78 protein-coding genes, 1 tRNA gene and 2 pseudogenes (1 of these 81 cut by a window edge) are annotated in these 115343 nt (G+C 62.6%); 25 read left to right on the top strand and 56 right to left on the bottom strand.

Features of this window, described 5'->3' with window-relative positions; all coding sequences use genetic code 11:
- Positions 1 to 69 precede the first annotated feature (69 nt).
- Positions 70 to 402 (top strand): hypothetical protein, encoded by a 333-nt coding sequence (locus tag TU75_RS00805; RefSeq protein ID WP_060547938.1) that lies wholly within the window; start codon positions 70 to 72, stop codon positions 400 to 402.
- Between the two features lie 201 nt (positions 403 to 603).
- On the top strand, positions 604 to 1881 hold the full coding sequence (locus TU75_RS00800) for a serine/threonine transporter (RefSeq protein WP_003236464.1): 1278 nt from the start codon (positions 604 to 606) through the stop codon (positions 1879 to 1881).
- A gap of 153 nt (positions 1882 to 2034) precedes the next feature.
- Here TU75_RS00800 and acnB read toward each other — a convergent pair whose 3' ends face one another.
- Positions 2035 to 4644, bottom strand: coding sequence for a bifunctional aconitate hydratase 2/2-methylisocitrate dehydratase (gene acnB, locus TU75_RS00795; RefSeq protein WP_003236466.1), 2610 nt, complete (start codon positions 4642 to 4644; stop codon positions 2035 to 2037).
- 699 nt (positions 4645 to 5343) lie between these two features.
- Positions 5344 to 6207, bottom strand: coding sequence for a universal stress protein (locus TU75_RS00790; RefSeq protein ID WP_003236468.1), 864 nt, complete (start codon positions 6205 to 6207; stop codon positions 5344 to 5346).
- A 148-nt stretch (positions 6208 to 6355) separates the two neighbouring features.
- Here TU75_RS00790 and TU75_RS00785 point away from each other — a divergent pair, with 148 nt between their 5' ends.
- On the top strand, positions 6356 to 6958 hold the full coding sequence (locus tag TU75_RS00785) for a MiaE family protein (RefSeq protein ID WP_060547937.1): 603 nt from the start codon (positions 6356 to 6358) through the stop codon (positions 6956 to 6958).
- Positions 6959 to 6975: 17 nt separating this feature from the next.
- Here TU75_RS00785 and ampC read toward each other — a convergent pair whose 3' ends face one another.
- Positions 6976 to 8118 (bottom strand): class C beta-lactamase, encoded by a 1143-nt coding sequence (gene ampC / locus TU75_RS00780; protein WP_060547936.1) that lies wholly within the window; start codon positions 8116 to 8118, stop codon positions 6976 to 6978.
- Between the two features lie 149 nt (positions 8119 to 8267).
- Between ampC and TU75_RS00775 the strand changes: the two genes are divergently transcribed.
- On the top strand, positions 8268 to 9452 hold the full coding sequence (locus TU75_RS00775) for a DUF2252 family protein (protein WP_060547935.1): 1185 nt from the start codon (positions 8268 to 8270) through the stop codon (positions 9450 to 9452).
- Here TU75_RS00775 and yghX read toward each other — a convergent pair whose 3' ends face one another.
- The gene (gene yghX / locus TU75_RS00770; RefSeq protein ID WP_060547934.1) at positions 9453 to 10340 is read right to left on the bottom strand and encodes a YghX family hydrolase; all 888 of its coding nucleotides are present in this window, start codon (positions 10338 to 10340) and stop codon (positions 9453 to 9455) included.
- Positions 10341 to 10391: 51 nt separating this feature from the next.
- On the bottom strand, positions 10392 to 10823 hold the full coding sequence (locus TU75_RS00765; RefSeq protein ID WP_060547933.1) for a nuclear transport factor 2 family protein: 432 nt from the start codon (positions 10821 to 10823) through the stop codon (positions 10392 to 10394).
- Positions 10824 to 10974: 151 nt separating this feature from the next.
- On the opposite strand from TU75_RS00765, the gene TU75_RS00760 reads away from it, so the two are divergent.
- A complete protein-coding gene (locus TU75_RS00760; protein ID WP_060547932.1) occupies positions 10975 to 11187 on the top strand; it encodes a DUF6434 domain-containing protein in 213 nt (70 codons plus the stop codon).
- Positions 11188 to 11551: 364 nt separating this feature from the next.
- Here the strand turns inward: TU75_RS00760 and TU75_RS00755 are convergent, their stop codons facing one another.
- Positions 11552 to 13261: an amidase gene (locus tag TU75_RS00755; RefSeq protein WP_060547931.1), complete on the bottom strand. Its 1710-nt coding sequence runs from the start codon at positions 13259 to 13261 to the stop codon at positions 11552 to 11554.
- Between the two features lie 116 nt (positions 13262 to 13377).
- Here TU75_RS00755 and TU75_RS00750 point away from each other — a divergent pair, with 116 nt between their 5' ends.
- Positions 13378 to 13683 (top strand): DUF2834 domain-containing protein, encoded by a 306-nt coding sequence (locus TU75_RS00750; RefSeq protein WP_003236482.1) that lies wholly within the window; start codon positions 13378 to 13380, stop codon positions 13681 to 13683.
- On the opposite strand, the gene TU75_RS00745 is transcribed toward TU75_RS00750, so the two are convergent.
- From TU75_RS00745 to proP, 4 genes are all read right to left on the bottom strand, one after another.
- Positions 13680 to 14846 (bottom strand): GGDEF domain-containing protein, encoded by a 1167-nt coding sequence (locus tag TU75_RS00745; RefSeq protein WP_003236485.1) that lies wholly within the window; start codon positions 14844 to 14846, stop codon positions 13680 to 13682. The two genes, TU75_RS00750 and TU75_RS00745, sit on opposite strands and share 4 nt — an antisense overlap.
- A 110-nt stretch (positions 14847 to 14956) precedes the next feature.
- Complete coding sequence (locus TU75_RS00740) at positions 14957 to 16168, bottom strand: MFS transporter (protein WP_041931485.1); 1212 nt, start codon at positions 16166 to 16168, stop codon at positions 14957 to 14959.
- Between the two features lie 96 nt (positions 16169 to 16264).
- Positions 16265 to 16771 (bottom strand): GAF domain-containing protein, encoded by a 507-nt coding sequence (locus TU75_RS00735; protein ID WP_003236489.1) that lies wholly within the window; start codon positions 16769 to 16771, stop codon positions 16265 to 16267.
- 51 nt (positions 16772 to 16822) lie between these two features.
- Positions 16823 to 18325 (bottom strand): glycine betaine/L-proline transporter ProP, encoded by a 1503-nt coding sequence (gene proP / locus TU75_RS00730; RefSeq protein WP_003236491.1) that lies wholly within the window; start codon positions 18323 to 18325, stop codon positions 16823 to 16825.
- Positions 18326 to 18651: 326 nt separating this feature from the next.
- Between proP and TU75_RS00725 the strand changes: the two genes are divergently transcribed.
- Positions 18652 to 20055 (top strand): MFS transporter, encoded by a 1404-nt coding sequence (locus TU75_RS00725; protein WP_015372201.1) that lies wholly within the window; start codon positions 18652 to 18654, stop codon positions 20053 to 20055.
- 138 nt (positions 20056 to 20193) lie between these two features.
- Here the strand turns inward: TU75_RS00725 and TU75_RS00720 are convergent, their stop codons facing one another.
- Both TU75_RS00720 and TU75_RS00715 read right to left on the bottom strand, forming a co-directional pair.
- Positions 20194 to 21486, bottom strand: coding sequence for a PQQ-dependent sugar dehydrogenase (locus tag TU75_RS00720; protein WP_060547930.1), 1293 nt, complete (start codon positions 21484 to 21486; stop codon positions 20194 to 20196).
- Complete coding sequence (locus TU75_RS00715; RefSeq protein WP_015372200.1) at positions 21483 to 21899, bottom strand: DUF2231 domain-containing protein; 417 nt, start codon at positions 21897 to 21899, stop codon at positions 21483 to 21485. The genes TU75_RS00720 and TU75_RS00715 overlap by 4 nt, the downstream gene beginning before the upstream one ends.
- Before the next feature lie 175 nt (positions 21900 to 22074).
- Between TU75_RS00715 and TU75_RS00710 the strand changes: the two genes are divergently transcribed.
- Entirely contained in the window at positions 22075 to 23112 is a 1038-nt protein-coding gene (locus TU75_RS00710) for an apurinic/apyrimidinic endonuclease family protein (RefSeq protein ID WP_003236499.1), read from the top strand.
- Positions 23113 to 23358: 246 nt separating this feature from the next.
- Here TU75_RS00710 and TU75_RS28425 read toward each other — a convergent pair whose 3' ends face one another.
- The 3 genes and pseudogenes from TU75_RS28425 to TU75_RS00700 form a co-directional block, all read right to left on the bottom strand.
- A complete protein-coding gene (locus TU75_RS28425) occupies positions 23359 to 24126 on the bottom strand; it encodes a methyl-accepting chemotaxis protein (RefSeq protein ID WP_413469471.1) in 768 nt (255 codons plus the stop codon).
- 90 nt (positions 24127 to 24216) lie between these two features.
- Positions 24217 to 25218: pseudogene (locus TU75_RS28420) on the bottom strand (cache domain-containing protein); the annotation flags it as partial.
- Between the two features lie 226 nt (positions 25219 to 25444).
- Positions 25445 to 26008 (bottom strand): TetR/AcrR family transcriptional regulator, encoded by a 564-nt coding sequence (locus TU75_RS00700; RefSeq protein ID WP_015372198.1) that lies wholly within the window; start codon positions 26006 to 26008, stop codon positions 25445 to 25447.
- A 173-nt stretch (positions 26009 to 26181) separates the two neighbouring features.
- On the opposite strand from TU75_RS00700, the gene TU75_RS00695 reads away from it, so the two are divergent.
- Positions 26182 to 26829 (top strand): glutathione S-transferase, encoded by a 648-nt coding sequence (locus TU75_RS00695; RefSeq protein WP_060547928.1) that lies wholly within the window; start codon positions 26182 to 26184, stop codon positions 26827 to 26829.
- A 35-nt stretch (positions 26830 to 26864) separates the two neighbouring features.
- On the opposite strand, the gene TU75_RS00690 is transcribed toward TU75_RS00695, so the two are convergent.
- The 4 genes and pseudogenes from TU75_RS00690 to TU75_RS00680 form a co-directional block, all read right to left on the bottom strand.
- Entirely contained in the window at positions 26865 to 27449 is a 585-nt protein-coding gene (locus TU75_RS00690) for a cysteine hydrolase family protein (RefSeq protein WP_060547927.1), read from the bottom strand.
- 280 nt (positions 27450 to 27729) lie between these two features.
- A complete protein-coding gene (locus TU75_RS00685; protein WP_413469472.1) occupies positions 27730 to 28827 on the bottom strand; it encodes a methyl-accepting chemotaxis protein in 1098 nt (365 codons plus the stop codon).
- A 195-nt stretch (positions 28828 to 29022) separates the two neighbouring features.
- A pseudogene (locus tag TU75_RS28415) lies at positions 29023 to 29211 on the bottom strand (PAS domain-containing protein); the annotation flags it as partial.
- Positions 29212 to 29386: 175 nt separating this feature from the next.
- Complete coding sequence (locus TU75_RS00680) at positions 29387 to 30061, bottom strand: HAD family hydrolase (RefSeq protein ID WP_003239222.1); 675 nt, start codon at positions 30059 to 30061, stop codon at positions 29387 to 29389.
- A gap of 194 nt (positions 30062 to 30255) precedes the next feature.
- On the opposite strand from TU75_RS00680, the gene TU75_RS00675 reads away from it, so the two are divergent.
- Entirely contained in the window at positions 30256 to 32454 is a 2199-nt protein-coding gene (locus tag TU75_RS00675; RefSeq protein WP_060547926.1) for an OsmC domain/YcaO domain-containing protein, read from the top strand.
- A 51-nt stretch (positions 32455 to 32505) separates the two neighbouring features.
- On the opposite strand, the gene TU75_RS00670 is transcribed toward TU75_RS00675, so the two are convergent.
- From TU75_RS00670 to TU75_RS00655, 4 genes are all read right to left on the bottom strand, one after another.
- The gene (locus tag TU75_RS00670) at positions 32506 to 33672 is read right to left on the bottom strand and encodes a cystathionine gamma-synthase (protein ID WP_060547925.1); all 1167 of its coding nucleotides are present in this window, start codon (positions 33670 to 33672) and stop codon (positions 32506 to 32508) included.
- Positions 33669 to 35045, bottom strand: coding sequence for a pyridoxal-phosphate dependent enzyme (locus tag TU75_RS00665; RefSeq protein ID WP_060547924.1), 1377 nt, complete (start codon positions 35043 to 35045; stop codon positions 33669 to 33671). The genes TU75_RS00670 and TU75_RS00665 overlap by 4 nt, the downstream gene beginning before the upstream one ends.
- 132 nt (positions 35046 to 35177) lie before the next feature.
- Positions 35178 to 36065: a serine hydrolase domain-containing protein gene (locus TU75_RS00660; RefSeq protein WP_060548032.1), complete on the bottom strand. Its 888-nt coding sequence runs from the start codon at positions 36063 to 36065 to the stop codon at positions 35178 to 35180.
- Between the two features lie 237 nt (positions 36066 to 36302).
- Positions 36303 to 36923 (bottom strand): LysE family translocator, encoded by a 621-nt coding sequence (locus TU75_RS00655; RefSeq protein ID WP_015372192.1) that lies wholly within the window; start codon positions 36921 to 36923, stop codon positions 36303 to 36305.
- Between the two features lie 151 nt (positions 36924 to 37074).
- Between TU75_RS00655 and TU75_RS00650 the strand changes: the two genes are divergently transcribed.
- From TU75_RS00650 to TU75_RS00640, 3 genes are all read left to right on the top strand, one after another.
- Positions 37075 to 37623 (top strand): GNAT family N-acetyltransferase, encoded by a 549-nt coding sequence (locus TU75_RS00650; protein ID WP_015372191.1) that lies wholly within the window; start codon positions 37075 to 37077, stop codon positions 37621 to 37623.
- 236 nt (positions 37624 to 37859) lie between these two features.
- On the top strand, positions 37860 to 38342 hold the full coding sequence (locus TU75_RS00645; protein WP_060547923.1) for a GNAT family N-acetyltransferase: 483 nt from the start codon (positions 37860 to 37862) through the stop codon (positions 38340 to 38342).
- 161 nt (positions 38343 to 38503) lie between these two features.
- A complete protein-coding gene (locus TU75_RS00640; protein WP_060547922.1) occupies positions 38504 to 38971 on the top strand; it encodes a DUF1203 domain-containing protein in 468 nt (155 codons plus the stop codon).
- Positions 38972 to 39746: 775 nt separating this feature from the next.
- Here the strand turns inward: TU75_RS00640 and TU75_RS00635 are convergent.
- From TU75_RS00635 to TU75_RS00535, 22 genes are all read right to left on the bottom strand, one after another.
- Entirely contained in the window at positions 39747 to 40289 is a 543-nt protein-coding gene (locus TU75_RS00635; protein ID WP_060548031.1) for an ATP-binding protein, read from the bottom strand.
- A 149-nt stretch (positions 40290 to 40438) separates the two neighbouring features.
- Entirely contained in the window at positions 40439 to 41125 is a 687-nt protein-coding gene (locus tag TU75_RS00630) for a tetratricopeptide repeat protein (RefSeq protein WP_060547921.1), read from the bottom strand.
- Between the two features lie 15 nt (positions 41126 to 41140).
- Positions 41141 to 41815, bottom strand: a complete 675-nt coding sequence (locus tag TU75_RS00625) for a hypothetical protein (protein WP_060547920.1) — start codon at positions 41813 to 41815, stop codon at positions 41141 to 41143.
- Positions 41816 to 41853: 38 nt separating this feature from the next.
- Entirely contained in the window at positions 41854 to 42015 is a 162-nt protein-coding gene (locus TU75_RS27260) for a hypothetical protein (RefSeq protein ID WP_156422772.1), read from the bottom strand.
- A 79-nt stretch (positions 42016 to 42094) separates the two neighbouring features.
- Positions 42095 to 43240 carry a sensor histidine kinase gene (locus TU75_RS00620; RefSeq protein WP_060547919.1) on the bottom strand — a complete coding sequence of 382 codons (1146 nt, stop codon included), beginning with the start codon at positions 43238 to 43240 and terminating at the stop codon, positions 42095 to 42097.
- Between the two features lie 147 nt (positions 43241 to 43387).
- Positions 43388 to 44881, bottom strand: coding sequence for a methyl-accepting chemotaxis protein (locus TU75_RS00615; protein ID WP_060547918.1), 1494 nt, complete (start codon positions 44879 to 44881; stop codon positions 43388 to 43390).
- A 171-nt stretch (positions 44882 to 45052) separates the two neighbouring features.
- On the bottom strand, positions 45053 to 47212 hold the full coding sequence (locus TU75_RS00610) for a TonB-dependent siderophore receptor (protein WP_060547917.1): 2160 nt from the start codon (positions 47210 to 47212) through the stop codon (positions 45053 to 45055).
- A 351-nt stretch (positions 47213 to 47563) separates the two neighbouring features.
- Positions 47564 to 48325, bottom strand: coding sequence for a PIG-L deacetylase family protein (locus TU75_RS00605; protein ID WP_060547916.1), 762 nt, complete (start codon positions 48323 to 48325; stop codon positions 47564 to 47566).
- A 191-nt stretch (positions 48326 to 48516) separates the two neighbouring features.
- Positions 48517 to 49116 carry an SAM-dependent methyltransferase gene (locus TU75_RS00600; protein WP_060547915.1) on the bottom strand — a complete coding sequence of 200 codons (600 nt, stop codon included), beginning with the start codon at positions 49114 to 49116 and terminating at the stop codon, positions 48517 to 48519.
- Positions 49113 to 49871, bottom strand: coding sequence for a PIG-L deacetylase family protein (locus TU75_RS00595; RefSeq protein ID WP_003230552.1), 759 nt, complete (start codon positions 49869 to 49871; stop codon positions 49113 to 49115). The genes TU75_RS00600 and TU75_RS00595 overlap by 4 nt, the downstream gene beginning before the upstream one ends.
- Positions 49868 to 50866 carry an acyl-CoA dehydrogenase family protein gene (locus tag TU75_RS00590; protein WP_015372181.1) on the bottom strand — a complete coding sequence of 333 codons (999 nt, stop codon included), beginning with the start codon at positions 50864 to 50866 and terminating at the stop codon, positions 49868 to 49870. The genes TU75_RS00595 and TU75_RS00590 overlap by 4 nt, the downstream gene beginning before the upstream one ends.
- A 1-nt stretch (position 50867) precedes the next feature.
- Entirely contained in the window at positions 50868 to 53024 is a 2157-nt protein-coding gene (gene glgX / locus TU75_RS00585; RefSeq protein ID WP_003230557.1) for a glycogen debranching protein GlgX, read from the bottom strand.
- A gap of 119 nt (positions 53025 to 53143) precedes the next feature.
- Positions 53144 to 53431 carry a DUF2934 domain-containing protein gene (locus TU75_RS00580; protein ID WP_060547914.1) on the bottom strand — a complete coding sequence of 96 codons (288 nt, stop codon included), beginning with the start codon at positions 53429 to 53431 and terminating at the stop codon, positions 53144 to 53146.
- A 23-nt stretch (positions 53432 to 53454) separates the two neighbouring features.
- On the bottom strand, positions 53455 to 56205 hold the full coding sequence (locus TU75_RS00575; RefSeq protein WP_060547913.1) for a malto-oligosyltrehalose synthase: 2751 nt from the start codon (positions 56203 to 56205) through the stop codon (positions 53455 to 53457).
- Positions 56202 to 58286, bottom strand: coding sequence for a 4-alpha-glucanotransferase (gene malQ / locus TU75_RS00570; RefSeq protein WP_060547912.1), 2085 nt, complete (start codon positions 58284 to 58286; stop codon positions 56202 to 56204). Before malQ ends, TU75_RS00575 begins: the two co-directional genes overlap by 4 nt.
- Positions 58283 to 60028, bottom strand: coding sequence for a malto-oligosyltrehalose trehalohydrolase (gene treZ / locus TU75_RS00565; protein WP_060547911.1), 1746 nt, complete (start codon positions 60026 to 60028; stop codon positions 58283 to 58285). The genes malQ and treZ overlap by 4 nt, the downstream gene beginning before the upstream one ends.
- A 20-nt stretch (positions 60029 to 60048) precedes the next feature.
- Complete coding sequence (gene glgA, locus TU75_RS00560) at positions 60049 to 61605, bottom strand: glycogen synthase GlgA (RefSeq protein WP_080627492.1); 1557 nt, start codon at positions 61603 to 61605, stop codon at positions 60049 to 60051.
- A 651-nt stretch (positions 61606 to 62256) separates the two neighbouring features.
- Positions 62257 to 63210, bottom strand: a complete 954-nt coding sequence (locus tag TU75_RS00555) for a D-2-hydroxyacid dehydrogenase family protein (protein WP_060547910.1) — start codon at positions 63208 to 63210, stop codon at positions 62257 to 62259.
- A 24-nt stretch (positions 63211 to 63234) separates the two neighbouring features.
- Positions 63235 to 64236 (bottom strand): alpha/beta fold hydrolase, encoded by a 1002-nt coding sequence (locus TU75_RS00550; protein WP_060547909.1) that lies wholly within the window; start codon positions 64234 to 64236, stop codon positions 63235 to 63237.
- 45 nt (positions 64237 to 64281) lie between these two features.
- Entirely contained in the window at positions 64282 to 64719 is a 438-nt protein-coding gene (locus TU75_RS00545; RefSeq protein ID WP_032869791.1) for a YqaA family protein, read from the bottom strand.
- 39 nt (positions 64720 to 64758) lie between these two features.
- On the bottom strand, positions 64759 to 65208 hold the full coding sequence (locus TU75_RS00540; RefSeq protein ID WP_060547908.1) for an SRPBCC family protein: 450 nt from the start codon (positions 65206 to 65208) through the stop codon (positions 64759 to 64761).
- Positions 65209 to 65292: 84 nt separating this feature from the next.
- On the bottom strand, positions 65293 to 67287 hold the full coding sequence (locus TU75_RS00535; RefSeq protein WP_003230579.1) for a methyl-accepting chemotaxis protein: 1995 nt from the start codon (positions 67285 to 67287) through the stop codon (positions 65293 to 65295).
- 232 nt (positions 67288 to 67519) lie between these two features.
- Here TU75_RS00535 and TU75_RS00530 point away from each other — a divergent pair, with 232 nt between their 5' ends.
- A complete protein-coding gene (locus TU75_RS00530) occupies positions 67520 to 67714 on the top strand; it encodes a hypothetical protein (protein WP_003230581.1) in 195 nt (64 codons plus the stop codon).
- Positions 67715 to 67720: 6 nt separating this feature from the next.
- On the opposite strand, the gene TU75_RS00525 is transcribed toward TU75_RS00530, so the two are convergent.
- Complete coding sequence (locus TU75_RS00525; RefSeq protein ID WP_003230583.1) at positions 67721 to 68101, bottom strand: hypothetical protein; 381 nt, start codon at positions 68099 to 68101, stop codon at positions 67721 to 67723.
- A 238-nt stretch (positions 68102 to 68339) separates the two neighbouring features.
- Between TU75_RS00525 and pvdQ the strand changes: the two genes are divergently transcribed.
- The 4 genes from pvdQ to TU75_RS00505 all read left to right on the top strand — a co-directional run bounded on the left by pvdQ (position 68340) and on the right by TU75_RS00505 (position 72124).
- The gene (gene pvdQ, locus TU75_RS00520) at positions 68340 to 70619 is read left to right on the top strand and encodes a bifunctional acylase PvdQ (RefSeq protein ID WP_060547907.1); all 2280 of its coding nucleotides are present in this window, start codon (positions 68340 to 68342) and stop codon (positions 70617 to 70619) included.
- 240 nt (positions 70620 to 70859) lie between these two features.
- Positions 70860 to 70933: transfer RNA gene (locus TU75_RS00515), tRNA-Cys, on the top strand.
- A 274-nt stretch (positions 70934 to 71207) separates the two neighbouring features.
- Entirely contained in the window at positions 71208 to 71600 is a 393-nt protein-coding gene (locus tag TU75_RS00510) for an AbiTii domain-containing protein (protein WP_060547906.1), read from the top strand.
- 152 nt (positions 71601 to 71752) lie between these two features.
- Positions 71753 to 72124 (top strand): hypothetical protein, encoded by a 372-nt coding sequence (locus TU75_RS00505; RefSeq protein ID WP_169794337.1) that lies wholly within the window; start codon positions 71753 to 71755, stop codon positions 72122 to 72124.
- 16 nt (positions 72125 to 72140) lie between these two features.
- Here the strand turns inward: TU75_RS00505 and TU75_RS00500 are convergent, their stop codons facing one another.
- On the bottom strand, positions 72141 to 72647 hold the full coding sequence (locus tag TU75_RS00500) for a tyrosine-type recombinase/integrase (RefSeq protein WP_428838902.1): 507 nt from the start codon (positions 72645 to 72647) through the stop codon (positions 72141 to 72143).
- Between the two features lie 123 nt (positions 72648 to 72770).
- Positions 72771 to 74390: a methyl-accepting chemotaxis protein gene (locus TU75_RS00495; RefSeq protein WP_060547904.1), complete on the bottom strand. Its 1620-nt coding sequence runs from the start codon at positions 74388 to 74390 to the stop codon at positions 72771 to 72773.
- Positions 74391 to 74624: 234 nt separating this feature from the next.
- On the opposite strand from TU75_RS00495, the gene TU75_RS00490 reads away from it, so the two are divergent.
- The 5 genes from TU75_RS00490 to xylB are packed head-to-tail and all read left to right on the top strand — an operon-like array spanning position 74625 to position 80612.
- Positions 74625 to 76157 carry a sugar ABC transporter ATP-binding protein gene (locus TU75_RS00490; RefSeq protein ID WP_060547903.1) on the top strand — a complete coding sequence of 511 codons (1533 nt, stop codon included), beginning with the start codon at positions 74625 to 74627 and terminating at the stop codon, positions 76155 to 76157.
- Complete coding sequence (locus TU75_RS00485) at positions 76150 to 77130, top strand: ABC transporter permease subunit (RefSeq protein ID WP_060547902.1); 981 nt, start codon at positions 76150 to 76152, stop codon at positions 77128 to 77130. Before TU75_RS00490 ends, TU75_RS00485 begins: the two co-directional genes overlap by 8 nt.
- Before the next feature lie 34 nt (positions 77131 to 77164).
- Positions 77165 to 78097, top strand: coding sequence for an ABC transporter substrate-binding protein (locus tag TU75_RS00480; protein WP_003230593.1), 933 nt, complete (start codon positions 77165 to 77167; stop codon positions 78095 to 78097).
- A 21-nt stretch (positions 78098 to 78118) separates the two neighbouring features.
- On the top strand, positions 78119 to 79111 hold the full coding sequence (locus tag TU75_RS00475; protein WP_060547901.1) for a LacI family DNA-binding transcriptional regulator: 993 nt from the start codon (positions 78119 to 78121) through the stop codon (positions 79109 to 79111).
- 16 nt (positions 79112 to 79127) lie between these two features.
- Complete coding sequence (gene xylB, locus TU75_RS00470; RefSeq protein WP_060547900.1) at positions 79128 to 80612, top strand: xylulokinase; 1485 nt, start codon at positions 79128 to 79130, stop codon at positions 80610 to 80612.
- A 193-nt stretch (positions 80613 to 80805) separates the two neighbouring features.
- On the opposite strand, the gene TU75_RS26155 is transcribed toward xylB, so the two are convergent.
- The 3 genes from TU75_RS26155 to TU75_RS00460 all read right to left on the bottom strand — a co-directional run bounded on the left by TU75_RS26155 (position 80806) and on the right by TU75_RS00460 (position 84002).
- Positions 80806 to 81264, bottom strand: a complete 459-nt coding sequence (locus tag TU75_RS26155) for an REP-associated tyrosine transposase (protein WP_082630254.1) — start codon at positions 81262 to 81264, stop codon at positions 80806 to 80808.
- A gap of 297 nt (positions 81265 to 81561) precedes the next feature.
- Complete coding sequence (locus TU75_RS00465) at positions 81562 to 83541, bottom strand: peptidase U32 family protein (protein ID WP_015372165.1); 1980 nt, start codon at positions 83539 to 83541, stop codon at positions 81562 to 81564.
- An 80-nt stretch (positions 83542 to 83621) separates the two neighbouring features.
- Positions 83622 to 84002: a RidA family protein gene (locus TU75_RS00460; protein ID WP_003230604.1), complete on the bottom strand. Its 381-nt coding sequence runs from the start codon at positions 84000 to 84002 to the stop codon at positions 83622 to 83624.
- Between the two features lie 191 nt (positions 84003 to 84193).
- On the opposite strand from TU75_RS00460, the gene TU75_RS00455 reads away from it, so the two are divergent.
- Positions 84194 to 85549, top strand: a complete 1356-nt coding sequence (locus TU75_RS00455; protein ID WP_060547899.1) for a methyl-accepting chemotaxis protein — start codon at positions 84194 to 84196, stop codon at positions 85547 to 85549.
- Between the two features lie 22 nt (positions 85550 to 85571).
- Here TU75_RS00455 and TU75_RS00450 read toward each other — a convergent pair whose 3' ends face one another.
- The gene (locus tag TU75_RS00450) at positions 85572 to 87275 is read right to left on the bottom strand and encodes an ABC transporter ATP-binding protein/permease (protein WP_060547898.1); all 1704 of its coding nucleotides are present in this window, start codon (positions 87273 to 87275) and stop codon (positions 85572 to 85574) included.
- A gap of 226 nt (positions 87276 to 87501) precedes the next feature.
- Between TU75_RS00450 and fhuF the strand changes: the two genes are divergently transcribed.
- The gene (fhuF, locus tag TU75_RS00445; RefSeq protein ID WP_003230609.1) at positions 87502 to 88158 is read left to right on the top strand and encodes a siderophore-iron reductase FhuF; all 657 of its coding nucleotides are present in this window, start codon (positions 87502 to 87504) and stop codon (positions 88156 to 88158) included.
- Here the strand turns inward: fhuF and TU75_RS00440 are convergent.
- The 4 genes in view from TU75_RS00440 to TU75_RS00425 are tightly spaced (at most 47 nt apart) and all read right to left on the bottom strand, a layout consistent with a single transcriptional unit that may run on beyond the window.
- Positions 88149 to 89789, bottom strand: coding sequence for a cyclic peptide export ABC transporter (locus TU75_RS00440; RefSeq protein WP_060547897.1), 1641 nt, complete (start codon positions 89787 to 89789; stop codon positions 88149 to 88151). The genes fhuF and TU75_RS00440 overlap by 10 nt on opposite strands.
- Complete coding sequence (locus TU75_RS00435) at positions 89790 to 93515, bottom strand: non-ribosomal peptide synthetase (protein WP_060547896.1); 3726 nt, start codon at positions 93513 to 93515, stop codon at positions 89790 to 89792.
- Positions 93512 to 103552, bottom strand: a complete 10041-nt coding sequence (locus TU75_RS00430; RefSeq protein ID WP_060547895.1) for a non-ribosomal peptide synthetase — start codon at positions 103550 to 103552, stop codon at positions 93512 to 93514. The genes TU75_RS00435 and TU75_RS00430 overlap by 4 nt, the downstream gene beginning before the upstream one ends.
- A gap of 47 nt (positions 103553 to 103599) precedes the next feature.
- On the bottom strand, positions 103600 to 115343 hold the 3' portion of the coding sequence (locus tag TU75_RS00425; RefSeq protein ID WP_060547894.1) for a non-ribosomal peptide synthetase. It continues 2146 nt past the right edge of the window; only the last 11744 of its 13890 coding nucleotides appear in the window; the start codon falls outside the window, past its right edge — the gene reads right to left on this strand; it ends in the stop codon at positions 103600 to 103602.

The following is a 115343-nucleotide window of genomic DNA, read 5'->3' as shown; positions in this document are numbered from 1 at the left end:
GGTAGAGCTGAGCGGCGGCGCTATCCATGGTCATCCGATTTCTGAACTGGAATTCAGGAGGTTAACAAATTGATCCGACTAAACTTTACCGATGGCACGATCACCCACGACGATCTCTCGCGATTGCGACATGTCGCTATGGCGAAGCAAACCGATTTATTGAAGGAGGACATGCTCCAGGTCGAATTCGCTGGAGGTTTTTTACTGGATGTAGGGTGGTACCCGGAGTTTGATGCCGCTGGAGACTTTCGTATAAATGTCATAAAAAATCATGACTGGGATCGTCCCGTCATGGCATTGACCGCCCACGAGACGGCCGACCTGATCGAAAAACTGGACATTGCACAGCACATCATCAAGGACCAGCTGCGCAATTCAAACCTGGAAAGTTCAGCGTTGTAGTCTCAGGCACGAGTACGCACTCCGGCGCCCTGAATTCGGCGCTTGCAGCGATTCTGAGGCTCCTGCATCGCTCACCGTTCCTCAGCTAAGTCTTTGCTTCTTCAAGAGAATCCCGGACAATCCAGCCCCTTCCATGGTCGGGGCGCTGCCTGTCAGGTTTTCTGACTCGTCCCGGCCGTGTCAATGCGGAGATCCGACCGGATGAATGATCAGGCCAATAGCGTCGACGAACGCTATGCAACGACACCTGCAACCCTCTCAAGCTGGAGCCGCCAGGACACTACCTGGATGCTGGGCCTGTTCGGCACGGCGATTGGCGCCGGCACTCTGTTTCTGCCGATCAACGCGGGCCTCGGCGGTTTCTGGCCGCTGGTGATTTTGGCACTGCTGGCGTTCCCGATGACGTTCTTTGCGCACCGTGGCCTGACCCGTTTTGTGCTGTCCGGGCGTGAGGGCTCGGACATCACCGACGTGGTCGAAGAGCACTTCGGTATCAAGGCCGGTGCGTTGATCACGCTGTTGTACTTCTTTGCGATCTTCCCGATTTTGCTGATCTACAGCGTTGCGCTGACCAACACGGTCGGCAGCTTCATGGAGCATCAACTGCACATCATGCCGCCGCCACGGGCGATCCTGTCGTTCGTGCTGATTCTGGGCCTGCTGGCCGTTGTGCGTTGCGGTGAACAGGTGATCGTCAAAGCCATGAGCCTGATGGTGTATCCGTTTATCGTCGCACTGCTGTTCCTCGCGGTGTACCTGGTGCCGCACTGGACTGGCGGCATTCTCAGCACAGCCAGTGAACCGCCGGCGCCCTCGGCGTTGCTCAACACCCTGTGGCTGGCGATTCCAGTGATGGTGTTCTCATTCAACCATTCGCCGATCATCTCGGCCTTCGCGGTGGACCAGAAGCGCCAGTACGGCGCCCACGCCGATGAGCGCAGTTCGCAGATTCTGTGCCGCGCCCATGTGTTGATGGTGGTGATGGTGCTGTTCTTCGTGTTCAGCTGCGTGCTGACCCTGTCGCCGGCGCAACTGGCTGAGGCGAAGGCGCAGAACCTGTCGATTCTGTCGTACCTGGCCAACCACTTCGATAATCCGACCATCGCCTTCGCCGCCCCGCTGATTGCGTTTGTGGCGATTGCCAAGTCATTCCTGGGCCACTACATCGGCGCCAGCGAAGGTCTCAAGGGCCTGATCGTCAAAACTGGCCGCCGCCCGGCGCCCAAGACCCTGGACCGCATGACTGCGGCCTTTATGCTGGTGGTGTGCTGGCTGGTCGCAACGCTTAACCCAAGCATTCTCGGCATGATCGAAACCCTGGGCGGGCCAGTGATTGCATCGATCCTGTTTTTGATGCCGATGTATGCCATCCGCAAGGTGCCCGCGATGGCCAAATACCGTGGGCAGGCGTCCAATGTGTTTGTCACGGCGGTGGGTGTGGTGGCGATTACGGCGTTGGTGTATTCGTTTATTGCTTGAGGTTTGACGCAGTTTTCAGGGCTGCTCAACATCTGAAAGGTGGGAGGAGCAAGCCCCTCCCACATTTGTTTTGTGGTGGTGCTGATACTGGATTCCAGGCATAAAAAAACGCCGCGTACCTTGCGATACGCGGCGTTTTTTCACATCAACACCTTAGGCTTGAATCACCGGGATGTTGGCGCTTGCTGCGATCTTGCGGAACTCGGCGATTTGGTCGAAGTTGAGGTAGCGGTAGACGTCACTGGCCATGGTGTCCAGTTTCGCTGCGTAGCCCATGTACTCTTCGACAGTCGGCAGGCGACCCAGGGTAGAGGCCACTGCCGCCAGCTCAGCCGAAGCCAGGTAGACGTTAGCGCCGTCACCCAGACGGTTCGGGAAGTTACGGGTCGACGTGGAGACAACCGTCGAGTTCGGCTCAACCCGTGCCTGGTTACCCATGCACAGCGAGCAGCCCGGCATTTCCATGCGTGCGCCAGCCTTGCCGTAGATGCCGTAGTAGCCTTCTTCGGTCAGTTGGTGAGCGTCCATCTTGGTCGGCGGCGACAGCCACAGACGGGTTGGCAGCTGACCCTTGACCTGCTCCAGCAATTTGCCGGCAGCGCGGAAGTGACCGATGTTGGTCATGCACGAACCGATGAACACTTCGTCGATCTTCTCACCGGCAACGCTGGACAACAGACGGGCATCGTCCGGGTCGTTAGGCGCGCAGAGGATCGGCTCGTTGATTTCCGACAGGTCGATCTCGATGATTTCAGCGTATTCGGCGTCGGCATCGGCTTCCATCAGCTCAGGGTTGGCAACCCAGGCTTCCATCGCTTGGGCACGACGTTCCAGGGTGCGCGGGTCGCCGTAGCCTTCACCGATCATCCAGCGCAGCAGGGTGATGTTGGAGTTCAGGTACTCGGTGACCGACTCTTTGGACAGCTTGATGGTGCAACCGGCAGCTGAACGTTCGGCAGAGGCGTCGGACAGCTCGAACGCCTGCTCCAGCGTCAGGTCGTTCAGGCCTTCGATTTCCAGGATGCGGCCGGAGAAGGCGTTTTTCTTGCCTTTCTTTTCTACGGTCAGCAAGCCGGACTGGATCGCGTAGTAAGGAATGGCGTGCACCAGGTCGCGCAGGGTGATGCCAGGCTTCATCTTGCCTTTGAAGCGCACCAGGATCGATTCCGGCATGTCCAGCGGCATGACGCCAGTGGCTGCGGCGAACGCGACCAGACCGGAACCGGCCGGGAAGGAGATGCCCATCGGGAAACGGGTGTGGGAGTCGCCACCGGTGCCGACGGTGTCCGGCAGCAGCATGCGGTTCAGCCAGCTGTGGATGATGCCGTCGCCTGGACGCAGCGATACACCGCCACGGGTCATGATGAAGTCAGGCAGGGTGTGGTGGGTGGTCACGTCGATTGGCTTTGGATAAGCCGCGGTGTGGCAGAAGGACTGCATCACCAGATCGGTCGAGAAGCCCAGGCACGCCAGGTCTTTGAGTTCGTCACGGGTCATTGGACCGGTGGTGTCCTGAGAGCCGACGGTGGTCATCTTCGGTTCGCAGTAGGTGCCGGGACGCACGCCTTTGCCTTCCGGCAGGCCGCAGGCCTTGCCGACCATCTTCTGCGCCAGTGTGAAACCCTTGCCGGTGTCGACTGGGGCTTCAGGCAGCTTGAACAGGTCGGTAGGGCCCAGGCCCAGTTCGGCGCGTGCCTTGTCGGTCAGGCCGCGGCCGATGATCAGCGGGATACGGCCGCCGGCACGGACTTCGTCCAACAGCACCGGGGTCTTCATTTCGAAGGTGGTGATGACCTCGTCGGTCCCGTGCTTGCAGACTTTGCCAGCGTGCGGGTACAGGTCGATCACGTCGCCCATGTTGATGTTGCTGACGTCGAACTCGATCGGCAGAGCGCCAGCATCTTCCATGGTGTTGTAGAAGATCGGCGCAATCTTGCTGCCGAAGCAGAAGCCGCCGGCGCGCTTGTTCGGCACGTAAGGCACGTCGTCGCCGAAGAACCACAGCACCGAGTTGGTGGCCGATTTGCGCGACGAACCGGTACCGACCACGTCACCGACGTAGGCGATCGGGAAGCCCTGGCCGCGCATCTCTTCGATCTGCTTCATCGGGCCGGTTTTGCCTTGCTCGTCCGGCACGATGCCTTCGCGGGCCATTTTCAGCATTGCAAGGGCGTGCAGCGGGATGTCAGGGCGCGACCAGGCGTCTGGTGCCGGCGACAGGTCGTCGGTGTTGGTTTCGCCAGTGACCTTGAACACGCGCAGGCTGATCTTGTCGGCCAGGGTAGGGCGGTTGCGGAACCATTCGCCGTCAGCCCAGGACTGGAGCACGCCTTTGGCATGCTCATTGCCGTTCTTGGCTTTTTCAGCCACGTCGTGGAACGCGTCGAACATCAGCAGGGTGTGCTTGAGCTGGGCGGCCGCGACAGGCGCCAGCGTGGCGTCGTCCAGCAGCTCGACCAACGTCACGATGTTATAGCCGCCTTGCATGGTGCCAAGCAGTTCAACGGCGCGTTTCTTGTCGATCAGGGGGGAAGTGGCTTCGCCCTTGGCCAGGGCGGAAAGGAAACCGGCCTTGACGTAGGCAGCTTCGTCAACGCCTGGTGGAATGCGGTTGGTGATCAGGTCAACGAGGAATGCTTCTTCGCCGGCAGGAGGATTTTTCAGCAGCTCGACCAGGCCTGCGGTTTGTTCGGCGTTAAGCGGCTGGGGAACAATACCCAGGGCTGCACGCTCTTCGATATGTTTGCGGTAGGCTTCAAGCACAGTTATTACCCTCATCAGTGGTCCCACGGGACGCTCATCCAGAAATGATCGGCACGCATGCGCTCGGGGGCTTTTTGGGCCGCAAAGCCAGCGCTGCCGGCATCTCTCACAGAAGCTGCTTTCAAAGTTTTACGCCTGCAGAACGAAACTGATGAGGGTTGGCGAGGGCTTGACCTACCGAGTCATTGACCATCGCCAACACCGTTCTGAAGGAACGACTGTGCTCGTGACGCTTTGAAAACAGCTTCCAGCGGATTATTGGCGCCTTACAAGGCCGGGTGATTCTACGGCAAAAAAAATCTAAAGGTAAGTTGCCTGGTCAAGTTTGCCGGGTGATCGGGCTTAGACATAGGGCTAACATGGTCGACTGTTTCGCTGGTTTGTGTAGTGCCCTCTCATCAGATGACGTCAGGATCTGAGATTTCACACAACCACATCCCTGTGGCGAGCGGGCTTGCCCCGCGTTGGGGTGCGAAGCGGCCCCAATCCAGCAACACGCGGTGTACCTGATACGGTTCAGCGCCTGGTATTGGGGCTGCTGCGCAGCCCAACGCAGGACAAGCCTGCTCGCCACAGGGGAATCTGCGCTTAACTGAACGGCATTTGGACAAGCCCGCTCGCCACAGAAGCTTCCGTTTGGCCGACGACAGCGCTCAGTCGACGACTTGGTGCCGCCGCCCACCGTTAATCTTCATCGTCTCAGGAGTTGATGGCCAGCTCTTCAAGGTGATCCATCAGGGTCTGCGGTTTCAGCACCAGCACATCGCTCTCCACTGCATCGAGCACCACCTCCGCCGTATTACCAATCAACGCTCCGGAAATCCCGGTGCGCGCCACGGTGCCGATGATCGTCACCGCCGCCTGCCATTTGTGCGCCGCAAACGGGATCAGTACATCGGCCGGGCCTTCCTCGATATGCAGATGCGCGTCGTCCACATCGAATTGCGCCTGGAACGCCTTGCACTGCTCGCGATAACGCGCCGCGATGGTTTCCCTGAGCTGGAACGTCGGATCGGCCGCCGCCAGCATTGGCGATGGATGGGCGCTGATCACATGCAGTTGCGCCTTGGCCAGGCTGGCAATTTCGAAGCCATGGTCGATGATCGAGTCGTGCAGCGCGCGATGTTCGCTGTCGGTATTGCCTACATCGATCGCGGCGAGGATCACGCCACCGCTCCACGGCGTAGAGGTCTTCACCAGCAGCACCGGCGTCGGGCAGTAGCGCAGCAGTTTCCAGTCCGCCGGGGTCAGCAGGGCCTTTTTCAGCGGGCTGTCGGGCATGTGCTGCTTGATCACCAGGCCGCAACCCTCGGCCTGCTGCACGTCGATGATGGTTTCATGCAGGCTGTCATTCCATGCCTGTTCGGTGGTGACGCTGTAGCCGTCCTCCCGCAAGCCGGCCTTGAGCTGGCTCAGCAGCGCCGAGTGCTCGTGCCGCCTGTCGCACACCAGCAAGTGCAGGTGCGCGCCGGTCACGCCGGCGATCAGCCTGGCGCGCCTGAGGGCCAGGCTGTCGGCCTGTTCGGGCTCGATAATCACCAGAATGCTGCGGATGGCTTGCATGGTCGGCACCTCCATGAACGTGGACTGCAACAACTATAGTTGCTGCCCGGCATTCGTCATCTTGATACACGTCAAGGTTGGCGGCTGGTGGTCTGCGGCGCGCTCGGTATAATCGGCGCCCTTTTGTGATCCTTTGCCCGTGAGCCCGATGAACCTGCCCGACATCCACCAATTCCTCGGCTGCCGCACCCCCGATGCCTGGGTTCAGGCCGCGCTGGCCGATCAGGACACCCTGCTGATCGACCACAAGAACTGCGAATTCAAGGCGGCCAGTACCGCCCTCAGCCTGATCGCCAAGTACCACGGCCATGTCGACCTGATCAACATGATGTCGCGCCTGGCCCGCGAAGAACTGGTGCACCACGAACAGGTGATGCGCCTGATCAAAAAGCGCAAGGTCGAGCTGCGCCAGTTGTCGGCCGGCCGCTACGCCTCGGCGTTGCGCAAGGTGGTGCGCAACCACGAGCCGGTCAAACTGGTGGATACACTGGTGGTCGGCGCCTTTATCGAAGCACGCAGTTGCGAGCGCTTCGAAGCAATGGTGCCGCATCTGGACGAAGAACTCGGCACGTTCTACTTCGGTTTGCTGAAAAGCGAGGCGCGGCATTTCCAGGGTTATTTGAAACTCGCGTATCAGTATGGCGATGCGGCTGACATCGCCCAGGTCATCGAGCGGGTGAGGGCGGCCGAACAGGAGCTGATCGAGTCAGCCGATGTCGAGTTCCGCTTTCACAGTGGCGTACCGGCCTGAGGCTATCAGCGCGGTGATCAAGGGGCCAGCGCCTTCAGGATCCCATGGGCCACCTTTACGCGCTCGCTGTTCGGGTAGTTCCTGTTCGCCAGGATGACCACGCCCAAGCGCTTGCTCGGCACATAGGCCACATACGCGCCGAAACCATTGGTGGAACCGGTCTTGTTCACCAGCGTGTCCGCATGGGGCGCGCGCGCAGGTGTCAGCCACTCGACCTTGTGCGGCTCCACGGCCATTTGTGTGGAGTTGCCATCAATCAGGGCGTCCAGCGCGATCGGGTACGGATACATTTCCCAGCCCAGGCCCTGCGTCATGCCATTGACGGTGTAGTAGCCGGTATGGGTAAGCGCAATGGCCTGCTGGACGAGTTTTGCCTGGCCAGCGGGGTTCATGTTGACGTCCACGTAGTGCAGCAGGTCCGCCGCGCTGGTCTTGATGCCATAGGCTTCACTGTCCATTGCGCCTGCGCCAACGCGTACAGGTTTTCCTTTGCTGTCATAGCCTTGGGCGTACAAGCTCATCTTGTTTAGAGGGATTTTCAGGAAGGTGTGCTTCAGCCCAAGCCTGGGCAGCAAGGTCTTTTCCATCAATTGATCGAATGGCTGCCCCAGGCTTTGCGCCGCCAGATAACCAAACAGGCCCAGGCTTGGGTTGGAATACAGCCGCTGGGTGCCAGGGGCAAACGCGGGTTGCCACTGCTGGAAATAGCCGATCATGCGCTGGCTGACATCCGCCTCCTGGGGAAATTGCAGCGGCAGGCCGCCAGCGGTGTAGGTGCCCAGGTTGAGTACGCTGATGTGATCGAACCGGCCGCCCTTGAGTGCCGGCAGGTAGTGGCTGGCAGGCTGATCGAGGGTCAGTTTGCCGGTGGCCACGGCATAGCCTGCGAGGGTGGCGGTGAACGTTTTGCTCACCGAGCCGACTTCGAACAGGGTGTTCTCACTGACGGATTGCCCGCTTTGCTTGTCCGCCACGCCGTAGCTGAAGTACTGCGCTTTGCCGTCCTGCAGCACCCCAACGACCAAACCGGGGATGGCGTGCTGTTGCATCAGCGGCTTGACGCTGGCGTCCACCACGGCGCGCAGGTCGGTCGCGGCCAGGCAGTGGCTTGCGCCAATAAACAGCGCAAGGGCCGTGACAGACGGGATGAATCGAGGCATGGGTCGCTTCCATGGCAGATAAAGAGGGTGGGCAAGTTTCGCAAATACCGGCGGTTTACCCCAGCCCTTCGGTAAAACCTTTTACGAAACATAATGAAACATTTGCTGGCCCGCGAAGCTCTATCGCTACACCCGTATAGAGTCCGTCAATGAAAACGCCGCGTCCCTCCGCCCGCATACCGCACCTAACCCAACTGCGTAACCTCAAGATGGCCCGTTCGGCCCATGCCTACGTGCGCGGCAGTACCGTCCAATTCTACGAATGGCTGCACAGCCTGCCCGGTCGACGTCTGCCCAGCGGGCCGCCGATCTGGATCTGTGGCGATTGCCACGCGGGTAACCTGGGGCCGACCGGCGACAACAATGGTCGCATCGACATGCATATCCGCGACCTCGACCAGACCGTGATCGGCAACCCGGCCCATGACCTGGTGCGCCTGGCGTTATCCCTGGCCACCGCCGCGCGGGGCTCGGACCTGCCCGGAGTGACCACGGCCCGCATGCTCGAAGAAATGATGCTGGGCTACGCGCAGGCCTTCAAGGGCAGGCCGGATGAAGTGCCGCCACGGCCGTCCCAGGTCAAGGCCGGGATGCGCAGCGCGGTGGAACGCACCTGGAAGCACCTGGCCCGCGAGCGCATTGATGATGCACGTCCGACCATCCCTCTGGGCAAGCATTTCTGGGCATTGTCCCGCGCGGAAAAAAGCGCGTTGCAGACCTTGTGCGGCTCCGATGAACTGCACCACTTGGTGACCTCGCTCAAGGGGCGCCCCAAGGACGCCAGCGTCGAACTGATGGACTCGGCTTATTGGGTCAAGGGGTGCAGCTCGCTCGGTCTGCTGCGTTACGCGGCATTGCTGCGCGTGGGCGACAAGGAAGATGAGGAATACTGCCTGATCGACATCAAGGAAGCCGTCGGTGCAGCGGCTCCGCGTGCGGCACGCGCAAAAATGCCACGGGACAACGGCCGGCGTGTGGTGGAAGGCGCCCGCCAGCTGTCACCGGGCCTGGGTGAGCGCATGCTGGCGACGCGTTTTCTGGATCACGGTTTCTTCATCCGCGAGCTGTTGCCCCAGGACATGAAGCTGGAGCTGGACGAGTTGAGTGAGATCGACGCCATGCACGCCGCCGGTTACCTGGCCCGTGTGGTTGGCATCGCCCATGCCCGGCAAATGGATCGGGCGACGCGCAGGGACTGGATGGCCATGTTGCAGGAAAACCGCTCACGGCAGCTGGACGCACCGTCCTGGCTATGGACCAGCGTAGTGCAACTGGTAGGCAGCCACGAGCAGGGCTACCTCGACCATTGCCGGCGGTATGCGCTGGAACACTGATCAGACCAGGTACTTATTGAACCAGCCCAGGGTGCGTTCCCACGCCAGGTTCGCCGCCGCCTCGTCGTACCGTGGCGTCGAGTCGTTGTGAAAGCCGTGGTTGGCGCCCTTGTAGATGAACGCCTCATAGTGCGTACCAGCCGCTTTCAGCGCCTGTTCATAGGCCGGCCAGCCTTCGTTGATCCGCGTGTCCAGCTCGCCGTAATGCAGCATGAGCGGCGCCTTGATGCGCGGCACATCCCTCGCCTCGGGCTGGCGGCCGTAGAACGACACGGCCGCGCCCAGTTCCGGATAGGCCACTGCCGCCGCATTGGTCACGCCGCCGCCGTAGCAGAAACCGGTGATGCCGACCTTGCCGGTGCTGTCGTCGTGGTGCATCAGCCATTCGATGGCGGCGAAGAAGTCGTTCATCAGCTTGGTCGGATCGACGGTTTGTTGCAGTGCAACGCCTTTTTCGTCGTTGCCGGGATAGCCGCCCACCGAGGTCAGGCCATCGGGCGCCAGAGCAATGAAACCGGCCTTGGCCAGGCGTCGGGCGACGTCTTCGATGTAGGGGTTAAGGCCACGGTTTTCGTGGACCACCACCACCGCCGGCAGCTTGCCTGCCGCTTTTGCAGGGCGTACCCGATAGCCGCGCACCGTACCGTTGCCCTTGGGCGAGGGGTAGGTGATGTAGTCGGCCACGATATCCGGATCGGTGAACTTCACCTGCTCGGCCAGCGCATAGTTGGGGCTCAGCGCCGCGAGCAGCGCCGACGCGGTCAGGCCGCCGAAGGTGAACAGCGCGGCACGATCGAGAAATTCGCGGCGGTTGAGCTTGCCATGGGCGTAGCCGTCGTAAAGCTCCAGCAGTTCGGGGGCGAAGTCTTTGGCAGTGAGACGAGTCATCGGTGCACTCCTCGATTGGCGGTGGCAGACACTGTAGACCACTAAGCCGAATCAGTACTTGTAAGCCTGACGACCGATCAGCAGCCACTTGCCTTTTTGCTTCTGCCAGACCTGGAAGTTGTCGATATCGGTCGGCACCTCGACGCCGCTGTTTACCGCCAGGGCGTGAAAGTGATTGCGCACCAGGGCGGTGTCACCGTTAAAGGTGATGGTCTGGTTCTGCATTTCGAGGGTCTTGAACGCGCTGACGTGGTTTTCCAGGTCGGCGATAAATTGCGTTTTATTCTGCACCTTGCCGCTGGAGTGACCATAGGTGAGGGTGTCGGATGTGAGTGCGTTGAGCTGCTTGAGGTCCAGGTGCAGCATGGCCTGTGTCAGTTGGTCGACGGCCTGGGCAACTTCTTTTTCGGCAGGGGCAGGCGCAGCGACGACGTAGCCGGTGAACAGGCACAGAAAACCGATCAGCACTTTGAAGGTTTGCATGGGAATTCCTTATTGTTGTGGGGACGCACACTCATTAGGTGAGTCGTCGTACAACCATGCAATAGATTCGGAAGGGAAGGAAAGTGAATTTTTGAAATATCTTGAAAGGACTATGCTGATACCCAATCACCCGATACCTGCGAGCGAGAGAATGGAATTCAACTGGCACAGCGACAGCCTGACCCGCGCCACGCCTGTCACCTCAAGCTACAAGAACACCCAGAACGTGCGCCGATTCATGCTTGAACACTGTGGTGCGGCGTTCAGGTTCGATCGTCCATTCATGGCCTGGATCCGCGACGGCGCGCCCAAAACACTGGGGGATGCGGTGGAGGAGTGGCAACGCCGGCAGGCCGGCGTTTAAACCTCTGTTTTTCGGTGTACATATCCGTTGCTGCGGTGATGGCGACTTAGGGTTCCGCCTTTGTGGCGGCTCACTTTTGGAAAGACCCCAAAGCCTGCGTTCGGCCAGCGTGTTTGACGGGGCGCCTCAGATCAAGATCAAGAGCGCGGCGGCCTTATAGCCGATCGAGATTGTCTGCCGAACCCTGTACACAATGTGGCGAGCAGGCTTGTCCTGCGTTGGGCTGCGTAGCAGCCCCAATACCAGGCGCTGAGCCGTATCAGGTACACCGCGTTTGCTGGAGTGGGGGCGCTTCGCACCCCAACGCGGGGCAAGCCCGCTCGCCACGGGGCGTTTCGCGATCCTCGAATTTGTATTCAGTCTGTCATTCAGTCGTCAGCGGCGGCGTGCGCGGCGGCACCAGGCGCTGGCTGCCGGTGGCTTCATAAGCCGCAGCAAAGCCCAGCAGCGCCGAATCATCGTAGGCGCGGCCGGCGAAGGTCAGGCCGACCGGCATGCCGATGTCCGCCATCACGCCCATCGGCACGGTGACGGTAGGCACGCCCAGATGGCGGATGGCGAGGTTGCCATTGGCCACCCACACGCCGTTGCTCCAGGCGATGTCGGCGGACGCTTCGTTCACGTCCGCATCGGCCGGGCCCACGTCGGCCACGGTGGGGAACAGCACGGCGTCAAGTCCGCGTGCGTCCATCCAGTCTTCCAGGTCGACGCGGCGCGTGTGTTCCAGGCCGCGCAGGCCTTCGGGCAGGGTGGCGATTTCGTTCCACGGCGTGATGCCGCGCTGGGCCATGCGCACGTATTCGTCCATGCCGGCGGCCAAGTCGTCTTCGCGGTTGGGCAGGGTGCCGGGGTAGTGGGGGAAGATCTGCGGGCCGTCCACATCGGCCAGGCGGTTAAGCGCCGGATCGCCGTTGGCGCGCAGGAAGTCATCGAAAGCCCAGGCCGAGAGTTCCCACAACTCATCGTGCAGGAACTCTTTGGATACCAAGCCACGGGTAAACACGGTCGGCGCGCCGGGGCGGTCGCCTTCGCAGTTGGACACCAGCGGGAAATCCACTTCGATCACTTCGGCTCCCGCTGCTTCGAGCGCCTGGCGTGCGGCCTGCCACAGGTCGATCACCGTCGCGCGGGTGTTGATTTTCTGCCCGGTGGGGCCGCCGATGCCGGGCTTTTCGCTGGTGCCGGCCTCGGGGTCGGCATTGATGTACATGCGCGGCACGCCAAAGCGTTTGCCGGCGAGGGCGGCGCTGCCGGTCGCGAGTGCTGCGTAGGATGCCGGACGCACCGACGTAACGCTTGGGAGCGGCACCCACGGCTGCAGGCGCCACAGGTCGCCACGGTTGTCGGGGTCTTCGGCCACCACCACGTCGAGCACTTCCAGCAGGTCGGCCATGGTGCGCGCGAACGGCACCACCACGTCCATGGTCGGGGTCAGCGGCCAGTTGCCGCGCACCGAAATCACTCCGCGTGACGGGGTGTAGGCGCACAGGCCGTTATTCGACGCCGGGCCTCGCCCGCTCGACCAGGTTTCCTCGGCCAGCCCGAACGCCGCAAAACTCGCCGCCGTGGCCGTGCCGGCGCCGTTGGACGAGCCGGACGCAAAGGGCGCGGTCAGGTAATCGGCGTTATACGGGCTCTCGGCCCGGCCATACACGCCGCGCTGCATGCCGCCATTGGCCATCGGCGGCATGTTGGTCTTGCCCAGGCAGATGGCGCCACCGCCACGCAGTCGTTCAATGGTGAATGCATCACGCTGTGCGACCAGCCTGGCAAACGCCGGGCTGCCGGATGCAGCAGTGAGGCCCTTGACCAGATAACTGTCTTTGGCGGTATACGGAATGCCATCCAGCGGCCCGAGCGTTTCACCTTTGGCCCGGCGCGCATCGGACGCCTCGGCCTCTTTCAATGCATCAGGGTTGCGCACCACCACGGCGTTCAACGCGGTGGCGGTGTGCGGGCCGTCATAGGCATCGATCCGCGCCAGATACGCCTTGACCAGTTCAACGGCGGTGGTCTGGCCAGATTCAAGCGCAGCGCGCAATTGGGCAATCGAGACTTCGGTAACTTGCATCACGTTCTTTTCGCCGCCTTCAAGTGGGGGTATGGCGGCAGTCTACGTACAGATATTTCACAGTGCCAGCTTACTGCTAAGGTGAGCGCTTTGAAGATTCACGCTCCAGGGAGGAGAAGATGCCAAGACCCTATATTGCCCTGATCGCTCTGATCGGATTTTCGTTGTACACCGTGGCGACGATGTTAACCGCCGAGCAATCGCTGCTGGCCTTCGGACGCGAGTTGATGGCGCGCCCGGACACCGCCCAGGTGGTGATCGACCTGTACCTGATGGCGGCGCTGGCCTGTGTGTGGATGTACCGCGATGCCAAGGCGAGAGGGCGGTCGGTTGTCTCACTGCTGCCGTACTTTTTGCTGACGGCGGTATTCGTGTCGGTGGGGCCGCTGCTGTATATCGTCGTGAATGGATTCGCGCGACGCTAGCGCAAGCCTCCCGCCCCGGTGCGGTCCACCAGTTGCAGGCTGTCGCGCCCGCCACGTTTGGTTTCGTAGAGCGCGGTGTCGCCCAGTTCGATCACCGCGGCCAATGAGGCGGGCGGTTGGTCGAACAGGTTGGCGCCGATGCTCAGGGTGACCGGCGCCGGCGTGGTGAACGCTTGCGCGGCCAGATGCTGGAATTGCTCGCGCAGGTGGCTGCCCAGTTCGATGATCTGCTGCCTGGATGTGTTGCCCAGCAGGATCACGAACTCATCGCCGCCCAGGCGGGCCGACAGCGCGCCCTGGGGCGTCGTGCTGCGGATCAGTTCGCTGAGGCCGATCAGCAGGCGGTCGCCGGCGTTATGGCCGTAGAGGTCGTTGACCAGCTTGAAGTTGTCGATGTCGATCAGCAACAGCGCCCCGGCTTGCGTTGACGACACCTTGGCCAGCAGGCGCGGTGCCCGCAGTTCCAGGGCGCGGCGGTTGTAGAGGGCGGTCAGCGGGTCGCGGGCGGCCAGTCGGGCGATCTGCTGTTCGCGGCGATGGCGCTCGGAGCCGGTCATCGACAGCGCAATCAGCATGATCGCCATGGCGCCCTCCACCAGGGAAATCTGGATGATCTCGCCCTTGAACGACGCCAGGTCGATCAGTGCGCCCGGTATCAATACCGACAGCGCCTTGACCACATAAAACCCCCCATGAAAGCGCAACACGTAGCGCAGCTGCACCGCGCCGATGCTCAGCGAGCTGCCGTGGGGCCGCAGCAGATAACTCGCCCGCAGCGTCGGCAACGCCACCAGCAACGACTGCACGCCCAGCATGGCCTTGGACCATGGCAGATCGGCCGGCAGCGCCAGCATGCCGAACCACACGGCAAGCATCAGCAACCAGGCTCGCGAGAGCTTTACTTGGGTAAACCGTGCAACGCCGAGCAGAAACAGCACGTGTGCGCTCACCAGCAAGCCATTGGCCAGCCAGATGCCGATCATTAAAAAGCCGTTGATGCGCAGCAAGGCCAGGGTGGAACCGATGCCGATGGTGGCGAAACCGCTGGCCCAGAACAACAGCGACGGTTCACGCACGCTGTGCCATTCAATCGCAAGGTAAAGGGCGGCAGCGGCTGCCAGGGCAACGGTCAGTGCCAGAATCGTAGGGGGGTCGAGCGTCATGTTGGTGCCGGATTGCCTGGGTGTGCGTTTAAAAACGCGATTGTAAGCGCACACGCAGGTTTTTCGGAGCTTTCAGGGTGATGGCGCAGTGATATCAGATGGCCGGTTGATCACACGCCTTTGGTCGACGGCAGCAAGATCGTCAGGATACCCACCAATGGCAGGAACGAGCAGATCTTGTACACGTGCTCGATTCCGTGATTGTCTGCGAGCAGGCCCAGCAGCGCCGCGCCGATGCCGCTGAAACCGAACATCAGCCCGAAGAACACCCCGGCGATCATCCCTACGTTGCCCGGAACCAGCTCCTGAGCGAACACCACGATGGCCGAGAATGCCGAGGCGAGGACGAAACCGATCACCACGCTGAGCACGGCGGTCCAGAACAGGTCGACGTAGGGCAGGGCGAGGGTGAACGGCGCCGCGCCGAGGATCGAGAACCAGATGACTTTCTTGCGGCCGATCCGGTCGCCAATCGGGCCGCCTGCGAAGGTACCCACAGCCACGGCGCCAAGGAACAGGAACAGGTACATCTGCGAGCTGGACACCGACAGCTGGAATTTTTCGATGAGGTAAAAGGTGAAGTAGCTGGTGAGGCTGGTCATGTAGAAGTATTTGGAAAACACCAGTGTTGCCAGCACCACCAGAGCAAAGGTCACCCGGCCTTTGGACAAACCGTGGGTGGCCTTGCCGCCCTGTTTGAGTTTGAACAGGTTGAGGTGGTGGCGGTACCAGCGGCTCAGGCCGTACAGCACCAGAATGGCGAATACGGCAAACAGGCCGAACCAGGCGATATGGGTCTGGCCGTAGGGAATGATGATCGCCGCCGCCAGCAACGGGCCGAAGGCACTGCCGGTGTTGCCGCCCACCTGGAAGGTCGATTGCGCCAAGCCGTAGCGTCCGCCCGAGGCCAGGCGTGCGACCCGCGAGGTTTCCGGGTGGAAGGTCGACGAGCCCACGCCCACCAGCGCCGCCGCCATCAGAATGGCCGGGAAATTGCCGACGAACGCCAGCATCAGAATGCCGACCAGAGTGCACACCATGCCAGCCGGCAGCAGCCAGGGCTTGGGGTGACGGTCGGTGTGGTAGCCGATCCAGGGTTGCAGCAACGAAGCCGTGAGCTGGAACGTAAGGGTAATCAGGCCGACCTGGGTGAAGCTCAGCCCATAATTGGCCTTGAGCATCGGGTAGATCGACGGCAGCACGGCCTGGATCAGGTCGTTGATCAGGTGCGCCAGGGCGCAGGCGCCCAAAACGCGCATGACCAACGGACTTATTTGGGGCGCAGCCGTGGCAGCGGAGGGTGTGGCGGTGACGGTCGACATGCAGGCATTCCATACAAGGCAGCTAACAGGGGCTGACAGTACTTCAGCTGGCAGCCCATTTCTAATTGTTTCGAGGCCTGTGCTGCGGGAATGACGCTATTGCTCGGACACCGACAGGTTTGCGTAGAAGATGCAGCCGATCAACCGAGCGAACAGGCTCAGGGTTTCCGGCAGGTTGGGGTCGTCAAACAACATCGCGCGTGAATCCAGGGCGCACAGGGCGCCGTAGAGACGGCCATCGGGGAGGAAGATCGGCGCGCCGGCGTAGCTTTCGATGTCGAATTGCTTGACCACCGGGCGCACCGCGAACCGCCCGCTTTTGCTCACTTGCGGAATGAACAGGGCAGTGGGGTTGATGCAGAACTCGCTGCACAGGGTGGTTTCCAGGTCCAGCACGTCGTTGGCGTTGATGCCCATGCCCGAAGGGTCATAGACCGAGCAGACGACCCACTCGACGTCGGTGAATTTGGCTATCCCGGCAAAGCGCATGCCGGTCAGGCGGGTGACCAGTTGCAGGATGCTGGTGGTGGCCTCGATTTCGGCAATGGCAGCGCGTTCGTCCGCGCTGAGCAATGATTGTGGGGCGATGACGCTTGGAACCATGCGGAACACTCCAGAAACGAGGTGGCCGGAGCCACCCCGTACAGTCAGGTACTAGTTGATGCGTGGATGCTGTTGTACCAGATTGTTACGCTTGGCTTCCAGTGCGGCAATTTCCGCATCGATATCCTCGATCTTCTGCTCGATATTATCGTGATGCTCCTGCAACAGTTCCTTGGCTTCTTCCATGTCCGACGCAGCCGGCGCCGCGCCGCGCAGCGGCCTGTTGGCGGTTTCCTTCATGGTCAGGCCGGTGATCAGGCCAATCACCGCGAACACCATCAGGTAGTAGGCCGGCATAAACAGGTTGTTGGTGCTTTCCACCAGCCAGGCCACTGCCGTCGGGGTGACGCCGGCGATCAGTACCGACACGTTGAACGCGCTGGCCAGGGCGCTGTAGCGCAGGTGAGTGGGGAACATCGCCGGCAATGTCGAAGCCATCACGCCGATAAAGAAGTTCAGCACCACGGCAAGGATCAGCAGGCCAGCGAAGATCAGGCCGGTCTTGCCGCTGGTGATCAGCATGAACGCCGGGATCGACAGGAATAGCAGGCCGATGCTGCCGGCGATGATAAAGGGCTTGCGGCCGATCTTGTCGCTGACAAAGCCGATGAACGGCTGCACGAAAAGCATGCCCACCATGATCGCGATGATGATCAGCACGCCGCTGTTTTCGGCGTAGTGCAAGTTATGCGACAGGTAACTGGGCATGTAGGTGAGCAGCATGTAGTACGTCACGTTGGTGGCCGCGACGATACCGATGCAGGTCAGCAGGCTGCGCCAGTGCTTGGTGGCGATCTCCTTGAACGACACCTTGGGGCCGTGGGTCAGGCCTTCGCGGTCGCCCTGTTCGAGCTTGTCGACGTGCTGTTGAAAGGCCGGGGTCTCTTCCAGTGCATGGCGCAGGTACAGGCCGATCATGCCCAGGGGCAGGGCCAGGAAGAACGGCAGGCGCCAGCCCCAAGCTTCGAAGTCCGCCTCACCCAGTACGGTGGAGATCAGCACCACCACGCCCGCGCCCAGTACGAAACCGGCGATCGAGCCGAAGTCCAGCCAACTGCCCAGGAAGCCGCGCTTGCGGTCCGGAGCATATTCGGCGACGAAGATCGATGCGCCGGTGTATTCACCTCCCACCGAGAAGCCCTGGGCCATTTTGCACAGCAGCAGCAGGATCGGTGCCCAGATGCCGATGGAGGCGTAGCCGGGGATCAGGCCGATAGCGAACGTGCTCAGGGACATGATCACGATGGTGGCGGCGAGGACTTTCTGTCGTCCGTACTTGTCCCCCAGCGCACCGAAGAACAGGCCGCCCAGCGGACGAATCAGGAAGGGCACGGAAAAAGTGGCCAGGGCCGCGATCATTTGCACGCTGGGGGAGGCGTCCGGGAAGAACACCTTGCCGAGCACATAGGCGACGAACCCATAGACGCCAAAATCGAACCATTCCATGGCGTTACCCAGTGCGGCAGCGGTGATCGCCTTGCGCATCTTGGCATCGTCGACAATGGTGATGTCTTTCAAACCGATGGGTTTGACGCTTTTCTTACGTAATTTCATGCGGGCCACTCTAAAAACAGAACAGGGGGGATGCCATCGTTGCAGTGGCACCGCTGTGCTGGTTCAGATACACGCGGACACGAAATAATTCACCTTGTTGCATATTTTTTTGCCTTTTCCGCCTGCAGGCGCAAACGCGATCGAGTGGTGCGCGGCTGTCATCCTACAACTTGCCGAGGGTGGCATGTTTCACACCCCTTTAAATCCTTGCTGATAGGCCATCTTTCAGATTGACACCCCGTAGCCGTCCCGATATAAAAGTCACAGTTGTACGACGACATATGACGTTACATATGTCCTACCTAAAAAAATAAAAAAGTGATGCCATGAATCTCAACGAGCCCATCAGTGCCCATCGTGTCGGCCAGGCGGTCGGCAACTATCGCTGGACCATCTGCGCGATGCTGTTCTTCGCCACCACCGTCAACTACCTCGACCGTCAGGTGCTCAGCCTGCTGGCGCCGCAGTTGTCGACGCAATTTGGCTGGAGCAACACCGACTACGCCAACATTGCGGCGGTGTTCCAGTTTGTCTACGCGATTTCCATGCTGTTTGCCGGGCGCTTTGTCGACAAGATCGGCACCAAGGCGGCTTACGTCATCGCCATCGGCATCTGGTCCAGCGGCGCCATCCTGCATGCGTTCGCGGTGCCGATGGGTGAGGGGATTGCGGCGGTCAGCGGCGCAATCGGCCTGGCGGTGATCCCGGTGTCGATTGCCGGTTTCATGCTGGCGCGTGCGGTGCTGGCGATTGGCGAGGCGGGTAACTTCCCGATTGCCATCAAGGCCACCGCCGAATACTTCCCGAAAAAGGAACGCTCGTTTGCCACCGGTATCTTCAACTCGGGTGCCAACGTGGGCGCGATCCTGGCGCCGATCTGCGTGCCGCTGATTGCCGGTCTGTGGGGCTGGGAAGCGGCCTTCATGGTGATCGGCATGCTCGGCTTCGTGTGGGTGGCAATCTGGGCCGCCGTGTATGAAAAGCCGGACCAGCAAAAACGCCTGTCGGCCGAAGAACTGGCCTACATCCGCAGTGACCAGACCGTACAGCCCTTCACGGCGGAGCCGGTCGGCAGCGTTACGAAGAAAGTCTCCTGGTTCAAATTGCTCACTTACCGCCAGACCTGGGCCTTTGCCTTCGGCAAGTTCATGACCGACGGCGTGTGGTGGTTCTTCCTGTTCTGGCTGCCCACCTACCTGTCTGCGCAATACGGCATGAAAGGCGCGGATATCGTGATGCCACTGGCGGTGCTGTACAGCATGACCATGGTCGGCAGCATCGGCGGCGGCTGGTTCCCCAGCTACTTCATGGCCAGGGGCGACGCGCCTTACGATGGCCGCATGAAAGCCATGCTGGTGATCGCGCTGTTTCCGCTGGTGGTATTGCTCGCGCAGCCGCTGGGCTATATCAGCTTCTGGGTGCCGGTATTGCTGATTGGCGTGGGGGCCTCGGCGCACCAGGCGTGGTCGTGCAACATCTTCACTACCGTGTCCGACATGTTCCCGCAGAAAACCGTGGCCTCGGTGGTCGGCATCGGCGGCATGGCTGGCGGCCTGGGCGGTGTGGTGATGACCAAGATCGGCGGCTGGGTGTTCGACTATTACAAGTCGATCAATGACATCCACACCGGCTACATGATCATGTTCGCCATCTGTGCGCTGGCGTATCTGGTGGCGTGGAGCGTGATGAAGACGCTGGTGCCGCGTCACAAGGAAATCACTGACCTTTAAACGAATGTAAGAGGGGGCTTGCTCCCGATGACGGTGGGCCAGTCAACTGATAATTGACTGAAACACTGCCATCGGGAGCAAGCCCCCTCCCACATGTTTGATCTCCGCTTATTCAGAGGGAGATCACCGGGTTACTGGTTACGGGTTACGCGTGACTCGCCAAACGGTATTGGCCAGGTCATCGGCAATGATCAGCGCCCCTTTGGGGTCGACCGTCACCCCCACCGGGCGACCGCGGGTCTTGCCGTCATCACCGCGAAAACCGGTGGCAAAGTCAATCGGCCCACCAGCCGGCTTACCATTGCTGAACGGCACGAAGATCACCTTGTAGCCCACCGGGTTGGGACGGTTCCAGCTGCCGTGTTCGCCCACGAATGCGCCGTTGGCAAATTTCTCGCCCATGGCAGGGATGGAAAAGTCCACGCCCAGCGCCGCCACGTGGGAGCCGAGGCTGTAATCCGGCTTGATCGCCGCCGCCACCTTGGCCGGGTTCTGCGGTTGCGCGCGTGGGTCTACGTTTTGCCCCCAGTAGCTGTAAGGCCAGCCGTAGAAGGCGCCTTCTCGCACAGAGGTCAGGTAGTCCGGCACCAGATCCGGGCCCAGTTCGTCGCGTTCGTTGACCACCGTCCACAACTGCCCGGAACCCGGTTGAATGGTCAGCGCGGTCGGGTTGCGCAGGCCCGTGGCGTAAGGCTTGTGCGCGCCGGTGGTGGCGTCTATCTGCCAGACCATCGCCCGGTCGATCTCCACTTCCATGCCCCGTTCGGTCACGTTGCTGTTGGAGCCGATGCCCACGTAGAGCTGGCGTCCGTCCTCGCTCACGGCCAGGGACTTGGTCCAGTGATGATTGATCTGCGCCGGCAGGTCGGTGAGTTTGGTCGGGGCGCCGCTGGCTTTGGTCTGACCATCGGCATAGTCGAAGCTCACCAGCGCATCCTGATTGGCCACGTACACCTTGCCGTTGGCGAAGGCCAGGCCGTAGGGCGCGTTGAGGTTATCGGCAAACACGGTTTTGAGTTCGTATTTGCCGTCGCCGTCCGCATCGCGCAGCAGGGTGATGCGGTTGCCGCTCTTGACCTTGGTGTTGCCTTCGGCCTTGATCAGGCTGGCGATCACGTCCTTGGGCTTGAGCTTGGCCGCGCTGCCGCCGCGACCTTCGGCGACAAGAATGTCACCGTTGGGCAGCACCAGGGTCTGGCGCGGGATCGCCAGATCCGTGGCGATGGCGGTCACGCTGAAGCCTTCGGGCACGGTGGGCTTCTGGTCGCCCCAGGGGGTCGGCTCGGCAATCTTCATGCTCGGCAGCAGGCTGCTTTGCTGTTCCGGCAACTTGGGATCCGGGCCACGGGCCTGGGTCTTGTCGCCTTCGCCGCCACAGGCAGCCAGCAGCAGTGCAGCGCTCAACACGGTGAGGGTGTGGGACGTTTTCATTTGCCACCTCCGGCACGCAGGCCAATCCAGGTTGCCGCCAGGGTCAGCAGCAGCACGATGGCTGACAGCACCAGGCCGGCGGGCATGGCGGCGTAGGCGTCCTTGGCGTGTTGGAAGGCATTGACCAGTCCCAGGATCCAGGTGACCAGCAACAGCAATACGTACAGCGCCGGTGCCCCGGCCTTGCGCTCGGCGCGCACCAGGTTGACCAGCGCACACAACAGCGCCAAACCGCAGAACACCAGCGCACCGGCGATCAGCCAGGAGGCGAAGTTGGCCCACTGAATCTGGAAGGTCTGGGTGTAGGCGATGTCACTGAGCAGGGCGCCGAGAAACAGCGGCACGGTGCCGGCGAGCAAGGTCGCGTGCAGCGGCCCGGGAGTGATGCGTCGATACGCGGGAAGGGTAGTCATGGGGGAGCGGCTCCTTGTTGTACAACGCCCCAGGTTCGGGGCAGCGCATAGGAAAGGAGCGCAGCGTTTGTCAGAAAGTTCAGCGCGTCTCGTGTCTAAATATTATGAACCGCAAGGCCCGCCGCCCACCTAACGCCGTACAATCCTGCTCAATACTTCCATGCCAGGCCCCTCCATGACCCACCCTCGTATCGGTTTCGCGTGCCAGTACAAGCACCCCGAACGGCTGCTCTCCACCAGCGCCCTCAAGCTGATCGAGGGCCCGTACAACCCGCGTACCACCACGTTGCGCTGGATGGACAGCGTAGCCCCCGAGGTCGCTCGCGCCAGGCTGGTCGAGGTGGTCACCCACAACCTGGCGGCCCAACTGCGTTTGCTGGCCTACGTCGCCGAACTGCCGCCGACCCTGCGCATGCTGCGTTTGAGCAGCGATCTGCTGCCGTTCTACAGCCACCCTAAAGTCGCTGCCGTCTACCAGGACCCGGCCATTGCCAGCCAATTGCTCGAAGGCTTCGCCGCCATTGGCGACCTTGCGCGCGCGTCGGACATTCGCCTGTCATTCCACCCCGGCCAGTACTGCGTGCTAGGCTCGGAAAACCCAGGCGTGGTGGAAAACAGCCTGGCCGAATTCGAATACCACGCTGACATGATCCGCATGATGGGCTATGGCCGGCGTTTCCAGGACCTCAAGTGCAACGTGCACATCGCCGGTCGCCTGGGCGTGGAGGGCACGCGTGCGGTATGGCGGCGTTTATCGGAGGTGGCGCGCAACTGCATTACGTTCGAAAACGACGAAAAGACCTACGGCCTCGATCACTGCCTGCAAGTGGCCGACCTGGCGCCGGTGGTGCTGGATATTCACCACTGCTGGATCAACGAAAACGACTACATCGACCCCGACTCGCCACGGGTTGCCCGTGTGATCGAAAGCTGGCGCGGCGTGCGCCCGACCATGCATTACTCCCAGCCCCAGGAGGTATTGCAGGAAATGGGTTTTGACGCCGAGCACAAACTGGAGATGGACGCCTTGTTGAAGGTGGTCTCCAAGCGCGACCTGTATGGCCACAGCGCGCAAATGTGGAACCGCTGGACCAACGATTACGCGCTGCAGTTTTTTGATCGTTTCGACATCATGCTCGAAGCCAAGGACAAAAACGTGGCGGCGCTGGCGTTTTATGAGCATTTCAAAAAAAGCTCAGCGGCCTCCAGCTGACACAGCTTCTCTGTGATGAGCGGGCCTGTTGTGGCGATCAGGCTTGCCCTAATGCCATTCAGTTAAAGCGCAGATTCCCTGTGGCGAGCAGGCTTGTCCTGCGTTGGGCTGCGCAGCAGCCCCAAAACCAGGCGCTGAGCCGTATCAGATACACCGCACTTTGCTGGATTGGGGGCGCTTCGCACCCCAACGCAGGGCAAGCCTGCTCGCCACAAGGGTTCGCTCATACAAACGGTTAATCAGTCCCTAGGACTTGAACCGTCCCACCAACCCATTCAACTCATCCGACAGTTGTGACAGCCGCCCCGAGTCGTCCTGCGCCGAATGGGCCAGGCTTTCCACCAGCCGTGCTTCGTCGTAGATCTGCTGGATATGCCGGTTGATCTCTTCGGCCACACTGTGTTGTTCCTCGGCGGCGGCGGAGATTTGCAGGTTCTGGTCGCGGATTTCGTTGACCGACGTCTGGATGCCTTCGAAGCTGTCGCGCGCACTTTCGATGGACGACACACTGGCACGCGACAAGTCCATGCAACTGTTCATTTTCTGCGTGACTTCCTCGGTCTTGCTGCCGAGGGAGCCCAGCAGGTGTTCGATTTCGCCGGTGGAGTCGGAGGTGCGTTTGGCCAGGGCGCGCACTTCATCGGCCACCACCGCAAAGCCACGGCCCTGGTCGCCGGCCCGGGCGGCTTCGATGGCGGCGTTGAGCGCCAGCAGGTTGGTCTGTTCGGCAATCGCGCGGATGGTGCCGAGGATCTGGTTGATGCTGCGGCTGCCGGCTTCCAGCTCGACCATGGCCTGGGACGATTCGCTCAGGCGCCGGCCCAGGCGGTTGACGTTGTCGGTGGTCACTTCGATCTGCTGCTTGCCCTCGGCGACCCGGCGGTGGCCGTTTTCGGCCGACTCGGCCGCGCCGCTGCAGGAGCGCGCCACCTCGTTGGCAGTGGCGACCATTTCATTGAACGCGGTCGAGACCAGTTCCACAGCCTCGCGCTGGCGCCCGGCCGCTTCGTTCATGTTGTGCGCCACTTCGCTATTGACCCGTGAGGCGTCCTGCAAATTGGTCGACGCCGATCCGATGCGCTGAATCAGATGGCGAATCGCGGCGAGAAACTTGTTGAACCAGCCGGCCAGTTCGGCGGTTTCATCCTTGCCCAGGACCTGCAGGTCATGGCGCAGGTCGCCTTCGCCCTCGGCGATCGACTGCAAGCCGCTGCTGACCTGGCCGATCGGTTTGACGATCACCTTGGAAAACGCCGCCGCGAGCAGCCCGAAGATCAGCACCAGCACCACCACGATCACGGCGGTGATGTAGGTCATGCGGGTTGCGGCCGCCATCACTTCGTTGTATTCGATCAGCCCCACATAACGCCAGCCCAGGCCGGGTGAGGTCCAGATGTTGGCCATGTAGCGCACGCCATCGATCACCACCTCGGTGGAGCCCTGAGCGGTGTTGGCCAGTTGCGCGTAAGGTGCGCCAAGGTCCTTGAGCGGCTTGAAGTTGTGCGCGGCGTCGCGCGGGTCCACCAGCACCACACCGTCTTCGATCAGCATCACATAGCCGCTGTCGCCCAGCTTGATGCTTTTGAGCAACTCGGTGAGGTTCTTCAGCGAGACACTCACCACGAACACGCCCTTGGGCTTGCCGGCGTTATCCAGCAAAGTGCGTGCGGTACCCACCAGGGCCACATCATCCTTGTCGTAATAATAAGCCGGGGTGCGCACGGTCTTGCCGGGGCTGGCCATGGCGGCCTTGTACCACGGGCGGGCGCGCGGGTCGTATTTGGCCAGTTGGGGATCGTCAGGCCATTTGACGTAGGTGCCGTCTTCGAGGCCGATAGACAAAATGGCCGCCGAGGGATGAGTCTTGCCAAAGCGCGCAAACTGATCGATCACCTGCTGCGCTTGGGGCGGCATGGGTTGGCTGGCCGCATCGGCGGCCTGGTAGTTCTTCAGCGTGTCAACAGAAGTGTATACAGGATCTGAAGCCATTTGGTCGACGTTCTGCACCGTACCGTCGAAGAACTGCCGGATATTGCCATCGATCTGGCGAATTTCTCGGGTGCTGCCATCAATGAACTGATCGACCGCCTCGGTCCGTGTGTTCATGACAGAGATCACCGCGACCAGACTGACCGGGATAAACGCGACGCAGACAAACGCGAGCACCAGCTTGTTCTTTATTTTCATGGAGACGACCATCAGCGGGGAGGGCGGGCCAAATCGTCTGCCCTGGGCGGACACGGCGATTTGATTTCACTGACTGTCTCGGCTCGATGGTGGCAAAACTTTAGCGCTATTTTGTGTACAACTTTTCCTCGCTCAAGCGCATTCGCTAGACCGGGATCAACCCCGTGTCCCGGTAGGTTTGCACCAGCTCGTCGTACAGGTCGATGTCGGTACGGGTGCGAGCGATCAATTGCGCGCCGGCAATAGCGGTATAGATGGCACGTGCGCGGCGCTGGCACGCGTCGGTATCGCCAGTGCCCAGTTGTGCGAGCACATCCGCAAGCCAGGCGACATTGATGTCGGCAAACGTCAGCACCTCCTGCTTCACGGCTTGCGGCAAATCCTGATACTCGGCCGCCATGAAGCTGGAGAGGCACAGGCGGTTGCCGTCTTCGAGGGTCTTGCGAAAGATGTTCGGGTAATGCTGCAGGCAGTCCAGTGGCTGCGGATGATCGCTGCGCAGGGTGTCGAGAACCGCTGCTGTGTCCTCCCAGTAACGCCTGGCCACGGCGGCGCCGAGGTCAGCCTTGCTGGGAAAGTGGTAGTAGATGCTGGCGTTCTTGATCCCCACCGTTTCGCCAATGCTGCGAAAGTTGATGCCGTTGTAGCCGTAGTGCTGGGCCGAAATCCTGGCGGCTTCGAGGATGGCTTCGCGTGCGTTTGCGCTCACGGGTCGATTCCTTGGTTTAGGGATAGGGGTGTGATTCTACGTCGAGAAGCGTTTGCCTGCCAACTGGTAGGTAGTGCTTGACAGGGTCAGTGAAGGCGCCCAATCTTTGCCTACCACTTGGCAGGTAGAATCGCCGGTCAAGCCTTCAACAACCTTTGCGCGAGCTATCACCCATGAAAATTTATGACTGGTACAACGGCCCTTATCCCGCACGTGTACGTATTGCATTGGCCGAAAAGGGCTTGCTGCCCGGCATCGAATTCGTTTCGGTCAATTTGTGGAAGGGTGAGCACAAGCAGTCTGCCTTCCTGGCGCTCAACTACTCCGGCACTTTGCCCTTGCTGGAGCTGGACGACGGCACGCTTATCGCCGAATGCACGGCCATCACGCAATACCTGGATACGCTGGACGGCCATCCGACGCTCACCGGCAAGACGCCGACCGAGCAGGGCCTGATCCACATGATGACCAAGCGCGCCGAAATCGAATTCATGGATGCGGTCAGCGTGTACTTCCACCACGCCACACTCGGGCTTGGGCCGGAGGTTGAGTTGTATCAAAACGCCGAGTGGGGCAACCGCATGGGTGAGAAGGCGATCAGGGGCATGCGCTATTTCGACGGCCTGCTGAAGACTCGCCCGTTTGTCGCCGGTGATGAGTTTTCCATGGCCGACATCGCCGTGTTGGGCGGCATGATCTTCGCCGGCCTGGTGGACTTGCCTGTCCCGGAGGAATGCGAGGCGCTGCTGGCCTGGCATGCCAGGGTCAACGAGCGCCCCAGCGTTCAGGCCTGGCGCGCGATGGTGGCGCAGCCGCAGTAGCGCAATCAACCGGCTCTGTGGCTTCACCGGATCTATTAGAGGTCTTGGCGAAATGCCGTATGACTTCCGGCCAGAATCTCACCGGTTGCCACAATAGTGGCGTAGTCCATCGCCAGATTGCTGAGCGACAGGGCATGCACGTCTTCGGCGGGCCAGAGGCGTCCGGATAAATCGGTCTGGTCAAAGGTGTAACAGGCATCCGAAATCACGGTCACGTCGAACCCCAGGTTACCGCCCGAGCGGGCGGTGGCCTCGACGGAGTTGTTGGTGATCACGCCGACAATCACCAATTGCCTGATCGAGCGCGTATGCAGCCAGCGTTCAAGACCGGTGTGGGTGAATGCATCCGGCACGTTTTTTTCCAGCACATGTTCAAGGGCCAGCGGTTGCAAGGCTGGCTGGAACTCGCAGCCAGCCTGACCCGGCCAGAATACCGAAGTGGGTGAGCGGGAGATGTGCCGTACATGCACGACAGGCCGGCCCGACTGCCGCCAGGCGCTTAACAGGCGCAGGATGTTTGATTCTGCGTCGGGGTTGTTGCGTCGTCCGAGCGCTGGCGAGTGCATGCCTTGCTGCATGTCGATGATGACCAATGCTGCGTTGGTGGCTAACGGGTCCATGGCACATTCCTTGGTGTGTCAGTCGCGAAACATAGCTCAGCAATGTCGAGTTGTGGTGGATTAAAAGATTTGCCTGACAAACTGGCCCCTCCATGGCAAGCGAGCTTGTTGTGGCGAGCGGGCTTGCCCCGCGTTGGGGTGCGAAGCGCCCCCAATCCAGCAAAACGCCGTGTACCTGATACGGCTCAGCGCCTGGTTTTGGGGCTGCTGCGCAGCCCAACGCAGGACAAGCCTGCTCGCCACGGGAGATGGGCTCGCTGACCTGCTCCTCAGTCATGCCTCAGCGATTGAAACGCTCAACCAGCGCGTACTGCGTGGCCGCAGTGTTGGTCAACTCCTTGCTCAGCCCGGTGGATTGATGGGCCTGCAGCGAGGTCTGGTCGGCCAGTTCGGCGATGGTGGTGATGTTGCGGCTGATCTCTTCGGCGACCGCGCTTTGTTCTTCGGTGGCGGCGGCGATCTGGGTGGTCATGTTGGTGATATTGGCCACCGCTTCGCTGATGCCGACCAGCGCCTGGTCGGCTTCGAGCACCCGGGCCACGCCTTCCTCGGCCTGGCGATGGCCGTTCTGCATGCTGTTGACCGCGTTATTGGACGAGGCTTGAAGCTGGGTGATCAGCGCATGGATCTGCGTGGTCGATTGCGAGGTGCGTTGCGCCAGCTGACGGACTTCGTCGGCCACCACGGCAAAGCCGCGCCCTTGCTCGCCGGCGCGCGCCGCTTCGATGGCGGCGTTGAGGGCCAGCAGGTTGGTCTGGTCGGCGATGCCTTTGATCACATCGACCACGCTGCCGATTTCGTCGCTGTCGCGGGCCAGTTGCGCCACGGTGGCGCCGGTTTCGCCGACCACGGCGGACAACCGCTCGATGGCCTCACGGGTATCGCGCGCCACTTCGCGACCGCGACCGGTGAGCACATTGGCTTGCTGGGTGGCGTCTGCGGTGCGTTGCACGTGGCTGGCGACTTCCTGGGTGGTGGCGGCCATCTGGTTCACGGCCGCCGAGACCTGTTCGGTCTCGACACGCTGGCGGTCCAGACCCTGGGCGCTGGCGGTAGCCAACTGGTCGGACTGGCCGGCGAGGGCGCTGAGCTGCTCGGCGCTGTCCTGCAGGCGCGTCAGGCAGGTTTTCAGGCGCGCGGTCTGGCTGAGGAACGCGGTTTCCAAGCGTGCCTGAGGCCCGCGCGCGTCGCTGTACATCTGCGCGATCAACGCATCCGACGTCGATGGCTCGACACCCGCCAGCAGGCGCAGCGTACTGCCTTGTCGCCAGCGTGCGCAGAGGACGCCCACCGGCACGGCTACGGCCAGCGCAACGGCAATCGCCACCGGCGCGCCGAGAAACATTCCGGCCACGCTGCCGACCAGGCCCGTGGCCATGTACGGCACGCACGCCACAGCCGTCGGCAGCCAGGCATCCTGGCGCGGCACGCCGGGTTTGCCTCGGCTGATCCGCTGGTACAGCGCCTGCGCGCGGCGAATCTCATCGGCGGTGGGCTTGACCCGTACCGACTCGAAACCGACGACGCGGCTGCCATCGTAAATCGGCGTGACGTAAGCATTGACCCAATAGTGATCGCCGTTTTTCGAGCGGTTCTTGACGATGCCCATCCATGGCTGGCCCTGCTTGAGCGCGCGCCACATGTGCGCAAACACCGCCGGCGGGACATCCGGGTGACGCACGATGTTCTGCGGCGCGCCGATCAGGTCGGCGCGGTCAAAACCGCTGATATCAACGAACGCGTCGTTGCAGTAGGTGATCATCCCCTGGGTGTCAGTGGCGGAAATGAGTTTCTGCGACGGCGCGAGGGAAATCTCACGCTGTGTTACGGGCTGGTTGTTGCGCATTGTGCTGCTCCCTGAAATGCCAGACAGGTCATCGGCATCACCTCGAATAAGTTGATAGCCGATTTTCTGCCAGGCATTCGGGGGGCGGCATTCAGGGGCGAGAGGCGACCTCATCGAGGTGATCGAGCAAGTCCTGCGGGTCTTCGTAAACCCTCAGTGCGCCCGCTCGCTCCAGCTCGCCGATGTCATAACCGCCTGACAGCAGGCCGATCCCGGTGGCCTTGGCGCGCCGCGCGGCGAGCATGTCCCATACGGCATCGCCGATCACCAGGCACTCGTCGATCGGCACTTTCATGTGCAGGGCAGCGGCCAGGAAAAGGTCCGGGTCGGGCTTGCCGTACTTCACATCGTCACGGGTGATGATGTTGACCTCGTCAATATCCAGTTGCAGCGCCTTGAGGTTGATCTTTGCGGTGTCCAGGCCACCGCTGGTGGCGATGCACCAGGCAAGACCGGCGTGGCTGAGGTGATCGAGCAGCTCAACCGCACCGGGCAAAGCGATGATCTGCCCCTGCAAACGCGCATACGCCTCGGCATGCAGCTGGCTCAGGCGTTCGGCTTGCGGCTCGCTGATGTCGAGCCCGGTTTCGCGGGACAACGACTTGAGCATCAGGCCGCCGCTCATGCCGATTTTGCGGTGGATGCGCCACATCGCCAGCGAAATGCCTTCGGCGTCGAGGGCCTCTTTCCAGGCAGCCACGTTCTGGTAAACGCTGTCCGTGAGGGTGCCGTCGAGGTCGAAGATAAAGGAGGTTTGAGGTCGCATGGGGCTGTTCTCCGATCAGAAAAAGGGTGACGGGACATCAGCTTCAGTGACATCACGGGGCTTGGAGTGCCATGGTGTTTTGCCGTTCGATTTTTCGCTCATTCGGGCAGGCTTTGCGCAAAACCCTGAAACTTTTCGGGGAAAAACCTCATAATGGCGGCCATTTTTGTTCAGCCGTTATTCTGGTGTGCCCCATGGAAATCAAGGTCAACTTTCTCGACAACCTCCGACTTGAAGCCAAGTTCGATGACTTCACGGTGATTGCCGACCAGCCGATTCGCTACAAGGGCGACGGTTCGGCGCCGGGGCCCTTTGATTATTTCCTCGCGTCATCGGCGCTGTGCGCGGCGTACTTCGTGAAGCTGTATTGCCAGACGCGCAATATCCCCACGGACAATATTCGCCTGTCGCAGAACAACATCGTCGACCCGGAAAACCGCTACAACCAGATCTTCAAGATCCAGGTTGAGTTGCCCGCGGATATCTCCGACAAGGACCGCCAGGGCATCCTGCGCTCCATCGACCGCTGCACCGTGAAGAAAGTGGTGCAGGCCGGTCCCGAGTTCGTGATCGAAGAAGTCGAGAACCTCGACGCCGATGCCCAGGCCTTGCTGATGCCCGCCTCGACAGCAGGCGCGAGCACGCGCGTTGCAGGCAAGGACCTGCCGCTGGAGGAAACCATCGCCAACATGTCCGCTATCCTCGCCGGGCTTGGCATGAAGATCGAGATCGCCTCATGGCGCAATATCGTGCCCAACGTGTGGTCATTGCATAGTCGCGATGCGCAGTCGCCGATGTGCTTTACCAATGGCAAGGGCGCCACCAAGGAAGGCGCGCTGGCGTCGGCTTTGGGTGAGTTTATCGAGCGGCTCAACTGCAACTTCTTCTATAACGATCAATTCTGGGGCGAAGAACTGGCCAATGCGCCGTTCGTGCACTACCCGGATGAGCGCTGGTTCCAGCCTGGCCCCAACGATGAACTGCCGGGGGAAATCCTCGACGCGTACTGCCTGAAGGTCTACAACCGCGACGGCGAGCTGCGCGGTTCGCACCTGTTCGACACCAACTCCGGTAACGAGGCCCGCGGTATCGTTTCGCTGCCATTTGTGCGCCAGTCGGATGGCGAGGTGGTGTATTTCCCGTCCAACCTGATCGAGAACCTCTACCTCAGCAACGGCATGAGCGCGGGCAACACCCTCGCCGAAGCCCAGGTGCAATGCCTGTCGGAGATTTTCGAGCGCGCGGTAAAACGCGAAATCATCGAAGGCGAATTCGCCTTGCCTGACGTGCCGGCTGAAGTGCTGGCCAAGTATCCCGGCATTTTGGCGGGCATCCAGGGCCTGGAAGCCCAGGGCTTCCCGGTGCTGGTCAAGGATGCGTCGTTGGGCGGCGAGTTTCCGGTGATGTGCGTGACCCTGATGAACCCGCGTACCGGCGGCGTGTTTGCCTCGTTCGGCGCGCACCCAAGCCTGGAAGTGGCGCTGGAGCGCAGCCTCACCGAGCTGCTGCAAGGCCGCAGTTTCGAAGGCCTGAACGATTTGCCGCAGCCGACCTTCGAGGCCCAGGCGGTCACCGAACCGAACAACTTCGTCGAGCACTTCATCGACTCCAGCGGCGTGGTGTCGTGGCGCTTTTTCAGCGCGCAATCGGATTACGAATTCGTCGAGTGGGACTTCTCCGGCCAGGGCGAAGACTCCAACGCCGAGGAAGCGGCAACGTTGTTCGGCATTCTCGAAGGCATGGGCAAAGAATCGTACATGGCGGTGTACGAACACCTGGGCGCCACTGCCTGCCGGATCCTGGTGCCCGACTACTCGGAAATCTACCCGGTGGACGACCTGATCTGGGACAACACCAACAAAGCGCTTTTCTTTCGTGAAGATATCCTCAACCTGCATCGCCTGGATGACGCGCAGCTGCACGCGCTGGTCGAACGCCTGATCGAAAGCGAGCTGGACGACTACACCGATATCACCACCCTGATCGGCATCGAATTCGACGACAACACCGCCTGGGGCCAGTTGACCATCCTGGAGTTGAAACTGCTGATCTTCCTCGCCCTCAAGCAGTATGAAGAGGCCAAGGAATGCGTGGAGATGTTCCTGCAGTACAACGACAACACCGCCGAACGCGGCTTGTTCTACCAGGCGCTGAACGCGGTGCTGGAGATGGAGCTGGATGACGACCTGGAGTTGGCAGACTACGAAGCGAATTTTCGCCGCATGTTCGGCACTGAGCGCATGGATGCGGTGATCGGCTCTGTGGACGGCAGCGTGCGGTTTTACGGGCTGACGCCGACCAGCATGAAGCTCGAAGGGCTGGACCGGCATTTGCGTCTGATCGACAGCTACAAAAAGCTGCACAGCGCGCGGGCCCGGGTTACCTCAGCCTGAGTGTGGGAGGGGGCAAGCCCCCCCACAGTTGATCCTTGCTGCCTGGGCTATTTAGATGTGAGCCAGGGCCTGGGCCAGGTCGGCGCGCAGGTCTTCTACATCTTCAACCCCTACCGACAGGCGCACCAACCCATCGCCAATCCCTAGCGTGGCCCGCGTAGCTGCCGGGATGCTGGCATGGGTCATGATCGCCGGGTGTTCGATCAAACTTTCCACACCGCCCAGGCTTTCCGCCAGGGCGAACAGGTTGACGTTCTCCAGGAAGCGTCTTGCACCGGCCAGGTCGGTGTTCAGGTCCACGGAAATCATCCCGCCAAAGCCGTGCATCTGCTGTTGCGCCAGGTCGTGCTGTGGGTGCGACTTAAGGCCGGGGTAGTGCACCCGTGTCACCTGCGGCTGCTGCTCCAGCCACGTCGCCAATTGCAGGGCGTTGCTGCAATGGCGCTCCATGCGCAGGGCCAGGGTCTTCACGCCACGCAGCGTCAGGAATGCATCGAAGGGACCGGCAATGGCGCCGATCGAATTCTGCAGAAAGCCCAGACGCTCGGCCAGCTCCGGGTTGTCGCCGACAACCGCGATGCCACCAATCACGTCCGAGTGACCGTTGAGGTACTTGGTGGTGGAGTGCACGACCACATCAAACCCCAGCTCCAGTGGGCGCTGGATCCATGGGCTGGCGAAGGTGTTGTCGGCCACGCAAATGATGCCGCGCGCACGGCAGATACGCGCCACCGCGCGCAGGTCGGTGAGGCTCAGCAGCGGGTTGCTCGGGGTTTCGACCCAGACCATGCGCGTGTCGTCCTGCAACGACGCTTCAAGCGCCGCCACGTCGCTCAAGTCGACATAACTGAACCGATGCCCGGCGCTGCGTTGGCGCACCTTGTCGAACAGGCGGAAGGTGCCGCCGTACAGGTCATTGCCGGAGACGATATGCGCGCCCGCATCGAGCAATTCCAGCACGGTGGAGATCGCCGCGAGGCCGGAAGCGAAGGCAAACGCCTGGCTGCCGCCTTCCAGGTCCGCCACGCAGCGCTCCAGGGCAAAGCGGGTCGGGTTGTGCGAGCGGCCATAGTCAAAGCCCTTGTGCACGCCGGGGCTGTCCTGCAGGTAGGTGGAGTTGGCGTAGATGGGCGGCATCAGCGCGCCGGTGCTCGGGTCTGGCGATTGCCCGGCGTGGATCACACGGGTGGCGAATGCGCTTTTATCGGGCTGGCTCATGCAAGGGATCTCCGTAAATGGTTGAGCAGATCGACGCGGGTGATCAGGCCATGGAAGCCCGATGCGTCGGCAATGATGGCGACGAGGCCGCGATCCAGCTCGGCCTGCAGTTCGGCCAGGCTGGCGCCAGGGGCGAGGGTGTGTGGGGTGTCTGCCATGGCGCTGGCCACGGTCATGGAAAAATCCGCGGCGTCATGGTGCAGGCCCAGCAGGATGTCGGACTCGTCGATCACACCGACCAGTGTCTTGCCGTCCACCAGCACCGGCAGCTGTGACACGTCGGCCAGGCGCATGCGCTGGAAGGCGGTGAGCAAGGTGTCGTCCGGGCCCACGCTGATGACGCGGCCGTCCTCGAAACGGCGGGCGATCAGGTCGCGCAGGTCGCCGTAATGTTTGTACTGCAACAGGCCGGCGTCGGTCATCCATTGGTCGTTGTAGACCTTCGACAGATAGCGCGTGCCGGTGTCGCACACAAAGGTCACCACGCGTTTGGGCTCGGTCTGCTCGCGGCAATAGCGCAGCGCGGCGGCGAGCAGGGTGCCGGTGGACGAGCCGCCGAGAATGCCCTCCGCCTTGAGCAACTGGCGTGCGTGGGCGAAGCTTTCCTCGTCGCTGATGGAGTAGGCGTGGCGCACGCTGGAGAGGTCGGCAATCGACGGGATGAAGTCCTCGCCGATGCCTTCCACCGCCCATGAACCAGGCGTTTCCATCCGGCCGCTGCGGCTGTACTCGGCCATTACCGAACCCACCGGATCGGCCAGCACCATTGCCAGCCCCGGCTGCACGCGCTTGAAAAACCGCGTAAGCCCGGTGAGGGTGCCCGCTGAACCTACGCCCACCACAATCGCGTCGAGGTCGTGCTGGGTTTGCGCCCAGATCTCCGGCGCGGTGCTGGTCTCGTGGGCCAGCGGGTTGGCCGGGTTGTTGAACTGGTCGGCAAAAAACGAGCCGGGAATATCCCTGGCCATGCGCGCAGCCACGTCCTGGTAGTACTCGGGATGGCCCTTGCCCACGTCCGAACGGGTGATATGCACCTCGGCGCCAATGGCCTTGAGGTGCAGCACTTTTTCCGTGGACATCTTGTCGGGCACCACCAGCACCACCCGATAGCCCTTGGCCCGGCCGACCAGCGCCAGGCCCAGCCCGGTGTTGCCGGCTGTGGCTTCGATAATGGTGCCGCCAGGACGCAGACGACCGTCGCGCTCGGCTGCGTCGATCATTGCCAGACCGATACGGTCCTTGATGGAACCGCCGGGGTTTTGTGATTCGAGCTTGAGAAACAGCGTGCAGGGGCCGGTATCGAAACGGCTGACGCGAACCAGCGGCGTATTGCCGATCAGCTCGAGCACGGCGGGGCGGGAGAGTGTGGGCATGTCGTCACCTGAGTACGGAAGGGGGGACAGCAAATGCAAAACATGCCTTGGACCATAGGTCGAGATCGCGCGGGTCGCAACCGGGCGGTCGGGTGGATGTCTTTTTATGGCGCATGGCGCAGCAGGGTGTCTTCAGCCACCCTGACGCAGAGCCCGCTTCAGTTGCTCAACAACGTAGGCTTCGACGGCACCTTCGCTGGCACCCGTTTCAAAAGCAGCACAACACACTGATTTTTCGCCATCGCAGAGACGGTAGACAGCAATGACACTGCCTGGCCCGCCGCCTGTGTGTCCACACAGGGAATATCCGCCTTCAATCTTCCCCTGCATCACGCCAAGGCCATAGCCCGGCGTGAGCCAGGGGCGTCCGGGAATCGGACCACCCAGCGTTCGTGCGGTTTGCATTTCCTCAAGCAAGCGCGTGGAGAGGAGGCCTGCGCAGAAGAGTTGATCCAGAAATAACGCGGCCTGCGAAATCTGGCCGATCAGCAGACCGTGGTAAACCCATGCGGGGTCATACTGTAGGGCACTTCCAGAAGCGGTCGTTTGCATGTCCGCCCGCGTTTTTGCAAAGCGAACGTTCGATAGGCCAAAAGGGGAAAGCGCCCGTTGAATCACCGCTTCCTCAAGGGTCATATCGGTCAGCCGTTCAATCAACCTGCCGACGAGTAGATAGCCGACATTGGAATAACGCCAACCGCTTCCGGGTTTGTATCGAAGTCGAGTACCGTCAAGGCGGTGCATCATTTCATCGGCCGGCCATGCTGGCTCATTGTTCTTCACAGCAGCGTGATAGGCCGCCAGTTCGCCGTAATCAGCCAGACCTGCCTCATGCCGCAGTAGCTGGCGTAAGGTAAAGAGCTGATCAGGAAGGGGGTCGTCCAACCCGATCAACCCGTCACGTACCAATGACAGGGCTGTCGCAGCCAGGACTGTCTTCGTGAAGCTCCACCAGGGGACCATCAGTTCTGAAAGGGCAGGCGTCAGGGGTTGACCATTTGATAGAAGTGAACTGAACATTGGCTTCTTCATGTTGAGCGGATCGACAGCCTGCGGCGACTGGTAACGGACCGCAGTTTTCTGAATGCACTCGGCGTCATGCCGAACTCCGCCTGAACGCTCTGGAAAATGCTTCAGGGCTTTCGAAACCCGCTTTGGGTCGAAAACTTTCCATCGCACGCTGACTAACTTCGGCTTACAGCGGGCGATCAATTTCCGTGTCAGTTGCCTCATCAACCAGGTGACCGGAGATTAGGCTCAAGCCCGGCGCGCCATCAACAATACCGTTGCAGCCGCCGACAACAACGCGGCACAGCACCGATTGAATATCCGCTTGCCGCGTGGCGCTGCGAACCAGCGCCGCATGTGCAGGCCCATGTAGGCGTAAGCGCTGATGGCGATGCATTCCATGACCAGAAACATCGCACCCAGCAAGGCAAATTGCGGCGTGACAGGTTGGTCGGGGGCCACGAATTGCGGAAGGAATGCAGTGAAGATCAGGATCGCTTTCGGATTGCCCGCCGCGACCAGAAACTCCTGACGCGCCAATGCCCATAGACCTGCCTTATTGACCTGAGTTTGCGCATCGGCCAACGGGTTTGCGCGCCACAGCTGGAGCGCCAGGTAAAGCAGATACGCTGCCCCGAGAATCTTTATCGCGTAGAACAACAATTCCGAGGTTTGCAGCACCACCGCCAACCCGGCCGAGGCGAGAGCGATCATACCGGCGAAGGCCACCAGGCGGCCGACACCGGCCAGGCAGGAAATGCGGTAGCCGTATCGGGTGGAGTTGCTCACGGAGAGCAGGTTGTTAGGGCCGGGCGCCATGTTCAGGGCGAAGCACGCGGGGAGGAAGAGAGCGAGGGTGGAGAGGTCCATGGTGGCTCCGGGCTCGTGAGACTGAGAGGGATCAGGATAAGGTGCGTTAAGGCGTTCGGGCAATCGGCCAGCCGTGGAGATGAGCAGCCAGCAACTTAACTTTCTCGGTTCTACTCAATCAAACTTGGCTATCAATGAACCAGGAGAGGTTATGAAATACTCGGTGGAAGGCAACTGCCTTCGAACATTGGAACGTAACGATTTCGAGTTGATCAGCCGTTACGAAAAAGCGAACCGTGCGCATCTGCAGCCCTGGGAACCCCTGAGGGACGAACAGTATTTCACCATTGACAACGCCAGGGCCAGAATCGAACAGCAGGTGGAAAGCATGGAAGCCGCAGCGTCCATGTTTTTCCTGTTGCTTGACACCGAGAGCGGAGAGCTTCTCGGTCGATGTAACTATACGAATATTGTGAGGGGCGTTTTTCAGGCGTGTAATCTCGGTTTTTCATTAGCCGTATCTGCGCAAGGCCGGGGTTTAATGAGAAAGACACTTCAGATCACTAACCGTTATTGTTTCGAGCAGATGGGGCTTCACCGAATCATGGCCAATCACTTGCCCAGCAATACCCGAAGTGAGCGTCTTCTAGAATCACTGGGGTTTGAAAGGGAAGGCTGTGCGCGTGCCTATCTGAAGATTGCAGGGGTGTGGGAGGATCACACGCTGAGATCTTTGATCAATCCGTTGGACTGTTTTTAAGTGCCGCTACGGAATCTTCTCCTGGCTCTTAACCGGGCAGATTCAAGCGGCGCAAATGTCTCCAGCGTTTTCTCTCGCCGGCCGTACGCGCATCGCTGACTGGATCGCCGAGCTTGTACGCGACGGCGATTCTCTTTCAGCCGCGTGGCACTGTGCCCGGTAGTGAAGCCAAACTAGGAACCCAATATCAGGCTCTCTATACTGGTTATCCCTGGACGGTAGTTAGAGCGCCAAATATGCCCGTCATATTCAATCAAAATCCCCTCATCATTTTGGTCCTGGCTCAACAAAACGACTTGGACAATCTAGTGGCTATTCGAATTGAAGCCATGCGCGAAAGTCTGGAACGTGTTGGGCGATTCGATCCCGTGCGTGCGCGCGAGCGATTTCTTGGCGGCTTTGAAGCTCGCAACACGCGCTACATTGAGGTATCTGGAGAGAAAGTTGGTTTTGTAGTGGTCAAACATCACCACAATGAACTCTTGCTCGACCACTTGTATGTGAGACCGAGCGCGCAAGGATCAGGTATAGGGTCAGCTGTTCTCACTCAGATTTTCAAAGAGGCGGATGCCGCTGCGCTCCCCATTAAAGTTGGCGCTCTCATAGGAAGCGCTTCGAATCGCTTTTATATCCGCCATGGCTTCCAGTTCATCGAAAGCAGTGAATTCGACAATTATTATGTTCGTCAGAGTGTTCCGGCGATTGGCCCATCTTGCTAGCTCGATATGATGCACCTCGACGACGTTTTGACAGACTCTGGACCGGTTAGCGAAGGCCTGAACGGCCGGTCGCGGCAGTTTGAATAAAGCAGCAAGAATCGGATAGCAGGTACGGTACGAATTCCAGTCTGATAAAACTTCAAGCCCATAGGAGTTCGATCATGGCGTTTCGTATCACTGGCCTTTCCCCCGAGCCATTCCAGTCACTGTTTGGACTGCCCGACAAAGATCTCGCATCGCTCGGGATAAAGCGTTACATCGTCGACAGCCACCCAGGCTTTCCTGACCGTATCGAAATGAAGGATGCGCAGCCAGGTCAGAGCGTGCTTTTACTCAACCATGTCAGCCAGCCCGCCAACACGCCATACCGCGCCTCACACGCGATCTTCATACGGGAGTGGGCCACCCGGGCTTATGACGCAGTCGATGAGGTACCCGAGTCTATGCGAATCCGCCTGCTATCCCTTCGCGCTTTCACTGATGATGGAATCATGCTCGACGCCGACATCGCTGATGGCGTAGCAATGGAAACGGTCGTTATTCGGATGTTTGCCAATCCAGAGGTTGGTTACATTCACGTGCACAATGCCAAGCAGGGTTGTTACTCCGGGCGGATAGATCGGGCTTAGTCGACGCAGGTGTTGGTGGTTGGTTCTTCTTTTGGCTTTGCTGGGCAGCGACGCGCTGGTTGCTGCCCGCCGCGAACGGCAGAAATCGGTCAATAGCGGTCAGTCGTCCCTACGAAATTTTGGACGATTCAGCGTGCTACCTGAGGGCAGTAGCTTGTTAAAGGAGTTGGGCAGCATCTTCATCGGTGTCACGACTATGCACAGCTGTTATGAAAGTGATACACAGGCCTGTGCAAGATTATTGGCCGGAAGGCGAGCCCGCGCTGATGCCCGTCGGCGCCAGAAAATAAGGAGATTGATCATGTGGCTCAAAAATGTGGCATTTGCGCTGTTGATTTGCCCCCCTCGTCACCGCATGTTTCAGCGAACCTTTTCAGCCCCCTACGGCTGATGCTGACTTATGGGAGAAGCCCGGAGCGAGCAGCAATGATGTCTTGGCGTCCATGCTAGCTTGCGGTGAGAAGAATGGCTCCGGCATCGATCCTAATGCCAGCTTCCAAGAGATGGCCCAGCGATTTGTATGTATGAAGCGTGCGGGCTATACCCGGCGTGACGGTTTCGACATCTGTGCGTTGCACCCGAAGGAGCCGTTGAAGGCCTGTGAGTCGGCGCAATGAAGCCATAAAGGCGTCGCACGGTATTGAGGGAGTCGGCATTGAACTCTTTAGGGTGAATTAGCCCAAATATTTATAGATACATGCAACTGACTGCGTCCGACCCGAAGCGGGCATTACTAAAGCGTGTTGAGTCGTGCCTCAGCCGTTCCGTTCTCGAGCTATTGCGCTACTTGCGACAAAGCATGAATGACATCCGCAACCATCTTTTCAGCACTGTTCATCCCGTCAATCCGTAAGACCGGAGCGGTCTGCTCTGATAGCCACGCCTCGTGCCACGCCCGGTTGCGTCCTGAAAAGTTCGGATCGTCATACTGCGAAGCCCATTCCCGAAAGGCTACATGTATCTCATGCATGTCACCGCCCGGTGCTATCCGATCTCCAAAACGCTCCTTTTCACGGGCGGCCAGCCGTTCAAGGCGAGTGGGTGTTGGAGTTACAACGAAAACAATCAGATCGACATGGGTAATCAGCGCTTCTCCCCAGATCATGCAAGAACCGGTCAGCACCCAATCGTCATCACCGAACTTTTGCTGGATCAATGACACGCGCTCACTGGGAGTTCGCTTGGTCGTAAAAGGAGGGTCAGTGGGCATCCAGAAGTAATCATCGACATCGACCTGGCGTACACCGAGCAGAGTTGCGACGTTTTGACCCAAAGTAGTCACGCCCGCACACGAAGCACCTGTAATGTAAATCCGCAATTTGTCCTCCATGAATACAAGTCTTTTTCGAGGCAGGCAATATATCCCTTACTCGATTGGTCTCACTTTTTTCTGGGCTGCAAATGACTGCTTCTGGCCGATTACAGCCCTTCATAAAAGCCAGCAATCAGCCAATAACCACCCTCCGGTTACAGCACCGATATCCCATATTCAGCAAGCTTGGCCTTGTGCTTCTCCTCCACGTATTTCTTTTTAACGATCTGCGAGAACTTCAGGAAGTCAGCCTTCGCGCTGTCCCTGTCTCCCAAATGGTCGTAAGCGATCCCGCGCGCATAGTAAGCCCAAGCAAAATCCGGCTGGCGTTGAAGGCCGGTGCTGAATGCTTCAGCGGCTTCTCGGTACTGACCCAGGTCTGTCAGTGCAAGGCCCAGGTGATAGTAGGTCGGCATGTGGAAGCCCGAGCCTTTTCCGGCTTCTCCCAGACCGTTGTCCAGGTTGTACTGCACCAGTTCAAGGGCTTTTTTCGGATTGCCAGCGTCGCGATACATGGCACTCAAGTCCAGGTTGTCGCGTGGATCAGGCTTGGTCGCCAATTGCAGGGATTTCTCCTTGGCTGTAACGGCTTGGGGGAAATGCTTGAGGTTGCTGTGGGCGTCCGCCTGCAACGCGTAAACCAGACTTTGCAGTGAGGCGGGCAGGGTATTTTTTTGCAGGCACAAGTCACCTTCCTGCAGCACCAGAGGGTAGTTCTCGGCTTTGTAGGCCTTGAACTGAGTTGCGCAGTGCGCAAGGTTGGCTTTTTGCGGGTTCTGCATTCCGGCACATCCGGTGAGGATGAAGACGCATGCGATGAGTGCGGGCCAGCGAATAGTCATGAAAAAACTTCCTTGTCAGTCGAACAGCCGAGCGTTGAGGTCTGGGCGATAGACCTGCAAAAGCGGTGCGGTCACAGTCCCTTGCAGCGAGCAGAACACAGTGGTGTGCCCCGTGAGCGGCGGTGTCTCGTCGCCCTTGTCGACCATGAACACGCGGTCTACGAAACCAAACGGCGTGGCGACGCCAGGGCCGGTCAATCCTTGGGTGCGCCATTGGCCAATCGGGTCACCGACGCGGCGAATTTCGGCGCGGGCGATGGCTTTTCCTTCGCTGATAAAGCGTGTGTTATCGACAATCAGCGGCTTGAGTTTTTCGGCCACTTCTTGCGGCGGACCATCGGCTACAAAACCCCAGAACAGAAAATTGCCCACGTCATTCATGGTTTGGGCCTGGTTGTAGTATCCGATCATAGGCACGCCGTTAACGATCAGGGGTTTTTCGAACCGTTGATAGGTGCCACCTTCCTGCAACGGGTTCAGGATGGTCGGCGCCTTGACCGAGCCGTACTGACTCAGGCGTAAGGTATCTGCCGGCAGGCGGGCGTCGCGCAGGCTCTCGAAAAAATGCGCATCGCAGCGGGAGAATTCGGTCAGGAGCTGTTCGGGCGTGGTGACGACCTGAGTCTGAGCGGCATTACAGGCGGCGGTGACGGCTAGTAAAGCAACGCCAGAAAAAACGGATCGGAACATTTGAAATCATCCGTGAAGTAGGAACAAAAGCTGTCGGCTTACACGTCGCGAACTTTAGCAAAACGGAACTGCGAACAAAACGAAGCAACCCCAAGCAGAATATCGGAATGCCAAGCGTCGGCGAGCTCACTGAGAAAACCGTGATCGGCCTGAGCAGCAGCGACTTCACCGGGCAAATGCTGCTGTTTGCGCGTAAACATGAACGTGTCCAGGCGTTGGGCAATCCTTGTGCCGGCGAGGTGCTGTCGCGTTTGAAGACATATTGGCCGTCACGCGGCCTCAGGCAATGGTGGAGCCGCCTTTATCGAGCGGCAGCTTCACCCGAAACACCGTGCCCTGATCCGTGTCGGAGCTGACCTCGATCGAGCCACCATGTGACGCCACGATTTCCGACGCGATAAACAGGCCCAGGCCCAAGCCTTCCGTGGGGCCGTGATCAATCGCCGTGCGCTGGGAGAACCGGCCCATCGGGTTGAAGATGAACGGCAGCACGTCCTCGGGTATCGCCGCGCCACGGTTGTGCACCGAGAACACGGCGCAGTCCTCTTGAGTCGTCAGCTCGACCTTGATGGGGCGGGCGGTGTCGCCGTGCTGCACCGCGTTGCTGATGATGTTCGAGAAGACCTGTTCCATCCTTGCACCATCGAACCGCCCGGCGACCGGTGACGGTATGTCGAGCACGATCCTGGCCTCGGGATGAAATGCCTGGATTTCCTCAACGACACGACCGCAGAGCGGCGCGAGGTCGACCGCTGCGGTTCTGACGGGGATGCCCGGTCCCATCTGGCAGCGGGTGAGATCAAGCAGGTCGCCGACAATCTGGCTCGCGCGGCGCACGCTGGTGTAGATCTGATTGGCGACTTTGGTCGAGCGGGCGTCGGCGCCTTCCGTGCGCCTGAGGACGTCGGCTCCCAGCATGATTGCGCCAAGCGGGGTGCGCAGGTCGTGGCCGAGTATGCCCAGGAACACGTTGCGCGAGGCCTCGACCGCGCGCGAGTAGCTGGCGATGGACTCGGCGAGTGCCTGATCGATGGCCTCGTGGAAGCGGGTCATGTCGTCCACGTTGATCGGCGTGCCGTCCTTGACCTGACGCATCCACTGGCTGACCACACTGGTTCTGAGGGCACGGTATTCCGAGACCATCTGGTCAATGGTGAAGCCCGCCATCAGTCGCGTGATGGCGTGGGTTTCGGCGGCGGTTTCTTGCTCATCCACCGGGCCATGCCCCTGGGCTTTGGCCGTTTGCTCGCGGCGTGATTGTCGGGTGCGCAGGTTCGTCACGATGGCCCGCAGCATCTGTTCGGCATGGTCGCGCAGCGCAATGCTGTCGAGCTCGGCGCCCGGCGTCTTGATGGTTCTGGCGAAATCTTCCCAGGCCTGCAGAATCGGCTCGAGGTTTTCGAGGATGAAATCGGGCAGGCGCATGTCTTGAATCCTGATGGGAGGCGATGCAGAGGCGCGCAGAGTAACCCATGTGGAGAGAGCGCTTGCCTCCGATTGCGGTGTATCAGCCAAAGATGTACGGGCTGGCCCACCGCAATCGGGCGCAAGCGCCCTCCCACAGGTTGATCGTCAGGGGTGAAACCTGCGCCCCAGCGCATCCAGGCGCACGGCAATCGGTGGCAGGCGCTCGCTGCTGCGGGCCAGAGTTTCCACGTCATCAGCCGTGCTTTGCGCAATGCTCTGCACCGACTGCAGGCGTCCGACGATCTCAAGATTCGCCGAGGACTGGTCGCGGGTGGTGCTGACGATGCGCCCATTGAGCGCGTCGATGTGGGCGATGTCCTGACCCACCGCCTGCAACATCTCGACGGCCAGCCGGCTGTCTTCCACGCAGCGCTCCACGCCTTCGCGGCTATCGTGCATGGCGGCGACGGCCTGGCGGCTGCCGTGTTGCAGGCCTTCGATGATGGTCTTGATTTCCTGGGTGGAGAGGGCGGTGCGCTGGGCCAGGCTGCGCACTTCATCGGCCACCACCGCAAAGCCGCGGCCTTGCTCGCCGGCCCGGGCGGCTTCGATGGCGGCGTTGAGGGCGAGCAGGTTGGTCTGGTTGGCAATGCTGCTGATCACCTCCAGCACCGAGCCGATCTGTTCGGCCTGGCCGGCCAGGGATTGCACGGTGGATTCGGTGCCGTTGATGTGGGACGCCAGCTGGTTGATCTCATGCCGGGCACGGCTGACGCTCTCTTGACCACGCACGATCTGGCGGCTGGCCTGACCGGCATGCTCCACGGCCTGTTCGACCTGCACCGTGATGTGGCCCATGGCGTCTTCCATGCGCTGCATCGAACCGGTCATCTCGGTGATCTCGGCCAGTTGATGCCGAGCGCCTTTTTCCAGGGTGCCGCTGGCGCTGGCCAGTTCCTGGCCGAGCTGCCCCAGGCCATGGGAATCGCGGGCGACGCCGTCGATCAGAAGGGTGAGCTGTTGCAGGAAGTGGTCGAACCGTTTGGCCAGGGACACGTGCACCTTGCCTTCGGCGTGGGCGCTCTCGGCGCTGAACTGGGAGGTCACTGCGAGCATCTTCTCGAGCATTTCCTGACTCTCGACCGCGTCGGTGTGACTGTGCACCGCGAGGTAGAGCAGCGCGACCGTTTCCATGACCACATAGAACGCGTGCACGAAGACCATCGTCCAGCCGCCATGATGCTCCATCACGAACACTGGGAAGCCCTGATGCTGCAGGGCGTGGAACACCACGTGATGCACGGCGATGGTCGCCGCAGCCACCAGGATTGGCAGCCAGTCTCGGTAAAAGGTCAGCACGGCCAACAGCGCAAAGATCCCGAAGTGCGATTCGATCACGCCCTGGGCCTGGTTGATGTGCAGCGCGGCCATCACCATCAGGCCGGCCCCCAAAGCGCAGCGCATCAGCCGGCTGCCACCTATGGCGCGGTACAACACGGTGAGCACCAAACCGGTGCCGCCGCCGACCGTCAGTGCCTGTATCAGGGTGTCATGCCAGAACGCCAGGCCCAGGGAGAACAGGAACATCAGCCAGATAAGCGCCAGCATGATGCGGTCGGCCTTGCGGTAGTGCTCCAAAAAGGGGCTGGGGACGGGCATTCACGTTTACTCCTTGTGGTTTGGCCAGGAACAAAGCATGGGGCGTGCCAGCGAGGGCCGCCTGCTGAGTGAAGCGAATCGTTGTTTTTTTGCGCTTCAGGGGCGTTATCGGCCAGCGCGGGCGGGACTTTAAGCCAGCAACGGCTGCCCGGGCGGGCAGCCGAAGGAGGGTCAGAAGCTGTACTTGGCGGTCAGCATCATGTTGCGAGGGGCACCATAGGAATCGCCGCCATAGTCGACGGAGTTGGCGATGGTCTCGTAGTACTTGCGGTCGAAGATGTTGTTGGCGTTGAGCTGCAGGTCCAGATGCTGATTGACCTGGTAGCCGGCCATGAGGTCGGTGACGGCATAGGCGCCCTGTTTGAGGCGGTAGCTGCTGCCATCCGCCACAGTGAGGTCGTTGTACATGCGGCTCTGCCAGGAGATGTTGCCGCCCACGCGGAGTTTTTCCAGCGGGCCCTGGAAGTTGTAGCGCGTGGTGAGCTTGAACAGGTGTTCCGGAGTGTCGGTGTCGAACTGCTTGTTCACGGTCTGCGGGTTGGCCTGGTCCTTGATGACGTGGGTGCGCGCATAGGTGTAGCCACCGCCCACCTGCCAGTGTTCGGTGAGGGCGCCTTGCAGTTCGAAGTCGATACCCTGACTGCGAATTTCGCCCGAGGCCTCAGCGCAGGAGGCCTGCGGGCAGTTCGGCACCACCACGTCGACGGCGCGGTTCTGCTGGTCGACGCGGAACAGCGCCACGCTCCCGTTCAGCGCGCCACCCAGGTATTCACCCTTGATGCCCACCTCGTAGTTCTTGCCGATGATGGGCCTGACCGGCGTGCCGGACGTGTCCTTGGCCGTCTGCGGGGTGAAGATGTCGCTGTAGCTGGCATACACCGAATGATGGTCGTCCAGGTCATAGATCAAGCCGGCGTAGCGGGTGAGGTTGCGGGTGACCTTGTAATCGCCGTCGCCATCATGGTTGTCGTAGTCGTACCAGTCCAGGCGCGCGCCGAGGATCAGCTTCAACGGGTCGGCCAGGCTCAGGCGCGTGGTCACGTAGACGCCGTCCTGGGTGGTGACTTCACGACCGTTGGACGTGTGGACGAAGTCCGGCTTGCCCGCGTTGAGCGGCCAGTTCATGTCGTACGGCGAGTAGCTGTGGGTGGTCAGGTCGTAGACGCGACGGCTGGCTCCTACCACCAACTCATGGCTGCGCCCCAGCGCCTGGAAGGGGCCACTGACAAAGGCGTCGAGGCCCGCCTGGTTTTCATCCGCAGCAGACTGGTAAACGGTGCGGGCCAAGGTGTTGTTGGTCCAACGGGATTGATAGGAGCCAGAGAACAGGGCGTTCTGTTCGGCGTAGTTGGCATTGACCTGCAGTTTCCAGTCGTTGGCCAGTTGCTGGCGCAATTCGGCAAAAACCGTGTTGATTTCCTGGTCCTTGTTCTCCCAGCGTGTACCGGGGTTGTAGGCGCGCGACAGGTTCAAGTGGTGACCGTCCTGGCCCACCATCGACGAGCCCCAGAAGTAGTTGGTCTTGTCCTTCTGGTTGGAGAAACCCAGGGTCAGGCTGGTGTTTTCGCTTAAGTCCGCTTCGGTGACTGCATAGAACAGCCCGTGATAATCCCCGACATTGTCGATGAAGCTGTTGGCGTCGCGGTAGGAGGTCACCACCCGGCCGCGCCAGGTGCCGCTGTCATTGAGCGGGCTCGAGGCGTCCAATTCGCCACGGTAGTTGTCCCAGGTGCCGGCCGCGCCAGTGAGCGTGACTTTCTGCTCATCCAGCGGCCGCTTGCGGATCAGGTTGATGGCGGCTGACGGGTTACCCGCGCCGGTGACCAGGCCTGTAGCACCACGCACCACCTCGACGCGGTCGAACATCGCCAGGTTCGGCTGGGCACCCACGTTGACGCCGTTGTAGCCGCTCGGGATGCCGTCGTACATCAGGTTATCGATGTCGAAGCCGCGCGCGGTGTACGACTGCCGGCCAGGGCCGTTGGAGAAATTCAGGAACAGCCCCGGCGTGGCGGCGACCACGTCATTGATGCTGGTCATCGCCTGGTCGTCCATGCGTTGACGGGTGACAACGGTGACGGCCTGCGGGGTTTCACGCAGGGTCAGTGGCAGCTTGGTCGCGGTTTTCATCGCGCCGGTGGTGTAGGACTGCGTGCCCTCGGTGGTTTCGCCCAGTTGCCCCTCGCCGGAGACTTGCGTGGCGCCCAGTTCGATAGGGCCGGAGGAGGGCTCGACATCGGCGGCAAAGGCCGCATGTGAGCTGGCGAGACAGATGGCCAGCGCGATCAAAGTGGGTGCGAAAACAGCGGTGCCTTGTTGTTGCACAGACATGGAACAAACTCTCCCCGATGCGCCTTCCCTGGCGAATAATAAAACGGTTGATAATTATTCGCATCAGTGTGACAGAAGGTGTCCGTGCAAAAAAGCCTTTGCGCAGAATTGGTTAACGAATTTTTCACATTAGTCTGGCGTTTAAAATGCCAGGGGCGAGGGCCAATGCGGTTGAGTTAAGTGCAGATTCCCCCATGGGAGCGCCGGGGCGACTTGCCCGCGAAAGCGTTGTGTCAGTGAGCATCAATGTTTGCTGGGCCGACGCCTTCGCGGGCAAGCCCGCTCCCACATTTGATCTTCATTGCTTCAAGCATTGCGTTCGCTTAACTGAGCGGGACTGGGGCCAGGGAGCTAAACGAACACGATCTCGAACGGTTCGCGCATGCGTTCGAGCAGGTCATGGGCGAGCAGCGGCGGCAGGCCGATGGCGGGGTCGCCAGCCAGTTGGCTGGCGAAGGCGTGGGCGGCGTGCAGTTTGCGTGCAACGCTCCAGGTGTCCAGGCGCACCTTGCGCGCGCGCAGCCAGGGCATTGTCGAGCCTTCACGCACCGGACTGTGCCAGGCCCACACCGGCAATTCGTACAAATGCGCGCCGACCAGGTTGCAGGCTATTGCGCAGGCCCGCCCGACTGCCTCGTGGTCGGGCGTACCGTCGTGGCGCCAGGTGGTAAAAACCACGTCACCGGGTTGCAGATAACGCGCGATAAATTGGCTCACCGCGTGTTCATCAGCGGCCAGGCCGCCGTCACGGAAACCGCCGCGAATCCATTTAAGGCTGTGCAGCGGCATACCCAGACGGCGCAACGCTTCCACGCTTTCCTGGGGCCGCACCACGCTCAACCGGCTGGCCGGCCATACCCGCGAACCCGGATGGCTGGCACTGCCGTCGGTGATGGAAATCAATTGCAGCGGATGGTCCAGCAGGGTCAAGCGCTGCAACAGGCCACCGCAGGCCAGTACTTCATCGCCCGGGTGCGGCGCGACCACCACCACGCGGGCACCTGGCGGCACCAGGGCGTTGGGATGAATGACGGGGATCTGCGCCAATTGCGGCGCACTGTTCCAGACTTGCGCGGGACCACGGCGGCCGTCACGCAGGGAAGCGGGATTCATGGGTGACACATCCTTGTCGAGTGAGCTCGGTCGCCACCGCTTGCGGCAGGACACTGGGGGTAGCCGCCGCAGACTCCATTGCGACGAGTGCCTGGCGTTCCAACCCTGGAATGTCAGTCAGGCGTTGTCAGCATAGACAAGGATCTGGAGTTTTTACATGGTGTGACGACGATTTTTCGAAGCGGCCCTGATCAGCACAGTCCTTCTTGAGCGGCGACCGAGGTGCCGTCGCGGCTCCACAGGTCGAGGATAAAATCCGCTTCATGGTGCATCAGCACGCGCGGCATCGCCAGGCGCTGGTCGAGCAGGGCATGCACCTGTTCGGCGGTCTGCGGGCAGCCTTCAATGGCCGGGCGCCAGTGGCAGGCCAGCAGTTGGCCGTTGGCGGTGAGCGACCCGAGGGCGTGGTCGATCAAGCGGCCAAGGTCATCGGCATCCAGGTAGTAACACCATTCGCTCAATACAATCAGTTCAAACCGGCCCTCGGGCCAGTCCTGCGGCAGCCGACTTTGCTGCACCCGCGCGTGGGGGAATTCCTGCAGACGGGTTCTCGCCAGGGCCACCGCCGCCGAGGCGGTGTCGCAGCACAACAGCCGGTCACAGCGTGGCGCCAGCGCAGCGCTCAGCTCGCCGTTGGCACAGCCGGGTTCGAAGATCGAGGCGTAGTGCGGGCGGGTCAAGACCGCCAGGGTCAGCGCACGTTTGCGTTGCTCGTACCAGCGTTGGCGGAACGCCCAGGGGTCATCGTTGCCGTCGAATAATTGATCGAAATAGGGCGTGGCGACACTCATACGAACACCACTTCAAAAGGTTGCAGCAGCCGTTCGACCACATGGGGCGCCAGAACCGGCGCCAGGCCGATCTGCGCGTCACCCTCCAGTTGGCTGGCAAACGCATGGATCGCGTGGCGCTTGCGGGCCACCGCTTCGGGGCTCAACGGGATCTTGCGTGCGCGGTGCCAGGGCACCTGGCTGTCCTCCGGGGTCGCCCAGTGCCAGGTCCACACCGGCAGCTCGTAGAGCGTAGCGCCGACATGCTCGGCAGCCTTGGCGCTGGCGCGACCGACCGCTTCATGGTCGCAATGCCCATCTTCGCGCCAAGTGGCGAACACCACATCATCAGGCTTGAGGTAGCGCTGGATGAACGCCACCAATTGCGCTTCGCGGGCGGCGACCTTGCTGTCGGTAAAGCCTGCGCGCAGCCATTTAAGACTATGCAGCGGCACCCCCAGGCGATGCAGGGCCTGGGCCGACTCTTGCGGGCGCACCACACTCAAACGCTCCACCGGCCAGCGTTGCGAACCCGGATGACTGGCGCTGCCGTCCGTGACCGAAATCAGCTGGATCGGCCGGCCCAACGCGGCCAAGCCTTGCAGCAGACCGCCCGTGCCGAGCACTTCATCGTCCGGGTGCGGCGCGATGATCACGGCGCGACACCCTTCCGGCACCAGTTGTTCGACGCTGATCTGGGGCAATCCGGCCATGTGAGGTGAGTTCTGCCATTGGTGCAAGGGCGTGCCCTGGCCGACGATCGGGTTGGGTTTCATAACTGCCACCTCCCGGACGGCTCGCCCGCCACCAGCTCGCCGAGCGCGGCGAGGTCACGTTCGGCATGGCTTTGGCGCACGTACACCGGCAGGTCTGCCATCAACTGGGCAAAATGCGGATCCTTGCAATAAGGCCCGGCGCCGACGGCACGGCCGACATGCTGGATCACCTGTTCGGTCATGTCCTCGATGCTGGCGCGCGCCTGCTGGGCCAATATGCGCGCGTCAGCCAGAGGCGCCTGGTCGATTTGCCAGGCACTGGCGCGCAGCACACAGGCGGCGCTGTTCAACGCACTGTCGATTGCACCCAGGTGCGCCAGGGCATGGGGTTCAGGGCGCTTGCCGCACTGCTCGCGCAGCACTTCGGCCAGACGCTGCGCGCCACCGTACCAGCACGCGGCAATACCGACGCCGCCATGCCAGAAGCCCGGCCGCGCGAGATAATCTCCAGGTTGGCCGATGGCAATGCCCCAAGCCTCATTGAAAACCACCTCGACACTGCCGGTGGCCGCCATGCCCACCGCGTTCCAGCCTTGATCGGTCACCGTGACGCCGGGCTGGTGCATCTCCACCGCCACCAGTTGCTGGCGATCCTCTTCATCCCAGGCGGTGAGCAATCCATGGCTGACCACCGCCGCGCCCGAACACCACGCCTTGCGCCCCTCCAGCAGCAGACGCTGGCCCGCCTTGCGCACCCGCACTTTCGCATCGGGCGGTTCGGCGGCCCACATGCCCCATGTGCTGCCCAACGGCGGCAGCGGGCAGCGCAACTCGGCCATGATCGCCAACGCGTCGGTGTGGCCCTCGAACAACTTGCACAGGCGCAGGTCATGCCCGGCCACCTGCGCCAGGCGGCTGAACCGCTCCAGGGTCTGCCCGCTGCCGGGCAGCGGGAGTTGATCGAGTCCTTCTTCCTGAAGTGCCTTCAGGGCATCACCCAGGGCCTGCGTGTCCGCATAGCCCCGGTAGCCGCGAAGGAATCCGTGCAAAGCCATCTCACACCTCATCGTCTCGCTGAAGTTCGAACAATAGCAGCGAGCGGCCGGTCACGGCGTACTCGTGTTCAAAGTCAAAGCGTTCCTGACCGCGCACCGCCGGCTCGTTGGTGTCCAGCATGCAGGTCCAGAACTGACCTTCGGGCACGTGAGGCAGGCGGAAATTGACCAGGTCGTGGTGCGCGTTCACCACCAGCAGCAAGGTCGCATCGGCGCCGGCACGACGAATGCCGGTTTCCTGGGCGCGACCATCCATCAGCATGCCCAGGCAACGGCCGTTGGCGTCCTGCCATTGTTCGGTGCTCATTTCGTTGCCATCCGGCGCAAGCCAGGTCACGTCCTTGACACCGATGTCCTCGTTGTAGTCGCCGACCAGGAAACGCCCGCGACGCAGGATCGGGTAGGCCAGGCGCAGCTTGATCAGACGCTTGACGAACTTGAGCAGGGCCTTGCCGTCTTCGTCCAGGTCCCAGTTGACCCAACCGATTTCGCTGTCCTGGCAATAGGCGTTGTTGTTGCCGTGCTGGGTGCGGGCAAATTCATCGCCGGCAACGATCATCGGTGTGCCCTGGGCCAGCAGCAGCGTGGCGAAGAAATTGCGCATCTGGCGCAGGCGCAGCGCGTTGATTTCCGGGTCTTCGGTCGGGCCTTCGACGCCATGGTTCCAGGACAGGTTGTTGTTGCTGCCGTCCTGGTTGTTCTCGTCGTTGGCTTCGTTGTGCTTGTCGTTGTACGACACCAGGTCGTGCAGGGTGAAACCGTCGTGAGCGGTGATGAAGTTCACCGAACTGTACGGACGCCGACCACGGTGGTTGAACATCTCGCCCGAAGCAGTCATGCGCCCGGCAAAGTCGGCCAGTTGCGCGTCGTCGCCTTTCCAGAACGCGCGCACGGTGTCGCGGAAGCGGTCGTTCCATTCCACCCAGCCCGGCGGGAAGTTGCCCACCTGATAGCCGCCGGGGCCGCAATCCCAAGGCTCGGCGATCATTTTCAACTGGCGCAGGATCGGGTCCTGACGGCAGGCCACCAGGAAACTGTGGCGCTCGTCGAAGCCGTCACGGTAGCGGCCAAGAATGGTCGCCAGGTCGAAGCGGAAGCCGTCGACGTGCATTTCGGTGGCCCAGTAGCGCAGCGAGTCGGTGACCATTTGCAGCACGCACGGGTGGCTCAGGTCCAGGGTGTTGCCGGTGCCGGAATCGTTGATGTAGTAGCGCTTGTCGTCGGGCATCAGGCGATAGTAGGAGGCGTTGTCGATACCGCGCATCGACAGGGTAGGGCCGCGCTCGTTGCCCTCGGCGGTGTGGTTGTAGACCACGTCGAGGATCACTTCGAGCTTCTGCTCATGCAGGTGCGCAACCATCTCCTTGAACTCGGCAATCTTGCCGCTGGCGAGGTAGCGCGGGTCGGGGGCGAAAAACGCGATGCTGTTGTAACCCCAGTAGTTGGTCATGCCTTTTTCCAGCAGATGCTGGTCATTGACGAAGGCATGCACGGGCAACAATTCGACCGAAGAGACGCCCAACTGGCGAATGTGCTTGAGCACATCATCTTCCATCAGGCCGGCGCAGGTGCCGCGTACCGATTCCTCGACCGAGGGGTGGCGCATGCTGATGCCGCGCAGGTGGGTTTCATAAATGATCGTACGGTCCCACGGCACACGCACCGGCTGGTCATTACCCCAGGTGTGCGCCGGGTCGATGACCTTGCACTTGGGCACGAAAGGCGCGCTGTCACGTTCGTCAAAGCTGAGGTCGTCGTCCGGGTGGCCGATGGTGTAGCCGAACAGCGCCTCGGACCATTTCAATTCACCCACCAACTGCTTGGCGTAGGGGTCGATCAACAGTTTGTTGTGGTTGAAGCGATGACCGTTGGCCGGGTCGTAGGCACCGTACACGCGATAGCCGTAGATCAGCCCTGGATGGGCGTCAGGCAGGTAGCCGTGGAAAATCTCGTCGGTGTATTCCGGCAGCTCGATACGCTCAAGCTCCACTTCGCCGCTGTCATCGAACAGGCACAGCTCCACTTTGGTGGCATTGGCCGAAAACAGTGCAAAGTTGACGCCCAGGCCATCCCAGGTGGCGCCGAGCGGGAAGGGCAAACCTTCACGGATCCTCGACGGCTCGTTCTGCGTCGGAGGGTTTTTGTCGGGCTTGCTCATGGTGTTGCTCCTGCAATGGTCTTTTTCAGGCCGAACGCGGCCATTCTGACGGAAATTCAGCTGACGGTCTGGAAGGTAAAAACACCGCTTGGCGACCGTGTCGACAAGCGGTGTGGAGGTCAAGGCTTTGGTTTTTTCGGCGCCGGCGGCTTTTTCGCCGCCGGGGCAGCCCTTTTGCCGGCCGCAGCGGGTGCCGGCTTGGGCTTGGGCGCAGCTTTAGGCGCGGCCTTTGGCCCGGCTTTGGGTTTGTCTTTGTCCGCAGGCTTGCTCTTGCTCGGCGTCAACGCCTCGGCTTCGGCCAGCTTGCGTGCCATCTCCCAGTGGCGAGCGTCGTCACCATGGGGCTTGCCTTCGGATTCCCAGATCTGATGCGCCAATTCGCGAATGCGTTTGTCTTCATTACTCATCACACACTCCTCACAGAAAATGTTCAGCTTTCTTGAATATCAGGATTGATAAAGACATTGACCGGGAAATCCCCCAGGGCAGTGCTGATCAACAGCTCCTTGTCTGGTGTGACTGCGCCTGTATGAAAAAGTCCCTTCCAGTTTTGCGTTGGCGCGTTGAACGGTAATTTCACCCGCGTATCGCCCCAAACCTGCGCAGTGATGGTGGGATGCACACCGTTTTCAAGCAGGCGCTGCGGCCAGCGTGGCACCACCACCAGCACCTGTGTTCCGGCGTGCTCGCGGCAGAATGCAACCACATGGTCGGCGTGTTGCCCGACCACTTCCAGCGGCGTGTAGCTGCCGCTGCGGAACACCTCGGGATGGGCCTTGCGCAAGGCCAGCACCTGGGCGATCAACGCCTGCTTGATCCTTCCGTCACGCCAGTGGAACAACAGCTCACCAGGATCCGGCGGCGTGTCCAGCGAGAGTTGCCGTGCGCTGAAATCCACCGGGCGACGGTTATCCGGGTCCACCAGGCTGAAATCCCAGAACTCGGCGCCCTGGTACAGGTCCGGCACACCCGGCACAGTGACGCGAAGCAAGGTTTGCGCCAGGCCATTCAGGGCCCCGGCCGGTGCGATGGCCTGGGCGGCGCTGCCGATGGCATCGCGCAGTGCGCGGCCGTCGTCGCTGAGCAACAGGCGCGAGAGAAACGCTTCCACGCCTTGTTCGTAAGCTTCGTTGGGCGCGCTCCAGCTGCTTTGCAATTTGGCTTCACGCAAGGCCTTCTGTTGCCATTGCCACAGGCGTTGCTGGTAGTCGGTAAAGTCCGAGCCCATGTCCAGCGGCCAACTGCCCAGCAGCACCTGGTACAGGATCAACTCGTCGCCGGCGCTGGGTATGTCGGCCTCGCTGCGCAAGGGCGCGGCAAGGGTGCGCCAGTGTTCCACCTGCTCGACATACCACGGCGCGCACTCGCTGAGCACCGCCAGGCGCGCGCGGGTGTCTTCGCCGCGCTTGTGATCGTGGGTGGCGGTGGCCAGCAGGTTATCCGGAAAAGCCTGCAAACGTTGTTGGTTGACGGCATGGAAGGCGTCGAGCGGCGCGCTGAACTGCTCGGTACTGAAGCCCACATCGTTGCGCGACAGCAGCACCACCGAGCGATAGAACGCGGTGTCTTCCACGGCCTTGGCGGCGGCGGGCGACGTCAGCTGCTGGAAACGCACGCAGGCATGCTTGAGGATCTTGCGTTCGCGGCCCACCGGGCGATTGCGCCACGGCTGGCCGCCGAGCCACTGTTCGAGGTGGTCGAGCACGGGCCAGTCGTTTTCGTTCAAGGTGCTGCGCGCACCGTCCATGGCCTGTTGGAAGATTTCGTCGTCAGCGGCGCTGCGGCCACGGGCGCTGATGTAAGTGCGGTACACCGGGAAGTGCACGATCAGTTCCTGCAAGGCCCGGCGAATGGCGCCCAGGGTCAGGTCGCGGGTCATCACGTCGTCGCGCGCCACCTGCAGCAGCGCCTGGGCGACGCTTTCGAAGTCACCGCCCAGGGAGCCATTGAGAATTTGCTGGCGCGCCAGTCGGGCTTCCTCGATAAACGCCGAAGGCCGCTCGCTGTGACGGGTCCACAGCTCGGCCAGCGGCGCAAAGCCTTGCGGGTCGTGTTGCAGCAGCGATAGCTGGTTCATGAATTCGTAGCCGGTGGTGCCGTCCACTTGCCAGTCTTCGCGCAGGGTTTCGCCTTCGCCAAGGATCTTCTCGACAAAGATCGGCAAGTGCCGGGCCGGTGCCAGCGAGTCCACCCGGCGGCGCAGCTTGCGGCAGTAACCGCGCGGGTCGGCCAGGCCGTCGATGTGGTCGATGCGCAGGCCGTCCACCAGCCCTTCGCTGATCAGCTCGAAAATCTTGCCATGGGTGGCTTCGAACACCGCCGCACGTTCCACCCGCAGGCCGCCCAGCTCGTTGACGTCGAAGAAGCGCCGCCAGTTGATATCGTCCGCCGCCGTGCGCCAGCTGGCCAGGCGGTAAGCCTGTTGTTCGAGCAATTGGTGCAGGCGCTTGAAGCCCGCCGGTTCACGGCTGTCGAACGCCGCCAGGCGCTGCTCGATGGCCGGCAGCACTTCGGTGGCACGCTCGGCCAGCGCCTGCTTGAGCCAGGCGGCTTCGGCATAGGCGTCGTCCTGATGGGCGAGGGCGCTGAAGCGCTCGGCGAGCGGTTTGAGTGGCTCGTCAGTGCCCAGGATCATCGCGTAGTCGCGCGGGCAGATCGGGAAGCGGTGCTCGTAATGCTCGACGTAGAACGCACCGTGCCGGGCGTCAAACAACAATTTAAGGGTGCCGGTCTGCAGGGCTTCGCCGTAGTCGCTGCCCAGAAACGGCATCAGCAACTGGCCCTTGAGCAGCGGGTCCGGCGAGTGCCACTGAATGTCGAAGAATTCGCTGTAGGGGCTCAGGCGACCCCATTCCAGCAGGTCCAGCCACCAGGGGTTATCGGCACCGCCAACGGCCATGTGGTTGGAGACGATATCGAGGATCAGCCCCATATCGTGCTCGCGCAGGGCCGCGACCAGCCGGCGCAGGGCCGCTTCGCCGCCCAGTTCCGGGTTGACGCTGGTCGGGTCGACCACGTCATAGCCGTGCATGGAACCGGCGCGCGCACTCAGCAGCGGCGAGGCGTACAAGTGGCTGATGCCCAGCCTGGCGAAGTACGGCACCAGCGGCACCGCGTCATCGAGGGTAAAGCCTTTATGGAATTGCAGGCGCTGGGTAGCGCGCAGAGGCAGTGCTTTCATCGGTCACGCTCATAGGCTTGGTTGCGCGCCACGGCCAGCAGTTCCAGGCGACGCGCGGCGCCGGCATTGTCGAGCAGGCTCGCGGCCTCGCCCGGCAGACGGCGGCGCCAATTGGGATGGGTATCGGTGGTGCCGGGCAGGTTGGGTTGTTCTTCGATGCCCAGCGCATCTTCCAGCGGCAGCAACACCAGCGGCGCACGGGTGTGGCCCAGGTAACGCACGCTAGCGTCGATCATGTGATCGGTTTCGTTGCGGATCTCGTCGACGAAGTTCTGCGGGTCCTGGCTGAGGGCCTGGCGCAGCGCCTGGCGTTCGCGCAGGCGGTGCTCGCTCCATTGCTCTACGGTGGGGGCGTCGATCAGGCCGAGCTGGACGTTCCAGTCGATATCGCGGCTGTGCCACCAACCATTGAGGGTGGGCAGGTCGTGGGTACTGGTGGTCGCCAGGGCGTTGTCCGGCCAGTCGAGAATCGGCGTGAACCGGCCCTCATGGTTCTGTTCGAACAACAGCACGCGCATGCCGAGGATGGAGCGGCTGCTCAGTTTTTCCCGCAGGCCGTCGGGAACGGTGCCGAGGTCTTCGCCCAGCACGATGGCCTGGTGGCGGTGCGACTCCAGCGCCAGCAGACGCAGCATGTCGTCCACCGGAAAATACAGATAAGCCCCTTCGCGCGGCGAGGCGTTCATGGGGATTACCCACAGACGCTGCAGGCCCATCACATGGTCGATGCGCAGGCCACCGGCATGGGCGAAATTGGCGCGTAGCATTTCGATGAAGGCACGAAAGCCGTTGCGCTTGAGGCCTTCCGGAGAGAACGCGGAAATGCCCCAGCCCTGGCCTGCACGGTTGAGAATATCCGGCGGCGCGCCCACGGTGAGGTCGGCGAGCAGTTCATCCTGGCGGCTCCAGGCCTGGCTGCCGCCGCCGTCGGCGCCCACGGCCAGGTCGGCGATCAGGCCCACGCCCATGCCGCTGCCGCGTGCGGCTTGTTGCGCACGTGCCAGGCAGCGCGCGATCAGCCATTGGCTGAAGGCGTAGAAGCCGATTTCGTCGCGGTTATCCTCGGCAAATTGCGCCAGTGCCGGGCTCTGCGGCGTGCGCCAGTCCTCGGGCCAGTGGCGCCAGTCGAGGTCTTCCCCGGTAGCGGCGCGCATCGCTTGTACGGCCTCAAAACGGCAATGGTTTTCCAGGGCTTCGCCACCGGCCTGGCGAAAGCTCAGGAAGTCGGTGTGCTGTGGGTGATGGCCGTGGCGAAAGTCTTCATACAGTGCGCGCAGCAGGCGCTGTTTGGCGTTGGCCGCGGCCGGCCAGTCGATCAGCGTGTCCTGTTCGAGCCGGTGCAGTTCTTCGTCCAGGCCCAGGGCCTCAATGGCGTCACGCACTTCCCGTTCGCCAAGGATGCTGGCGGGCGAGGCGTAAAGGCTGTTGAGAAACAGGCGGCTGGACGGCGAGTAGGGGCTGTAGCTGCCGGTGTTGGCGCTGAACATCGCGTGCATCGGGCTGATCGCCAACGCATCGGCGCCGCGTTCGGCAGCGGCGCGCACCAGGTTTTCCAGGGCCTGGGTATCGCCGAAACCGCCATCGCCGAGACGCCGCAGCGAATACAGCTGGGCACTGAGGCCCCAGGCGCGGGCAGGGTGGGTATCGACCGCTTCGGCCACGCTGTAGCAATGGCGGGGCGCCACGGCGAGCGTGAACGCTTGGTCAGCGATACGCACCTGGTGATACCCGAGCGCGATCACCCCTGGCAGCACCGCGTTATCGTCCAGGCGCAGCTCAAGGGTTTCACCTTGTTCCAGGTTCACTCGGCAGGGCGTGTCAGGGGCAAAGAAGCGCGCCAGGTCGAGGCCGTCGCCGCTTTCGACAGTCAGCAGGGGCGGCAGGTGTTTGTCGTGTTGCGCCTGTTCCAGTTCATGCAGGCTGGCGTCGATCTCGGCATCGTTGTCGGCCGGGTGGCCGAGGCCTTTCAACACGGCACGCAGGGCGTCGGCGCTCACACGTTGCGGGCGGCCGTTTGCGTCGATCCAATCGACGGCCAGGCCCGCGCGGCTGGCGAGGATTTCCAGGTTCGCTTCGCTCAAAGGTGATCTCCAGCAGGGGATAAGGTGACGCGTGCGCTGCAGGGCGGCAGTTGCCCATCCTGGCTGGCCGGCGTTTGAAAAATAACCGCGCCTGATGCGGCACAGTCCAGCGCCGTGGCGCCCAGGTTCAGGTCGATTTGCAGGATGCTGCCATCGCCCAGGCGCCAGCGCGCCGTGACGGCCGCGTCAGCCAGCACTTGAGCGCCGAGGGCGACGGCGCCAGGCAGGTGCGGCACGATGTGCTGGTGGCGCAGCTTCAGCAGGTGTCGATACAGCGCGGCCTGTTCGTTTTCGGCAAAGGTGGGGGCCGAACGGGTGAAGGTCGACAGCGCATTCGGGTCGGGAATGTGTTCGCGCCGTTCGGGATCCTGGAAGGCGGCGAAGTCGGCAAACTCGTTGCGCCGGCCTTCGCGCACGGCTTCGGCCAGGTCGCCATGGTGGTCGGTAAAGAACAGGAACGGCTCGCTTGCGTTGACTTCGTCGCCCATGAACATCAGCGGAATCATTGGCGACAGCAGCAACAGGGCTGTGGCCGCGCTCAGTGCCTGCGGTGAGCAGAGCTGGTGCAGGCGCTCGCCCAGGGCGCGGTTGCCGATCTGGTCATGGTTCTGCAAAAACGCAACGAAGGCGGTGGGTGGCAGATCTGCGCTGGGCTCGCCACGGGCATGTCCGTGACGCGTGGTGTGGCCCTGGTAGATAAAACCTTCGCCCAGGCAGCGCGCCAGTTTGGCCGTCGCGTCCTGTGCAAAGTCGCTGTAGTAGGCGTCGGTTTCGCCCGTGAGCAACACGTGCAGTACGTTGTGGAAGTCGTCATTCCACTGCGCATCGAAATCCTGCCGCAACAGGCTGGCCTGGTTGAGTTCGTTTTCCAGCATCAGCCACACATGACGCCCGGTGTCCACCTGCTGACGCACGCGTTGCGCCAGCTCCTGGAGGAAATCGGGGTTGTCGATGGCGTGCACCGCGTCCAGGCGCAGGCCGTCGAAACGGTATTCCAGCAGCCACATCAACGCGTTATCGAGAAAGAAGTCGCGCACTTCGCGGCGATTGAAATCGATGCCCGCGCCCCAGGGGGTGTGCACTTCTTCCTGAAAGAAGCCTGCCGCGTACTGGCCCAGGTAGTTGCCGTCCGGGCCGAAGTGGTTGTAAACCACATCGAGGATCACGGCCAGGCCGTGTTCGTGGGCGCTGTCGATCAGGTGCTTGAGCTGCTCGGGTGAGCCGTAGGAGGATTGCGGTGCGTAGGGCAGAACCCCGTCGTAGCCCCAATTGCGCTCGCCGGGAAATTGCGCCAACGGCATCAGTTCGATCGCCGTGACGCCCAGCGCGGCCAGGCGCGGCAAGTGTTGTTCAACCGCCGCGTAGCCGCCGAGTGCGCCCACGTGCAGTTCGTAGATCACCGCCTCGTGCCACGGGCGGCCTTGCCACTGGCTGTGTCGCCACTCATAGGCGAGCGGGTCGACTACCAGGCTCCAGCCGTGTACATCGTCGACCTGAGCCCTCGAGGCGGGGTCGGGTACGTCCATTTCCCCATCGATGTTGAAGCGGTAGCGTGTCCCCGCGGGGCACGCCACTTCTGTCTCGAACCAGCCGTCTGCCTGGGGCAGCATGGCGATGGATTTACCGTGTTCCAATTCAACGCTGACATAAAACGCGTCTGGCGCCCACAGGGCAAAACGCGTGTGTTGCGCGTCCAGCATGATTGCGCCGTGGGGCCAGGTTTCCAGAGTCCGTAACGGCATCTACAAAAACCTCCCTTTGATTATTTAGCGGATTTCCCCAGTGCTTTAGCCACCAGTTGCTCATAGAGTTCGGCGTAGGGTTCCACCGCCTGGCTCCAGTTGAACGGCCGTGTCATGGCCCGGCAACGCATGGCGTTGAGCAGGTCAGGGAAAGCAAATACCTTGAACGCGCGGCTCAGGGCTTCCTTGTAGCTGTCGACTGTTGATTCATTGAACAAGAAGCCGGTCACGCCGTTTTCGATGGTGTCGGCCAGGCCGCCGGTGTTGCGGGCTACCGGCAGCGAACCGAAACGCTGGGCATACATCTGGCTCAGGCCGCAGGGCTCGTAGCGCGACGGCATCAGCAGGAAATCGCTGCCGGCGAACATGCGGCGCGCGTCGGTCTCGTTGAAGCCGATGCGCACGCCGATCTGGCCCGGGAAGCGCAGCGCCAGTTCGCGCATGGCGTTCTCTTCTTCCGGCTCGCCGCGCCCGATGATCGCAATTTGCCCACCTTGCTCGACGATAAAGCTGGCAACGGCCTCGGTGAGGTCCAGGCCTTTCTGGAACACCAGACGCGAGACCACCGCAAACAGCGGGCCGCTCGACTCGCTCAGGCCGAACAGGTCGCGCACTTGCCTGGCGTTGACTGCTTTGCCTTCCCAGTCGCCAATGTTGAAGTTATGGGTCAGGTGCGGGTCGGTGGAGGTTTCCCAGCTGTCTTCAATCCCGTTGGGAATGCCGCTGAGCAAGCCTTGCTGGGTCTTGCTGGCCAAAAAGCCATCAAGGCCGCAGCCGAATTCGGGGGTGGTGATTTCTTCGGCGTAGGTGGCGCTCACGGTGGTGATATGGCTGGAGTACGCCATGCCGGCCTTGAGAAACGACATCTTGCCGTAGAACTCCATGCCTTCCTGTTGCAGGGCGTGGGGCGGAATGCCCAGCTCTGGCGTCGAGGCCAGGCTGACCACGCCTTGATAGGCCAGGTTGTGGATAGTGAACAGGGTCGGCGTGCGCGAGCCGCGCCAGTGCATGTAGGCCGGGGCCAGGCCTGCAGGCCAGTCGTGGGCATGCACCAGGTCCGGGCACCAGTGAATCTGCGCGAGGTTGGCGGCCATGTCGGCGGCGGCCAGGCCCAGGCGGGCGAAGCGAATATGGTTGTCCGGCCAGTCGCGGCCGTTGTTGGCGCCGTAGGGGGTGCCTTCACGTTCGTACAATTCGGGGCAAATCAGCACATAGATGACCAGGCCATCCTTGAGGTCCATGCGTCCGATCTTGCACGGTGGCAGCGCGGCATGACCACCCAGCTCACCGACGATGTGAATGGGGTTGTCGCTTTCCATCACCTGCGGGTAGCCGGGGATCAGCACGCGCACATCGTGCAAATGTGCCATGGCGCGGGGCAGGGCGGCAGAGACGTCGCCCAGGCCGCCGGTCTTCACCAGATCGGCGAACTCGGAAGTCACGAACAGGACTTTCTTTCGATTTGGATTTTTACTCACGATCGGCCGCACAGTGTTGGGCAGGTCGGCCAACGACGTGGGCCCCCCTACCGGCTGACTAAAACGCTCTCCCTGAGTTACAACTGCGGCACTGATCATAATGCACTCCCCTTGGTGTTAGTCGGCTAATGGCCCGCTGCCACTAGCTCAAATTGACCGCTCCCTGCGGCCAGGCGCACAAGCGCTATACAAACTGGCAAGGCGTATGCCAGTTGTACGGTTAACTCGAAAAGATTGGATGGACGGCATCTGGCGGGAACCGCTGAACACGCCCTACCTGAAACTTGACCTATGGCCGAGTTTGAAAGTTTCGATTTTTTGCGGGGTTTTTATTCGGAAAGAGACCCATCGGTCACGAGTCTAGGACATAACTCAGACGCTGTAGGGACTTTAGGAAGATTTTGTAGGACGAAAAACTTGTAACAGGATATCGGACGGGTATAAGCCGACGGCCGGTAGGGCCGATGCTGTGCAAATTGGCCAATGTGGTGAGCAGGCAAGCCCCAATGCTGTTCAGTCAAGCGCAGATTCCCTGTGGCGAGCAGGCTTGTCCTGCGTTGGGCTGCACAGCAGCCCCAAAGCCAGGCGCTGAGCCGTATCAGGTACACCGCGTTTTGCTGGATTTGGGGGCGCTTCGCCCCCCAACGCGGGGCAAGCCCGCTCGCCACAATGAAGCCCACACATTTTCCTTATCTGAACGGCATTAAGGCTTGCCACAACAGAGCCGCCCTGCAATGGTGCGGCGGGCGGTTAGCCCAGCACGCGAACGGGCGCGCCTTCAGCCCAGGCCAGGATGTCTTCGATCATCTGCTGATAGAACTGCCGGTAATTCTGCTCACTCACATACCCAACATGGGGCGTCGCCAGCACATTGGGCAAGTGCCGGAAGGGATGATCGACCGGCAATGGTTCCTCGCCATACACATCCAGCGCCGCCCCGGCCAGTCGCCCGGTACTCAGGGCCTCGACCAATGCCTGCTCATCCACGATCGGCCCGCGTGCGGTGTTCACCAGCCTGGCAGTCGGTTTCATCCAGCCCAGCGCCTCGGCGTCCACCAGCCCACGGCTGCGGGCACTCAGCACCAGGTGCACGGTGAGGATATCGGCCTGCTCGAACAGCTCGCGCTTGCTCACCCAGGCTACCCCGGCTTCGGCCGCGCGCTCGGGCGTGAGGTTTTCGCTCCAGGCAATCACGCGCATGCCGAACACCTGGGCGAATTTTGCGACCTTCTGGCCAATGCTGCCCAGGCCGAGGATGCCCAGGGTCTTGCCGTGCAGGTCGCCGCCCAGGCCCACCTGCCAGTGACCGGCCCGCAGCGAAGCGGCCTCGGCAAGCAGGTTGCGCGCCGAGGCCATGATCAGCGCCCAGGTCAGTTCCGGTGCCGCATGTTTATAGCTGTCGGTGCCGCATACCTGGATGCCCAGGGCCTTGGCGGCGGGAAGGTCGATGGCGGCATTGCGCATGCCGCCGGTTACCAGCAGTTTGAGGTTGGGCAGGCCTTGCAGCAGTGGCTGGTCGAACGTGGTGCGTTCACGCATCAGGCAAATCACCTCGAATGCCTTCAGCCGCTCGATCATCACCGCCGTGTCCGCCGGGTAGTCGTGCAGAAAGTGCACCTGCCCGACCTTCGCCAGGGCCGACCAATCCACCACGCCACTGGCCACGTCCTGCCAATCATCAATGACTGCGATCTGTACCGACATTCACGATTGCCTCAAAAAGTTGGATTAAAGGCTGTTCAACCCCTGCAACAGCGCCTTGTGAAACTGCGCAGGTTCTTCCATTTGCGGCGCATGGCCCAGGCCCGGGAATTCCACCAGCGTTGCCTTGGGAATCAGTTTGGCCGCCTGCTTGCCCAACACCGTGTAGTCGCCCAGTTTTGCCTTGACCTCGGGCGGCGCCACGTCTTTGCCGATGGCGGTGTTATCAGACGTGCCGATCAGCAACAGGGTGGGCATCTTCAAGTCCTTGAACTCGTAGTACACCGGCTGGGTAAGGATCATGTCGTAAATCAACGCCGAGTTCCATGCCACCTGCTTGTGCCCCGGGCCGTTGCTCAAACCCGCGTACATGTCCACCCAACGCTCGTATTCCGGCTTCCAGCGCCCCACGTAATAGGTGTTGAGCTGGTACTTGCGAATCCCCTCGGCGCTGACTTTCAATTCACGCGCGTACCACTGGTCAACGCTGATATACGGCACGCCCAGGGCTTTCCAGTCTTCCAGGCCAATCGGATTGACCATCGCCAGTTGTTCGGTCTGTGCCGGGTACATCAGTGCATAACGGGTGGCGAGCATGCCGCCGGTGGAGTGGCCAATGATCGTGGCCTTTTTAACGCCGAGCTTTTCCAGCAGTTGATGGGTATTGCTGGCCAATTGCTGAAAACTGTATTGATAGTGTTCGGGCTTGCTGGACGTGCAGAAGCCGATCTGGTCCGGCGCGATGACCCGGTAACCGGCGTCGCTCATGGCCTTGATCGAGCCTTCCCAGGTGGCGCCGCAGAAATTCTTGCCGTGCATCAGCACCACGCTGCGGCCGTTGGGCGTGCCGTTGGCGGGGACGTCCATATAGCCCATTTGCAGGGACTCGCCCTGGGATTGGAACTCGAAGTGCTTGAGCGGATAAGGGTATTGGAAACCTTGCAATTCAGGCCCGTAGGTAGCGGCGAAGGCAGAGGCGGCACTGGTGGCGAGCAGGCCCGTGATGAAAACGTCGCGGATCAGAGGCATAAGCATTACTCCAGAGAAAAGAGTCCGGATGCTGTTTATAGCGGATTAAGCAGGAATTAATACCCAGTGCAGTGTCACCGCGACGAGTACGCCATACCGAAGGCTTTTGGCGAGAGTGACCAGCAGCAGGAATCGCCACAGCGGCTCGCGCATCACGCCGGCGACGAGGGTCAGCGGGTCGCCGATGATCGGCACCCAACTGAGCAGCAACGTCCAATGGCCCCAGCGCTGGTAATTGTTACGTGCTTTTTCCAACTGCCTGGCCTTGACCGGGAACCAGCGCCGGTCCTTGAAGTGGTCCACCCAACGCCCCAGCAGCCAATTGACCACCGAGCCCAGCACATTGCCCAGGGTGGCGACGCTCAGCAGCCATGCCCACTGGTAATCGCCACTGAGCAGCAGCCCCACCAGCACGGCTTCCGATTGCAGCGGCAACAGCGTGGCGGCGCCAAAGGCCGCGAGGAACAGGCCGAGATAGCCGATCAAGTGCAAGGATTCATCGTGAGATCGCTGTCAAGGGGGTCAGGCATTCTCCAGCCGTTGCTTGAGACGGTCCAGCGCAACCGCCGACAGCTCGACCATGCGCGCCTGCAAAGTGGCCAGTTGCAACTCGGTTTCGTACATGAGTACGCGCTTGAACAGCGTGCCATCGCGATAGGGCTGCAGGAAATAGTGGATGGAGCCGTCGATGGCCACCGACGTGAACGCAGCCTTGAATTCGTCGGGAGGCTGGGCGATTTGCACGCGGTAACTGAGGGGCACGCGTACACCCAGGAGGTCGATCATTTCGCAAAAACGCGCACCGGTGGCGAGAGAACCACGCGTGCCGGTGTCGGCGCTAAGGGAGGTGGGGTGCCATTCGTGCCAGCGGTCCGGCTGGGTCACGTAGTCGTAGACGGCGTCGATAGGAGCCTGGACAAAGCGTTCCTGACTGATCCGCTCCAGGCGGACCGCGTGCTCGGCAGTGCGCATGGCACACCTCCTGTGTGGCGAAATCCCGGAACTGTCAGAATAGTCCCACTCCCGTGTCTTGCACGGGAGTGTTTCATGAATTTATCACTGAACCTTGAAACGCCCCATCAGGCTGATCACTCGGCCATTGGCCTCCAGCAGGCTTTGGGTATTGGTTTCGGTGGCATGACCACTTTCCACCAGCTCCTCGACCATCTGTCGGATCTGCACCATGCTGCGGTTGATCTCTTCGGTCACCGCGCTCTGCTGCTCGGCGGCCGTGGCGATCTGGGTGCTGAGGTTGTTGATATGCGCCACGGAACCGGCCATCTCATCCAGCCCGGTATTCACCCGCGCCGTGGCATCCGCCGCCGACTGGCAGCTGGCCTGGGTGTTTTCCATGGCCGCCACCGAGGAACTGACGCCCGCGGTCAGGCGCGCGAGCATTTCATTGATCTGCGAGGTGCTGGCCTGGGTCCGAGCGGCCAGCGCCCGCACTTCGTCCGCCACCACCGCAAAACCACGGCCTTGCTCACCCGCGCGCGCTGCCTCAATGGCCGCGTTGAGCGCCAGCAGGTTGGTCTGGCCGGCGATGGCGCCGATCACACCGAGGGTTTCGGTGATGCGCGCCGCGTCCTGGCGCATGTTTTCCACGCTGTGGGTGGCGCTGGACACTTCACCGATCAAGGCGCCGACGCTGGTGGACGCTTCGCCTACCACCACGCGGGAACGGTCGGCATGCTCGTTGGCGCGCTGGGTGAAGGCCGCCGTTTCGGCGGCGTTTTGCGCGACGGTGTCGGCGGTGGAGCTCATTTCGGTGATGGCGGTAACCGTCTGGTCGGTCTCGCTGGCATGGCGCACCAGGATCTGGTTGGTGTGGGCCGAGGTCCGCTGCAATTGCTCAAGGCCCGACGACATGGCGCCGGTGGCCTGGGTCACTTCGCCGATCATGTTTTGCAGGTAGACGATAAAGCGGTTCACCGAGTGGCCGATGGCGCCCATTTCGTCTTCGGCGCGGATGGTGATGCGTCGCGTGAGGTCGGCATCGCCAGCGGACAACGCGTCGATGTTGGACGTGAGCGACTTCATGCGCTGCACCAGTTGGCGGATCGCATAGGCAGCCAGCAGCACCAGCAGCAACACCATGGGGATTTGCAGCAGGGCCAGGCTGCCGAGCACGTCATCGCGCTGTGCGGTGATCAGCGAGGTAGGCAGGGCGGTCGCGAGGAACCACGGCGTGCCTTCGATCGGGCGCATATAGAAGGTGCTGGCCACGCCGCCGTTGTCGAACTCGCTGCGCTGCAGGCCCTGCTCGCGCTGGGCCAGGGCCTTGCTGACCTGGGCGGCAAACGCCGAGGTGCCCGTCAGTTCACTGATGTTCTTCAACACCACCGGGCTGCTGAAACGGGTGCTGTTGCTGATGATCTTGCCGTCGGCTTCGACGATCAGCATCTGCCCGCCGATGTCTTTTTCCTTGGCGGCCACCAGGTCATTGAAAAAGCCCAGGGTCACGTCGATGGTGGACACGCCATAGGCGGCGCCGTCACGCTGGATCGCCATGGCGCAGTTGGTGCGCGGCTCCTGGCTGGCGTCGTCCTTGTAAGCCGCAGCCCAGGCGCACTGGCCGGGCGGCGAGGCGAGGCCGCCCTTGTACCAGCTCTGATCGTAATAATTGGGCGCAGGGTCGCTGTTCCAGAACGTATTGACCGCCAGCTTGCCCGACGCATCGCGGTGCCAGAACGTACTGTGTTTGTTGCGCCCCGGTGTGCGCTGGTTGGGCAGCGGCCAGATCCCGCCGCCAAACACCTTCAGCTCGCCGTACTGGTCCACCAGACCGGGCAGAACCTTGTCGATGGCATCGCTGTCGAGCAGGGGAATGGTCTGGGTGATGCTGCGTTGCTGGGCCTGCACCTTGTTCAGTTCGCCCTGGATACGTTCGGCCACTTGCGCGACGCGGTTGAGCACTACCTGTTCCTCGGTGTGGCGCAACGTGGGCGCGACCAACTGGCCGATACCGACCACCGTCAGCACGATCAACACCAGAACAAACAGCAGCAGAAACAGGGTATAGCGGGCTTGGATGGAGCGCAGTGGGGGCATGGGGTCGTCCTTACGAAGCGTTTATTGTCGACGCGGCTTTTTTGGAGCTTCGTAGGGCTATCGGCTTGAGCTGTAGGAGCTTTAGGTGCGATGGTGCAAGAAAATTCGTACAGCTTCGGCGGGTGAGGCGCCTGCCGAGTCACGGTCAGCGTGTCAGTCAGGCAAGCCAAAGTTTTCAGCGCCTGTAATATCAGGCCCCGGTGGCACATTCTTAACGCTTCAGGAACCCGTCATGACTCAAAAGCAACGCTTGAAATACTCGATTCTGATCTCTTTGGTGGTACTGAGCTCGATGTTCGGCCTGTCCTACCTGCAGAACACTGGCGTGATCAGCGAAAAAACCTTTCAGTACATCGCCATTGCCATCGCAGTGGTTGTGGTGGTGATCAACGGCATCATGCGGCGCAAGGTCAAACCCAACTTCTGAGTGGGCTCAGGCGCGGCCTTCGAGCACTTTGGCAGCCTCTTCATGGAGGCTGTAGCTCTTGTCGGCATTCAGGGTGATCACGCCCTCGCTGCACAGGCGCTTGAGCACCTCGCGCACGCTGAGAAACGACAGCGGGATGCCCAGCTCCAGCAAGTGGCCGTGCACCCCGCGCACGCCCAGGGTGCGCTGGTTGTCGGCGGCGGTGAGCAGGGCGTCGATGACCTTCAACCGAATCAGGCTGGTACGCAGGCCAAAACATTTGAGCAAATGACGAATACGCTGGTTGCCTTGCTGTTCGGGGGTTTTACCGAACGCTTGGGTGCCGCTGCCGAACTGGGCATCGGCGGCCGATGAATGTCCATCCGTGGTCACTGGCGGGTTGTACATGCAAAAACTCCTTATCAGAGCCTGATCAGGAAAATGATGGCGCTCTTGGTTAATAAGACGAACGAGCGAGCAAAATCATGAAGTGGCGAATGTAGAAATTTTGTCGGTATCGGTTTCGTCACAAGGCAAGCACACGGAATAAAGCACTCCGGCGGCTAAATTGTGCACGGTCTTTTGCGTTCTTACGGTGGGGTGGTTACCCCCCGGTGAGGGTGTTCAATTTGACTGTGGAGTCTGCGTGATTATTACCAACGGGTTGTCCAGTGTGTGCATGGCGGGGCTGTTGCTGGGGGTGAGCCTGGCCGCCTCGGCACGGGAGCAGGTGACACCGGCGTCGGCTGATATCCGCCGCACCACCTACGGCGTGCCGCACATTCGCGCCACTGACGAGCGCGGCCTTGGTTTCGGTATCGGCTATGCCTACGCACAGGACAATCTGTGCCTGCTGGCCAACGAAGTGGTCACGGTCAATGGTCAGCGCGCAAGGTTCTTCGGTCCCGATCAGGCAACCCTGGAGGAGCGCAACAACCTGGCCAGCGATGTGTTCTTCAACTGGCTGAACACGCCGCAAACCGTCGCCGCGTTCTGGAAAGCCCAGAGCCCCGAGATCAAACAGCGTATCGACGGCTACGTGGCCGGCTATAACCGTTATCTGCAAGAGCAGGGCGCGCCAGCGCAGTGCCAGGGCGCATGGGTACGCCCGCTGGCAGCCGAAGACCTGGTGAAGTTGACCCGCAGGCTGCTGGTGGAAGGCGGCGTCGGTCAATTCGCCGAAGCGCTGGTCGGTGCAACGCCACCGCAGGCCACCGCATCCGTGCAGCCCGGCGCCAAGGCGTTTGCAATGGCCGCGGCCAATCAACAGCGTTTCAGTCTGGACCGGGGCAGTAATGCCGTCGCCGTGGGCCGTGATCGCTCATTCAACGGCCGTGGCATGCTGCTGGCCAACCCGCATTTTCCGTGGGTGGGCGGCATGCGTTTCTATGAGATGCACCTGACCATCCCTGGCCAGTTGGACGTGATGGGCGCCGCCTTGCCGGGCCTGCCGGTGGTAAATATCGGTTTCAACCAGCACGTGGCGTGGACGCACACGGTGGACACGTCCAAGCATTTCACCCTGTACCGGCTGACGCTCGACCCCAAGGACGCCACGCGCTACCTGCTCGACGGCAAATCCGTGCCTCTGGCGAAAACGTCGGTCACCGTGCAGGTCAAGCAGCCGGATGGCAGTCTCAAGGCGGTGAGCCACCCCGTCTACAGCTCGCAGTTTGGCCCGGTGGTGCAGTGGCCCGGCAAACTCGATTGGGACAACCAGTACGCCTTCAGCCTGCGCGACGCCAACCTGGATAACGACCGTGTGCTGCAACAGTGGTACGCCATGAACCGCGCCGACAGCCTCAAGGCCCTGCAAACTTCGGTGCACACGCTGCAAGGCATCCCGTGGGTGAACACGATTGCCGCCGATGACCAGGGCCAGAGCCTGTACATGAACCTGTCGGTGGTGCCCAACGTCAGCGCCGCCAAACTGGCCCAGTGCAGCGATCCCCGCGCCGGCCTGCAAATGATCATTCTCGACGGCGCCCACAGCGCCTGCGCCTGGGACATCGACCCGCACGCGGCGCAGACGGGCATTTTCCCGGCGCACCAGTTGCCGCAGTTGCAGCGCACCGACTACGTGCAGCACTCCAATGATTCCGCCTGGATGGCCAACCCCCAAGCACCGTTGACCGGCTTCTCCCCGGTGATCAGCCAGGACCACATCGGCCTCGGCCCGCGCGCGCGCTTCGCCCTCCAGCGCCTGCACGCCCTCGAGAAACACCCCATCAACGTCGCCGACCTGCAAAGCCTGGTGATGGACAACGAGGTGTACCTGGCGGGCCAAGTCATGCCCGACCTGCTGGCGTTCTGCGCCAAACAGCTGGGCACCGACGCCGACGCCCTGCAATCGCTGTGCAGCAGCCTCAAAACCTGGGACCAGCACGCCAACCTCGACAGCGGCCTGGGCCTGTTGCACTTCATCAATCTGATGGAACACCTGCGGCAAATCCCCGACGCCTGGCGTGTCGCCTTCGACCCCGCCAACCCCCTGACCACACCGCGTGGCGTAGCCATCGACCGCGAGCCGGTGGCCAAGGCCCTGCGCGAAGCCATGCTGGCCTCGACCGCAGCCGTCGGCACACTCGGCGCGGCCCGTTGGGGCGACGTCCAGGTCTCCGGCCAAACCCCGATGCACGGCGGCCCGCAGGAACTCGGCATCTACAACGCCATGCAAACCGTGCCCCGCGCCGACGGCAAGCGCGAAGTGGTCAGCGGCACCAGCTACCTTCAAATCGTCACGTTCGACGACCACGGCCCGCAGGCGATCGGGGTGCTGGTGCCTTCCGAGTCGAGCAACCCGGCCTCAGAGTATTCAACGGATCAGACTCAAGCGTTCTCCGAGAAAACACTGCGCCCACTGCCGTTCACCCAAGCCCAGATCCAGGCCGACCCGCAGTATCAAACGCAGCGCATCAAGGAGTAGGGCAGGCGCGCAACCCCTTGATGCGCTGCGAAATATTTTCCAAATCAAGGGGTTGCAGGCATGGGTAAATCGGTACATAATGGCGCCCATCGAACGCAATGAGGCGTTAAAAACCTCAATGTATTCAATGAGTTACAGTAAGTTGTAGAGAATTACAGTTGTTCGAGTAGAGGCAGGCCCTTACAGCCCACTCAAGTTTTTATGCGGTGAATGTCGGTGGTAGAGGCATTGATCGTTTGAGGCCGAGTAGCAAAATGGTTATGCAGCGGATTGCAAATCCGCCTACGCCGGTTCGATTCCGACCTCGGCCTCCACTCTTAAAGCCCCGTAGATCAATGGTCTACGGGGTTTTTTATTGCCTGTGATTTAAGAACCGTTCCGCAACTTTTGGCATGCGTTCCGCAACTAGACCTTGATTGCTGCAAATCCAAGAGCAATCAATGAAACTGGATTTCGGGTCATAAGCGCCGTGAAGCCTGTGAATTGATCACTTGATTTGAGCACATGGTGGCTCGCATGATGTCATTAGGGCTGTCGTGAGACATACAGCCGAAAGAGCTGCAACCACGCAAAGGTTTGAGGGAATCAATGAAGCTAGTAGACGAAGCGATAGACATCCTGAGTGATGCTAACCAACCGCTGGCAAACGCTTTTTTTAAGGCTCAAGTTATTGCGCACAAACTGCAGAACAAGGATTTCGCAAAGTGGGTAAAGGATGAAATACAGGGGTACGGAGACGATGATGAACTTCCAAAATATCGTATCTCAAACCTAACTCCTTATGGCAACGTTGAAAATGCAGTCAAACGTTATACAAACTATAAATTGCCAATTGGTGGGATGTCTGACGAGATGATAGAAAGGGTATTGGTCGTCCGGCATAGTCAAAGTATTGCGGTAATTGAAGAGTTTTCCAAAAAGGCCGATGACCTAATAGTAAATATTGACCACCGTTTTTTCGATACTTACGGCAAGGAATAGAGAAATCATTCGGCATTTCAAGCGCGTGGGGAAAGCCCGCTGCTGGTTGTTTTGACCAGATTTTAAACGAGGCAAGATCCCGACTGCTGGACTTTTTGTTAAACCTTGAGCATGTCTTACCTGAAACGAAAGCGGGCGCTGACCCCAAGATCATGCCAAAGGTTGAAGGGCTAAGCGAAATGTTCAAAGGCGCCGTTTTTGGTGATGGTGCGAATATAAGTTTGGCTATCGGCGAGGGGAATCAAGCGTCGCATAATAAGTCAACGGTTGGCACAAAGGACTTGCCATCTTTGATTCGTGAGCTAAGAAGAAACAAGGTTGCAGAGGCGGATGTGTCAGCATTGCAAGTCGCCATTAATGACGATGACCTTGATCCTGAAACCGATAGCAAGAATTTTGGTCCGGGTGTGCGCGCTTGGCTGGCCGGCATGATTGCTAAAGCCGGTACCCCCGCGTGGGAGATACCGGCTCAGATTGGCGCTGGTGTGTTGACCTCTGCGTTGACAACGTTTTTTGGAATGTGAGTAGTTGTGGATAAAATCACTTCGTTGGTTTAACGATTTCCCCGACACGTCGATAGACCTTTTTGGTCATATCTTCCGTGGTATGGCCAAGCAAGCGGCTTGCATGTGTCAACTCGATCTCGCTGGCCGCTTTTGGTCGGATGTCTTTGAACTGGAACTGGCGGATCAGCACTGCCAGGTCAGTGTCACCGTCGGCGCCGGCTTTGATGGCAGCTTTCTCGCGGGCTTCGTCCCAGCGATTGCGCAGCATCTGCTGGCTCATCCGAAGGCCGGATGTGTTGGTGATCAGCCTCGATGTTTTTATTCCGCTGAGGGCCCGGCGTTCCTGCAGGTCCTCGATAAAGGCGCTCAGCCCAGACTGCACACCTTCGTCCTCCAGCCGTAGGCGAAGCTTCTTCGCGGTCTTGCCCTGCTTCACCATCAGGAATTCGGCGTTTAAATCAGTGGTGGCCACTTTTAACACGTCAGCGGGGCGCTGACCGTTCAAGTAGGCGAGGTCCATGGCATCCTTGAGTTCCTGCACGGCTGCGTCGTATACGGCATTCCATACGAGATCGCCTGCGTGATTCAAGAAACGTCGAGAGTGCGGTTCATGGGCGAGCTGAGCGTGCGAAGCTAACCGTCAGCTCACCCAAAAACCTTTTATTTACACCGCGAACCGGTTAACCAGCTGATTGAGGTTAACCGCCAACTTCGACATTTCACCACACGCACTCGCTGTTTGAGAGGCGCCTGCCGCGCTTTGTGTTGCAAGTTCGCGAATGCTGACCAGATTTCGATCAACCTCGCGCGCCACATGGGACTGCTCTTCAGAGGCGGTTGCGATCATGAGGTTGCGTTCGTTAATTTGAATAATGGCGTGTGATATCTGGTCCAGCGAGGTGCTGGCCTCCTGAGCGACGCCAAGTGACTCGTTCGCCAAATCTCTGCTCGTGTTCATCGCCTTCACGGCGAGGTCGGAATCGCCCTGAATGGCAGCGATCATTTGCTCGATTTCTTGAGTCGACACTTGAGTACGATGGGCCAGGGCTCTTACTTCGTCAGCCACGACCGCAAACCCGCGACCTTGTTCGCCAGCGCGTGCGGCCTCAATAGCGGCGTTCAATGCCAGCAAGTTGGTTTGCTCTGCAATCGCCCGAATCACCTCGACAACCTTGGTGATGCTTTGCGCACGATCCGACAACCCTTGAATCTGTGCGCTCGTGTTTTCAACGTTGCCATTGAGCTTTTGAATTGACTTCAATGTCTGAGCCACCCGTGCCAAACCCACCTCGGTGTAGCCTTGGGTACGCTTTGACTCTTCGGAAGCTGACTCCGCGTTACGCGCCACCTCATCTACAGCTGCGCTCATTTCCGTGACTGCGGTTGCAGCCTGGTTGACCTCGTCGTTCTGAGCAACCAGGCCTCGACTCGACTCCTCGGTAACCACCGTCATCTCCTCGGCAGCTGATGCCAGTTGAGTGGACGAATCGGATATCTGAATGATCGTGGCGCGAAGGTTCGTCTGCATCTGCGCGAGTGCCTTCAACAGTCGCCCGGCTTCATCAGTCCCGCTGACCGATACTTCCCTGGAGAGGTCACTGGCTGCGATACGTTCTGCAACGGACAAGGCAGCGCTAATCGGCGAGGTGATGCTTTTCGTCAGCAATAATGCCAACGCAACCGTCAAGAGAACCACGCCCGTGATAAGGCTAATCACCAACCACAGGCCGTTGTTATACAGATCGGTCGCGGTTTGCCCGGCCTGCGCTGCGCCCTCGTTGTTGAACGTCGTCAAGTCTTTGATCTGTCCTTCCATGGCATTCGTCAGAGGGCGAATGTTGTTGCTCACCAGGCTGATCGCGGCCGGTATATCCCCTTTCTTCATCAGCGGTTCCAGGATATCCAGCTGTTGGGAGTAGGCCTCGGCGCTTTTCGTGACCGGTGTGTAAAACGAGCGCTCCTTGTCACTCGCCACGAGTGGCTCGTAATTGGCCACCGCATCGTTGAACGCCTTACGGTAACCGGCGAAGCTTTCAATGTTCTTTTGAATGGATTGAGGGTCAGCCAGGCCTCGTTGTGTTTCCAGCCTGAGGCGAAGTGCGGTGGCGTTCATCAATGACGTTTGTCGAATGCTCGCCATCCAATTGAGTTCGACATCTTTTTCAGAGTCCCTCAGCTTTCCCATTTGCTGGACTGCGAACACGCCAAGCACGAAAACCAGACAGATGATCGAAGCAAAAAACAGGGCAGCTCGTGGAGCTAAATTAATATTTCTAAGGCGCATGCGAGAGTCCTGCTTTCAAATAATGGATGTCAAAAGGCTATCGACTCAAAGTTGGAAACTTTAAACCCCTCATCCGGAAAGCGTGAGGTTCGTGGCGCATTTTTGCCTCAACGCTACGTGATGAAACGTTTAACCTCCCGACAAAATGCACACGCAAGCGCTTGCGTAAGCAAATGTATCTGACTACAGTCGGTCTCACTCGATTACAAAAATAATAAATCCAGGAGCTCATCAATGAGCCTTGAACCCTTGCTTGAGATGCAGGGCATCAGCAAAACCTTCAACGGTTTGCGCGTGCTCAAAAGTGTCGGCCTGAAGGTCTTCCCCGGTGAAATTCATGCCTTGATGGGTGAGAACGGCGCCGGCAAATCCACCTTGATGAAGATCCTTTCCGGCGCTTATCAGGCCGATCCCGGCGGTGAAATCCGCATCGACGGCCAGTCCGTCCCCACCTTTACCCCCGCCACCGCCAAAGCCCTCGGCATTGCTGTGATCTATCAGGAACTGAGCCTGTGCCCGAACCTGAGCGTGGCCGAGAACATTTACCTGGGCCGTGAACTGCGCCGTGGCTGGACCATTGACCGCAAAGGCATGCAGGCCGGCTGTCTCGACGTGCTGCAGCGCCTGGGTGCCGAGTTCACGCCAGCCACGCCGGTCAGCAGCCTGTCGATTGCCGAGCGTCAGTTGGTGGAGATCGCCCGGGCGCTGCATGCCCACGCCAGGATCCTGGTGATGGACGAGCCCACCACGCCGTTATCGTCCCGCGAGACTGACCGCCTGTTTGCGTTGATCAAGCAACTGCGCAGCCAGGGCTTGGCGATCATCTATATCAGCCATCGCATGGCCGAGATCTACGAGCTGTCGGACCGCGTCTCGGTGCTGCGCGACGGTCAGTACATCGGCGAGCTGACCCGCGACGCGCTGTCGGCCGAGGTGCTGGTGAAGATGATGGTGGGCCGCGATTTGTCCGGCTTCTACAAGAAGGAACACGCCGCCTACAACCCCGGCAACGTGGTGATGCGCGTGCGTGACATGGCTGATGGCAAGCGTGTGCGCCAGTGCAGTTTCGACCTGCACGCCGGCGAAGTGCTGGGCATCGCCGGGCTGGTGGGGGCAGGGCGCACCGAGCTGGCGCGGCTGATCTTCGCCGCCGACCCGCGCACCAGCGGCACCCTGGAAGTGGTGGGCAAGACCGTCACCCAGCTGCGCAACCCGGCGGACGCGATTCGCGCAGGCGTGGTCTACCTCACCGAGGACCGCAAGGCCCAGGGCCTGTTTCTGGACATGAGCGTGGCCGACAACATCAACGTGTGCGCCTGCGTGCCGGATGCCCATGCCGGCGGCGTACTCGACCGTACGCACGCCTCGCAACGCGCGAATGACGCGATCAAATCGCTGTCGATTCGTGTGGCGTCGGGCAAGGTCAGCGTGGGCTCGCTGTCCGGCGGCAACCAGCAAAAGGTGCTGCTGGCACGGCTGCTGGAGGTCAAGCCCCATGTGCTGATCCTCGACGAACCCACCCGAGGCGTCGACATCGGCTCCAAGTCCGAGATCTACCGCATCATCAATCAACTGGCCCAGGCCGGCGTCGGCATCGTGGTCATTTCCAGCGAATTGCCGGAAATCATCGGCACCTGCGACCGCGTGCTGATCATGCGCGAAGGCCAGTTGGTGGCTGAAGTCGGCGGGGCCTCCGGCCACGCCATCTCCCAGGAACGTATTATTGACCTCGCCACCGGTGGCGATCAGGTGGTGGCCCATGGCTGAAGTGAATGTCGCGACAACAACAGGCAAGGCCGAACGGGTTCGCGAACTGATGCGCACCGTCGGCATGCTGCCGGTGCTGGTCCTGCTGCTGGTGGGCTTTGCCCTGGCCAGCGAAAACTTTCTGACCATGCAGAACCTCTCGATCATCACCCAGCAGGCTTCGGTCAACGTGGTGCTGGCGGCGGGCATGACCTTTGTGATCCTCACGGCGGGCATCGACCTGTCGGTGGGCGCGATCCTCGCGGCGTCCGCCGTGGTGGCCTTGCAGGCCTCAATGTCGCCGCAGTTCGGCATGTTTGGTATCGCTGCAGGCGTAGGCTTTGGCCTGCTGCTGGGCCTGGTCAACGGCGGGTTGATCGCCTTCATGCGTCTGCCGCCGTTTATCGTCACCCTTGGCGCGCTCACCGCCATGCGTGGCCTGGCGCGCCTGCTGGCGGATGACAAGACCGTGTTCAACCCGGACCTGCCGTTCGCTTTTATCGGCAACGATTCAATCCTCGGCGTGCCCTGGCTGGTGGTGATCGCCGTCGCGGTGGTCGTGCTGTCGTGGTTCATCCTGCGTCGCACGGTGATGGGCGTGCAGATCTATTCGGTGGGCGGCAACCCTGAAGCGGCGCGGCTGTCGGGGATCAAGGTGTGGAAGGTGCTGCTGTTCGTCTACGCCATGTCCGGCGCACTGGCCGGGCTCGGCGCGGTGATGAGCGCCTCGCGCCTGTTTGCCGCCAACGGCCTGCAACTGGGGCAATCCTATGAACTGGACGCGATTGCTGCAGTGATCCTCGGTGGCACCAGCTTTACCGGCGGTGTCGGCACCATCGGCGGCACTCTGATCGGCGCGCTGATCATCGCCGTGTTGACCAACGGCTTGGTATTGCTGGGCGTCTCGGACATCTGGCAGTACATCATCAAGGGCATCGTGATCATCGGCGCGGTCGCGCTGGACCGTTATCGCCAATCCGGTGCGCGCACCTGAGTTTCCTCACACAACAATCACAAGAGAGACCCGTATGAACCTCAAACGCCTGTTTCCCGTTATGGCCCTGGCGGCCCTCATGTCCCAAGCCGTCGAAGCCCGTGAGCTCAAAGCGCTCGGCATCAGCATGGGCTCGCTGGGCAACCCGTATTTCGTGACCCTTGCCGATGGCGCCACCGCGCGCGCCAAGGAGCTTAACCCCAACGTCAAGGTCACCTCGGTGTCGGCGGACTATGACCTGAGCAAACAGTTTTCGCAGATCGACAATTTCATTTCATCCAAGGTCGACCTGATCCTGATCAATGCGGTCGACCCTTCCGCCATGGCCTCGGCGATCAAGAAAGCACGTGACGCCGGGATCGTGGTGGTGGCGGTGGATGTGGACGCCAAGGGCGTGAACGCCACGGTGCAGACCGACAACGTCGAAGCCGGCAAGCTGGCCTGCCAGTTCCTGGTGGACAAGCTCGGCGGCAAGGGCAACGTGATCATCCAGAACGGCCCGCAGGTCACCGCCGTGACTGACCGTGTCAAAGGCTGCAAAGCGGCACTGGCCGGCGCGCCGGACATGAAGGTGCTGTCCGACGACCAGGACGGCAAGGGCTCGCGCGAAGGCGGGCTGAACGCGATGCAGGGCTACCTCACGCGCTTCCCTAAAATCGACGGCCTGTTCGCGATCAACGACCCGCAAGCCATCGGCAGTGACCTGGCGGCCAAACAGCTCAAACGCAGCGGCATCGTGATTACCTCGGTGGACGGCGCGCCGGATATCGAGAACGCACTGAAGACCGACACCCAGATTCAGGCGTCTGCCAGCCAGGACCCGTGGGCCATGGCGCAAACCGCCGTGAACGTGGGCAATGACCTGCTCAACGACAAAGCCCCGGCCGAAGCGATCACCCAGCTCACGCCCAAGTTGATCACCCGTGACAATGTCGGCAGCTACAGCGGCTGGTCGAGCAAACGTTGATCGGTTGAGGGGAGCCGCGCCGTGGTCACCATGGATGACGTCGCAAGCAAGGCGGGCGTGTCGACCTCGACCGTTTCCCATGTGCTCAACGGCACCCGCAAGGTCAGCCCGGCCACGGTGCTGGCCGTGCAGCGGGCGATCCAGGCGTTGGGCTACATTCCCAACACCCTGGCGCGCTCCCTCGCGCGGTCGAGCACCAGCACCATCGGTGTGGCGATTTCGGCGCTGTCCAACCATTACTTCAGCGAAACGGTGCACGCGATTGAAACCGAGTGCGCCAAGCATGGCTTCATGATGCTGTTCGTCGACACCCACGATGACCCGGAGCAGGAGCTGCGGGTGATCACGGCGTTGCACCATCGGCGGGTCGACGGCATTGTGCTGGCGCCCTCGAACGGCTCGATGGCCCTGGAGTACCTGAGTGCCAACCGGATTCCGGCGGTGCTGGTGGACCGCATGATGAGCGGTCAGTTTGACCAAATCGGCGTGGAAAACACCGAGGCCACCCAGGGGCTGATTGCCCACTTGATCGAACACGGCCACCGTCGCATCGGCTTTATCGCCGGGCGTCCGGGATTCAGCACCACCGATGAACGTGTCGAAGGCTACAAGGCGGCCTTGCAGTCAGCGGGGTTGCCATTTGATCCGCAACTGCTGGTCAACGGCGGCTCGAACACCGAGCCGGCGCGACGGGCGACCGTGCAACTGCTCGCTCTGGACGCACCGCCCACGGCCATCATGGCCGGCAATAACCTGATGACCCTGGGCGCCATGCATGCCCTGCGTGACGCCGGGCTGGAAGTGCCGACGCAGATGGCGCTGGTGGGCTTCGACGATTTTGACTGGGCGGATTTTTTCGTGCCGCGCCTGACCTTGATCGCCCAGCCCGTGCAGGCGCTGGGCACGCGCGCGGTCAACCTGTTGCTGCAACGCATGGCCACGCCAGGCGCGCCGGCGCAAAGCGTGCGCCTGACGCCGAACCTGCAGGTGCGCAATTCATGTGGCTGTCATTGATTGGAATCACACGCGTATGAGCAGTCCTGTTTCTCTCGGTATCGACCTGGGTACATCGGAACTCAAAGCCGTCCTCATGGACGCAGTGGGCAACGTGCTGGCTCAAACAGGCGTGCGCTTGAGCGTGTCGCGGCGTTATAGCGGCTGGTCCGAGCAGGCCCCCCAAGACTGGTGGCAGGCCTGTTTGCAGGCGCTGGCCAGCTTGCGCGCCCATGAGGCATACAGCCGCGTGGCCTGCATCGGCCTGTCGGGGCAGATGCACGGCGCGGTCTTGCTGGGGGACGACAACCGCGTGTTGTACCCGGCGATCCTGTGGGACGATTCGCGAGCCGTGGCCGAGGCCGAGCAACTGGGCGCCGGCTTCGCCGACATCACCGGCAGCCTGCCGATGGCCGGGCTCACTGCGCCGAAACTGCTGTGGCTGCAACGCCACGAACCCGAGGTGTTCAAGGCGATTGATTGCGTGCTGTCGCCCAAGGATTACCTGCGCCTGTGCCTGTGTGGCGAGCGCATCAGCGATATGTCCGACGCCGCCGGTACGCTGTGGCTGGACGTGGCGCAGCGCGAATGGTTCAGCCCCATGCTGCACGCCACGGGCCTTGCGCCTGAACAAATGCCCCGGCTGGTGGAGGGCGGCGCGGCGAGCGCCTTACTGACCGCGCAAGGGCTGGGCTTGTCCGCCAGTGTGGTAATCGCGGGCGGCGGCGGCGACAACCCGGTGGCCGCGGTGGGCATCGGTGCGATCAACGCCGGTGACGGTTTCATCACTCTGGGCACCAGCGCGGCGATCGTCGCCATCACCGACCACGCCGCCGGCAACCCGGCCAGCGCCGTGCACAGCTTTTGCCATGCACTGCCCAACCGCTGGTACACCATGGGCGCGATGCTCGCGGGAGCCAGTTGTTTGCGCTGGGTCACACGGCTCACGGGCACCGCCGATGAGCACACGTTGCTGGACCTGGTGCAGGCGCAACTGCCCATTTCACAAACTGTGCCGCTGAGCACACCGTTATTTTTGCCGTACCTCGCCGGTGAGCGCACACCCCATAACGACCCGCTGCTGCGCGGTGGTTTCATGGGCCTGGGGCATGATTGCACGCCTGCCATGCTCGGCTACGCAGTGATGGAAGGCGTGGGCTTCGGCCTGCTCGACGCCTGGCGCGCGGTGCAGTCGAGCGGTGCCAAGGTCACCGCCTTTGCCCTGGTCGGCGGGGGCGCACGCAGCGAATATTGGGCGCAGTTGCTGGCCAACATCCTCCAGCGCGAGGTGTTCACCCTGCACGGCAGCGAACTGAGCGCCTGCATCGGCGCGGCGAAGCTGGGCTTCCTGGCGATGGGGCAGGGTGCGCAGTTGCTGGCGGCGGGGATGCCGGTCAAGGCGCGCTACTCGCCCGACCCGGCACAGCAACCGGTGCTTGAAGCGCGCCATGCCAAATTTCAGGGCCTGCTGGCCGCAGCCAAATCTGTGGCGAGCGGGCTTGCCCCAATGCCGTTCAGTTAAGCGCAGATTCCCTGTGGCGAGCAGGCTTGTCCTGCGTTGGGCTGCGCAGCAGCCCCTAAACCAGGCGCTGAGCCGTATCAGGTACACCGCGTTTTGCTGAATTGGGGGCGCTTCGCACCCCAACGCGGGGCAAGCCCGCTCGCCACAACAAGCGGGCTTGCCACAAAAATATCTGCCCCACAGATACCGTATGTCACAACCAGGCAGCATCCCATAACGAATAATCACCAATATGCTCAACCAGCCCCGCCCGTAAAGGGTTGGCAATGATGTAGCGCGCCATTCTGCGAATATCTTCCTCCGCTCTTACCGCTCTATCGTGGTAACCGCGTTGCCAGAACCGTTCCCGGCTGCAGCGGGCTCGATTAATACTCAGGGTGCTGCGAGACTTCGTCGCTCGCATTACATCGGCAAGCGTTGAGTCGTTGAGGTTGAACAGCCAATGAAAGTGATCCGGCATGACCACCCACGCCAACGAATTAACGCGGCCCGTTTCATGGGCTCTTTTGAATTCGGTAACCAATAACCGGCCCAACCGAAAGTTCCGAAACAGAGGCAGGCGTTGATGCACCACGGCGGTGACAAGATAAGCACGTCCGGGCTCCGAGTAGCGACCGCGACGCAGCAGGTGTGAGTTTGGTTGGAGAGACAATCCGTTGCTCCTTGCATGGATAAGAAACCTCCACGCTAGCAGCCCATTCGAAGCGGCGACGTTGACTACCGTGTCCCTATATTTCAACCAACACCCAGACCCTTGTGGCGAGCGGGCTTGCCCCGCGTTGGGGCGCGAAGCGGCCCTAAACCCAACCACCGCGATCTGTCAGGTAGACCTCGGTGTTTTTATTGGGGCTGCTGCGCAGCCCAACGCGGGACAAGCCCGCTCGCCACAGGAAGCCCGCTCGCCACAACAAGCCCGCTCGCCACAGGAGCCCGCGCGTTAGCGTTTTGGCTAGTGAGTACCCTGGAAAATAATATTTTCCGGGTTGAAATGCCCCACCACGCTGCCCGGTTGCGGCAACCCCAGGATGTGCCCCTTGATCTTGCCCACCACATGCATCTCGCAGGGCTTGCAGTCGAACTTCAAGGTCAGCACTTCATCACCGTGGATCAACTGCATCGGCGCCACCTTGGTCTTCACGCCCGTCACCCCCTTGGCCTGTTTAGGGCACAGGTTGAACGAAAACCGCAGGCAGTGCTTGGTGATCATCACGGGCACTTCGCCGGTTTCCTCGTGAGCCTCAAAGGCGGCGTCGATCAGCTTCACGCCGTGACGGTGATAGAAGTCGCGAGCCTTCTGGTTGTAGACGTTGGCCAGGAACGACAAGTGCGCATCCGGGTACACAGGCGGCGGCGAGGTCTCGGCCTTGCGCCCACCGCGCGGGTGCGCCGCAACGCGGGCAGCCGTCAGGGCTTCGATCACTTCGCGGCGCAACGCCTTGAGCTGCGAATTGGGGATGAAGAACGCCTGCGGTGCATCCAGCGCGATATCGGTGGCGTGGTACTCGGTGGTGCCAAGCTGGCCGAGCAGGTCACGCAGGGTGTCCAGCGCCTGTTCCGGCTTGTTGGCCACGCCAAACGGGCCGGGCAGGGTGATGCTGGCGCTGATGCCTTCTTCACTGGTAGCCGTGACTTCAAGCTGCTCTTCGCGCAGGCGGGCGACCCAGGCCAGGCCGATGCGGCGTTCGGCCGAGGTCTTGAGCAGGGCCTGTTGCCAGTTGTGATCGAGGTTGCGGTTCAGCGGGTGATGCGGGCGCAGTTGATGCAGGCCGGCCGGCATTTCATTCGGCTCCACGCGATAGCGGTAGCGCTTCTGCCCGTCTTCCTCGAACTCGCCCTTGGGCTCGGCAATGTTGGCGCGAAACCCCACCACTTCACGTTTGATCAGCACGTTGAGCCCGTCGCCGTTGGACAGTGGCTCGTGGGTCACTACCTGCAAGTCGCGCTTGCCGGCTTTTTCCACCGTGCCCACTGGCAGGCCGGTAAAGGTCGGGGTGTCGAAGGCGCCGATGTCGATCTTGCGGTCGCTGACAAAGTAATCGGTGCTGCCCCGGTGAAAGGTCTTTTCCGGATCGGGCAGGAAGAAATGCGCGGTACGCCCGCTGGAAGCGCGCGCCAGGTCGGTGCGGTCTTCGAGCACGTCGTCCAGGCGCTGGCGGTAATAGGCGGTGATGTTCTTCACGTAGCCCATGTCCTTGTAGCGGCCTTCGATCTTGAACGAGCGCACGCCGGCTTCGACCAGGGCGCGGATGTTCGCGCTCTGGTTGTTGTCTTTCATCGACAGCAGGTGCTTTTCAAAGGCCACGACGCGGCCCTGGTCGTCCTTCAAGGTGTACGGCAGGCGGCAGGCCTGGGAGCAGTCGCCACGGTTGGCGCTGCGGCCGTTCTGCGCGTGGGAGATATTGCACTGCCCGGAGAATGCCACGCACAGGGCGCCGTGGATGAAGAACTCGACGGCCGCCTCGGTCTCGTCGGCAATCGCGCGGATTTCCTGCAGGTTCAGCTCGCGGGCCAGCACCAGTTGCGAGAAACCGGCCTGATCGAGAAATTTGGCGCGGGCCAGCGTGCGGATATCGGTCTGGGTACTGGCGTGCAACTCGATGGGCGGGATATCCAGCTCCATGACGCCCAGGTCCTGCACGATCAACGCATCGACGCCGGCATCGTAGAGCTGATGGATCAGCTTGCGCGCAGGTTCCAGTTCGTTGTCATGCAGGATGGTGTTGATCGTGGTGAAGACGCGCGCGTGGTAACGATGGGCGAATTCCACCAATTGAGCGATATCGCTCACCTCGTTACAGGCGTTATGGCGGGCGCCGAAGCTTGGCCCGCCGATGTAGATGGCGTCGGCGCCATGCAGGATAGCCTCGCGGGCGATGGCGACATCGCGGGCCGGGCTGAGCAATTCAAGGTGATGCTTGGGCAAGGACATAGTTTTTTTAGTCAGGCTTGTCACGGTTGAGGCGCGCATTGTAGCCGTGAAATGCCTGACCGGCATCTACCGCAGGGCTGTCAGGCCTTGGCGGCCATCGCGGTGACTTCCACGCGCATGCCTTTGACGGCCAGTTCAGCCACGCCGACCGCCGCACGCACCGGCCACGGTTTGGCAAAAAAACGCGTGTACACCGCATTGAAGGCGGCGCGGTCGGCCATGTCGGTAAGGTAGATGGTCAGGTGCATCACCCGGTCCATCGAGCTGCCGGCTTTCTCCAGCGCGACTTTCAGCGCTTGCAGCGTGCATTCGCTTTGCAGGGTGATGTCGCCCAGTTCCAGGCTGCCATCGGCGTGGGTCGGGATCTGGGTGGACACCAGGATGCCGTTGAAGCCGATAACGTCGGAAGAAATCGAGTCGGCGTCGGGATCAGGGGTGAAGGTCAGGTCGTGATTGGCCATGGGCGCCTCTTGATGGCAAAAAAACAGAGGCGCCATGGTCCCTGAAAAGCGCCGCCGGGGCAAACCTGAGCAACCGGCAAAAGCGCGGAATTTGACGTCAATAAATAAACATTTTTGCCGCTTAAAGTCCCGTATTCCGCGGCCGATAGCGGCATTGATATAACTGATTATCCGCGCGCTGAGGGCACGTCATGTTCAACAAATCACTCAAGACAGAACTGGCGGCCAGGACGGCCGAAGTCACCGAGTACAAAGGACTGATTGCTGCGCTCGAACGCTCCATGGCCGTGGTCGAATTCGACCTCAACGGCAAGGTGCTGCGCGCCAACGACAACTTCCTCAAGACGCTGGGTTACAGCGCTGCGCAACTGGCCGGCAAGACTCACCGTGATTTCTGCCTGCCGGCGCTCACCGGCAGCCCGGCCTATGCCACGTTCTGGCAAGACCTCAGGGCCGGCAAGTTCGTGTCGGGCACCTTCAAGCGCATGGATGCCAACGGCAAGGTGATCTGGCTGGAGGCGAGCTACAACCCGGTGCTGGATGAACGCGGCCAAGTGCTCAAAGTGGTCAAGTACGCCCTGGACGTCACCGCCAATGTCGAGCAGGAAGCCGCCACCCGCAGCAAACTGGTGGCGCTGGACCGCGCCATGGCGGTGATCGAGTTCGACCTCAGCGGGCAGGTGCTGGACGCCAACCCGAACTTTCTCAACGTGATGGGCTACTCACTGACCGAGCTCAAGGGCAAGCACCACCGCCTGTTCTGCGAGCCGGCGTTGATCAACAGCAACGAGTACACCGACTTTTGGCGCCGCTTGAACAACGGCGAGTTCTTCACCGGGCAATTCAAGCGACTGGGCAAACATGGCCGCGTCGTCTGGCTGGAAGCCAGCTACAACCCGGTATTCGACAGCGACGGCAAACTGATCAAGATCGTCAAGTTCGCCAGTGACATCACCGAGCGCGTGGAGAAGTTCGAGGAAGACTCTCGCGGCGCCTCCCGGGCCTACCACATCTCGTCCGAAACCGAACGCTTCGCCGAGCACGGCACCCAGGTGATTCACGACACCGCCACGGAAATGCGGCGGATCGCCGAAAACATCGGCGCCTCCGCCAAGCTGGTGGGGCAGTTGGGCGAGCGCTCCGAGCAGATCACCGCCATCGTCAACACCATTCGCGGGATTGCCGACCAGACCAACCTGCTGGCGCTCAACGCGGCCATCGAGGCTGCAAGGGCGGGCGACCAGGGTCGTGGGTTCGCAGTGGTGGCCGACGAGGTCCGGCAACTGGCCGGGCGCACCAGCCGTTCCACCGCCGAAATTGCCGAGATGATCGGCATGATCCTCTCGGAAACCCGCGACGCAGTCTCCAGCATGAATTCCACTCAGGAAGGCGCGCAACGCGGCGTCAACCTGGCCGACCAGGCCGGCTCGGTGATCCTGCAGATCCGCACCAGCACCAGCGACGCGGTGCAGGCGGTGAGCATGTTTGCCTCGAAACTGGATGAGTCGGAAGTGATTCCGAAGACCGCCGTTGGCTGGATGGGCTGACACCATGCGCCAGTGAGGTCGTCTATACCGGCTGCCTCACCGCACGGCGCACCCAGTCCACCTCGTCACGCAGCTCCAGCACCTGCCCATGAAACCGCTCCAGTGCGGCATTGTGGCCAACGCTGACGAGGATGGTCTGTGGCAGCGTGTCCTTGAGCAACTGGTAGCAACGCGCTTCGTTGGCCGCGTCCATCGCCGCGCTGCTCTCGTCGAGAAACAGCACCGCCGGGCGCGCCAGCAGCGCACGCACAAAGGCGCAGCGCTGTTGCTCGCCGATGCTCAGGGTCTGTGCCCAGTCGCGTTCCTCGTCCAGTTGCGCCCCCAGGTGCGCCAGGCCAAGCTGGTCCAGCAGCCGCTGTACCACCGCGTCCTGCCCGGCAGGCGCGGGGTTGGGGTACCAGAGGGTTTCGCGCAGGCTGCCCAGGGGCAGATAGTTTTTTTGCGAAAGGGTGAGGGCGCGCTCACGGTCATAGGCGACCGACCCCGAGGCATGGTGCCAGAGCCCGGTAAGGGCGCGAATCAGGGTGGACTTGCCATACCCCGACGGCGCGCGGATCAGCAGGCTCTCGCCAGGCTTTAGCGCAAGGTTGAAGCCGCTGAACAGGCGGCGGCCGTCCGGCAGCCAGATGTCCAGGTTGCGCACGTGCAAGCCGTCACGCTGTTGCGTCAGCACCACAGCAGAATCGACCTTGACGTTGTCCAGACGCTTCTGGAACCCATGCAGCCGGTCGATCACCGACTTCCATTCGGCCAACTCCGGGAACACGCCCACCAGGTAAGCCACGGCCGCATGCACTTCGCCAAAGGCGGCACTGATCTGGGTCAGACGGCCGAGGGTGAAGACCCCGGCAAAAAACTGCGGCGCCATGATAAACATCGGAATCACCGTGGCGCTGCGCAGGTAGAACGTCGAATAACCCATGATCAGCTTCTGCTTTTTCACCAGCACCCAGAAGTTCTGCAGCGCGGCCTCCAGGCGCTGATTGAAGCGCTGGTTTTCCACCGCCTCGCCACGGTATTGCGCCACCGAATCGGCGTTTTCGCGCAGGCGCATCAACGAAAAACGAAAATCGGCCTCGCGCCGTTGTTGCATGAAATTCAGGTGCGGCAGGGCGCGACCGAGCCAGAAGGCGAAACCGGTGCCGGCCAGCGCATACACCAGCGCCACCCACACCAACAGCCCGGGGATCACCAGGCCGCCATCGCCCAGCGGAATGCGGATCAGGTCCGAGGCCTGCCAGAGGATATTGAGGAACGAAAACAGCGACACCACCGCCGTCAGCAGACCCAGGCTGAGCTTGAGCGACTTGATGATGAACAGGTCGATGTCTTCGGCGATGCGCTGGTCGGGGTTGTCGACCTCGGTTTCGCTCATTTTCAGTTTCTGGTAGCGCTGGCTGCCCAGCCATTGATCGAGCATGTTGCGCGTGGCCCAGCGTCGCCACACGATGGTCAGCTTCTGCTGGAAGTGAAACGCGCCCACGGTGAATACGGCGAGGCCCACCTGCAGCAGGATGAACTGCCCCGTACCGAGCATGAAGCCCGGGTAATCCTTGGCCTGCAGTGCGTTATAAAAATGCAGGTTCCAGAAGTTGTTGAGAATATTGACGCCCACCAGGCACAGGTTCATCAGCACCGTGCCCAGCAGCAACAACAGGGCCGGGTATTTCTGTTCCGAGGTCCAGAAGGGCCGTGCCAGGCGCCAGAAATTGCGAAGTGTATGCATGAGGGCTGAAGATGTCCGGTCGTTGGCGACGTTGAGTTTGCAGGGGAGGGAGGATAGGATCCGCCAATGCTAATCGCTTGCATTCATAAGGGAAAGCCACAGGAGCATCGGTATCGAATTTCCAGAATGGCTCAAGCAGGCCTGGCCGCCAATCCAGCGGGTCATCCAGCTTGATGCGAACGACCAGCCTTTTCTCGCACTGAGCCGCGTCGCCGAGCCGGCGCTGTTGCGGCCGGTGCTGGCCGAGTTTGCCTTGCGCTACCCGGGCGTCAACAACGCGGCGGTGGTGTCGCAGTGGTCGATGAACTACATGAGCATCGTGGTGCCGGCCACCCTGGCCTGCGTGCTCACCCGCGATCAGGCCATCGACTTCTGGCGCGACGACAGTGTGCTGCGCCTGGACGCCGGTCAGCCGCTGGCGTTGCATTTTGCCGGGCCCTTGCCAGCCCTTGCCGCCGCCGAGCGGGCCGACTACTTTTCGCGCTGGGTGCACGAGCACCTCGCGCCCTTGTTCGCCACCCTGGCGCTGGCCGGGGGGCTGGCGCCGAAGATTCTGTGGGGCAATTTTGTCGCGATCTGGGACGGTGCGTTCGCGCGGCTCGACCCGGATCTGTCCCGCCCGGGCTTTGCCGAAGCGCACCGCTGGCTGGAGCCGGTCACCGTCAACCAAGGCCGCCTGAAATTGCGCGGCCTGCAACGCCAAGTGGCGTCGCCCGCCCCCGAGATTTGCCCGCAACTGCCGCTGCGCCGGCATTGCTGCCTGCACTACCAGCTCCACCCGCTGGTGGAAGGTGAACCGCTGGTACTTTGCGAGTCCTGCCCCAAACTGCACCGCCTGCCGCTGGCCGAGCAGGTCAGTTACCTGCACTCGCTCTACGACTGAGCTTCCAGCGCCACGCCGGCTGCCAGCGGCGCCTCACTCAGGCGCCCATGCTCGATACGCAGCAGGCGGTCGGCCAGGCCGAAATACGCGTCGTCATGGGAAATCACGATCACCAGTTTGCCGCGCGCGCGCAGGTCGGCCAGGATCCGCGTGTAGAAAAAGTGCTTGAACACCGGATCCTGATCCGCCGCCCACTCATCGAACAGGTAGCACGGCCGGTCATCCAGGTAGGCACTGAGCAACGCCAGGCGTTTGCGTTGCCCGGTGGACAGCGCCAGCGTGGTCAGGCGGCCCTGTTCGATCTGCACCTTGTGATCCAGTTGCAGGTGCACCAGGTAGTCCTGCGCCTGCTGCACCAGCTTCGGGTTGTCGCCGTCGAACAGGTTTTCGAACAGGCAGAAGTCGGTGAAGATCGCCGAGAAGTGCTGGCGGAAATGGTGGTTGTCAGCGCTGGAAGACACTTGCTCGTCAAGCATCACGTCACCGCCCTCCGGGCGATACAGGCCGGTCAGCAGCAGCGCCAGGGTGGTCTTGCCGCTGCCATTGCCGCCGGCGATGAACACCACTTCACCGGCTTTCAAGGTGACGCTGATCGGCCCCAGGGTGAAATGCCCGTCCTCGCGCTCGCGGTAGTAGGTGTGGGTGACGTCACGGCACACCAGGCTGCGTACCTGCGTCGGCGCGAAGGTTTCCAGGGTCTCGTCGGCGCTGTGCATCTGGCCTTCCAGCGCGCGGATCTTGTTCAGCGCGACGCTGGCGCGGCCCAGGGTCGGCACCGCGTGCATCAGTTCCGAGAGCGGCGTGATCATGTACAGGATCGCGAGGATATAGCCCGTCACCAGGCTCACGCTGAGGTCGATAAAGCGCGGCGCCACGAACAGCACCACGCCGATCAGCAGATAAAACACCGCGTTGCCCCAGTTGAGCACCACCGCGTAAATGCTCATGCCACGCACGAAGTCCCGTCGGTATTGCTGACTGGTCGGCAGCAGCAGCCTGCTGAAAAAGTGCTGGCGGCGCGGGTGGTTCAGTTGCAGCTCCTTGCTGCCGTCGGTGAGCAGGCGATAGTGGTCGAACAACTGATCCTTGAGTTCGCGCGCGCGCGCGATCGACGTCAGTGCCTTGCGCTGCGGCCAGTTGAAACTCAGGCTGCCGAGCACGATCAGCAACACCGTGAGGCCCAGCAACGGCAGGCTCAGCCAACCCAGGTAACCGAGGCAGGCGAGGATGATCCCGCCGTTGACCAGCAGCACCGGCACCAGCTCCACCGCCTGGCTGATGGTTTGCGTGTCGTCGGTCAACACCGCCAGCAGTCGGTGCTTGCCCAGGCGCTGCAATTGCGCGTAGGGCGTGTCGATCAGTTTGGCGCTCAGGTGCAGGCGCATATCGTTGACCGCCGCCTGGCCCAGGCGCAGCAGGCTGATGTCGGAAATGATCCGTGACACCGCCACCAGCAGCACCAGCGCGCCGAAGTACAGGCCGTCAATCGGGCGCAGTTGGTCGAACACCGTGAGGCTGTGGTTGATCATCGCGATCAACCCGGCCGCCGCGAGCCCACAGGCCAACCCGGTGAGTGTCGCCACCAGCAGGGCGCGCCACGAGCGCTTGGCCATGAGTATCAGCAAATCCATTCAAACTGCTCCGTCTGTCGCCAGGGCCGCAAGGCCGGCCGCCAGCTGTTGATGCACCGAGGGTTGCGCAAGGATGTTCAAGTGCTGCGCTTGCACCACCTCACAGGTGTAAGCACCGCTGCTCAACTGTTGCCACTGCGGGTCGGCAAAATCCGCCTCGTCCAGCGTGGCGTCCGCCCACCATACCTGCACCGGGCAGCTCAGCCGTGGCGGCTGGAAGCTGGCGAGCAACTGCCGGGTCTGCTGCTGATGGCCAAGCCGCGTGTGCAGGTGTTCCCAGCTGTCGCCATCGAGCTGCAGGCCTTGCTGCTGCGCCCATTGCGCCAGGGCAGGCAAGCGCTGCGCGGCGGGCAGGGCAGCCAGTTGCGCGGTCAACTCGGCCATCGCCTGCGCCGGTAAACCGCGCAGCACCGCCTGACTGTTTGCCGTGAGCGCCTGCGCGGCGTCGGCCAGCAAGGTCTCGACGCTGTCTTCGTCGGCGCTGCGCGCGTATTGCGAGTCGAGGATGCCGAGAAACGTCACCTGTTCACCGCAGCGCTCCAACTGCGCCGCAGCGGTGATCGCCAGCAGACCACCGAGGGAAAAGCCCAGCAAGTGATAAGGGCCGTGCGGCTGTTGAGCACGCAGGTGCTCGACATAGCGCGCCGCGAGCCCGTCGATATCGCCGTCGCCCACCGTGTCGTCATCACCCAGTTTTTGCAACCCCCACAGTTGCCAGTGCGGCAGATGGGGCAGCAGTGGGCGGTAATCCTGCACATGCCCGGTGGAAGGGTGAAAGCAGAACAGATTCGCCCCTGCGCCCGGCGCCGACAGCCGCACCAGTGGCGACAGCTTGAATTCGGCCTGCACCAGCGCAGCAAAGGCCGCCACGCTCGGCGCATTGAATACTGCGTTCACCGTGACCGGCGCCGCCAGCACGGTCTGCAGGCGGCTGGCCAGGCTCACCGCCGCCAGCGAATGCCCGCCCAGGGCAAAGAAATCATCCTCGATGCCCACCCGTTCCAGGCCCAGCACCTGCGCCCAGGTCTGGGCCAGCAGCGCCTCCAGCGGTGTGCGCGGCAACGCGCCACCGACGCCGCCCTGCACCTGGTCAGCCCATTGTTGCAGGGTCTTGCGGTCGAGCTTGCCGTTGCCCATCAGCGGCAATGCCTCGACGATGCGCAGGCCCGGCAGCATGTAATCCGGCAGGCGATCCTGGGCCTGACCGTGCAGTTGCGCCACGCTCATAGACTGTCCGGGCGCCAGGGTCACGAAGGCAAACAGTTGCTGGCCCAGTTCACCCTTGGGCAGGCACTCCACCGCCGCCTGGGCCACGCCCGGCAGGCCGGCGAGCTGCGCCTGGATCTCGTCAAGCTCGATGCGAAAGCCGCGCACCTTGACCTGGCGATCGCTCCGGCCGGTGATGTCCAGGCTGGCGTCGTGGCGATAGCGAGCACGGTCACCGGTGCGGTACAGCCGCTCGCCGTCGCGCTCGATAAAACGTTCGGCGGTGTGTGGCGTGTCCAGGTAGCCGCGCGCCAGTTGCGGCCCGGCGATATACAGCTCGGCATGCTGCCCCGGCGTCGCCAGCCGCTGCTGTTCATCCAGCAGGTACAGACGCATGCCGTCGAGCCGATCATCCAGGGGCAGACGCCGGTAGTCACAGGCCGGGTCGAGCCTGTGCATGGCAACGCCCACGGTGGTTTCCGTCGGCCCGTAGTGATTGAACAGCGTCAGCCCCGGGGCGAACTGGCGGATCGACTGCAGCAGGCGCTGCGAACAGCTCTCGCCGCCAAGGATCAATTGCCTGCGTGGCAGCACGGCGGCGCTTTGCGCGTGCATCAGCCAGGCATCGAGCAGCGACGGCACGATTTTCAGATGGTCGACCGGGTAGTGCGCCTGCCAGGCGGCCCAGGCCTGGGCGTCCATCGCGGTGGTCTTGTCCAGCAGGTGCAGTTCGCCGCCGCTGAGCAAGGCGGGAAACAGCAGGGTGTAACCCAGGTCGGCGGCCAGGGAGGTGACCACGGCGCTGCGCTCACCGGCTTGCAGCTGCAGGCGCGTGGACACGCTGGACACATAGCTGGCCAGTTGCGCGTGTTCGACGATCACGCCCTTGGGTACGCCGGTACTGCCCGAGGTGAACAGCACATAGGCCGCATCCGAGGGCAGCACGTCATCGCCCAGGTCGGTCATGGGCGCCTGTTGCCACAGGGCGGTGTCGCGCAGATCGAGGCTGCCCATCGACGCCAGCAGCGGCGCGCCGCCAGCGGCCCCGGTCAGCACAAAGCGCGGCTGCGCCTGTTGCAGGATCGCCAGGGAGCGTTGCGCAGGCTGGTGCACGTCCAGCGGCACAAAGGCCGCGCCGCTCTTGAGCACGGCAAGCATGGCGAGCACCATCGGCGCCGGGCGGTCCAGGTACAGCGCCACGCGGTCCTCACGACCGATGCCCTGGCCGCGCAGGTAATGCGCCAGTTGATTACTGCGCGCATGCAGTTCGGCGTAGCTCAGGTGCTGGTTTGAATCGCGCAGGGCCAGGTGTTCGGCAAAACCCGGGGCGCAGGCGTTGAAGCGCGCCGGCACACTGGCGAACGGCGGCGTGACGCCCTGATGGCGGGCCGCGAGTGTCGCCGCAAAACCCGGCGCCGCCAGCGACAGTTCAGCCAGCGGCCTGGCGGGGTGGGCGAGGGCGTCCCGCAGCAGCGATTGCAGTTGTTCCAGCAGGGTTTCAGCGGCCAAGGTGCTGTAACGACTGGCCTGATGGCAGAGCGTCAGGCGGTGATCTTCGGCGATCAGCAGCAGCTCCATGCCGGCCGGGATGGCCGCCACTTCCAGCACCTTGAACGGGCTGGCGCCAGCATCAAGCGCAGGACTCCACTGAAAGCCATAAGGCGATGAGGCATCGGCCGGCGAGTATTCCTGCCATTCGCCCACGTCCTCACACTGTGTTTGCAGCGTTGCCAGGGCCTCGCCGAACGGACGCTCCAGCGCCGCTTGCCACGGCAGCGGCAGCGCCTTGGCGAACAATCCCCAGCAATCGCCCAGCTCTTCATAGTCGTCACGGCAGTCATGCACCCAATTGAGGGTGAGGGCCGGACTGTCCGTGGCGCTCAACCGCTGCAATAGCACGCCCCAGGCGGCCATCAGCAGGTGTTCGGCCGGTGCGGCGTGGGCCTGCAACGCAGCGCTCAACATGGGATCAAGCTTCACGCAGGTGGTCAACGGCGTGTCGGCCCTGTCGTTGCGTGCTTCGCGGTACAACAGTTCGGTGCCGGCCTGTTGACCCACGGCCAGGTCGGCCCAGTACTGGCGTCCCTGCGCTGCATCCTCATCGGCCTGCAGGTCGTGGATCCAGGCGCTGTATTGGGTGTAGGTCATTGCTTCGGCGTCAGCCTGCGGCGGTTGCGCCGCACCCAGCGCCTGCACCAGGCGCAGCAGCGTGCCACGGTCGGCCGCCAGCGCGGGCAACTGCACGGTCACCCGTTGCACCTCGGCGTCCAGCGCCTGCACATCGATGCTCACCACGCTGTCGGCGCCGACGCGTTGCAACGGCACCTGCATGCCCGGCTCAGGCCGGGTGTGCAGGCGCAGTGCGTCATGCACCTGCGCCAGCGCCGCCAGCCGTACACGCAGCTGCGCCAGCGCGGTGGCGCCATGCACTTGCAGCACCAGGCGGGCCGCCGGCGCGTTTGCCAGCCATTGGCTGCGTTGCTGTGGCGACAGGGCGAACGCTGCCTCGTGGTTGCTCATGGCTGTTCCCTCAGTTGTTCGCGGTTCATCATCTGCCCCATGGCCACGCAGATTTTGCGCTCGCCTTCAAACGGGTCGCGGGCATGGGCCACCAGCATATTGTCGAGCATCACCATGTCGCCCTTGTGCCAGGCAAAGCGCACCGCGCAGGCCTCGTAGGCGGCGCCGATCACCTCCATTACCGCGTCTTCGATCACGCTGCCGTCGCCGTAATACACGTTGCGCGGCAAGTTGCCGGCGCCGAACAGGTTGATCAGGTTGCTGCGCACCTCCGGCTCCAGGCAGGCGCTATGGTGCAACTGCACCTGGTTGAAAAACGAGGCCTCGCCGGTGTCCGGGTGCGCCACAATCGCCGGGCACTGCTGGGCGATCTTCAGGTTGTCTGCGCCCAGCCACTCCCACTGCATGCCCGACTGTCGGCACTGACGCTCCACCTCTTCACGCTGCTCGGTCTTGAAGAAGTCCTGCCAGCGCACGTCCAGCTTGTCGGTGAAGTGCCGCACATACAAAAGGCCCAGGGCCTTGAACCGCGCGACGATGTCCGGCGGCAACTGCGCCAGCACCTGGCGGCAGTCGACAATCGGCGTGCAGCCGCCCCGTGGCGCCGGGATCTCGCAGAAGAACCACTGCTTGCGCGGCCATTGCGGCATGTGCGAGCTCTCGTTGTGGAACAGGATCATGTGCTGTTCCGGGTATGGCGTGGAGTGGTAGATATTCTTGCCGGAGGTGTTCTTCGGCAGGTCGCCGTAGGTGCCATACAGGTCCGGCTCGATGGCCTGGGCGAACTGCTCGAAAGCGGCGGCATCCGGCAGGTTGAACCCACGAAACAGCAGGCCGCCGTGGGTGCGCAGCTGCGCATTGATCCACTCGCGCGCCTGCACCGCCCAGTGCACCGGGTCGAGGTCTGCCAGCAAGGGTTCGATCACCAGCGGCAACGGTTGCGCCTCGCCCAGGGTGCGGGTGCGCACCTGTTCGTGGGCCAGTTGGCTGACGGCGGTGGCGCGGGTGTTCTTCAGCTTGCTCATTTTCGACTGCTTGCGCTCGCTGCGCGCCTGCGTCTCATCGATGGCCGCCGGGGCATCCGCGTTCAGGCGCCAGGTCCAGTCCTGCAACGTCAGGCTGTCGAGCAGTTGCGCAAAGCCTTGCTCCAGGCGTTCAACGGTCTGCGCCTGCAGCACGCTGGTGCGATACACCCAGCGCACCTGCAGGCCGCTGTCGTCTTCCTCGACAAACACGGCAAGGTCGAACTTGCTGGTCTGCTGTTGCGGTTCCAGGTGTTCCACCGCCAGGTCCGCCAGGCTGGCGGTGCCCTGCGGCGTGTTCTGCATCACGAACAATACCTGCACCAGCGGGTTCACTCCCGCAATACGCGGCGGTTGCAACGTCTCCACCAGTTTGTCGAACGGCACCTGCTGGTGCTGGAACGCGGCCAGGCAGTCCTCGCGCAGGCGTTGCAGGCGGCTGTCGAAGGTGTCGTTGGCATCAAGCCGTGCACGAATCGGCAGCACGTTGACGAAGAAGCCGATCAGGTTTTCCAGCGCCGTCTGCTCGCGGTTGGCCAGGTCGGTGCCGACGATAAAGTCATGGGCCCCGGTGGCCCGCTGCAGCAGGCTGTTGAGCGCATTGAGCAACAGCATGAACAGCGTCGCCTTGTGTGCCTGGGCATACGCCTTGAGCACCTGGGTCTGGGCCGGGTTGAAATGCTGGGTCAATGACGCGCCCTGATAGTCCGGCTGCGTCGGGCGCGGCGCATCCAGCGACAACGGGATCAGCATCGGCGCGCCGTCGAGCTGGCGCCGCCAATAGTCGATGGCACGCGCCAAGTGGCGTTGTTGCGCTTCGCTGCGTTGCCACTGCGCGTAATCGGCGTACTGGATAGGCAGCGCGGCGAGTACCGGGGTGGTGCCGCCGGTATAGGCCTGGTAACCGGTGATCAACTCCTGAATCAGGATGCCCATGGACCAGGCGTCCGTGGCGATATGGTGCAGCACCAGTTGCAGCACATGGTCATCCGCGCCCAGGTGCAGCAACTGCGCGCGCAGCATCGGCGGCTGTTGCAGATCAAACGGCTGGGCGGACTGTTGATCGATCACGGTTTGCAGGGCATCCGCCTGCACCGTGAGCGGCGTGAGGTCGAGCGTCGGCGCCGGATGAATCACCTGGCACGGCTGCTCGCCGTCCAGATGAAAGCTGGTGCGCAGCGACTCGTGCCGTTGCAACACGTGCTGCAACGCCTGCTGCAGGGCGGCGATATCCAGCGCGCCACGCAGGCGCACCACGCTGGACATGTTGTAGGCCGCGTTCGGCCCTTCGAAACGGTCGAGGAACCACAGCCGTTGCTGGGCGTAGGACAACGCCAGCGTGCGGTTTCGGGGCACCGGCACGATCTCGTCCTCGTCGGCCACTTGGGCCTGTTGATCCACCACCTGCGCCAGTTGCTCCAGGGTGCCGCCTTCGAACAGCACGCGCAGCGGCAGGCTGACGTTCAAGCGTCGGCGAATGCGCGAGAGCATTTGCGTGGCCAGCAGCGAGTGGCCGCCAATGGCGAAGAAGTCATCGTGCACGCTGACACTGGGCACGCCGAGAATCGCCTGCCACAACTCGGCCAGGACTTTCTCCGTCGGCGTGCGCGGGGCAATCGACACGCCGTCGGCCGCTGCGGCCTGGGGCATATCCAGCGCGGCGAGAGCCCGGCGGTCGACCTTGCCATTGGCATTCAACGGCAACTGCGCCAGTGCCACCCAGCGCGCCGGCACCATGTAGCTGGCCAGTTGCGTGGCCAAATGGGCGCTCAGCACCGACTGCGCATCGCCGTCGAAGGCGCTGTCGAGCACAGGGAACGCCACCAGTTGCAGGGCGCCACGGGCATCCGGCAGGGCCAGCACTGCGGCGCTCTGCACGGCAGGGTGCTGCATCAGGCGGTTTTCGATCTCGCCCAGTTCGATGCGATGGCCACGAATTTTCACCTGCTGATCGCGTCGTCCCAGGTATTCGATCACGCCATCGGCGCGCAGGCGGCCGATATCGCCGCTGCGGTACAGGCGCGCGCCTGGCTCGAACGGATGATCGACGAAGGCTTCGCGGGTGCGCTGCGGGTCGCGCAGGTAGCCACGGCCCACGCCGACGCCACCGATGCACAGTTCGCCCGGCACGCCGATGGGCACGCTGCGCAGCGCGCTGTCGAGCACAAACACCTGGTTGTTCGCGGTCGGCCGGCCAATCGGCATGTGCAGGCAGTCAGCGTCCGGTGCCTGGGTGATCGGGTAGAACGCCACGTCATCCGAACACTCGGCAGGGCCGTAAGCGTTCATCAACGGGATGGTCGGGAAGCGTGCAAACCAGTCTCTGGCCAACGCTGGCGGCAACGCCTCGCCGGTGGGCAGAAGCCAGCGCAGGGTGGGCAAACGGTGCTCGTCGCGGGCCTCCTGCAACAGGCCGCGAATCAGCGCGGGCACGGTTTCCAGCAGGGTCAGTTGCTGCGTTTGCACCGCCTCGAGCAAGGCCAGCGGGTCATGGGCCTCGGCGTCCGGCAGGATATGCACGGTGGCACCCACCAGCGGCGCGGCGAGGAACTGCCACACGCAAATATCGAAGGCGGCGGAGGCGGTCTGGGCGATGCGGTCGTGTTCGCCCAGGCCCAGGGCCGGTACCTTGCCGAAGATGTTATTGAGCATGCCGCGCTGTTCCACCATCACGCCCTTGGGCGTACCGGTGGAACCGGAGGTGAAAATCACATAGGCCAACTGCTCGGAGTTGTGCGTGTAGGTCACGGCGGGGCGGGCCTCGCCTTGCCACAGTGCCTGCGCGACCAGGCAGGTCGGCTGCTTGAGCAACTGCGGCAGTACGCCCTCCAGCACACCGCTGGCGCTGTCGCACACCAGCAACAGCGGCGCTTCACCCAGGTTCAGCAGCTCGGCCAGGCGTGCGGCCGGCTGCTGGATATCCAGCGCCTGGAACGCGGCACCGGCCTTGAGCGTGCCCAGCATCAGGGTCAGCAAGGTCAGGCCGCGCTCGGCAAACAGTGCCACAAGGGTCTCCGGGCCGGCACCCGCGCTGTGCAGGGCATGGGCGACGGCGTTGGCGCGGCGGTCCAGTTCGGCGTAGGTCAGGGAATCCTGCAGGTGCACGGCGGCGATCTGCTGCGGTCGGCGACGTACCTGCTCGGCGAACAGCGCGGCGTAACCCTGGGTCAGCGGGAAATCCACCGCGCTGCGGTTCCATTCCACCTGCAACTGCTGACGCTCGGCGGGCGCCAGCATGTGCAGGCTGCCCAGCGTTGCCTCGGGAGCCTCAAGCATGCTCGACAGCAATTGCACAAGATGCCCGAGCATGCGCTGCACGCTGTCGGCGCTGAACCGCTGGCTGTCATAGGACAGGCGAATGCCCAGGCGGTCGCCGGGGTACAGCACCACGGTCATCGGGAAGTTGGTGTGTACGCGGTCTTCATAGATGTCGATGCTGAAGGCGTCCAGTTGCACGCTGCTGATGTCCAACGGCGCGTTTTCGAACACCACCAGGCTGTCGAACAGTTGTTGCCCGCGCGGTACGCCGCTGCTGCGCTGGATATCCACCAGCGAGGCACTTTCGTGTTCGCGCAGTCGCGCATTGTGCGACAGCAACGCCTGCAACCAGCCGGCAACCGGTGCTTCGGGGTCGACGTCGAGGCGCAGCGGCAGGCTGTTGATAAACAGGCCAACCATTTCCTCGACCCCGGCAAGCTCGGTCGGGCGACCGGCCACGGTGACGCCGAACAGCACGTCGCGATTGCCGCTGTAGCGCGACAACAGTAAGGCCCAGGCGCCCTGGATCCAGGTGTTGGGCGTCAACTGGTAGTGTTGGCAGAGCTGCTGCAAGCGTTGGGTCTGGCTGATGCTCAGGGTCTGGTCGAGGTCGCCGACCGCCTCCGGCGCCTGCTCCGCGCGGGCGGGGGCACCGTCCAGATGCAACGGCGTCGGCTCGCTGAAACCGGCCAGGTCCGCTTGCCAGAAGGCGTGGGCAGCGGCCATGTCCTGGCGTTCCAGCCAGCTCATATAGCCACGGAACGAACGAAAACGCGGGCGCGCCACCGGTTCCTGATGCACAACCGCCTGATAGATCGCCAGCAGGTCCTCCATCAGCAGGCCGAAGCACCAGGCATCGGTGAGGATATGGTGGAAGCTGCGCACGACGGCGAATCGGCGTTCAGCGAGCTGGAACACGCGCAGGTGGGTCAGCGGCGCAACCGCCATGTCGAAACCTTGCACGCGCTGGGCTTCCAGCGCCTGGTCCATGGCTTTGCGTTGCTGCGCGTCATCCAGATGACGCAGGTCCTGCCAGTCGAATGCCGGCGCGGTGTGGCGGTACACGCATTGCAGCGGCTCGTGGTCGTCCTGCCAGCGGAACGCGGTGCGCATCATTGGGTGGCGGTCGAGAAACACCTGCCAGGCCATTTCCATCGCCGGGCGTTGCAGCACGCCGTCCCAGCTGTAGCGCTGCTGCATCAGATAAATGCCGCTGTGGGGTTGCAGCAGGGTGTGCAGCAGCATGCCCTGTTGCATCGACGACAACGGGTACACGTCTTCCAGGTTCGACCAGTCCAGCGGCTCGGCGGCGAGGGTCGCGGCTTGCCTGTGGCACAGCGGGAAGGCGGCGCTGTCGGGGCGCAGATCCGGCGCGGCCGCCAACGCCGCCAGGCTTGCCAGGCGCTCGGCCAGTTGCAGTGTCCAGTCGGCGGCCAGCGGGCCTTCGCAGCGCAGGTGCAGTTGGCCGTCCTGCCAGTGGGCCTGGATGTGCAAGGCATGGGCCGTGGCAACGGGCAGGTCGGCGGCGGTGACCTGCGCCAGGGCGCCATGGGGTTCGCGGTGGCTGTCGAGGTCGCCGCGCCAGTGGATCGCGATGTCGGCCTTGGGCAAGTCGAGCAACGGTTCCTGCAGGTAGGTGTTGTCCGACAGGTAGCGCAGCACGCCATAGTCGGCGCCGTGTTGCGGGTAGGCACGCAGTTGCGCGGCCACGGCGTGCAGGCGTTGCAGCGCGGTGCCGGCGTCGGTGTGCAGGAACACCGGCACCGGCAGGTCCAGCGCGCCGATGATGCGTTGCGGCTCCAGGTCGGCGAGGGCGATGGGCGACTGCACCGGCAAGCGCTCGGCGGCCGGGCGTGCGGCGTACAGGTCCAGCGCCAGCAGGCCGTGGCCGCACTGTTCGGCCACAGCGGTGGCCAGCAGGCTGTTCCAGTCCAGGTGCAGCACTTCGGTCAGGCGTTTCAAGGCGCCGGAAGTCTCGTCGCTCAGGCTGTGCTCGACTACCTGGCTCGGTTGCCCGCTGGCGGGCAGTTGCAGCGTGTCCATCGCGGCAAATTGCAGCCAGTGTTCCCACGCATCATCGAGGGCATCGCTGTGGGCGTGGTCTTGCTGATGGCGCGCCCAGGGGGTGAAGTTGCCGCCGTGATAGGACAGCCGCACCGGCCGTTGCAGGCGCAACTGGCTCAGCGCCAGGTTGAGGTCGGTGAGCAGCAACGGCCACGAGGCGTCGTCCACGCACAGCGAATGCGCGGCCAGCAGCAGGTGCCCGTCGCCCAGCAGGCTGGCGTGCAGCGTTTGCCCGGCGTGCAGGTCCAGCTCGTCGACAGCGGCCTGGGCCAGGGCCTGCAATTGGTGTGGCATGTATTCGCCGCTGCTGATCGCGGCCGCCTTGGGCGCGGCCAGCACGCGCTGTTGCCAGTCCGCGTCGAACCCCAGGCGCAGGGCCTGATGATGGTGCTGCAAGGCGGCAAGGGCCTGGCCGAGCAACCCGCTGTCCAGCGGCTGCGCGAGGGCCACGCAACGCCAGGTGGCGGTCAGCGGGCCTTGTTCCAGACGCGCGCGCTGGCCGGCACCAAGCGGCAACCCATAACCTTCGGCTTGCTGCTGCGCCACCGCCTGGCTCGCATCGGCGCCGAGCACGCGGGCGATATCGGCGACGGTGCGGTTCTCGAACAGTTGCCGTGGGGTGAGCTTGAGCCCTTGCTGGTTGGCCCGCGCGATGATTTGCAGGTTCAGAATCGAATCGCCACCGATGGCGAAGAAATTGTCGTTGACGCCAACCTGTTCGCGCTTGAGCACGTCCTGCCAGATCGCCGCCAGCAGGCGTTCGACGTCGTTGCGCGGGGCCACATAATCGGCGCTGTCGTCGCGGGTGGCGTGGGGCAACGGCAGGTGTTGCACATCGACCTTGCCGTTGCGGGTCAGGGGCAGTTCATCCAGGGTGATGAAGTGCGCCGGCACCATGTAGTCCGGCACGCGGCTGCCCAGGTCGTTGCGCAGCTTGAGCGCCGACAGTGACTGACTGGCCACCAGATAGGCGACCAGACGCAGGCTGCCCTCCAGCTCGAGTGCGCGCACCACCACCTGTTCGATCAGCGGCGACAGGCGGCGGATCTGCGCTTCAACTTCGCCCAATTCCAGGCGATTACCACGAATCTTCACCTGGCTGTCGACGCGGCCGAGGAACGCCAGTTGCCCGTCCACCAGCCAGCGCACGCGGTCACCCGTGCGGTACCAGCGCTGTTGCCGCTCATCCAACTGGAAGCGTTCCGCCGTCAGGTCGTCGCGGTGCAGGTAGCCACGGGCCAGAGCGCCGCTGATCAGCAGCTCGCCGCTGATGCCGGTGGCCACGTCGCGATCCTGGGCGTCGACTACGCGCAGTTGGCGGTTCGGCAGCGGCCGGCCAAGGGCAATGCGGGGCTGGCCCGCTGTGAGTTCGGTGGCAATCGCGCCCACCGTCGCCTCGCTCGGCCCATAGTGGTTGAACACCCGCAGGCCGGGCGCCAGCGTGTTTACCTGAGCCAGCAGCGCCGGGCTCAGGGCGTCGCCGCCAAACACCAGCAGGGCCGTGGGCAGTAACCGCGCATCCGGCAGGGCCTGCAACAGGCCGCTGAGGTGGCTCGGGGTGATTTTCAGCACGTCCACCGGGAACTCGCTGAACAACTGCGCCAGGGCCAGCGGGCTGAAGGCGCTCTCGTCATCCACCAGCAACAGGCTGGCGCCGCTGCACAGCGCGCCGAACAGCTGGGTGTGGCCCAAATCAGCGGCGATGCTCGACAACAGGCCATAACGCGCGGCGGCGGGCGGCTGCAGCACGCTGTGCACCGCGCTCAGGTAATCGACGATGGCGCGGTGTTCGACCACCACGCCCTTCGGCGTGCCGGTGGAGCCGGAGGTGTAGATCACGTAGGCCGCGTCATCCAGGCTGTGTTCGACCACCGGCGCGGTGGCGGGCCGGGCGGCAATCGCTGCGGCCTGGGCGTCCAGGCACAGCAACGGCGTGTATTCACCCAGGCGTGTCAGCAGGGGCGTCGCCGTGGCGCCGATCAACAGCGCGGCGCGGCTGTCCTGCAGCACGTCGGCCAGGCGTCCGACGGGTTGTTTGAGGTCCAGCGGCAGGTAGGCGGCGCCGGCCTTGAGGGTGGCGAGCAGGGCGATCACAAAATCGGCACTGCGCTCCAGGCCCAGCGCCACCTGGCTGTGCCGGCCGATGCCCTGGGCACACAGGTGCTGGCTGAGGCGATTGGCGCGCTGGTCGAGTTCGCCGTAACTCAGTACACCGTCGCGGTCGCGCAGCGCCGATTGCTCCGGTGCAGCGGCGACCTGTTGCTCAAAGCGCTGATGCAGGCCCAGGTGCGGCACCGCGAGCGCCGCACCGCGACCGAGTGCTTGCAACTGCTCGCGCTCCTGCGCGCCCAGCCAGTCGAGATCCGCAATCCGGCACTGCGGCTGCGCGGCCATGGCCAGCAGCACCGTGCGCAATTGCGCCGACAGCAGGGCGATTTCCTCGTCGCTGAAACGGCTGCGGTTGTAGCTGAACAGGTAATGCAGCTGCTCGCCCGGCACCACGATCAGCGACAACGGGAAATGGTTGCGCCCCTGGGTCAGGGTCAGGCCATCGCTTGAGTGCTCGCGGTTCGGGTCGGCGAAGCTCAGGCCGCCGGCGTCCTGGTTGAGCGCATCGGTGACCGGGAAGTTTTCGAACACCAGGATCGAGTCGAACAGCGCCTGCTCGGCCGCGATGCTGCTCATCGACTTGAGCTTGCCCAGCGGCAGATACGCGTGGTGGCGCAGGTCGCTGTTGGCTTGCTGCAACTGTTGCAGCCAGTCCACCAGCGCCGGCCCTTCGGACCACTGCACGCGCAGGGGCAGGGTGTTGATGAACAGGCCGACGGTGCTGTCGATGGCAGCCAGGTTTTCCGGGCGACCGGCCACGGTGACACCGTAGATCACGTCATCGCGCCCGGCGTGTTGGCCCAGCAGCAGCGCCCAGGCGCCCTGGATCAGGGTGTTGAGGGTCAGGTGATGGCGACGGGCGAACTGCGCCAGTTGTTCGGTTTCCTCGATGCTCAGGCGGTGTTCGCGTTCGGCGCAGGGTGCGTCGGCAGGCGCTGTCAGGCGCAGGCCGAAGTCGGGCAGCGGGGTGGGTTCGCTGACATCCTGCAACTGCCCGCGCCAGAAACTTTCGGTGGCGGCCATGTCCTGCTCGGCCAGCCAGGCAATGTAGTCGCGGTAGGCGCGCGTCGGCGGCAGATTGGCCGGACGACCATGGGCGTGCTCGTAGTAGAGCGCCAGCCATTCCTGGATCGCGATGCCCACGCTCCAGCCGTCCATGATGATGTGATGAAAGGTCCAGATCAGGTGCCAGCGCTGCGGTTCGAGGCGCACCAGGGCCACGCGCATCAGCGGCGCGTCGTTCAGTTCCAGCGGTTCGGCGCGTTGGTCGAGGGCCAGTTGCTGCAGCGCGGTGTCGCTGTCGCTGTGGCCCTGCCAGTCGAGTTCGCTCAAGGGCAGGTTCAGTTCGGACTGCACCACTTGATAAGCATCGTCGAGGTCTTCCCACAGAAACGCGCTGCGCAATACCGCGTGGCGTTGCATCAGGGCCTGCCAGGCGGCGCGAAACGCTGGCAGTTGCAGCGGGCCGTTCATCTCCAGGCTCAGTTGCTGGTAGTACACCCGCGAATCGGGCTCGACCACGCTGTGAAACAGCAAACCGTGCTGGGTCGGCGACAGGGAGTAGATGTCTTCGATGTTGTTCATGGTTGTGCGATCCATTTCAAATGCTTGGAGAGAACGGCGCGCCGTTCTCAGGAATTCGGTTTGCTCTTGAGCTTGCCCAGCAGCGTGTCGAGGGACTTCTGATTCAGTGCCTTGGCCAACGGAAAGTCGGACGGCATCAGCGCGCCGGCCGTGGGATCAAGGCAGTGTTCGAGCAATGCTTGCAGGTGCGTCAGCAGGCGCGCGGGCAGGTCGCGATCGGCCTCGGCGCTGACGCTGTGCCAATGCAGGTGCAGCACGCCGTCCTCCAGCCACGCCACCACTTCTCGGGCATGACTCACACGGTTGGCGGGCGCGACCTCCGCCGGCGCCGCCAGGGTGCTGGCGCGCAGCCAGCCGGCGGGCGGTTGCTCGTGGCCCAGGTAGTTGAACAGCACGTCACCGCTGCCCGCCGGCAATTCGCCGCGCAGGCGCAGCAAGCCATAGCCCAGGCCCTGGCCAGGCACCGCGCGCAAGGCTTCCTTGGCCTGGCGCGCCCAGTCGCCCACGCTGCCACGGGCGTTCACCCGCAGCGGGAACAGGGTGGTAAACCAACCCACGGTGCGGCTGACATCCAGCCCTTCAAAGCCTGCGTCGCGGCCATGGCGTTCCAGGTCAACCACGACCTCCTGGCGCTGATCGACTTCGGCAAGGGTCGCCACCAGCGCGGCGATCAGCAGTTCTTCCGGCTGGGTGCGGTAGGCCGCGTGGGACTCGGTCAGCCATTGCTGGGTGCGCGTGGCATCCCAGCGTGCCGACAGGGTCTGGCGCTCGGCCACCGTGGCCTGCGGCATCGGGTTGACGGCGAGTTGACGGCTCCAGTACGGCTGTTCGGGGCTGGCTGCGCGGGCGTGCAACTGCTCGGCCCATTGGCGGTAAGCCGTGGTTTTTGCCGGCATGACCACCGGCGCGCCGCTTTCCAGGGCGGCATACACCTGCTGGAAGTCTTCCAGCAACGGCCCCCAGGACACGGCGTCGATCACCAGGTGATGGGCCACCAGATACAGGCGCTGCGGCGTGCCTTCCAGCAGCGCTGCGGCGAACAGCGGACCGTGTTGCAGGTCCAGGCTCTGCGCGACCTCTTGCAGGTGCCGCGCTTGAGTTGCAAGGGTTAACCGGGCCGGTTCCACCGTGGCAATAACCGCCTGCCATTGGCCGTCCACTTCGCTGAAACGCAGGCGCAATGCGTCGTGATGAGCGATCAGTTTATCCAGCGTTTGTTGCACCAGCGCTGGTTGCAGTGGACGCTCGCTGTCAGCCAGCACCGATTGGTTCCAGTAGGCAGGCTGCGGTTGCTGCTGGTCGAAGAACCACTGGTGCAAGGGCATCAACGGCATCGCACCGCTGATGTCGCCTTGCTCGGCCACGGCCCGCAGGGGCGTGATCAGCTGCGCCAGGCCCGCCGGGGTCTGGGCGCGGAACAGGTCTTTGGGCGTGAGGGCGTAACCCTGGTCGCGCAGCTGCGAAATCAGCTTGAGGCCGAGGATCGAATCACCGCCCAGGGCAAAGAAACTGTCCGCGGTGCTGACCGCACGGCCGCCGGTGAGGCTGTCACCGAGCAGGTCGCTGAACAGCTGACACACCAGGCCTTCCAGCGCATTACGGGGCGCAACCGCTTCCTCTTGGCGCTGCGGCAGAGGCAGCGCCGTCAGCGCTTTGCGGTCGAGCTTGCCATTGGTGGTCAGTGGCAGGCTTGGCAGTGGCACCCAAACGGCAGGCACCATATAAGCCGGCAGTTGAGCGCTGAGTGCGCTGCTCAGGTCCGCCTCGGCGGCAGCGCCGCTGTAGAACGCCACCAGCCGATTGTCGATCACCAGCGTGCAGGCGCCGCTGATGCCGGGCTGCCCGAGGAGCGCTGCGTCGATTTCGCCCAGCTCGATACGCTGGCCGCGCAGCTTGACCTGATGGTCGAGGCGGCCGAGGTAGTCGATATTGCCGTCCGGCAGGAAGCGGCAGCGGTCACCGGTGCGATACATTCGCTCACCGTTGATCGTCAAAAAGCGCTCGGCGCTAAGGTCGTCACGCTTGAGGTAACCCCGGGCCACGCCCACACCTGCGATGTACAACTCGCCGATGCTGCCAATCGGCAACGGTTGCTGCTGATCATCAAGAATGTGCAGGCGCAGGTTGGCGATGGGCTTGCCGATCGGCACCACCGCGTCATCCACCGAACAACGCCACACCGACACGTCAATCGCCGCTTCGGTCGGGCCGTACAGGTTGACCAGCGCCGCCGGGTGGCGACTCATGAAACGCTGCACCAGATCCGCCGGCAGGGCTTCGCCGCTGGCGAACACCTGACGCAGGCTGCGGCAAGCGGCCAGGCTCGGCTCTTCGGCAAATGCGCGCAGCATCGACGGCACGAAGTGCAGGGTGGTGACCTGTTCCTGCTGGATCAACTGGCTGAGGTAAGCCGGGTCACGGTGCCCATCGGGACGTGCCACCACCAGCGTGGCGCCGGTGATCAGCGGCCAGAAGAATTCCCACACCGATACGTCGAAGCTGTACGGGGTCTTTTGCAATACACGGTCATTGGGCCCAATCGGGAACGCGTCCTGCATCCAGTGCAGGCGGTTCATCAGCGCGCCGTGTTCGTTCATCACGCCCTTGGGCTGACCGGTGGAGCCGGAGGTGTAGAGCACGTAAGCCAGATCACTGGCCTGCACGTTCAGCGGTTCGCCATTTTCAGCGCTGGGCAGCGTTTCCAGCGTCCAGGCATTGTGGCCTGCCGGCAGGCGCGACAGCCACTGGGGTTGGGTCAAGGTCACGGGCGCGTCGGCGTCGGCAATCAAAAACGCCAGACGCGCGGCCGGCAACTCGGGATCGAGTGGCAGCCAGGCGGCGCCGGCATGCACGATGCCGAGCAAGGCGACGACCATCTCCACCGAGCGCTCCATGCACACCGGCACGATCGACTCGCGGCCAATGCCGGCCCCGCGCAGGGCGCGGGCGACGGTGTGGGCGCGCCGGTCCAGTTCGGCGTAGCTCAGGCGCTGGCCTTCGAACACCAGGGCTGGCGCATTCGGCGTAAGTGCGGCCTGTTGGCTCAGGGCCGTGTGCAGGTCGGTCGGGCCGGGATAATGCCGTTCGGTGGCATTCCATTGCGCCAGTTGCGCCTGATCCTGCTGCTGCGGGAACAGCTCGACCAGTGCGCGTTCCGGCGTTGCCACCAGGGCATCGAGCAGCGCACACCATTGCGCGCTCCAGCGTTGCATCGTCGTGGCGTTGAACAGTGCGGCCTGGTATTCCAGCGCCAGGGTCATGGCGCTGCCGTCGTCGTGCACCTCCCAGCTTTGTTCGAATTTGGCGTCGATGGCCGGCAGGGTGCGCTCTTGGAGGGCCAGTCCCGGCCATTGACGGCTGTCCATATGGCCGTGGTTGAGGGAGAACAGCACCTGGAACAGCGGCGTGCGGTTGAGGTCGCGGCGCTGGGTCACAGCACTGACCAGGCTGGCGAACGGCAGGTCGGCATGGGCCTGGGCGGCGCGCAGATCGGCTTCCACCGCGTCCAGCAGGGCAGCGCCCGGCGCCTGTGGGTCGACCTCGCTGCGGATCACCAGGGTGTTGACCAGGCAGGCCAGCAGGGTCTGGGTTTGCGGCTGGTCGCGCTGGTCCGCTGGGGTGCCCAGACGAATCTCGCGCCGGCCGCTGTAGCGCGCCAGCAGGGCGCTCAAGGCGCTGGCGAGCACCACATACGGCGTGGTGCCGCGCTGCTGCGCAAAGTGGCGAATCGCAGCCGAACGTTCGCGGCCCAGGCTGAGATTCAGTTGACCGGCACGCCGATCCGCTTCGGCGGCGCGTGGCTGGTCAAGGGGAAGTTCGAGGCGGTAGTCGCCCGGGCCCAGATGGTTTTTCCAGTACGCCAGGCTGGCCTCGCGACGGGCCTGGGTGTGCGGGTGCTGTTGCCACAGGCTGAAGTCGACGTAGTCGATGGGCAGGGCCGTCCACTCGGGCGCCTGCCCGTGCAGGCCCGCGCGGTAGGCCTGGGCCAGTTCGTCGATCAACAGGCGCATCGCCCAGCCATCGGTGGCGCTGTGGTGCAGGCACACCAGCAGCAGATGCTCGTCGCGGCCCTGACGCTGCAATAAATGCGCGCGCCATGGGGCGGCGTTTGCCAGGTCGAAGGGCGCCATCAAGTCGGTCTGCGCGCGGCTGTACGCGCTGTTCCAGTCGCTCTCGGCAACCGAAGTCACTTGCAGCGCCGGGCCTTGCGGATCAATCAGCAACTGCGCCTGGCCGGCCATCTCCTTGATGCGGCTGCGCAGCACCAGATGGCGCTCGCTGAGCTGGTCAAAGGCTGCACGCAAGGCGGGCACGTTCAGCGCGCCGGTCAAGGTCAGCGCGAAGGGCATGTGATATTCGCGCGATTGCGGCACCAGTCGGCTGAGCATCCAGAACCGCTGCTGCGCCAGGCCCAATGGCAAGACTGCCGGACGTGGCTGAGGTGTGATCTGTTCACCCGGCAAGGCCTGACTCAGTTGCGCGGCGAGGGCCGCGACCGTCGGCTGGGCAAACACCCGCGCCAACGGCAAGGTCACGCCCAGGCGTTCGCGCACCCGGGCGACCAGTTGCGTGGCCAGCAGGGAATGGCCGCCCAGCTGGAAAAAATGGTCGTCAATGCCCACCTGCGGGCAGTGCAGCACTTCGCTGAACAGCTCACACAGCAGTGTTTCGTTGGCGTTGCGCGGCGCGCGGTGCGGCTGCTCGCGGTTTGCCTCCGGCAGGCGGATGGCGGCGAGCGCCTTGCGGTCGAGTTTGCCGTTGGAGTTGAGCGGCAGGTGATCAAGCTGCACCAGCAGGCCTGGCAGCAGGTGGGACGGCAGTTCTTGGGCGAGCGCCGCGCGCAGGTCGGCTTCGTGGGCGTCACCGCTCCAGAAGCTCACCAGGCGTTGGTCGATCAGCAGCGTGGCAGCCTCGCGCACTTGCGGCCGGGCCAGCAGGGCGGCGTCGATTTCACCGAGTTCGATGCGCTGGCCGCGCAGCTTGACCTGATGGTCGAGGCGACCGAGGTACTCGATATTGCCGTCGGCGAGGAAGCGGCAGCGGTCCCCGGTGCGGTACAGCCGTTCGCCGTTGACTGTCAGGAAGCGTTCGGCGGTGAGGTCGTCGCGCTTCAGGTAGCCGCGCGCAACACCGACGCCACCGATATACAGCTCGCCGGCCGTACTGATGGGCAACGGCTGCTGCTGGTCATCAAGAATATGCAGTTGCAGGTTGGCGATGGGCTTGCCGATCGGCACCACCGCGTCATCCACCGAACAACGCCATACCGACACATCAATCGCCGCTTCGGTCGGGCCATACAGGTTGACCAGCGCGGCCGGGTGCCGGCCCATGAAACGCTGCACCAGATCCACAGGCAGGGCTTCGCCGCTGGCAAATACCTGACGCAGGCTGATGCAGTCAGCCAGGCTCGGCTCTTCGGCAAACGCGCGCAGCATCGACGGCACGAAGTGCAGGGTGGTGACCTGTTCCTGTTGGATCAACTGGCTGAGGTAGGCCGGGTCACGATGGCCGTCCGGACGGGCCACTACCAGGGTGGCGCCGGTGATCAACGGCCAGAAAAATTCCCACACCGATACGTCGAAGCTGTACGGGGTCTTTTGCAGCACGCGGTCATTGGGGCCAATTGGACATGCATCCTGCATCCAGTGCAGACGGTTCATCAGCGCGCCGTGTTCGTTCATCACGCCCTTGGGCTGGCCGGTGGAACCGGAGGTGTAAAGCACATAGGCGAGGTCATTGGGCTGCACGCTCAGTGGTTCAGCGTCGCTGGCGGCGGGCAGTGAGTCCAGGGTCCAGGCGTTGTGGCCTGCCGGCAGGCGCGACAGCCACTGGGGCTGGGCCAGGGTGACGCGGGCATCTGCATCCTCAATCAGGAACGCCAGGCGCGCGGCCGGCAACTCGGGATCCAGCGGCAGCCAGGCGGCGCCGGCATGCACGATGCCGAGCAAGGCGACGACCATCTCCACCGAGCGCTCCATGCACACCGGCACAATCGATTCGCGGCCAATGCCGCTTGCACGCAGCGCACGGGCGACATGTTGGGCGCGTTGGTCCAGCTCGGCGTAGCTCAGGCGCTGATTCCCGAACACCAGGGCCGGCGCATCCGGCGTGAGTGCAGCCTGTTGGCTCAGGGCCATGTGCAGATCGGTCGGGCCTGGGTAATGCCGTTGGGTGGCGTTCCACGCCTGCTGTTGCAGCCGCTCGGCGTCGGTCAGCGGCGACCATTGGCCGATCAGCGTCTGCGGTGCATCGAGCATGTTTTCCAGCAGTGCCTGCCATTGCGTCAGCCAGCGCCGGGCGGTGGCGTGGCTGAACAGCGCGCTGCGGTATTCCAGCAACACCGACAGCACCTCACCGTCATGCACTTCCCAGTTCAGGTCGAATTTGGTGGCTGCGGCCGTCACTGCCCGTTCACGCACCTGCAAGTGCGGCCACTGGTTGGCGTCGGCAGTGCCGTTCTGCATGACGAACAGCACCTGGAACAACGGCGTCTGGCCGAGGCTGCGTTCCGGCGCGAGGTGTTCGACCAGTTGATCGAACGGCACGTCCTGATGCTGGTGGGCATCGAGCACGGTGTTGCGCACCTGGTCGAGCAGGCCGGCGAAGTCCAGGCCCGGTGCCAGGTCGGCGCGCATCACCAGGGTGTTGACGAAACAACCAATCAGCGGTTGCAACTCGGCCAGTGGCCGTTGCGCCACTGGGCTGCCGACGCGTACATCGCGCTGGTTGGCATAACGCCCCAGCAGCAGTTGCGCAGCGCTGAGCAGTAGCATGTACAGGGTCGCGCCGCGCTGCTGGGCGAAATGACGCAAGCGTGCGGTCAGCTCGGCAGGCAATTGCAGCTGCACCGAACCGGCACGCGGGTCGAGCAGGTGCGGGCGTGGCTGGTCGGTGGGCAGCTCCAGGTGGTAGCTGCCATCCTCCAGTTGCGTTCGCCAGTAGGCCAACTGGCTGTCGAATCGCGCCTGCTGCGCCACCTCGCGCTGCCACAGCGCGTAGTCCGGGTATTGCAGAGCCAGCGTCGGCAGGCTGTGCTGCTCGCCTTTGTAGCAGCGGGCCAGTTCGTCGAGCAGGTTTTGCGTGGAGGCGTCGTCGGTCACGCAGTGATGCAGGGTCAGCACCAGCAATGCCTGCGTATTGCGTTTGAGCAATTGGGCGCGTATCGGCGCTTCACGGGCCAGATCAAAGCGCTGCGCGGTGGCGGCCTGGATCGCGTCTTCGCTCAGTTGCTGCCAGTGCGCGTCGGTGACGGCGTCCCAGTGCGTTACGGCCAGGGTCAGGTCGACAGGGGGCTCGATCACCAGCACCAGTTCACCGGCCGGCTCACGCACGATGCGGCTGCGCAGGATTTCGTGGCGTTGGATCACGCTGTTCAGCGCCGCTTGCAGCGCCGGCACCTGCAACTCGCCGTCGAACTGCACCGCGCTGACCACGTTGTACTCACTGGCGCCGCTCAGTTGTTCGAGGAACCACAGGCGCTGCTGTTCGAATGACAGCGGCAGGCGTGCCGGCCGCGCAGCGGGCACGAAGGTGTCGCGGGGTGTTTGCAGCGGCTGCGCGAGCAACGCCGCCAGGACGTGCAAGGTGGGGTGCTCGAACACCGCACGCAGCGGTGGCACCGTGGCAAATTGCTGACGCAGGCGCGCAAACAGCACGGCCGCCAGCAGCGAATGACCGCCCAGGTAAAAGAACTGGCTGTCACGCCCGATTGCGCTCAGCGGCAGGTGCAGCAGCTCGGCCCACAGGGCGGCGAGCTGGCGCTCGGCGTCGGTGCGCGGCGGGTCCGTGGCGTCCGGCTCGGCCTGGGTGTGCGGCGCGGGCAGGGCCTTGCGGTTGAGTTTGCCGTTATCGGTGAGGGGCAACTGATCCAGCACCACAAAGGCCGACGGCACCATGTAGTCGGGCAGCGCGGCGCCGAGGGCGTTGCGCCACGCGCTCAGGTCGGGCTGGTCGCAGCTGACGTAGGCCACCAGACGCTTGTCGCCGGGCACGTCTTCACGGGCCAGCACCACCGCCTGACGCACGCCGGGTTGCGCGCCGATCAGGGCTTCGATTTCGCCCAGCTCCACGCGAAAACCACGGATTTTCACTTGATGGTCCATGCGGCCCAGGTATTCGAGCTGGCCACCGGGCAACCAGCGCACCAGGTCGCCGGACTTGTACATCCGTGCACCTGGCAGCGGCGAGAAAGGATCGTTTATGAACACGCTGGCCGTTTGCTCGGCGCGGTTGAGGTAACCACGGGTCACCCCGGCACCGCCGATATGCAGCTCGCCGGGCACGCCCACCGGCAACGGGTTGAGGAACGCGTCGAGCACATAGGTGCGCACGTTGGCAATCGGCCGGCCAATGATCGGACGTTGCGGGAAGTCATCCACCGCGTAGCCGGTGGCGTCCACGGTGCATTCGGTGGGGCCGTAGGTGTTGAAGAAGCGGCTGCCGACGATGGACGGCAGGCGTTGCCAGAGCTGCGCGTCCACCGCATCGCCGCCAAACAGCACGAAGCGCGGCAGGTAGGTCTGGCCACGGCGCACGCCGTCGGTGTCGAGCAGGTTCTTGAGCTGCGCCGGCGTGCATTCGAAGGCGTCCAGGCGCGTGTCCTTGAAGAACTGCGCCAGGGCCGCCGGGTCGTAGCGCACGTCTTCCGGGGTGAGGTAAAGGCTGTGGCCGTCGAGCAGCAGGATGAGTTCGGCCACCGAACTGTCGAAAGCGAACGAGTAGTTGAAGCTGGTGCGCATCGGCTGGTCGGTGTAGCGGCGGTACAGGCCGTGAATGCGCGCCCAGGCCAGGTTGACCACCGACTGGTTGGTGACCAGCGTGCCCTTGGGCTTACCGGTGGAGCCGGAGGTGTACATGATGTAGGCCAGGTCATCGGGGCCGGCCAGCGCTGCGGGGTTGCTCTCGGGTTGGGAAGCGAGCAGCGCAGTATCGGCGTCCAGACGCAGGCGTGGCAGGTGGCTGCCCAACGAGTCGAGCAGGCCGTGCTGACCGACGAACAACAGCGGTTGCGCGTCGTCGAGCATGTAGGCCAGGCGCTCGGCCGGGTAGCTTGGGTCCAGCGGCACATAGGCACCACCGGCCTTGAGAATGCCCAGCAAACCAATCAGCAACTCCAGCGAACGCTCCACGCACAACGCCACCGGACTGTTGGCGCCCACGCCTTGCCCGCGCAGGTAATGGGCCACCTGATTGGCGCGGCGGTTCAGTTCGGCGTAGCTCAGGCATTGGCCTTCGAAGCACAGCGCATCACGCTCAGGCGTGCGTTCGGCCTGCTGCTCGAACAGTTGGGCGAAGGTCAGGTGCAGCGGCACGGCCATCTCGGTGCGGTTCCACTCCACCACCGTGCGCTGCCACTCGGCGGGCATCAGCAAGGGCAGGGTGGCGACCGCGCGTTGCGGCTCGGCGAGCAGCTGTTCCAGCAGGTGTTCCAGGCGCGCCAGGGTTTGCCGCGCGCTGTCCTGGGTGAAGAGGTCGAGGGCGAACATCAATTCGAGCTGAATCGGCGCATCGGCCGGGCACAGCACGTGCAGGTCGAGGTCGCATTCGGATTGTTTAAGCGGCGTGTCGAGCGCTTCGAAGGTCAGCCCCGGAAACTGCAGGCGCGATTCCATGCCCAATTGCTGCGCAACCATCACCTGATACAACGGCGCGTGGCTGAGGCTGCGCGGCAGTTGCAGGCTGTCCACCAGTTGTTCGAACGGCAAGTCCTGATGCTGCAGGCCTTCGCGCAAACGCGTGGCAACCTGGCTGACCACTGCACTGAAATCGGCCTGGGCGCTGAAGTCGGCGCGGATCGCTAAATTGTTCAGCAGGATCCCCAGCAGGCCTTCGGTGCCCGGTTGTTCACGGTGGGTGACCGGCGTGCCGATCAGTACGGTGGCGTCGCCGCTCAAGCGGTGCATCAACACCGCAAAGCCTGCGAACAGCACGCTGAAGGGCGTGGTGCCCAGGCGACTGGCGAGTGCCTGCACGCGACCGCTGAGGTCGGCGCTGAGTTGGCGTTGCACCAGCCCCGCGCGATAACTCTGCACCGACGGCCGTGGATGGTCGGTGGGCAAGGCCAGCAGCGGGCTGGCGTCCTGATCGCGACGGTCAAGGGTGCGCGTCCAGTAATCGAGTTGGCGCGCAAGTTCAGCGCCTTGCAGGTGATCACGCTGCCACAGGGCAAAGTCGGCGTATTGCAGAGGCAGGGCCGGCAATTGCGCGGCGCTGCCGTGACGTCGGGCTTCGTACCCTTGCGCCAGCTCGCGCAGGGCGATGGTGGCTGACCAGGCGTCCGACACCAGGTGATGCAGGGCAATCCCCAGCACGTGTTCGTCCGGCGCCACTTTGAGCAGGCACGCGCGCAGCAGCGGTGGCGCCGTCAGGTCGAAGGGTTGTTCGAAGGTGGCTTGCAGGGCGTTGAACTGCGCGCCTTCACGGGCGGTGGCGGCCAGGTTCGACAGGTCTTCGAATGGCAGCTCAATGTTCAGCGCGGCGCTGATGTGCTGACTCGGCACGCCGTCCACGCTGCGGATGCCGGTGCGCAGGATTTCATGGCGCGCCAGCAGGTCATTCAGGCTGGCGTGCAGGGCTGCCACGTTGAGCTGCCCGCTGAGGCGCAGGGCAAACGGGATATTGAACAGCGTGGTGCCCGGCGTCAGTTGCTCGATAAACCACAGGCGTTGCTGGGAGAACGACAGCGGCAGCAGGGCTGGGCGTGGCTTGGCGTGCGGCGCATTGACGGCGGCGGCTTGCGGTGCGGCGGCTTGCGCCTCACGCGCGGCGATGGCCACGGCCAGCAGGGCGACGGTGGGCTGTTCGAACAGTACCCGCAGCGGCAGTTCGAGTTTGAATGTGCTGCGCAGGCGCGCGACGATCTGGGTGGCCAGCAGTGAATGACCGCCGAGGGTGAAGAAGTTGTCTTCCACGCCCACGCTGTCGCGGCCCAGCACTTGGGCCCAGATGGCGGCAATGGCGGTTTCGTGTTCGTTACGCGGCGCGAGGCTTTCGCGGGCGTCGGCCTGCCAGGTCAGTTGCAGCGCGGCCAGAGCCTTGCGGTCAACCTTGCCGTTGTTGTTCAGCGGCAGGCGGTCCAGGCATTCAAAGGCGGCCGGCACCATATAGGGCGGCAACTGCGCGCGCAGGTGCTCGCTCAAGCCGCTGTTGCCCAGGCTTTCGTCATGGGCCGACCAGTAGGCCACCAGCCAGGCTTCGCCCACGCTGTTTTCGCGCAGCAACACCGCCGCTTCGCGCACGTTCGGGTGCTGGGCCAGGCGGTGTTCGATTTCGGTCAGTTCGATGCGATGTCCGCGCAGCTTGACCTGCTGGTCGCGGCGGCCGAGGTATTCGATCACCCCGTCGGCACGCCAGCGGCCAAGGTCGCCGGTGCGGTACAGGCGACCGTCGATCTGCGCATGCTCGATGAAGGCTTCGGCGCTGCGCTGCGGGTCGTGCAGATAACCGCGACCCACGCCGACACCCCCGACGCAGATTTCCCCGACCACGCCGATGGGCACCGGGCGCAGCGCTTCATCGAGCACGTACAGGCGGTTGTTGGCGGTGGGCCGGCCGATGGGCATGTGGCTGACGCTGGCGTGCGGCGCTTCGGTAATCGGCTGGAACGCCACGTCGTCGGCGCATTCGGCCGGACCGTAGGCGTTCATCAGGGCGATAGCGGGGAACCGCGCAAACCAGTCGCGGGCCACGGTGGGCGGCAGCGCTTCGCCGGTGGGCAGCACCCAGCGCAGGTCGGGCAGTTGCAGGTCGCACGGGCACAGCGCAAGCAGGGTGCGCATCAGGCTCGGGA

This window comes from Pseudomonas poae, assembly GCF_001439785.1.
Taxonomy (GTDB): domain Bacteria; phylum Pseudomonadota; class Gammaproteobacteria; order Pseudomonadales; family Pseudomonadaceae; genus Aquipseudomonas; species Aquipseudomonas poae.
This window is presented reverse-complemented; position numbering and strand designations above follow the sequence as displayed.

What these genes read in the sequence shown, in the direction of transcription:
- TU75_RS00745 (WP_003236485.1), bottom strand. Translation starts at nt 14,846, where the DNA reads ATGACGCTCGACCCCCCTACGATTCTGGCACTGACCGTTGCCCTGGCA.
- TU75_RS00485 (WP_060547902.1), top strand. Translation starts at nt 76,150, where the DNA reads ATGGCTGAAGTGAATGTCGCGACAACAACAGGCAAGGCCGAACGGGTT.
- TU75_RS00720 (WP_060547930.1), bottom strand. Translation starts at nt 21,486, where the DNA reads ATGAAAACGTCCCACACCCTCACCGTGTTGAGCGCTGCACTGCTGCTG.
- TU75_RS00540 (WP_060547908.1), bottom strand. Translation starts at nt 65,208, where the DNA reads ATGCGCACTGCCGAGCACGCGGTCCGCCTGGAGCGGATCAGTCAGGAA.
- TU75_RS00455 (WP_060547899.1), top strand. Translation starts at nt 84,194, where the DNA reads ATGTTCAACAAATCACTCAAGACAGAACTGGCGGCCAGGACGGCCGAA.
- TU75_RS00655 (WP_015372192.1), bottom strand. Translation starts at nt 36,923, where the DNA reads ATGGACCTCTCCACCCTCGCTCTCTTCCTCCCCGCGTGCTTCGCCCTG.
- TU75_RS00555 (WP_060547910.1), bottom strand. Translation starts at nt 63,210, where the DNA reads ATGTCGGTACAGATCGCAGTCATTGATGATTGGCAGGACGTGGCCAGT.
- TU75_RS00775 (WP_060547935.1), top strand. Translation starts at nt 8,268, where the DNA reads ATGAAAACGCCGCGTCCCTCCGCCCGCATACCGCACCTAACCCAACTG.
- TU75_RS00550 (WP_060547909.1), bottom strand. Translation starts at nt 64,236, where the DNA reads ATGCCTCTGATCCGCGACGTTTTCATCACGGGCCTGCTCGCCACCAGT.
- ampC (WP_060547936.1), bottom strand. Translation starts at nt 8,118, where the DNA reads ATGCCTCGATTCATCCCGTCTGTCACGGCCCTTGCGCTGTTTATTGGC.
- TU75_RS00535 (WP_003230579.1), bottom strand. Translation starts at nt 67,287, where the DNA reads ATGCCCCCACTGCGCTCCATCCAAGCCCGCTATACCCTGTTTCTGCTG.
- TU75_RS00600 (WP_060547915.1), bottom strand. Translation starts at nt 49,116, where the DNA reads ATGAGTGTCGCCACGCCCTATTTCGATCAATTATTCGACGGCAACGAT.
- TU75_RS00740 (WP_041931485.1), bottom strand. Translation starts at nt 16,168, where the DNA reads ATGTCGACCGTCACCGCCACACCCTCCGCTGCCACGGCTGCGCCCCAA.
- xylB (WP_060547900.1), top strand. Translation starts at nt 79,128, where the DNA reads ATGAGCAGTCCTGTTTCTCTCGGTATCGACCTGGGTACATCGGAACTC.
- TU75_RS00735 (WP_003236489.1), bottom strand. Translation starts at nt 16,771, where the DNA reads ATGGTTCCAAGCGTCATCGCCCCACAATCATTGCTCAGCGCGGACGAA.
- TU75_RS27260 (WP_156422772.1), bottom strand. Translation starts at nt 42,015, where the DNA reads ATGTTTACGCGCAAACAGCAGCATTTGCCCGGTGAAGTCGCTGCTGCT.
- TU75_RS00625 (WP_060547920.1), bottom strand. Translation starts at nt 41,815, where the DNA reads ATGTTCCGATCCGTTTTTTCTGGCGTTGCTTTACTAGCCGTCACCGCC.
- TU75_RS00725 (WP_015372201.1), top strand. Translation starts at nt 18,652, where the DNA reads ATGAATCTCAACGAGCCCATCAGTGCCCATCGTGTCGGCCAGGCGGTC.
- TU75_RS00665 (WP_060547924.1), bottom strand. Translation starts at nt 35,045, where the DNA reads ATGCCCACACTCTCCCGCCCCGCCGTGCTCGAGCTGATCGGCAATACG.
- TU75_RS00650 (WP_015372191.1), top strand. Translation starts at nt 37,075, where the DNA reads ATGAAATACTCGGTGGAAGGCAACTGCCTTCGAACATTGGAACGTAAC.
- TU75_RS00435 (WP_060547896.1), bottom strand. Translation starts at nt 93,515, where the DNA reads ATGAGCAACCACGAGGCAGCGTTCGCCCTGTCGCCACAGCAACGCAGC.
- TU75_RS00465 (WP_015372165.1), bottom strand. Translation starts at nt 83,541, where the DNA reads ATGTCCTTGCCCAAGCATCACCTTGAATTGCTCAGCCCGGCCCGCGAT.
- TU75_RS00690 (WP_060547927.1), bottom strand. Translation starts at nt 27,449, where the DNA reads ATGGACCCGTTAGCCACCAACGCAGCATTGGTCATCATCGACATGCAG.
- TU75_RS00495 (WP_060547904.1), bottom strand. Translation starts at nt 74,390, where the DNA reads ATGCGCCTTAGAAATATTAATTTAGCTCCACGAGCTGCCCTGTTTTTT.
- TU75_RS00575 (WP_060547913.1), bottom strand. Translation starts at nt 56,205, where the DNA reads ATGAAAGCACTGCCTCTGCGCGCTACCCAGCGCCTGCAATTCCATAAA.
- TU75_RS00760 (WP_060547932.1), top strand. Translation starts at nt 10,975, where the DNA reads ATGGAATTCAACTGGCACAGCGACAGCCTGACCCGCGCCACGCCTGTC.
- TU75_RS00430 (WP_060547895.1), bottom strand. Translation starts at nt 103,552, where the DNA reads ATGAACAACATCGAAGACATCTACTCCCTGTCGCCGACCCAGCACGGT.
- TU75_RS00615 (WP_060547918.1), bottom strand. Translation starts at nt 44,881, where the DNA reads ATGCCCGTCCCCAGCCCCTTTTTGGAGCACTACCGCAAGGCCGACCGC.
- TU75_RS00685 (WP_413469472.1), bottom strand. Translation starts at nt 28,827, where the DNA reads ATGGCCACGGGCCTGGTCGGCAGCGTGGCCGGAATGTTTCTCGGCGCG.
- TU75_RS28425 (WP_413469471.1), bottom strand. Translation starts at nt 24,126, where the DNA reads ATGAACGAAGCGGCCGGGCGCCAGCGCGAGGCTGTGGAACTGGTCTCG.
- TU75_RS00595 (WP_003230552.1), bottom strand. Translation starts at nt 49,871, where the DNA reads ATGAAACCCAACCCGATCGTCGGCCAGGGCACGCCCTTGCACCAATGG.
- TU75_RS00490 (WP_060547903.1), top strand. Translation starts at nt 74,625, where the DNA reads ATGAGCCTTGAACCCTTGCTTGAGATGCAGGGCATCAGCAAAACCTTC.
- TU75_RS00645 (WP_060547923.1), top strand. Translation starts at nt 37,860, where the DNA reads ATGCCCGTCATATTCAATCAAAATCCCCTCATCATTTTGGTCCTGGCT.
- TU75_RS00680 (WP_003239222.1), bottom strand. Translation starts at nt 30,061, where the DNA reads ATGCGACCTCAAACCTCCTTTATCTTCGACCTCGACGGCACCCTCACG.
- TU75_RS00450 (WP_060547898.1), bottom strand. Translation starts at nt 87,275, where the DNA reads ATGCATACACTTCGCAATTTCTGGCGCCTGGCACGGCCCTTCTGGACC.
- proP (WP_003236491.1), bottom strand. Translation starts at nt 18,325, where the DNA reads ATGAAATTACGTAAGAAAAGCGTCAAACCCATCGGTTTGAAAGACATC.
- TU75_RS00800 (WP_003236464.1), top strand. Translation starts at nt 604, where the DNA reads ATGAATGATCAGGCCAATAGCGTCGACGAACGCTATGCAACGACACCT.
- TU75_RS00610 (WP_060547917.1), bottom strand. Translation starts at nt 47,212, where the DNA reads ATGTCTGTGCAACAACAAGGCACCGCTGTTTTCGCACCCACTTTGATC.
- glgA (WP_080627492.1), bottom strand. Translation starts at nt 61,605, where the DNA reads ATGATCAGTGCCGCAGTTGTAACTCAGGGAGAGCGTTTTAGTCAGCCG.
- TU75_RS00480 (WP_003230593.1), top strand. Translation starts at nt 77,165, where the DNA reads ATGAACCTCAAACGCCTGTTTCCCGTTATGGCCCTGGCGGCCCTCATG.
- TU75_RS00440 (WP_060547897.1), bottom strand. Translation starts at nt 89,789, where the DNA reads ATGGATTTGCTGATACTCATGGCCAAGCGCTCGTGGCGCGCCCTGCTG.
- TU75_RS00605 (WP_060547916.1), bottom strand. Translation starts at nt 48,325, where the DNA reads ATGAATCCCGCTTCCCTGCGTGACGGCCGCCGTGGTCCCGCGCAAGTC.
- yghX (WP_060547934.1), bottom strand. Translation starts at nt 10,340, where the DNA reads ATGACTCGTCTCACTGCCAAAGACTTCGCCCCCGAACTGCTGGAGCTT.
- TU75_RS00670 (WP_060547925.1), bottom strand. Translation starts at nt 33,672, where the DNA reads ATGAGCCAGCCCGATAAAAGCGCATTCGCCACCCGTGTGATCCACGCC.
- TU75_RS00715 (WP_015372200.1), bottom strand. Translation starts at nt 21,899, where the DNA reads ATGACTACCCTTCCCGCGTATCGACGCATCACTCCCGGGCCGCTGCAC.
- TU75_RS00695 (WP_060547928.1), top strand. Translation starts at nt 26,182, where the DNA reads ATGAAAATTTATGACTGGTACAACGGCCCTTATCCCGCACGTGTACGT.
- TU75_RS00510 (WP_060547906.1), top strand. Translation starts at nt 71,208, where the DNA reads ATGAAGCTAGTAGACGAAGCGATAGACATCCTGAGTGATGCTAACCAA.
- TU75_RS00525 (WP_003230583.1), bottom strand. Translation starts at nt 68,101, where the DNA reads ATGTACAACCCGCCAGTGACCACGGATGGACATTCATCGGCCGCCGAT.
- TU75_RS00580 (WP_060547914.1), bottom strand. Translation starts at nt 53,431, where the DNA reads ATGAGTAATGAAGACAAACGCATTCGCGAATTGGCGCATCAGATCTGG.
- TU75_RS00710 (WP_003236499.1), top strand. Translation starts at nt 22,075, where the DNA reads ATGACCCACCCTCGTATCGGTTTCGCGTGCCAGTACAAGCACCCCGAA.
- TU75_RS00590 (WP_015372181.1), bottom strand. Translation starts at nt 50,866, where the DNA reads ATGGCTTTGCACGGATTCCTTCGCGGCTACCGGGGCTATGCGGACACG.
- TU75_RS00660 (WP_060548032.1), bottom strand. Translation starts at nt 36,065, where the DNA reads ATGTTCAGTTCACTTCTATCAAATGGTCAACCCCTGACGCCTGCCCTT.
- TU75_RS00790 (WP_003236468.1), bottom strand. Translation starts at nt 6,207, where the DNA reads ATGCAAGCCATCCGCAGCATTCTGGTGATTATCGAGCCCGAACAGGCC.
- treZ (WP_060547911.1), bottom strand. Translation starts at nt 60,028, where the DNA reads ATGCCGTTACGGACTCTGGAAACCTGGCCCCACGGCGCAATCATGCTG.
- TU75_RS00620 (WP_060547919.1), bottom strand. Translation starts at nt 43,240, where the DNA reads ATGCGCCTGCCCGATTTCATCCTCGAAAACCTCGAGCCGATTCTGCAG.
- TU75_RS00505 (WP_169794337.1), top strand. Translation starts at nt 71,753, where the DNA reads ATGCCAAAGGTTGAAGGGCTAAGCGAAATGTTCAAAGGCGCCGTTTTT.
- TU75_RS00530 (WP_003230581.1), top strand. Translation starts at nt 67,520, where the DNA reads ATGACTCAAAAGCAACGCTTGAAATACTCGATTCTGATCTCTTTGGTG.
- TU75_RS00765 (WP_060547933.1), bottom strand. Translation starts at nt 10,823, where the DNA reads ATGCAAACCTTCAAAGTGCTGATCGGTTTTCTGTGCCTGTTCACCGGC.
- TU75_RS00675 (WP_060547926.1), top strand. Translation starts at nt 30,256, where the DNA reads ATGGAAATCAAGGTCAACTTTCTCGACAACCTCCGACTTGAAGCCAAG.
- TU75_RS00460 (WP_003230604.1), bottom strand. Translation starts at nt 84,002, where the DNA reads ATGGCCAATCACGACCTGACCTTCACCCCTGATCCCGACGCCGACTCG.
- TU75_RS00785 (WP_060547937.1), top strand. Translation starts at nt 6,356, where the DNA reads ATGAACCTGCCCGACATCCACCAATTCCTCGGCTGCCGCACCCCCGAT.
- TU75_RS00630 (WP_060547921.1), bottom strand. Translation starts at nt 41,125, where the DNA reads ATGACTATTCGCTGGCCCGCACTCATCGCATGCGTCTTCATCCTCACC.
- TU75_RS00750 (WP_003236482.1), top strand. Translation starts at nt 13,378, where the DNA reads ATGCCAAGACCCTATATTGCCCTGATCGCTCTGATCGGATTTTCGTTG.
- glgX (WP_003230557.1), bottom strand. Translation starts at nt 53,024, where the DNA reads ATGAGCAAGCCCGACAAAAACCCTCCGACGCAGAACGAGCCGTCGAGG.
- TU75_RS00640 (WP_060547922.1), top strand. Translation starts at nt 38,504, where the DNA reads ATGGCGTTTCGTATCACTGGCCTTTCCCCCGAGCCATTCCAGTCACTG.